Source organism: Geobacter psychrophilus (assembly GCF_056821595.1).
Window position 1 is genome coordinate 3,842,830 of the sequence record NZ_JBXDTU010000004.1, and the last position, 115,343, is coordinate 3,958,172.

Below are 115,343 nucleotides of genomic sequence, written 5' to 3' on the forward strand. Positions count from 1 at the left end.
GCGATTCTGGGCGGCGCCAAGGTCTCTGGCAAGCTGGAAGTCCTGGAGACCCTGGTCAACAAGGTCGATAAGGTGGTGATCGGCGGCGGCATGGCCTTCACCTTCCTCAAGGCCATGGGATATTCGGTCGGCAAGTCGCTGGTTGAGGATGAGTTGATTCCGACCGCCAAAAAGATCATGGAGCGGGCCAAGAAAAAAGGGGTCATGTTTTACCTGCCGGTGGACTGTGTTGTTGCCAATGCCTTCGAAGCAACCGCCACCAACTTTATCACGCCGGTCCAGGAGATTCCGGAAGGGTGGATGGCGCTGGATATCGGACCGGCATCTGCCACGCTGTTCGCCGAGACCCTGCGTGACGCCAAGACCGTTATCTGGAACGGCCCGATGGGTGTCTTCGAAATGGATGCCTTTGCCCGCGGTACCTTTGCCGTGGCCGAAGCGGTGGGCGGTGCCTTTGCCACCACCATCATCGGCGGCGGTGACACGGATTCCGCTGTTCGCAAGGCCGGGGTCGACTCCAAGGTCAGCTATATTTCCACCGGAGGCGGCGCCTTTCTGGAACTGCTGGAAGGAAAGATTCTGCCGGGTGTCAAAGCCCTTGATATCAAGACCAAGAAATAGGGGGAAATCATGCGCACACCGGTTATTGCAGGAAACTGGAAACTGTTCAAAACGATTGCCGAAGCAACCGCCATGGTCAACGAACTCAAGCCGCTTGTGGCAGGAACCGCAGGTGTCGAGATCGTTGTGGCCCCGGTGTTTACGGCCCTCAGCCGGGTGGCCGAGGCGCTGTCCGGATCCCGTGTCAAGTTGTCCGCCCAGGATTGCTACTGGGAGGAGGAGGGCGCCTACACCGGCGAGGTCGCGCCGAAGCTGCTGAAGGATGCCGGCTGCAGCCACGTCATCATCGGCCACTCCGAACGGCGCCAGTATTTCGGGGAGACCGATGAAACCGTCAACAAAAAGGCCAAGGCCGCCATCGCCGCCGGGTTGACTGCGATTGTCTGCGTCGGTGAAACCCTGGCCGAGCGAGAGTCCGACAGGACCTTCACGGTGATCGAGACGCAACTGAAAGGCAGCCTGGCTGGATTTTCTGCCGAGATGCTGGCAGGCGTCATCATTGCCTACGAACCGGTATGGGCGATCGGCACCGGCAAAACCGCCAGCGATGCCCAGGCGCAGGAGGTGCATGCCTTTATCCGCACCCTGGCAGCGAAACTTTTTGGCCAGGCGTGCGCGGATGCCGTCCGTATCCTGTATGGCGGCAGCGTCAAGCCGGATAATGTGAAAGGGCTGATGACCCAGCCGGATATTGATGGTGCCCTGGTCGGCGGTGCCAGTCTCAAGGCCGACTCCTTTGCTGCAATCGCCAATTTCTCAGCCTGATAGGCTGACAGGCGCAGTGTTCATTATAGAAGCACGGCAAAATATCTTTACAATGCACTGGGCCCTGTGGTACATGTTCTTTTCTTATTTTACCAGTCAGGGGATTTTGAATGTCGATAGCTATTACAATACTGCACGTCGCTGTAAGTCTTTTTATGATTGCCGTCGTTCTGTTGCAATCCGGTAAGGGTGCCGAGATGGGCGCGTCTTTCGGGAGCAGCGGCAGCCAGTCGGTTTTCGGTGCAGGTGGCGGAACTACGTTTCTGAGCAAGATGACTACCGGCGCAGCGGTTATTTTCATGCTGACATCCCTGAGCCTGGCCTATATTTCAGGGAATCCGGGTTCGTCATCGCTGATGTCATCGAAAAGCAAACCTGCTGCCGCTCCGGCAGCACCGGCACCGGCCAAGCCGGCAACCATGCCGTCGGCACCTGCTGCACCGGCCCAGCCAAATAAATAATATTTACACTTGATTAAACAGTGCGGGTATGTTAGAAAATCTACCCGTTTGCTGAAAGATCAACAGCTACAAGGTTTCAGATAGATGGTGTGCATGGCAACATGCACTCTGCTTGCGGTGGTGGCGGAATTGGTAGACGCACCAGCTTGAGGGGCTGGCGGGGGCAACTCCGTGATGGTTCGAGTCCATTCCACCGCACCAGTTACAATTAGAGGGTTACAGCAATCGCTGTAACCCTCTAATTGTTTGTGCCATGCAAATGCAACCTTTCGTGCATCTCCATAACGTTGCACTCGTTAATAATCCGGCAACGTCCGGAAATGATAGCCAATAGCCTTTGAACCTTTCTCACCGCAAAGGACGCAGAGTCTCGCAGAGGAAGTCAAAATCTTAGGGGTAAATCAAAAGCTTATAGTTTCTGATTTTCCCCCATTTTTTAGTTTTTCTCCCCTGTTTTTGTTTTTCCTCTGCGTTACCCTGCGTACCCTGCGGTGAAATATGTTTTGGTTTATTATTGTACGGTATTTGTACGTGGTTTCCTTTGACAGGCGGGCAGTGGTGGGGTAGGGTGGGGAATATTTTAGTTTGTTAACGAATTTATCCTGTTTCTCGGGAATATCGGATGTTTGAATCAGAATTATAAAGGCCGCTGAACCGGAAAAATACCGGTTGAACGGCTTTTTTGCTTATGGGGCTATACGAAATTTGATTTGGTAATATTCTTGAACTATGTTCACTAAAATGATATGTTCACAAAAAGTGAACAGTAACGCTGGGTGAGCTATATGCCGACAATAAACAACCAAAAACAAATTCTAAAAGCCGCTCTTGATGCTGTTATGCGCCAAAACGGGCTGGTGTTCGATATTGCACCAGACAAGCAGTTCTTGCTGCTGAAAACACCGGAAGCAACTGTCAAGTTGGAGCTACTTGTTATCGAGGGCGGCGCCATAGCTGTTAATGCTGCGCTTGCCTTATATCGGCGGCTTAAAAACCAGACCCGTTGTGTGTTGATAATTCCGCAGGTAACGGCAGATATGGCGGACAGACTGCGTAATGATGATACCCAGTTTATGGACACAGCCGGTAACTGTTATATAAATCAGCCCCCTTACTATGTTTTCATCAAAGGCAACAAGCTTCAAGGACGGCTAAAAGCGCCTGGTGTTGGTCGTGCCTTTAAGCAAACCGGACTGAGGGTTCTCTATGCACTGCTCTGCAATCCGGGATTGGAGAATGAAACCTACCGTGCCATTGCAGCTAAAACAGATGTCGCATTGGGCATGGTAAACTGGGTCCTGAATGAGCTGAACGAACTTGGTTACCTGGTTGAGACCGGTAAAGGGCGTGCTCGGCATATTCGATTGATAGGAAAAGAAAAGCTTCTGGAACGCTGGATAACCGGCTATGCCGAGCAGTTGCGCCCCAAATTGCTGATGGGTCGTTATCGTGGCGCGGATGGCTGGTGGCAGAAAACTGTACTGAATCCGAAAAAGGCACAGTGGGGTGGTGAGGTTGCAGCAGGAAAACTGACCGACTATCTGAAGCCTCAGACAATAACCGTCTATGTTGATAAGGGCAATCCGGACGATGTGCTTATCCAGAACCGGCTCAAGAAAGACCCTGAAGGTGATGTGGAACTGCTCCACCGTTTCTGGCAACCGGATACAATTGTTCCACATGGGGAGACAGTTCACCCGGTACTGGTTTATGCAGATTTGCTGGCCACCGGAAACCAGCGGAATATTGAAACAGCACGGATACTATATGACGAACATATCGTTCAACTTATCAGAGAAGATTGATCTCGTAATTCTGGATATTCTGAAGGTGATTCATCAGGAGGCTTCAGCACTTGGTATTCTCTTCTTTGTGGTTGGAGCTACGGCTCGCGATATCGTGTTGAATCATTGTCACACCATCAGAACGGATCGGGCCACCCGTGACCTTGATATCGGTGTTGAGGTTGACAGTTGGGATGAATTTCAGCAGCTGTCAAAAGCATTAGTCGCTACAGGAAGATTTGAGGCAACAAGAGAGCCGTACAGGCTGAAGTTTGGTCGATTCCCTGTCGATATTGTACCGTTTGGTAATGTCAGTCCCGAAGGCAGAACAATCAGCTGGCCGCCCGATCAGCAGGTAATTATGAACATCATGGGTTTCAAGGAAGCATTTCAATACGGAATGAATGTCCGGTTGAACAACACTCCGTTACTGGATGTGAAAGTGCCGACCATTCCGGGCATGGCATTGATGAAGGTTATCTCCTGGAATGATCGATATCCGGATCGTTCCAAAGATGCCGAAGACTTGCTGTTTTTTATGGAACATTATGCAGATGCCGGCAACGAAGACCGTATGTTTGATAATGAGGTTGAATTACTCCAAATGGAGGGTTTTGACCTTGTCCTGGCTGGAATCAGATTGTTGGGACGTGATATGGCAGCTATAGCGGATGAAGCGACCGGAATTGTTATATTGGAAATTCTGGAAGCTGAAACAGGGGAACAGCAGAGTTATCGTCTTGTGCAGGATATGGCCGGAAGCGCACGTACACATGACAGGTCTGATGAGATACTGACAAAGATTATGAGGCTGAAACAGGGATTTTTAGAGGCAGGGGTGTAATGAAATTTGCTTATTCCTCAGACCGCTGGAAGAAAACGGCATTATGTCCCTCGATTTCCCGAAAAATACATAACCTGTGAATCTTTCTCACCGCAGGGGACGCGGAGGTTCGCAGAGGAACATCAAAATCTTAAGGGTAAATCGAAAGCATTTCGGCTGCTTCCTAGTTTCTGGTCTCCCCCCTTTTTCAGTTTTAGTTTCCCCCTGAATTTGATTCTCCTCTGCGTTACCCTGCGTCCCCTGCGGTGAAATATGTTTTGGTTTGTTATTGTCCGGTATTTGTACGTGGTTTCCTTTGACAGGCGGGCGGTGGTGGGGTAGGGTGGGGCATAATCCTGTATACAATTACATGTTATGTGGTGGAGATGCAAAAGGATGGGGATATCAGAATACTATAGAGGCCGCTGAACCGGGAATTATGCCGGTTCAGCGGCTTTTTTATTTTCAAGACTGTATACTCGATGGCACCCGTTTTTAAACAAAAGAGAGGCAACTAAATGATTCTTGCTCCACTTATAAACCAGATCGTAGGAACACTCTGGTATCTGCTGCCAATTTTTATTCTGGCCGCCTTATTCAAATCATCCTGGTTCAAAGGGGTGATGGGTGAATTTATCGTCAATGTCGCAGCGAAGCTGATGCTTGATAAGAACGAATATCACCTGATCAAGGACGTCACCTTGCCGACTGAGGATGGCACGACCCAGATCGATCATGTCATCATTTCAAAATATGGCATTTTTGTAGTTGAAACCAAAAACATGAAGGGGTGGATTTTTGGCGGTTCCAACCAGAGCCAATGGACCCAAAAAATATTCAAACATACAAGTAAGTTTCAAAATCCGCTTCATCAAAATTACAAACATGTGAAGACTCTGGAATCACTTCTCGGATTAAGTGATCAGCAGATTCATTCACTGATTGTTTTTGTCGGTGAGAGTACGTTCAAGACGGAAATGCCTGCAAATGTTACTCATGGTATCGGTTATATCAGGTTTATAAAATCGAAGACCACACCGGTTCTGTCTGCTGGTGAGGTGAATAATATCGTCAGCAAGATTGCTTCGGGCAGGTTGGCGCCGTCATTCAAAACCAGCAGAGAGCATGTTGCGCATGTCAAAAACATTGTAAGCGAAAAGCAGAGTGTGCCCGGTTGTCCGAAATGTGGCAGTTCTATGGTTATGCGTGAAGCAAGTAAAGGGGCAAACAAAGGCAACAGGTTTCTGGGCTGTTCACGGTATCCGCAGTGCAGGGGCGTTTTGAGTGTTGCGTAAAGGTTAGAATTGTTACAGTTGAGGAACCTGACGCCGTTATGATTCTTTGGTTACTGCAATAAAATAAATATTTCAAGACTTGACCCTGAAGTTGTGAATGATTTTGAATTTTGAGGCTTAAATTTGATAAATCCCGCCACCCCCGGCATATACGAAGCTCTCATCGATGAATACCTCCGCGATGCCCTCGCTCTGCGGCCGGAGTTACGGACCGTTTTCGGAAAAATCGATCCGGAGGAACAGCCAGCTAAGTATGCTTCCTTTGTGGCCAAGGTTTTGGAACAGGCCCTTCGCGAAGAATCCGATCCGGAGAAGCGCCTCGCCCTCTGCAACCATATTCTTCGGCACGTCGCCAGTGAGCCGGGCCGAGGCCATCTCGACAAGCATCGCTTAATCCATGATCAAAAGCCGATCCTCCTCGAAATAACCCCACCGCATTATGGCAAGTCAGGCATTCCCCGACCGCACACTTCGTTGACAGAAAGTAGTCTCTTTACTGGCTCACCCCAGGAACCACAGCTTGGTCATGAATTGCTGGAAGAGATGCGCTCCGCCGATGGGGTGGACATTCTCGTTTCCTTTATCAAATGGTCTGGCCTGCGCCTACTAATGCCGGCCTTCGAGGACCTGCGTGACCGGCATATACCGGTACGACTGATTACTACCTCCTACATGGGGGCCTCCGATGCCCCGGCGGTGGAGAGGTTGGCTCGCCTGCCGAACGTCGAGGTTCGCGTCTCCTACGACACCGAGAGAACCAGACTCCATGCCAAGGCGTACCACTTCAAGCGTAACAGCGGCTTTTCCACGGCCTACATCGGCTCGGCCAACATGTCCCACGCTGCCATCACCAGCGGTCTGGAATGGAACCTCAAGGTTACCTCGCAGGATATGGGGCACATCCTCGAAAAGTTCTCTGTTGAATTCGAGACCTACTGGAACAGCCGCGAATTTATCCCATTTGATGCGGAGAATCCTACCCTATTCCGCACTGCCATCGAACGTGCCCGCAATCCCAGATCAAACAGCCCGGCAGTCTTTTTCGATCTACGACCTCACCCGTTTCAAGAGCGAATCCTTGAAGCACTTGATCGGGAGCGCACTACCCATGATCGCTGGTGCAACCTGGTGATTGCCGCCACCGGTACTGGGAAAACGGTAGTCGCCGCCTTCGACTTCAAACGTTTCTTCGAACAAAAGCACAAACAGGCCAAGCTTCTCTTCGTGGCCCATCGTCAGGAGATTCTACAGCAAGCTCAAGCTACCTTTGCCAATGTCCTCCGCGACCAGAACTTCGGTGAACTGCTGGTCGGCCAATTTCAGGCCAATCGTCTGGAGCACCTCTTCTGTTCCGTCGGCATGCTGACCAGCCGGCGCCTCTGGGAGCAGGTGGGGAGCGGTTTCTACGATTACATTGTGGTTGACGAAGCCCACCACGGCACCGCTTCCAGTTATCGGCCGCTCTTTGACCACTTTACTCCACAGATACTTCTTGGCCTGACCGCCACCCCGGAGCGGATGGATGGTGACAACGTGGCCGCCGACTTTGGCAACCGCTTTGCCGCCGAGATTCGCCTCCCGGAAGCGTTGGAAGAAAAACTCCTCTGCCCCTTCCACTATTTCGGAGTTGCCGACCCGATCGCTATCAACGGGGAGCAGTTCTGGCGCAACGGCAAGTACGATGCTTCGGCCCTGGAGAACGTCTTTGTGCTGGATAACGTCCGCGCCACGCAGCGCGTCGATGCCATCGTTGCGGCTCTCCACCGCTACGAGCCTGATCTTACCGCCATCAAGGGGATTGGTTTCTGTGTTTCCATCAGCTATTCAGCTTGTTTGACGCTGTTATCGTTGACGAGGCATCAATGGTTATGTTGCCGGCCCTTTTCAATGCTGCAGGATTGGCAAAGGAGAAGGTCGTCATATCCGGGGACTTCAGGCAGCTGGCACCAATTGTCCAGACAGAACAAAAGGTCATACACGATACAATCGGCGGAGACATTTTCCGTGCGTGCAAAATAAGTGGAAAAACGCACAAACGTGTGGCGATGCTTAAAGAGCAATACCGAATGGATGACCAAATATGCCGGCTAATTTCCGGCCGCATGTACAAAGGCGAACTGGTAACTGCTCAAAGCAAAAAGGTAGCAGAGAAGTGCCACCCCGCTCCGTTTGATAGCCCTCTAGTAATAGTCGACACATCTTCGATATGGCCGTTTGTAAACCGAGACCAGTTCAAGTCTCGCTACAATCTCATGAACGCCCTGGCAATCAGAAACCTTTGTCGTTTCTTTGAATCTTGTGACCACCTTGTTGAAAACAATGAAGGCGAAAAGACCAACCGAGTTGGGGTGTGCACGCCCTATGCTGCACAGTCCAAGGTATTGCAAAGGGTTTTGGAAGGTTCCGGATTAAAGGATGTCGTAGAGGCGGGCACCGTTCACCGATATCAGGGTGATGAGAAGAAGGTGATGATTCTTGATATTCCGGATAGCCATGGTGAGCGGTGGGCCGGAATTTTCCTTCAGGCAGACCACCCTGATGACTCTGGAGCCATGCTATTCAACGTTGCTGTAAGTAGAGCCAAGGATAATCTGATTGTCTTTGCTAACCTGGCTTACCTTGACAAAAAACTCCCGAGTCACGCAATGCTCAGAGGAATCCTCGCAGATATGCAGGACCGCGGCCCAGTCGTGGATGTCCTTGACGTGCTGGCGATGTACCCTGTAATGGAAGATTTGCGTAAGTTGGGCCGTCCCTTCAGTCTCTCATTGGATGCTGAAAAGTTTGGGCTGTTCGACCAGAATAGTTTCGACCAGGTTTGTGCTGCTGACATTGAACGGGCGAAGAAAAGTGTTGCCATATATTCCGGTTTTGTTACCGAACAACGGGTTGCTAAATATGAATCCCTGTTTCGTCTGAAAAAGTCGGAAGGTGTCTCTGTCCGGTGTGTTACCCGCCCACCTAAACATAACGGCAGCATACCTCCTGAGCAGGGCAAAGCAGCTCTTGATGGCCTGGAACATTTTGGGTGCGTTGTCGATACTCGAGGCGAGATACACGAGAAAGTTGTTATTATCGATGACGAAATCTTGTGGCATGGCTCCCTGAACGCACTCTCTCATACAAATCGCACTGATGAGTTGATGACCAGGTTGGAGGGCAAAGCTATTTGTCTTCAGATGTCGGCGTTTCTGGCGCTTGACCGCAGTGTTAAACCAGATTCGGCTGAAGGTGTTTCATCCAAGGCTGAAAACCCGCGATGTCCCGAATGTGGTTCAAGGTCATCTTATCGTAATGGCAAGTTCGGTCCATTCTGGGAATGCGAGGAAGGCGACTGGAAAGAAAGTTTTGGTAAGCCCGTTCGGAAAAAAACTGCTGAAGCTGGTCAATCAGATGTTCCGCCACCAACATGCGATAAATGTGGTTTGCCTATGAAGCTTAGAAGTGGAAGGTTCGGTGACTTTTACGGTTGTACGGGCTATCCAGTGTGTGACCATAAGGCAAAAGCAAATTAATACCAGGAGCTAATTAGGGCATATAGGGGTTGTGGCTTAACTCCATACAAATTCGTAATTATTCTGGAAACTATGATCACACTCGCCACCTCTATCAAACACTTCGCCTCCCTCAACCGCGCCCCCGGCGGTACCTGGGCCGACACCACCAAACGCAAGGCACCGCACAAGCCGCTTCTGCTGCTGGCGGTGCTGGACCTGGTGCACCGTGGCGTCATCACAACACCGTTCATCGCCGTGACCGGCGATCTGGTGGAACTGAACGAGCTGTTCAACCTCTACTGGCGGCGGATCATCCCTCTCGGCCAGACCAGCAGCATCGCCTTCCCCTTCTCCCGCCTCGATCGGGAACCATTCTGGGAACTAGTGCCGCAACCGGGCACGACCATCACCCCGGCAATCATCAACAACACCTCCTCCGTTACTTACTTGCGCAAGTATGCTCTGGGGGCGATGCTGGATGAAGGGTTGTTCAGGGTCATGCAGAGCGGCGAGGGGCGGGAGGCACTGCGGGAAGCGCTGCTGCAGTCCTGCTTTTCGGTGGATGCCGCTGCACAGCTCAGGGAGCAGTCGATCATTAACCGCGAAGCGTTCTACTACGGTCAGATGCTGGAAGAGAAAGCTCACATGCCGCTGGTGCAGGAGATCGTGGAGGCGGACAACTACCGCCCCGCGGCTCGGGACCAAGGCTTCCGCCGGATCGTGGTTAAGGCCTATGACCACCGCTGTGCCCTGTGCGGGGTGCGGATCATCACGCCGGAACAGCACACCGTGGTTGATGCCGCCCATATCGTGCCATGGTGCAGAAGCCAGAACGACGACGTCCGCAACGGCATGGCTCTCTGCAAGCTCTGCCACTGGGCCTTTGATGAGGGGATGATGGGGGTGTCCGACTCCTACGCCGTCATTACCTCCCACCAGATCGCCGCCAATCCCAACGTGCCCGGCTTTCTGCTAACACTAAGCGGACGAGGTATTATTCCTCCTCCAGACCGTGACCTCTGGCCCGCCCAGCAGTACTTGGCCGAGCACCGTAAGGAATGGCGATTGTGACTTGATATTCAGAAAACTATGAACGGAAAACACTTCCCCTGAAATTCCATCCTTAAAATTCCATTAAACACGCATTTAATTTGTTTATTTGAAAACCACCCTGTATATCTAATGACATACAAATTGAATGCAGCAATTGAGGTGAGATTAATGGTTAGAATCATGTGTCTTCTGATATTACTCCTGTGGGTTTCATCACCTTCTTACGCTGTTGAAATAAAAAAAGCTCAGTCAAAGATTGTTAACAATTCGATCATTCTCACGTATGACCTTCGTGGCAAACCAGGTGAGAAAATCGCTACAGTAAAACTTGCTTTAGTGATTGAAGGCGAGAGATACGCTCCTGAAAGATTGTCACTCGCAGGAGATTATGGAGCTAACGTCACGATAGGGCTTGGCAAAAAGATCGTTTGGGACTTGATAAAAGATATGCCTGCTGGCTACCAGGGTGAGTTGACGTGGGAAATTGATGCAGAGTCAGAAATCTATGATCCATTCAACATGTTTAACAATAAAAAGAAAGTCAAACAGCCTATTATCTCTGAGAATACAATGTCAGATCCAAATAGCAAACTGACCTGGTTTCTACATCCAGGCAAATTGAGGCAAACAGACAGTGTTGAAGATGCTAATGCATTGATTTCTAAATTTAATAAGTCAAATTCAGCTGGTTATGGTGATTGGCGACTTCCCAATAAGGCTGAGATAGAATCTTTAGTAAAATTACTGAAATCATATGGGTATACCGAAGGCCAATCTATGATTAATTATTTTGGCAAGGTAGGATTTCAAGTTCCAAGTAATTTAAAAATATGGGCAGTTGATAAGAGTAATGCTGAAAGAGATGGCTCTACTGTTTTTGTTTCTGGAAGCGCACAGGCTAGCTCAAACGTTGATTCAAGATCGACCGGCAGCACATCGCATGGAAGAAGTTATACCCCAAGCAGAAGCTATACCAATAACAGATCTTCAACCGCATCAGGAAGTGCGGCTTATGACGGCAGCGTTTCAGTAAGTAAACGTTCAGCTGATTCAGGACTCTATGATGTATATTTAGATTCTTCCACTGGTTATTTTATGAAACAACTGCACAATAAAATGGTTAATATTCTTCCCGTAAGAGGTGATGCGGCGACAGATATCTATGCCGTTACGGTTACAGAAAATGTAAATGTCGTTCCCAAATGATAGGCCCTGGGGGTGGACCAAGCTAATAGGTTGTGTTTGCGCATATAACAGACGTAATAAACGCAACTGGACTTTAGAGTTACAGCACGACCTTCTTCACCCATGCAACGTCCGCATAACCGCCTCCGGTTCACGAGCGATCACCAACAGCCACTCCCCTTATAGATGTCAGCGAAGCAGCAATATGAATAGCCCCCGCCATGAGATATGAAACAGTCAGTCTGCCCCAATATCTGGGGTCACAATGCAGTTTAAACCACCCGGCACTTCTCTGAAATCACAGAGAGCGCAGTTTTCTTTTCCCTCCTGTTTTTTTCTCCACACCTAGGGCGCTGTACGGGCTAGGTCTCCCCCCATACTCACATCAAATACAAGTATCCCTCCCTGCCGGATTGCCACCACGACACATTCTGCCATGACCATCTGATCGCCATTCGACCATGTGAGCATGGAATCAAGATTCACCAGGAGCAGATCATGACCCGCTACGCAATCGGCGACATCCACGGCGGCGCAAAGACCTTCCGGGCGCTGCTACAGAAAATCAACCTGCGCCGCGAGGACCGGGTCTACCTGCTGGGGGATTACGTTGACCGCGGCCCGGACAGCAAAGCGGTACTGGACACCATCCTGAAACAGATGGAATTGGGTTATGACGTGCGTCCGGTGTGCGGGAACCCTGATAATATGAATTTAATAAACAAAATCATTTGTATTTGATACTATGAAGCACAAAGAACGTACCGATGTGCGCTTTACGGTCGAGCCAGTTGCTGGAAAAAGATGGCTGGTGATGAAATAGCCGCTCCGGGGGTGTCGACTATGAATGATGATCTTTATCGGTTCGTAATCATCCTGACGGTACTACTTGTAACCTCCGTCCTCAGCACAGACAGAGTCCGGGCCCAAACGTTATCCCTGAACTACTCCTCTCCGGTCAATCTTTCCAACTCAACGGGTGTTTCCCAAGCAGCTGTCATCGCCCTAGACCCGGGCGGTGATATCTACTCCGCCTGGGAAGAACGGTCTGTAGAGCTCCCCTTGTTTTCACGTTCTGCAGATGGAGGAATGTCCTTCAGCTCCCCTCTTGCGTTGGCGCCCAGTAACGCAGATTTTAGTTATGGCCAACTTCGCTTGGCAAGTTCACATCCTGGTGAGGTCAGTGCCGTCTTCACCGTGTTCGATGTCGTATTCGGCCAGGCCGAGATCGCGTACACCGCTTCCAACGATGGTGGGCTTACGTTCAGCCAGCCAGTCTTCGTTTCTGAGTTGGATGCTGTCAATTCTTACGCTGCACGCATCGCCACGGGTTGGGGGAGCGCTATCTTTTGGAATGACTTTGACTTTGCAACGGGAAAAACTGCCGTCAAGTACACTCAATCTGTTGATGGAGGTGCTACATTTTCAGTGCCGAGAAGGCTGGATCTGTCAGAAGGCCAAGTGGGATGTGCTGAAGTCGCGCTTTGGGGAAATGGGACGGTATATGCTGCCTGGATACAAAACGACACTCAATTTGGTGCCATGGAGGGCTGGGATATCTTTTTTTCCCGGTCATCTGACAAAGGTGCAACATTCTCCACACCGGTCAACATATCCAACGTCCCTCAGAAGTCATGGTGCCCCCGCATGGCTGTGGACGGGAGCGGAACCCTCTACGTTGTGTGGGCCGAAGGCTCGTACCGTACCGACATGAAAATTATGTTCACCCGCTCAATCGATGGCGGAGTATCATTCGATGTACCCGGCATAGTGGTCGGGCCGTCAGCCTCACTCGAGCCAGATATCGGGGTTGCGGCAAACGGAAGCGGAAATCTATGGGTCTCCTGGATGGATGGAGACCCGACTGTTCATCTTGATGGCTACATCACCCATTCAATTGATGCTGGTTCAACTTTTGCTCCTGCGGTCTTACTGCCCGGTGGCGGGATAGAGATCGCGTCAATCGAGCGGAACGTTCTTAATTTCGTTTGGCACGAGATCCCCCAAGGACAGGATTGGCCAGAGGTTTTCTTTACGAGAGCGGATATAACCTATCAATTGTTAGTAACTATACCATCTCCCGGAGCAGGAGTCGGCAGCGGCCAGATAACTGGCGACACGGGCGGCATCAACTGTTCCAGTGGGGGAACAGGTGTCTGTGGTGCAAATTTGCTGCACGATACAACGGTATCTCTCTCTGCGGCAACGGCAACGGGATCCACCTTTACCGGCTGGTCACAGGACTGCTCGGGGTTAGCCCCCTGTCTGATTGCTATGAAAAGTGATAGAAACGTAACAGCAGGCTTCGGTTTGGGACCAAACGGACAGGGACCAAAGGCAATGATTTCAGCAACCGGCTATGATTCATGTAATGACGCCTACAGCGCCTCCGGGGCCAATGCCCTTATACTGACTGTTGCCGGGCCTCAGGGTATAGGAGCATTTACGTTGGACCAGGGTAAGAATATTACACTGGCAGGCGGTTACGATGCGCTGTTTCAGACAACAGGTCTGCCAACGATCTTACAGGGCACGCTAGCGGTACAAAGCGGAAGTCTGAGGTTGGGTAATGTAAAATTATTGCCGACGGCACCATGAATAAATGTAGAGGGTTGCCGGTGGTCGGCACCTGGAGTGTGGTATTTGTCGGATTGTCGAAGCTATACTCACCTAGATCATGGACAGGTTGACGGATGATGGTAGTATATTCTCCAGGATCACAGAACGGCTGTGTCAGGGAGGTCCGTATGGGGCATGGGGTTATAATCAATATGGGCGGCAAATGTGAGTTCTACGACACGTGTGGATTCATACATAGTTATAAAGGGAGTGGAGAGCATCTGAAGGAAGGGTGGATTTCCATGTTCTGTGATGATCGGGAAAGCTCGCAGAACTGTAAAAGAGTGAGCTTCATCGTGGCTACAGGTAAATATCCTGCAAACAATATGACCCCGACAGGAAAGCATCTGGATTAGTCACCAGAAACGGCACATACCAGGGAAAAATCAAGCAAGGGGTACCCGCACGAAAAAGCGGGTACCCCTTTTTGTTTTGTTTCGACGTGGTGCGCGAGATGCTTTACGACAGATGCTGCTGCAGTAGTTTTATAATCTCTTCCGGTGGCAAGGATTTCCCCGCAAAAACAACAATCCCGTTTATTACCAGTGCCGGGGCGGTTGTTACCCCATATTTCACGATGGTCCGCATATCCTTGACCATCACCACCTTGCCATTCAACCGGCACGCCTTCAGGGCTTCCAGCACATTGCCGAACAGGGAATGATAAACTTTTTTGCCTATCGTTTCGATGACTTCAATTCGCATGGTGCCCTCCGTCGGTTACGATTAAATCTGACCTGAATATGTCTCAGGTTGTAACAGCTGCCGTCTTCTCAGAAGACATACTGATCGCCAGAAAGGTTAGGTATCAAATTATAATCATCACCGGTGAACAATGCAAGGGGATGAATCGAATTGATTGCTTCCGTTTGAAAACCTGCAGTTCAACGGCCCTGACTGCTGTTGTGCAATGTGAGCACATGCCGGATACACAAGGGTATGAATCGGTTTGTAGCCCCGTGAATACCTTTGATAAAAACTATGGTTCATGGTACTTACATTTAAAATTTTAATGCAAAGGAAGACAGCCTATCATGACCGGAAAATGTGAACTCCTGGATAAATGCGGTTTTTTTCTGAATTATAAAGGCAACTCGGAAGTAATGAAAAACAACTGGATCACAATGTTCTGCGATGATCTCAAGCAGTCACAGAACTGCAAAAGAAAAGAAATCAGAACCCAGACCGGTAAGCCGCCAGTGGACAATATGTCACCCACGGGAAAACTTCTTTGATCCACACCTGCAGACACTTGAGGACATTATTAGCCTGTCTGCCGTGAGAACAGTATGGACCTGAAAAAAATCTGGCAAATGAGCATCTCGCTTGAAGTGTGCCTGGGGCTGCTGGTGCTGATATGCTGTGCCATGGCGGCCGGTTCGTTCCTGCTTTCAGGGGAGTACGCTGCAGCCATAAATTACCTGCCGCTGCTGGCCTGGCTGCGGGAGGTGCCGCTCACAGCCTCCTGGTGGCTCTGGCTGACCGTGATGCTGCTGGCGCTGCTGGTGCTGAATACGATCCTCTGCTCGTCCGAGACGCTCTGGTCGCGCTGGGGCAGGGCGGGCCTGATGCCGCTCCTGGCCCCCCAGTTGATGCATATCGGTTTTCTGCTGATCGTTCTGGCCCATCTGCAGAGTGCCTACGGCGGCTACATGCAGCAGCTGGAGGTCGTCGAGGGCATGGTGGCCCGGCTGCCCGACGGCAAGCCATTCGGCATCGCCGCTCTGGCGGTCAGCATGTCACCGATGGGGATGCCGACCGGTTTCAGTACAGAGTTGGTGACGGACCTCAACCGCCCGACGGAACGCATTACCATCAGCCCCAATCATCCCTGGTTTTCCGGCGGCTACGGCGTGTATATCAAGCAGGCCGAGGCTTTTCCATACAAGCGGGCCCTGCTGGAGATCCATCGTGAACCGGGTGCACAAGTGGCATTGGCGGGGGCGATCATATTTACGGTTGGCAATCTGCTGGTGCTGCTGCGCTCGCGTGCAAAAGAGCAGTATCTGCCGGAGGGGGCACAATGAGATCGTTTCGCAAGGATTTATGGTTTGAAACAAAACAGCGGCGCGAGTTGATCAATATTACCGGGTCGATCAATGACTGCCTCCGGGAGAGCGGCATCCGGGAAGGCCTGCTATTGTGCAACGCCATGCACATTACCGCCAGTGTCTTTATCAACGATGATGATTCCGGCCTGCATCAGGATTTCGAGACCTGGCTGGAAGGGCTGGCACCGGAAAAACCCTATTCCCGTTACCACCATAACCATGGTGAAGACAACGCCGATGCCCATCTCAAGCGGACCATCATGGGGCGCGAGGTGGTGGTGGCGGTGACTGACGGTAAACTTGATCTTGGCCCCTGGGAGCAGCTCTTCTACGGGGAGTTCGACGGCAGGCGTCGCAAACGCGTTCTGGTGAAAATTATCGGCGAGTAACTGATATACCTGGCCACCGCCGACCCTGGCAACCTGCGGGACCGCTTCAGGCAGCACAGGTATTGACACATCCATCTGCAGACTCCGCGGTTCCCTTGAAAATCCCGTTTGACCCTGCCAACCCTTGTAGTGATGGATTCAACCACGCAGTTCCCGGCATTGATCAGGCCGTAATTAATTGTGGTGCAATCCCGGGCATGTGATGTCTTGTTGAATCAAATGAGATAATAATTGTCTTGTTGGCGGGTTCCACTCTATTATGTTAACTCACTCATGTTACAGGCAAGTATGAAATACCAGGGAGGCTCACATGCCGATTCTGAGACAGATCGCCCAATTGGGACAGCCGGTCCTGAGAGGGGTGGCGGGAAAGGTAGCCGACCCGACACATCCTGCTGTCCAGGCGCTGATTGAAGACATGCTGGTGACAGTGGCGGATGCCAACGGCGTGGGGATCGCCGCGCCGCAGGTGTTCGAACCGCTCTCCCTCTTCATTGTCTCGTCATATCCCAACCCGCGCTATCCCCACGCCCCGGCGATGGAACCGACGGCTGTCATCAACCCGGAGATCATCTGGGTGTCGGATGAGAAGGAATCGGGCTGGGAGGGATGCCTGAGTATCCCGGGCCTGCGTGGACTGGTCCCCCGGCACCGGCGGATCGGCGTGCGTTTCCAGAACCGCAGGGGGGAGCTGCGGGAAGAGCAGTATGATGATTTCCTGGCACGGGTCTTTCAGCACGAGTTTGATCATGTCCAGGGGATGGTGTTTATCGACCGGGTGGAAAGCACGCTGGACCTGGTATCGGAAAAGGAATATTTCAGGAGTCTGCAGAGCTAGTCTGCTGATTATTGATCTGCGTCAAAGACCTATTAGCCACCGATTGTTATGGTAACTGCTGACGAATTCTCTTGGTTAAATACTGTCACAGGGAGCCGTAACATATGAAAAGCAGCAGTGCCGTCTCTATCCCGGTCACATTAACCGTTGTGATGCTTCTCCTGCTCCCGATGCCGGCCGCTGCCATGCCGGCCATCTCCTGCCACTGCTTTTCGGAGCGTTCCTACGATGCCGCCCGACCGTCTGCGGCCGACCCCTATCTGCTGGCTACAACCCAAAACTCCTTCTTTGCCAACGTGTTCAACACCGACAAAAAATCCATCGTGCTGAAAAAACAGCAGGGCACCTCTTCCGATGACCTGTGGATCGCCTATTGGGTTGCTTCCAAAACGGGTGTGCTTCCGGAGAGCCTGCTCCAGGCCAGGCTGAAGCATGAGACCTGGCAGGATACACTGGCAGCACTGCGGATTAGCACGAAAGCCCTGGGGAACCGCTTTACCAAAGTTCTGAATGCAAAGATGTCTTCTGCCATACTGGCTGAAGCGGTGGTGGATGAACTGTTCCTCCGCCACCAGCTGCTGCCTGAGGCGGAGTTGGCGGGACTCCGGAAAGCGGGAGCCACCAACCAGGAAGTGATTATTGCCGCCCTGATCGCTGCCAGGACCAGGCAATCGGCCCGGCAGATCTGTCTTGATGTGAAAAACGGGTCGAAGACGTGGGGAGCACTTCTTCTGTGGGCGGGCATCGATACGCGGAATATGCAGCGGGAGATCGCCGGGACCCTTGCCGTGCAGCCACGGTAGGTTTCCTGTAGACCGTTCCGGGCAGGTTCACGTTATACCTGTCTGCTCGTCAATCCTGATGATGCTGACAACTCATTGACCCCCTGTACCCCTGTTTGTATACCGGATGTCTTCTTCAGTGTGTTGGAGACTTACCCCTGTACCCGTTTTCCGATCACGTCCGCCAGAAGCGGTACGGTTGTAACAATCCCCACCAGTAACAGGGTCCAACCAACCGCTTTCTTCTGTTCACCGCTCAGTCTGTCTCCGAGAAGCAGGGCCGCCCCGGCGCCAAGCGCCGCGCGGGTGCCGGCAATCAGTGCCAGTTCCGGTATGGATATGCGTGTCTCTCTCATGACAACCTCCTAAAATACTAACGATCACAGCTAAAGCATACCTTCATTCCCGCATTATTTCCATCCCAGGCTGTGAAGGGTCACAGCAGGGGTGAGCGGATCGTTTCCGCCACAAAAAATACCATGCTGGCTATCTAAGTTTTGTATGATTGGAAGTGTCAAAGCACCAATCAAAAAACAAGGAGGCCAACATGGCAAGGAACAGTTTATCAGGTTTGCAATGTTTTGTTACCGGTTTTGAACAAGACCTGTTCTATGTCGGTATAGATGTGCACAAGCGCAGCTATCATGCTGCTCTTCGCCGGTCTGACGGTCGCGCTCAATCTATGGTGATTCCCGCCTCACCCCAGTCTGTAGTTGACCTGCTTACCGGTTTGGGCATTCAGATCGGCGCTGTTGCATATGAATCCGGTCCTACTGGTTTTTCCCTCGCCAGAGCACTCAATGATGCCAGTATTCCGGTGATCGTTGCCGCACCGAGCAAGATTCCCCGTTCGGTAACTCCTAGTGCCAAGTGTGATCGACTCGATTGCCTGAAACTGGCTGAATATGCTGCCAAGGGAATGTTGAGGTCGATCGCCATACCAACACCTGAGGAAGAAGCCCGTCGGACACTGTTGCGCCGCCGCCATATGGTAGTCGATACCGTAAGACGCTGCAAGCAGAGGATTAAAGGATTACTTCTCTTCATTGGCATCAACGAACCGAAAGAATTGGAGCATTGGCAGCAGGGCGCAGAGACTGCACTGCGTGCTCTGCCAACCGAACCATCTGCACAGGAAACACTGGAAAGCTACCTGCGCGAGTTGATATTTAACCAGGAAGAACTGCGCAGGGTCGAACACCAGCTGAAATCACTGCCGAAACCGCAAGAAGTGGCCATCAGCATAGCATGCCTACAGTCAGTTCCCGGTGTAGGTCCGACAGTCGCAACCACTTTTGCACTTGAGTTGTTCAGGCCTGATCGGTTTAAGAGACCTGAAGAAGTAACCAGTTATCTCGGACTAGCTCCTGTCGTACGGCATAGCGGGAACAAGACACCCTCCGGACGGTTGGTTCCGGTCGGCCAAACCAGGTTGCGCAGCTTGTTGATTGAAGCCGCATGGATGTGGAGGGCAAGAGATGACTATGCCGACAGTATATACCGGCGTCTGTTAGGCAAAACCGGAATTGCCCAGAAAGCCATCGCAGCTTTAGCGCGACGCCTGGCAATTATCCTCTGGCGTCTTTGTATCGAACATCGCCGTTATCGGCAGGCTACGGCCTGAATCAGTAAAGTCGCGACGGCCCTTTTGCCATACCAGTGGCGGACAAAAAATGGCGAACCTTCTCTTGGTACCGGATCGGTACTTGGCGTGAAATCGGCGCGAATAAGAAAAGGCATCCACATATGTAGATGCCCAGGGAGAAGGTAAGACTAAACCAAAACACGCTCTTTGAAATAAGCTTGACAGATAGCCACATAAGAAAGGGCCGGCAAATAAGCCGGCCCTCAGACGATATGGTGTCATGAGCTGCGCACTGATGCAACAGCAGATACGTTTGCCGGGTACCTACTCCAGCACGTTCATCGGCATCGGCTTCAGGTGCCAGATCTCATCATTGTAATTGCTGATCGTGCGGTCTGTTGAAAACTTGCCGCTGCAGGCGGTGTTGATAATGCTCATGCGGGTCCAGCGCTCGCGATCCTGATAGGCCTGGGCCACGCGCTTCTGGGCATCAACGAAGCTGCGGAAATCCGCGGCAACCATCCAGGGATCATGGGGGGAGCAGATTGCAGCTATGATCGGATCGAAGAGACCGGCCTCAAACAGGTTGAAGTGGCCGCAGCGCAGCAGCGCCATGACCTTCTGCAGTTCATCGTCGCGGCTGATGATACCGAGCGGATCGTAGTTCCCTCGCAACTCCTCTACCTCATCGCTGGTCAGTCCGAACATGAAGAAGTTATCCTCGCCAACCTCCTCGCGGATCTCGATATTGGCGCCATCCAGTGTGCCGATGGTCAGGGCACCATTCATCATGAACTTCATGTTGCCGGTGCCGGAGGCCTCCTTGCCGGCCGTTGAGAGCTGTTCCGACAGGTCGGTGCCGGGGCAGATGATCTCCATGGCCGTCACCCGGTAGTTGGGAAGAAACGCCAGTTTGAGCTTGTCACCGACGGCCGGATCGGCATTGACTACCTGGGCCACGTTATTGATCAGCTTGATGATCAGCTTGGCCATGGCGTAGCCAGGCGCGGCCTTGCCTCCGATCAGCACGCAGCGATTGGTCCAGCCTGCCGTATCGCCGCGCTTGATGCGGTCATAGAGATGGATGACATGCAGGACATTGAGCAGCTGGCGCTTGTACTCATGGATCCGCTTGACCTGGACATCGAAGAGGCCTTCCGGGTCGAACGCAACGCCGCATTTGGACTGCACAAGGGCCGACAGTTGCACTTTGTTGGCCTGCTTGACCTCATGCCAGCGCTGGCGGAATTCGGGGTCATCGGCATACTGGCCGATCCTGCTGATCTGCTGCAGGTCGGTTATCCACCCCTGGCCGATCTTTTCGGATACCAGCGCGCTCAGGCCCGGGTTGCAGTGCGCGATCCAGCGCCGCGGGGTCACCCCGTTGGTCTTGTTGTTGAACTTGGCGGGCCAGAGCTCATGGAAATCACGGAACAGCCCCTGCACCAGCAGCTGAGAGTGCAGTGCCGCGACACCGTTGACGGAAAAACTCCCCACGATGGCCAGATAGGCCATGCGTATCTGGGGAACCGGACCCTCTTCAATGATCGACATGCGCCGCATGCGCCCGATATCGCCGGGCCAGCGGCTGGATACCTCAGCCATGAAGCGGGCATTGATCTCCAGGATAATCTCCAGGATGCGGGGCAGCAGCTGGCCGAAGAGCGGCAAAGGCCATTTTTCCAGTGCTTCCGGCAGCAGGGTGTGATTGGTGTAGGCCATGGTCCGGCAGGTAATGCCCCAGGCCTGGTCCCAGCCCATGCCCTGCTCATCCATCAGGATGCGCATCAGTTCAGGCACGGCGCAGCTCGGGTGGGTGTCGTTCAGCTGGAAACAGTTACCGTCGGCAAATTCGCTGAAATCTCCCTTGCGCACGATTTCCCAGCGATCGACCACATCCTGGAGACTGGCCGAAGCCAGGAAATACTGCTGGCGCAGGCGCAGCACCTTGCCGTTTTCGCTGGCATCGTTGGGGTACAGCACCATGGTGATATTTTCGGCCTCATTCTTGGTTGCCACTGATTCGGCATAGCCACCGGCATTGAATTCACCCAAATCAAAGGCATCGGTAGCGGCCGCTTTCCAGAGCCGCAGGGTGTTGACAATGCCATTACGATAGCCGGGGATCGGAATATCGAAGGGCACCGCCAGCACATCCCGGCTGTCGACCCAGCGCACACGCTGCTGGCCGCTGTCGGTCCGGTAGTGTTCCGTTCGGCCTTCGAAGCGGACGCGCTGGATAAATTCCGGCCGTTCCTGCTCCCAGGGGTTGCCGTCCCGCAGCCAGTGGTCCGGCTCCTCTATCTGGTGGCCATCCACGATTCTCTGGCGGAACATGCCGTATTCATAGCGGATGCCATAGCCCATGACCGGCAGCTGCAGGGTGGCGCAGCTGTCCAGGAAACAGGCCGCCAGGCGCCCGAGTCCCCCGTTGCCCAGACCGGCATCGATCTCGGATTCTGCCAGTTCCTCCAGTTTGATGCCAAGCCCGTGCATGGCCTGTGCAGCGGCGTCGGTGATGCCGAGATTCAGCATGGCATTGCCGAGGGCCCGTCCCATCAGGAACTCCAGTGACAGGTAATAGCCCCGTTTGCTGAGCGATTCAATGTAGGAGTAGCGGGTGCGCCGCCAGCGATCCATCAGACGGTCCCGAACGGTCAAGGCCAGCGCCTTGTAATAATAATTGACGGAATGGCAATACTTGTTCTGGCCGAGGCTGTAGGTGAAATAGCGGCGGTAATCGTGGGTCAGTCCGGCGGCATCCAGCGGCAGTGGCGGCAGCTCCGTCAATCCGGGCGATTTGATGCCGGTGTATTTCCTTCTGTGTACCATTCCCGTCTCCTTCCGTACAGAACGCTTGTCGTAAGATATGATCCTGAAAAAAACATTTACCGCAGAGGACGCAGCCAGATGTAGGCGCTTCTAAGCGAGAAACGCGGAGTAAAATTAGGTGGTTAAGGCTCAAATACGCTTCAGTTTAATGGTGACAGAATTTCTTTCTATAACGTATTGTTTTCTTTGCGAGCCTCTGCGTCCTCTGCGGTGCAACTGCCGTTTATATGATGATTCACTATCGCACTGTGGCCGATGCACTATAGGTCATTCGCAGGGGGGGGCATCCGGCATCGAGCTTTGGAATAGAGTAGCACAGGCCGGCCGATTATCCACAACGCAGGCGTTTTTTCCCGTCCTGAAACAGCACATCGATCTTGTTCGGCTGGATGACGAGCTGTACGTAGCCGAGTCCGAAATTCGGGTGGAACAGCACGTTCTTCTGGCGAAAGACCCGGTTCATGTCGTAGGGAATCGCCTGTGTCAGATCCATGCTCGGCTGCAGCAGCTCCCACTCGGCACGTGCCACGGCCTCAGGGTCGGATTTGGTAGTGCGGGGCGTGGTCGGTTTTTTCAGGCCGCTCTTGCCGGCAGCCAGTTCCCTGGCTGTTTTGGTCGGGTGATAGGCGTGGGTGTTGTGGCAGGTACTGCACTCCACCTTGACGATCTTGTCGCCGACCATGGCGACAATTGAATGATTCAAGACCCCGTTGCAGCGGCTGCACCGCGTTTCAATAGTGCTTCCGGCTGATAATTGTCTGCTCATGCTCTTCTCCCTTGGTGACGCGTTCCAATAAAAAAACCACAGGGTTGGTCCCTGTGGTTCAGGTGCTGATCAGATATAGCATGTTACGTCTGGCGGGGCAATTGCTAAACCATGCGGCAGCTGTTTTTTGAAGCAAGCACCACGCAACAGGCCTCTTCGATTCAGCGCCAGGCCGGCTGCGCCAAGGGCGTCAGCTGCTGTGCCTCCGGTGGTTGCCCGACGGTGGTGGTCGTATACAGTGCCTGCGCTGCTGCATTCAGTTCACAGAAGGAAACGGGCTCATAGCGACGGCCTGCTGCCAGACCGGCTTCTTCCTTCATCAGACAGCGATAGGCATAGCGACCGATCAGCGGGGCCGCCAGGCGCGTTCGCCAGCCAAACTCTGTGTACAGGTCCTCCAGTAGATGTGCGGCCTTTTCCCGGAGCAGCGGATTCTGGTGATAATACCTTTTCATGGCCCAGACGGCGCCGGCATAGGAGGTACGCAGTGGAGCCGACTCCCAGGCAAGTCGCTTTTGGACCCGACGGGAATGGATCGTACGCATCTGCCAGCCGTTCAACAGCACCCGGATCAGGCGCAGCAGGCTGGGGCCGTTGACCGCGAAGTCGCGGCGAAAGGCATCCAGCAGCCAGGCGCCTTCCTCCCCGTTTTCAAAATGGGGATGGCGGTAGTTGAAGCGGTACTGGCCGTGGGTGTCGGCAATGGGGAACTGTGACTCCGGCAGCAGACTGCCTGCCTGCAGGTGTCGTTCATGCAGCGGGGTTCCGGGGATCGGGGTGTAGAGCATAAACTGGTGAAAAACCGTTCCATGGCTGACGGCATACTCAATGGTCGCCCCCATTTCAGCCGGGCGATGATCTTCCAGGCCCAGGATGGATGACCCGAGCACCCGGATGCCGTTTGCCTGCAGCTGCTGCACAAGGCCGAGCGTATCGACTCCCTTGAGCTTGTCGTAGGCGCTCTGCTCTCCTTCCAGGCCCATCCAGACAAAACCGATCCCCAGGCCCAGCAGCTGATCCATGGTGTAGGCATTCAGCACCCTGGCCGAGCTGAAGACGGACAATGCCCAGCTCTTGCCCTGCGTATCCATCAGTTCCAGCAGCCGCAGGGCCCTTTTCTTGTGCAGCAGGAAATTCTCGTCGAGGACAAAGAAGGAGTTCACCCGCAGCTTGCGCTCGATTTCGCACATGACGCTGAAGAGCTCATCGCCGGTCTCGTAGAAATTGATGAACTGCCCTTTGCCGCCGAACAGGGCCGACGTGGAGCAGAAGTTGCACCCCACCGGACAGCCGACCGAGGGAATCAGGATGGCAGCAGTCCGTTCGGGATCATCGACCAGCTCTATTCCCATGATCCGGGAACCGAAGCCGGAGAGGGCTGCTGGATGTCTGATGGCTCCCAGGTCATCCTGGCCCAGGTAGCGCTGAAACCAGCGGATACCCTCGCCGCGGACGATCAGATCGGCATCGATCAACTGCTCAAGGTCCTCCTTGTTGGTGATATGTCCGCCTACAACGATAGTTGCCCCCGGCTGATAGCGCCGGATCAATTCGCACATCTTGGCCACTTTGCCGATATTGACGATGATGCCGCTGATGCCGATGACATCATAGCTTTGTTGGCTGATTTCCGCGCGAAAGCGCTCCAGGGTGGGGAAATCCAGGAGCGTACAGGGGGCCTCGATATTGGCCTGAATCATCATCAGTCCGAAGGAGCGGTGAAACATGCGCAGGGAGAAGGCCCCCTGCAGGCGGGTGACCTGATTCTGGTACAGTTCCATCGGGTTGATTGTGCGGCTGCCGTACTGGTCGTCCTGGCTGTAAGGGCCGAAGACGCTTGACAGCAGTACCCGGGCTTTGCCTGCCAGGGGATGTATGGGGTGTGCTTCAGGCGGGGGGTGACGCATCTGTTTTTCCTCTCTAACTTCCGTAGCGCACAAATACTGATGATCCGGTTTTGGAGGTCGTGCGGCCTTGTTTTGTCCTGTATACGGCAGTTGAAACACAGAGACACAGAGAACACTGAGAAATCAATGAATAAATCCGAACCACAACTCTCAGCTTTTGGGTGAATTCGCAAACGGCAGACAGCTAGTCACAACCATCTGATTTTTTGCTCGAAGTAATCTCTGTGCCTCGGTGTCTCTGTGTTGAACTGTTTTTTTCAGGTTTATTCATTGTATAGAAATACAGCGGAAATAGAGAGGTATAACTTGCTGTTTTACAATACTTTTACAATTGGAGCGGCTGCGGGCCGTGGATGGTTTGGGGAGCGGTAGCGGTTACGCGCTGGAATGAAAGTCGGAGGAAACTGGATATAAAGGGGGCCGGGGGAGGGGGGGATGCTGTCAGGATGCAATGGCTACGAGCGTGTTAAGCCAGTGTCCCGGATACACCTTGACCGCTGACTGCTGTCACCTGTACGGTCACTTCAGTATTGATCATGTCCGGTGTGCCCTTGAAGGTTACGTTGGTGTAGTTTCCGGATAGTCCGTTGCAAATCATGGTCTTGGGGTTGCATCCCTGAACCAGAACAGGAAGCTTTTGGCCGATCTGCTGCTGCAGGAATGCCCTCTTTTTTTCAGCCGCCGCAGCCCGCAACAGTTCCGCTCTGTGCTTGATGACAAATGACGGAACCTGATCAGGCAGGTCGGCGGCCCTGGTGCCGGGGCGGCTGGAATAGGGGAACACATGCAGGTCTGAAAAGGGCAGCTCATTGATCAGCTGCAGTGTTTCTTCAAACTCGGCATCGCTTTCGCCGGGAAATCCGGCGATCACATCGGCTCCGATAAAGGCCTGCGGCAGCGCCGCGCTGATCCTCTGCATGAGGGTGCGGAAATAATCCGTGGTGTAGCGGCGACCCATTCTGCGGAGCACACTGTCGCTGCCGCTTTGCAGGGGCAGGTGCAGGTGCGGGCAGATGATCCGGGAGTGCGCCATCAGGGCCAGCAGCTCCGCGCTGATTTCATTCGGCTCCACCGAGCCGATGCGCAGGCGCGGAACGATCCGCTCACGGTCGATAGCCAGCACCAGGTCGGTCAGCGTCGCGACGGGTGTCAGGTCCAGGCCGTAGGCGCCCAGGTGGATGCCGGTCAGCACGACCTCCCGGTAGCCGTTGGCGGCCAGGTCGCGCACCCCCTGCAGCACATCCTCCAGGGGGACACTCCGGCTTCTGCCGCGGGCATAGGGGACAATACAGTAGCTGCAGAAGGAGTCGCAGCCGTTCTGGGCCTGCAGGAAGGCGCGGGTATGTTCGGCAAAACTCGAAAGCGCAAGCGGTCCGCTGGTGCGCTCGGCAGAAATATCGGAGACCCGGCTCTCCCCGCCTTCAACCAGCTTGATGATGTCCTGCTTTTCCTGATTCCCCAGGACAGAGTCCAGTTCCGGCATCTGCTCCAGATCACCTGCTGCCACCTGGGCGTAGCAGCCGGTGGCCACGACCCGGGCCTGGGGATTGAGGCGCCGGGCGCGGCGGATCAGGCGGCGGCTTTCGGCATCGGTGCGGGCCGTGACAGTGCAGGAGTTGACGATGTAGATGTCGGCCGGCTGCGTGAAGGGAACGATCGCATATCCGGCCTTCGCAAACTTCTCGCTCATGGCGGCCGATTCGAATTGATTGGTTTTACAGCCCAGGGTAGCTATGGCAACGCGTTTCATGCGGTTATGACATCCTTTTGCAGTTTTCTCAGGATCCAGCTGACATATACGACTACGATGGCGGCCGCTGACCAGGTTACGGTAAAGATGCCCCACCAGATGCCCATAATGCCCCAGCCCAGCACGGTTGTCAAAATATGAAAGACCAGGAAGGGACCGGCGATCTGCCGGTACAGTCCGATCCAGAGTGCAAAGGCCGGCTGCTTGATGCCCTGCATGGCAGAGATACAGATGTACAGGATCACGTAAGCGGGAAAGACGAAGGCCTCGATCTGCAGGAACCTGATTCCAACGGTAATGACCGCCGCATCTTTCGTGAAGATGCGCATCAGCTCACCTGTGAACGCCAGGGCGGCGATCGTGCCGGAGATAGCCAGCATGAAGCCGTAGCGCAGTGAAACGGCCAGCACCTGGCGGATGCGGTCGATCCGGCCGGCCCCGTAATTCTGGGCGGTCAGCGCCAGGGTCGAGATGTTGAGCCCCATCACCGGCAACAGGGCGATCTGTTCCACCCGCGTGGCGATGCCGTAGGCCGCGACCGCCTCCTGGCCGAACCTGCCGACAAACCAGGTGATGATGAAGATGCCCAGGGTGACGGTCATCATGTTCATGGCAGCCGGAAACCCCTGGCCGAACAGCGCGCGATAGTAGCGCCACTGCGGTCGCAGCTCGCGCAGTGTAAAGCTGGCCACGGCACCGGTGCGGGAGAGGCTGGTGAACATGAAAAAATTGCCCGCACACTGGATCGCGATGGTGGCCAGCGCCACGCCGGCCAGGCCGAAGGCCGGCACCCCCAGCCCGCCGTACATGAACCAGGGGTCGAGCAGCAGGTTGAGGAAAAAACCGCTGATCAGGAAATTGCGGTAGGTAACCGTATTGCCGTTGGAGTTGAGGATGGCGCTCATCACGAAGTTGAGCAGGAAAAAGGGGGCTCCGATGAAGATCACGTTCATGTAGCTGGTTGCCAGGGCGAGATATTCACCCTGGGCACCCATGAGCATGAAAATGCGCGGTGAAAACAGCAGTCCCAGGATTGTCAGGGCCAGGGCATTCAGCAGGGCGAAGGAGAGCGCCTGGAGGATATACTGGCGGGCTTCACCCCGTTCACCCCTGCCCAGGGCATTTCCGATCAGGGCGGTAGCCCCGGTGGAAACACCGGTGCCGATGGCCAGCAGGATAAAGAACACCGGGAAGGAAAGCGACATGGCAGCCAGGGCGGTGGTGGAAAGCCTGCCGCCGTACCAGATATCCACCACATTGAACATGGTGTTGAAGAAGAAACCGGTGCCGGCCGGGATGGCCAGCCGGCGGATCAAAACCGGTATGGGAGCGCTCGTCAGGTCAGAGATCATCTGTCACTGCACAATCGCATTCAATTCAACCCGGCTTCGCGACTGTGTTTCTTTCTCAGGCTTTTTGAAGACATCGTCACTCTTCTGGAAGATGCGCTCGGCAGGTATGTTGCCTTTCTTGACCAGGTAGGTCACGACCGCCACCACCCGTTCGCGGGCCAGGGTTTGCAGCTCGGCGTCGCCGACCACCGTATTGGCTATGATCAGTTTGCGCATCTCGTCGGCTGGCAGATCCTTGACAAAACCGAAGGCGTTGCGCGGCTTGGGAAATTTCTCTTTCTTGTAGACAGCAGCCAGGTATCTGCCCTGTTCATCCGGCAGGACCTGGATTGCATCGGCTTTCTCCCCTTCCTTGAGGGTGCCCGCTTTGCTCAAAGCCAGGAATTTCTCTGTGCGCAGCTTGGCGTTCAGGAGTTCACGGCGGTATTCCTCCGTATCCTTCTCACGATCCACATACCCCTTCAGTTCCATCTTCAGGGCCGGTCGTTCGAGCAGCGCCTTGGCCAGGGCCGTCAGTTTCTGTTCCTCCTGGGGCGGCAGAACGCTGGTGCCGTGGCTGAACTGAATTGCGCTGAAGTCCTCGCCGCCGCCGAACATGGAGGAGAGCAGCGAGAAGGGCGACGTGACCGCCTTGACCAGCAGATTCTGCAGGACCTGGAAGACCAGCTTCCAGATGCTGAACTTCGGATCATCGGTGCGACCGGTAACCGGTACATCCAGGTGGATTTCACCCTTGCGGTCCTTAAGGAGCGCCAGACCGAGCTTGACCGGCAGGCTGGTGGCCTTGTCGCTCTCTACTTTATCGCCGAAGGTGAACTGGTCGATGAAAATCTTGTTTTCCGATGACAGCTGTTTCTTTTCGATGTGGTATGTGAGATCCAGATACAGTTTGCCTTTTTCGACCGTGTATCCCAGGAAGGTGGCGGTATAGGGGGTGACCGGAGACAGCTCGATATCGCGGAAAGAGATTTTCAGGTCTACGAACAGGTCGTCACGCAGGGGGTTGATCTGACCGGTGATCTGGAGCGGCGAGTGGCTTTCCAGGTTGCCGCGCAGATCTACATCAGCCATCTTTGTTTCCTCTGATGACAGCCCGCTGACCCGGCCTCCCAGGTTGTAAAAGGTGGTGGCGAATTTTTTCGGCAGATGGTTGTCGGTGAATGCGATGGTGCCATCCTGGATGGTGACGGTCTCGATCTTGATTTTTTTTGGTGGTGCCGGCTGCTGCTGTGTGTCAGCTGCCACGGGTGCAGGCGGCGGTACGGCTGCACTGGCGAGCGGCTGTGGTGTTGCTGCCGGAGCGCTCTCCCGTTTCGGTTTCTCCACCAGATGCTGGAGATTAAGCGTCCCGTCCTTGAGAATGATGATGCGCGAGTAGACGCCATTCAGGGCTATCTGTTTCAGAGATAGGCTGAACGGCTCCAGGTTGCCCTGGATGTCGTCCAGCTGCAGGCTCTCCCATTTGAGCAGATCTTCCTCGGCTGCGGTATCGATGGCATGAAAGCTGCGGATTCCCGCATTACCCTTGAAGCTGCCAACCGCTTTGCCATCCTTGAGGGCGATGTCCACATGCATACTGGTATCGGCAGTTCCCCCCAGAATAAAGACATTGATGTTGGCCGGGAAGTAGGCTTCAAAGTCGCGCAGCGGCAGACGGCCGACAGAGACATTCCCCTTGTAGCGGAAGGGCAGGGGGGTGATATCACCACTGGCCTTGAGCGGAGTCGCCTTGTTGAAGGTCGAGGCAAAGCGCAGCGCCGCTGGTGTGAAGCGGGGTCCGTTCAGGTTCGACAGGGTCAGGGAGGTATTGTTCAGAGCGAAGCGCGGCCTGTCCTTGAGGGTCTTGTCGGTAAATGTCGTGTTGAATTTGTCAATCTGGAGTTTTTTCAGGCGATATGAAAAATCTGCCGTACCCGGCTGTTTCCGGGGAGAGGAAGCGGGTTGCTTCGGAGCAGTGACAACAGCAGCTGCTGTCGGTGGGGTGGCGGTTGTCGGCTTGGCCGGGGCTGTCTTGAGCAGCGACAAGGCCGATATCCTGCCGTCCGCTTCGCGGGAAAGCGCCAGATTGCCCTTTGAAAGCCTGATTTCACCGATTTCAGCACTGTTTTCCTTCTGCTTGAATCCGGCATCGTTGATTTCAAGGCGGGCCAGGTCAAAGCCTTCCTTGTCGCCGTAGCGGGTTGAAAAACCGGTGACCAGCAGGTGCCCCTGGTCCACAATCAGGCCGCTGTCCCTGCTGTAGCTGGCCTCGGACGAGAGGTCGAGCGTCCCTTTGAGCGGCGAGGTCAGGAATTGTGCCAGGTAGGGCCAGCCGCGCTGCAGCTTGAGGTCGCTCAATTCGCTGGACAGGGTGGCGGTCAGCGGGGTCAGCGAGAAGGCGCCGTCGATGCTGAGGGTTGCCTCGTTGTCCAGCAGCAGCGAAAGCTCATAGAGGGCTGATTTATCCGGCGCTGTGGTGAAGTTTGTCACCGTCAGGTCGAGCTGTGACACGTCACTGGTAAAACCGCCCTGCGGCTGAAGATCTCTGAAATGGACCATGCCATTGCTGAAGGCAAATTTGGCAACCTGTACCAATGGCTGGAGGGCGTTTTTGTCAGCGCCCGGTTTTGTGTCCGGAGCGGCACTCTCTTTTTTCGTGTCCTTGGCTGCTGGCGGCAGAAGCTGGCGGAACATCCAGTCGCCTTTGGCGTTCCGGCTCACGAACAGTTCAAGCCCTTCCACAGTGATACTTTCGAACAGAAATCGTTTGGCAAAGACCTCCAGGTCCGAGGCCTGTACCTGGAACGAAGGGAGTCTGAGCAGCGGCTGGCCGTCCCTGAGATTGACAGCAATGCTGTTCAAACCGAGCAGCCCTTTGACACCCAGTTCCGGTTTTTTGTCTTTGGAAACCCGGTAGGTCACCTCGGCATTGACGGAAAGTGCACCTGACGTCAGATTGGCCGGAGGCTTGACCGGCGCATAGGCCACCAGCTCGGGAAGGTTGAGCTGTTTGAGGTTGATATTTACGGAGGTTTCCATGGATTTGCTGAGCGGTTTGACCTTGCCGTTAAAGGTGAAGGGAGCTCCGTTGACCACGGCCGAAATATGGGGATCGGTATATTTTTCAATCAAATAGGGGATGTTGCTGATAAAGGGGATGGCGACCTTCAGGTTGCGGACTGTATGTTTTCTCCCCCCGTCCACGGCACGGTCATCGAAATCCAGTGAACCGTTCGCAACGGAGATATTGTTGATGGAGAACTGCAGCCCGCTGTCGGATTTCGGTTTGGCGTTCAAGCGTTCGATGATGTCGCTGAAGCTATAGGTGTTGGCGGAGAGCCGCGCGAATTGCACGGCTGGCGTGTCAACGGCAACTTCATCCAGTATCAGGGCCATTTTGTACAGGGAGGCGATGCCCAGGGATGCACGCAGTTTGGCGATCGCGATAAATGGTCCGCCTTCTTTTGCATCAATGCCGAATCCGCTGACGGTGACCGTCAGGGTGAAGGGGTTGATGGACACCTTTTTTATGTGAGCCTTGCGACCGGTTTCCTTTTCTATCGCTGCCACCGCCTGGCTCCGCACAATCAAGGGCAGGATGGCGACGATAAAAAGGAGCAGTGCAGCTGCGCAAGCAAGGCTTATCAGCAGAATCTTCTTTCTTTTGTGCATGGCGTCCCTCCACGTTGTTACCTGCTAACAACTGTATCACTTATATACTACATGTCACCGGACGTGACATACTTTATTAGCCCATGGGTGTCGTGCCGTGTAAAACAACAGTTTATGGTTTTTGTTGAAAAATTTCAGTAAAGCGGATACAAAAGAATCCATTTTCATGTGATCCACATGAAGCGATATTTGGGGGAGGTAGGTCATGAGCCTTGTAAAACTGTATGACACAACGTTGCGGGATGGGACACAGGCCGAGGATATCTCGTTTCTGGTTGAGGACAAGATCCGGATTGCCCACCGGCTTGACGATCTGGGGGTACATTATATCGAAGGCGGCTGGCCGGGAAGCAATCCCAAGGATGTGGCCTTTTTCAAGGATATCAAAAAAGAAAAACTCTCCCATGCCAAGATTGCTGCGTTCGGGTCAACACGCCGCGCCAAGGTTACGCCCGACAAGGACAACAATATCATCACCCTGATCAAGGCCGAAGCGGATGCCATTACAATCTTCGGCAAGACCTGGGATTTTCATGTGCGTGAAGCCCTGCGGATCTCGCTGGAAGAAAACCTGGAATTGATCTTCGATTCTTTGGAATATCTGAAGAAGAATGTTCAGGAGGTCTTCTACGACGCCGAACATTTCTTCGACGGCTATAAGGCCAACCCTGACTATGCCATCAAGACCCTCAAGGCGGCTGAAGCCGCCAACTGCGACTGCATAATCCTCTGCGACACCAACGGCGGCACCATGCCGTTCGAGGTGGCCGAGATCATCAGGACGGTCAAAAAGAACATAAAGACCCCGCTGGGGATCCACACCCATAACGACGGCGAGTGTGCCGTGGCCAATACCATGATTGCAGTCGAACAGGGCATCGTTCAGGTGCAGGGGACGATCAACGGTTTTGGTGAACGCTGCGGAAATGCCAACCTCTGCTCGATCATCCCGGCCCTCAAGGTCAAGATGAAGAGGGATTGCATCTCCGATGAGCAGATGCGTCATCTGCGGGATGTGTCCCGCTATGTCTACGAACTTGCCAATATCTCCCCCAACAAGCACCAGGCCTATGTGGGCAATTCTGCTTTTGCTCACAAGGGAGGCGTGCATGTCAGCGCCATTCAGCGCCACCCCGAAACGTACGAGCATATGCGGCCGGAGCTGGTGGGCAACTGCACCCGCGTGCTGATCTCCGACCTGTCCGGCCGCTCCAATATCCTGGCCAAGGCAGAGGAGTTCAATATCAATCTGGACAGCAAGGACCCGGTTACCCTGGAGATCCTTGACAATATCAAGGAGATGGAGAACCGCGGTTATCAATTCGAAGGTGCCGAGGCTTCATTTGAACTGCTGATGAAGAGGGCCCTGGGGGCCCATAAGAAATACTTCACTGTGCTCGGATTCCGGGTGATCGATGAAAAACGCGGTGAAGAGCAGAAGCCGATGGCAGAAGCAACCATCATGGTCAAGGTGGGGGGGAAGATTGAGCATACAGCCGCAGTGGGAAGCGGACCGGTCAATGCGCTCGACAATGCCCTGCGCAAGGCGCTGGAGAATTTCTACCCCAAGTTGAAGGAACTCAAGCTTCTTGATTACAAGGTGCGTGTCCTCCCGGCCGGCCTGGGAACGGCTTCGTCTATCCGCGTGCTGATAGAATCCGGTGACAAGCATTCCCGCTGGGGCACGGTGGGGGTCTCTGACAATATTATCGATGCCTCATACCAGGCATTGATCGACAGCATTGACTATAAGCTCCATAAAACTGAGGAGTAACCTAGGTGGCGGATGAAGATGGCAGCGAGCGCCCAGATCGCCGTGCCAGGCATCATTCACCGCACTATTTCCATCGTGCTGTACTCCTGATCTGTGCGGTTGCCATCTCTATTCCTGTTGTGTATAAAAGCCGTCCCGCTAGAGAAACATCTAGCGGGACGGCTTTTTCTCATCTCTCATCATCGTATGGCTTTGTCCGCGTCAGCGGCGATGTCAGGCATGCCGGCATGTATCCGCTTTCCGCCAATATGTTGACGGTGACCGCCATTAAAATGGCTGATCCCGTTTTGTCTAACCTGGATGGGCTTTCGGAGTGTGATGCTGCTGCGCCTCTGGTCAACGGCATGGCCCTGCACGTCTCTGCCCGCCCTGATGGAACAGTGCTGTTTACGAAAAGTTGCATGGCGGTCAATGAACGGATTGTGATGGGCATACCTCTCGATATAAACATCATGAACGAATCCGACTTCGATAAAGTGCCTGGAATCGGTCCGATGCTTGCCAAAAGGATTGTTGCATATCGTCAAAAAAATGGCGGAACGATGGCGACTGCTGATCTCCTGGCAGTCGAAGGAATCGGAAATACAAAATATAATCGCTTGTTGAAATACTTTAACAGGCTGTAATAAAACAGTTATTTGTGGGTTGTTAAAACTAGTTTCATTTTAAGTCATTAATTGGCACGCATGATGTAATGTTAGCCGGTATTAAGTGAAAAACTATCACACTACCGGGAGGGTTACCATGCAATGTCCTCGCTGCAAGGGCCGAATGTTTGCTGAAAAATTCTATGATTTTGTGCGCACCTTTGATGCCTGGAAGTGCACCTGCTGCGGCGAGTTGCTTGATTCTACCATTCTGGCAAATCGGGCACGCAGCAACAACACCCATCTCGGCTGATCGTTAGTTACATCTGTATACATCTGGTTAAAAAGGGAAACCCTGCAACGGGTTTCCCTTTTTGTTTGACAGGAACCGCTCTGAAGGGCTATTGAATTTATCCGCTTGAGTACGGCTTTTCGATACTTGAAAGTATAAAATGAAAATCCTTGGGGCTTATGATGAGAAATGACGGCAGAAAATTCGATGCATTGCGTCAGGTACGCATTACCAGAAGTTTTACAAAACATGCTGAAGGCTCCGTACTGGTTGAATTCGGCGATACAAAGGTGATCTGTACCGCATCGGTCGAGGAATCCGTGCCCCCGTTTCTTCGCGGTAAAGGCACCGGCTGGGTAACTGCGGAGTATTCCATGCTGCCGCGCGCAACCCACACCCGCTCTTCCCGCGAAGCGTCCAAAGGCAAACAGAGCGGACGTACGCTGGAGATTCAACGCCTGATTGGCCGTTCCCTGAGGGCGGTTACGGATCTGGCGGCCCTGGGCGAACGTTCCATTACCATCGATTGTGACGTGATTCAGGCCGATGGCGGAACACGTACCGCTTCCATTACCGGGGCCTACGTTGCCCTGCATGATGCCCTGACCACCCTGAAGGACAGGGGTCTGATCTCGCAGATTCCACTCAAGGAGGCTGTTGCTGCCGTCAGTGTCGGGATCATCGCTGGTGAGGCTGTTTTAGACCTTAACTATCCTGAGGATTCGTCGGCGGAAGTTGATATGAATTTCGTCATGACCGCCAGTGAGCGTTTTGTCGAGGTGCAGGGCACTGCCGAGGCAGAACCCTTTACCGTCAGGCAGATGGACGCCATGCGGGATCTGGCCACCGATGGTATCCGCAGACTTTTTGCCATTCAGTGCGAGGCGTTGTCCCGATGAACGAATTGGTTGTGGCTACCCGCAACCGGGGCAAGCTGACAGAAATACAGGCATTGCTTGATGGAATCGTTGATACGGTTCTCTGTGCTGCCGATATCCCCGGTTTTCCTGAAACGATCGAAGATGGGCTGACGTTTCAGGCGAATGCTCTGAAAAAGGCCCGTGAGGCGATGTTGTTCAGCGGGCTGCCGGCTCTGGCAGATGACTCGGGACTGACGGTGGATGCCCTGGATGGGCGTCCGGGCGTGTATTCGGCCCGCTTTGCCGGTGAAGGAGCTGATGATGCCGCCAACAACCTGCAGCTGCTGGAAGAACTGGCCGGTGTACCCGCCAGTCAGCGTCAGGCTGCTTTTGTCTGTGCACTGGCTTTTGTAACTCCTGCCGGAGTTGAGCGGATTTTCAGCGGCCGGGTAGGGGGAGTTATTCTGGAGTCAGCGCGAGGTGACGGAGGTTTCGGCTATGATCCGCTTTTCCTGGTTGATGGATTTAAACGCACCATGGCTGAACTTACCCTGCAGGAAAAAAACCATATCAGCCACCGTGGCCAGGCGTTACAACAATTCCGGGAATTTTTAGTAAGTTAGAAATTATTTTCTGCGCTTTTTGGCAAGAAATAATTTCGTTAACGCACTTATCCGGCTTGTCCGGGCTGGAACAGGAACGATAAATGAAAAAAGAACACAGTAATCAGAAACCCAAGCGTACCAGTCCTGCTGTGGCCTCATCTGCCCCAACCAACGATGTGGATGTGCGCCAGCGGACAAAATTCTCGCGCAATATGATCGTGGAGACGGCTGTTTTGGGCATAGATGATGACGGTTATGGCACCGCCCGCCTGGAGGGGATGGTGTTCAAGATCGGCGGAGCCCTGCCGGGCGATGTTGTGCTGGCCAGGATCGAGCACGTCTCCTTCGGCACGGTCATTGCCCGGTTGCACAAACTACTACAGCCATCGACAATGCGCAGCAAGCGCCCCCCCTGTCGGGTCAATGCCGAATGTCTCGGCTGTCCGCTGATCGCCATGCGGTATGTGGATCAGAAGGTCTGGAAGCGCGGTATGGTATTGAAGGAGCTGAATACGTACCCGGAACTGGCCGACATTACAGTACACCCGCTCCTGTCTCCCGAGCGGCTGATCCACTACCGTAATTCGGCTAAGCTGATTGTGGCCGGCAAGCATTCCGAGCCGTTTCTGGGGATCTATCGCCGCGCCAGCCATGATGTCTTCGACCTGGAAGAGTGCCCGATCCACCACCCTCTGATCAACCGTGTCATGGATGTGGTTCGGCGCGGAATCACCAAACTCAAGGTACCGATCTACAATCCGCGCAGCAAGATGGGACTGCTGCGCTACCTGGTGGTAAGGGTCTCCGAGTTCGAACAGAAGGCTATGGTGGTGTTGGTGACGGCCGCCAAGGGGTATAACGAGATCCATCACCTGACCAAGTTTATCCGCGAGGCGCTGCCGGAAATCGAGGTTATGGCCAGCAATATCAATAGCTCCGAGGGAAATGTCATCTTTGGCCAGAAAGACAGCTTCCTGACCAAGCAGCAGTACCTGACCGAGCAGATCGGCGATATATATTTGCAAATCTCGCCGCGCTCTTTTTTTCAGGTCAACACCCGAGGTGCCCAGCTGATCTACGAAAAGGTGCGTGAATGGATCGCCCCGGATCGCCGCATGACTGTGCTGGATCTGTACTGCGGCATCGGCGGGATCGGACTGTTCCTGGCCGGGCAGGCCAAAAAGGTGATCGGCATCGAGGTGGTGGAAGAGGCGGTGGCAGATGCCCGCAAGAATGCCCGCCTGAACGGTTTCACTAACTGCCGCTTTGAGGCGGGAGACGCGGCCGAACTGATGGAGGAATTAGCTGAAGAAGAGCGGATCGACGCGGTAGTGCTCAACCCGCCCCGTAAAGGGTGTGATGAAGCTGTGCTCAAAAGCGTGGCCACCCTGTCACCGTCACGAATCGTCTATGTCTCCTGCGCACCCCAGAGCCTGGCGCGCGATTTGGATATCCTGAAAAAACTGGGCTATGTCTGCCGTGAAATTCAGCCGGTTGATATGTTTCCCCAGACGGTTCATGTGGAAAATGTGGCACTCTTGGAAAAAAGCGATAAATCTACTTGACTTAGCTTGTAGATACTGGTATTAAATTTCTTCTCTTTTGATGAAGGCGCGTAGCTCAGGGGGAGAGCGCTACCCTGACACGGTAGAGGTCGACGGTTCGAGACCGTCCGCGCCTACCATTAAAAGCAGTAGTCTCGGGGCATCGATGGGTTCGATGCCTTTTCTGTTTCACCTACGCAGAGGATACCAAATGGCCGACATTAACGTTACGCTTCCTGATGGATCAACCAGGGCCCTGCCCGAGGGCGCAACTGTTGCCGATCTGGCTGCCTCAATCGGCGCCGGTCTTGCCAAAGCAGCCATAGCCGGCAGGATAGATGGTGAGCTGGTTGACACTGCGGCCGGCCTGCATGAGGGCGCCAGCGTCGCGATTATCACCGAAAAAAGCCCGGAAGCGCTGGAGATTATCCGCCACTCGGCTTCGCACCTGATGGCCCAGGCGGTCAAGGAACTGTTTCCAGCGGCCAAGGTGACGATCGGACCGGCTATTGAGAACGGCTTCTATTACGACTTCGATGTTGACCAGCCCTTCACGCCGGAGGATATCGAGCGCATTGAAGCAAAAATGGCCGAGCTGGCCAAGGCTGATACCAGGATCGAGCGCTCTGTGCTCTCCAGCGCCGACGCTATCAAAAAGTTTGAAGCAATGGGTGAGCCGTACAAAAAGGAATTGATCGAAGGGATCGGGGCCGAGACGGTCTCGATTTATACCCAGGGCGGTTTTGCCGATCTCTGTCGTGGCCCGCATGTCCCCTCGACCGGTCGTATCAAATCCTTTAAACTGCTCTCGATCGCTGGTGCCTACTGGCGTGGTGATGAAAAGAACCGCATGCTCCAGCGCATTTACGGTACAGCTTTTATCGATAAAAAAGAGCTTGAAGCGTACCTCAATCGATTGGAGGAGGCCAAACGCCGCGACCATCGCAAGCTGGGCAAAGAACTGGATCTGTTCTCCTTCTCGGATGAGGTCGGTGCAGGCTTTGCCATCTGGCACCCCAAAGGGGCCATGCTGCGCACGATCCTGGAGGATTTTGAGCGTCGCGAACACCTCAAGCGCGGATACGATATCGTGGTGGGGCCGCAGATACTCAAAACTGAATTGTGGCAACGGTCCGGCCACTACGAAAACTATCGCGAGAATATGTATTTTACCGAAGTGGATGAGCAGAGTTTCGGTGTAAAACCGATGAACTGTCTTGCACACATGATGATTTACAAGTCACAGTTGCGCAGTTATCGTGACCTGCCGCTGCGCTATTTCGAGCTGGGAACGGTTCACCGCCACGAGCGTGCCGGAGTTTTGCACGGACTGATGCGTGTACGCTGCTTTACCCAGGATGACGCCCATATTCTCTGTACCCCTGATCAGCTTGATGCAGAGATCAAGGGTGTCCTGAAATTTGTCAGCGAAGTCATGGGTATCATGGGTTTTGATTATGAGATGGAGCTTTCCACCCGTCCGGAAAAGTCTATCGGTGATGATGCCTCCTGGGAGCTTGCTACCAATGCTCTCACATCCGCTCTTAATGATACCGGGCGCCCCTATGAGATAAATGAGGGCGATGGAGCCTTCTACGGCCCCAAGATCGATATCAAGTTGCGTGATTGTCTTGACAGGCGGTGGCAGTGTGCTACTATCCAGTGCGATTTTACCCTGCCAGAGCGCTTTGATCTGCATTATATCGCTTCTGACGGTGAGAAAAAGCGTCCGGTCATGGTCCATAGGGTCATACTCGGCTCGATAGAGCGCTTTATCGGCGTATTGATTGAGCAGTATGCCGGCAGTTTTCCTCTCTGGCTGTCGCCGGTTCAGGCAACTGTGCTTACGGTCACCGATAGCCAGATTCCGTACGGTCAGCAGGTGCTGGCCGATCTCAGAGAAGCAGGCATACGGGTGCAGGGTGATTTCCGCAATGAGAAACTGAGTTTCAAGATTCGCGAGGCTCAGCTGCAGAAGGTCCCTTACATGCTGGTTATCGGCGATAAAGAGGTTGAACAGGGAACGGTGACGCCGCGCTATCGTGACGGCAAAAACCTTGATCCTATGAAAACCGGCGAATTTGCCGCATTTGTAGAACAGGAATCAAAGGAATACAAATAGTAGTATGTGCTATCGAGGTGACGGAGTGTTGAGCCGTCCCATCCAGGGGGTGTAGTCATAGCAAAGCCGACCGTGAATATAAACAATACCATCCGTGCTACAGAGATTCGTGTAATCGGTGCAGATGGGGAGGCCCTTGGGGTCATATCGACTGCTGAAGCTCTGGCTCTGGCAGAACAGCAGCAACTCGATCTTGTAGAAGTGTCGCCAAGTGCGGTTCCGCCAGTCTGCCGCATCATGGATTATGGCAAGTTCAAGTATCAGCAGAGCAAGAAGTTGCAGGAAGCACGCAAGAAACAGGTGCATGTAGAGGTTAAGGAGATTAAACTCCGTCCCAAAACCGATGATCACGACCTGGATTTCAAGGTCAAGCATGTACGCCGCTTCCTGGAAGAGGGCAATAAAGCCAAAGTGACGTTGGTTTTTCGCGGACGGGAGATTACCCACATGGATATCGGTCGCGCGGTTATAGAAAAGTTTGCGGCTGCACTGGCAGATATTGCTGTGATTGAATCCCATCCCCGCGTGGATGGTCGCCAGATGTTTATGATCGTGGCTCCCAAGGTAAAAAAATAACGCATCCGATTTTACTATAAGAATTTAATTACTACACTGAAGGAGAAGAACCATGCCGAAAATCAAAACCAATCGTGGCGCTGCCAAGCGCTTCAAAAAATCCGCCTCCGGCCGTATCAAGCGTGGCGGAGCCTTTACCAGCCATATCCTGACCTGCAAGAGCCGCAAGCGCAAGCGTAACCTGCGTCATGGCGGCATGGTCGCCGATGTTGACCAGAAGAATATTTCCAAGCTCATCCCGTACATGTAACGGGCCTATGCCAAGAACCGTGAGGAAACTGTCTCCCCTTGCGGATCTGGCGAAATAAAAACACGAAGGAGTAGATCATGCCACGCGTTAAAAGAGGTTTTAAAGCGAGACGCAGACGTAACAAGGTACTCAAGCTTGCCAAGGGTTACCGGGGCGCACGCAGCAAATTGTTCCGCAGTGCCACCGAGGCAGTTGACAGGGCTCTTAATTATGCCTTCCGCGATCGTCGCGTCAAGAAACGTGACTTCCGCAGTCTGTGGATCACCCGTATCAATGCAGCATCACGCCTGAATGGACTGTCCTACAGCAAGTTCATTTTCGGCCTCAAAAAAGCCAATGTTGAAATCGACCGCAAGGTTCTGGCCGACATTGCCGTCTCCGATCCTAATGGATTTATGGAGATCGCCAATCTGGCAAAAGCCGGCATCTAACAGCGTACGCTGTAATTCAAACATGAGGGAATGGGACCATATCCCATTCCCTTTTTTGTAAAGGTACATAGCATGCGGGAACAGCTTGAACAAATGAGAAAAGATGCCTTGCGCTGTATAGAACAGGCTGCTGACGAAAATGCCCTGCAGGATGTCCGGGTCAGGTTTCTTGGTCGCAAGGGTGAGTTGACCGGTCTGATGAAAGGCCTTGGTGCGCTTTCTGCGGAAGAGCGTCCGGTCGTGGGGCAGTTGGTCAATACCATCAAGGATGAGATCGAATCCACCCTTGACAGTGCCCTCAAGTCGGCGCGGGACCGGGAAGTACTCCAGCGGCTGCAATCGGAGCGGATCGATGTGTCCCTGCCGGGGCGGCGTTCAGTGTGCGGAACCAAGCATCCCATTACCCTGGTGATTGAAGAGGTTTGCGACATCTTCGCCGGGCTCGGTTTCTCGGTTGCCGAAGGTCCAGAGATTGAGCACGACTGGTACAACTTCGAGGCCCTCAATTTTCCCCCCGAGCATCCGGCTCGCGACATGCAGGATACCTTCTTTGTAGAGAACAACCTGCTGTTGCGAACCCATACCTCGCCGGTCCAGATCCGTACCATGCTCAAACAGAAACCTCCGGTTCGTATTATCGCACCCGGTACGGTCTATCGCTGCGATTCCGATGCTACCCATTCCCCCATGTTTCACCAGATTGAAGGCCTGATGGTGGATAAAGGGGTCACGTTCGGCGATCTAAAGGGCATGCTGACGACCTTTACCAACCAACTGTTTGGTCAGAAAACCGGCGTTCGTCTGCGTCCCAGTTTCTTTCCCTTTACCGAGCCGTCTGCAGAGGTGGATATCGCCTGTGTGATCTGTGGCGGCAAGGGGTGCCGGGTCTGCAAGCAGAGCGGCTGGCTGGAAATTCTGGGTGCCGGCATGGTCGATCCCGAGGTCTATCGCCATGTCAACTATGACGCCGAGGAGATTTCCGGTTTTGCCTTCGGCATGGGGATCGAACGCATCGCCATGTTAAAGTACGGCATTAACGATATGCGGCTACTGTTCGAAAATGATGTACGATTTTTGCGACAATTCTAACTACGATTGATGGTGTCCTGATATGAAAGTAACCTATAACTGGCTCAAAGAATTTGTCGATTTTGATCTTTCTCCTGAAGCGCTGGCTGATCTGCTCACCATGTTGGGCCTTGAAGTCGAGGGTATGGAAAAGCAGGGTTGCGGAATGGATGACGTGGTTGTCGCCATTGTCGAAGAAAAACGCCAGCATCCCAATGCCGATAAGCTCTCACTCTGCCGCGTCAACAATGGCACTGAAATCCTCGATGTCGTCTGCGGTGCCCAGAACTTTCTGCAGGGCGCTACGGTTGCCCTGGCGCAGATCGGAGCGATCCTGCCCGGAGATTTTAAAATCAAGCGCTCCAAAATCCGCGGCGAGGAATCCTGCGGCATGCTCTGTTCCGAGAAGGAGCTGGGTCTGGCAGAGGAAAGTGCCGGCATCATGGTCCTGCAGCCGGGACTGGTCCCGGGGACTCCGGTGTTTGAGGCCTTGGGGCTTAAGGATACCCTGCTGGAGATCGGACTGACTCCGAACCGGGCCGACTGCCTGAGCGTTGCCGGCATTTCCAGGGAGATCGCCGCCAAACTGGGCAAGAGTGTGCGTTATCCTGAAATGGAGATTTCCGAGGGAGTTGATGCTGCTGATGCAACAATTGGCGTAACCGTTGATGATGCAGATCTTTGCCCCCGATATGCCGCTCGTTATATTTCGGGTTGCCGGATTGCCCCCTCTCCCGAGTGGCTGGTCAAGCGGCTGAATGCGGTCGGGATGCGTTCCATCAGTAATGTTGTCGATGTCACCAACCTGGTGATGATGGAGCTTGGTCACCCGCTGCACGCCTTTGATTGTGAGCAGCTGGAGGGGCACAGGATCGTTGTCCGCAGGGCAGGGGAGGGTGAGCTGTTTACCACCCTCGACGGTCAGGAGCGCACGCTGACAGCCGATGATCTGGTTATCTGCGATGCCGTACGGCCGGTGGCACTGGCCGGGGTCATGGGCGGCCTCAATTCTGAAATCTCAGACACAACTGCCAATATTCTGCTGGAAAGCGCCTGGTTCAAGCCTGCTGCTATCCGCCGTACCAGCAAGCGTCTGGGGCTGCATACAGAGTCGTCCCACCGGTTTGAACGGGGGGCGGACATCGGCATGGTAGCACGTGCGCTTGATCGGGCCGCATCATTGATTGCTCAACTATCGGGCGGTGTGGTCGCACGGGGTGTCGTGGATGTGTATCCGGGCAAGACCACACTGTCTGCCATTACCCTACGGCCTGAACGTGCCAGCTCCTTGCTGGGTATCGAGCTTTCAAAGCAGGAAGTAACGGATATTCTGGTGCGCCTCGAATGCACTGTCCGCGAGACTGCTGATGGCACCCTGGAAGTCATTCCGCCCACCTATCGCATTGACCTGGAGCGGGAGATTGACCTGGTGGAAGAGGTTGCGCGGATGAAGGGCTATGATGCGATTCCCACGACCATGCCGATCGCCCGCGTCGTATCAGACCTTCCTACACTGCAGCAACGTATGGAGCGTTCTGTCCGGGATATTCTTGTTGCCCATGGCATGAACGAGATCATCAACTTCAGTTTTATATCACCTGATGCGGCTGACAAGCTGTTGCTTGCTGATGACGACATTCGCAGGACAGCCATCAAGCTTGCCAATCCGTTGGTAGCAGAACAATCGATCATGCGCACCTCTCTATTGCCCGGCGTTCTTGAAGCAATTTCCCGCAACCTCAGTTTTCGTACCATGGATCTCAAACTGTTTGAGATCCGTCGCCGTTACCTGCCGACCGCTGAAGAGATGCCGTCAGAGCCGCTTTGTATTGCCGGTGCACTGACCGGGTGCCGGGTTGAATCCGGTTGGAGCTCTGTCCGTGATCTCGTTGATTTTTACGATGTAAAAGGGATTATTGAAAATCTGCTGGAACTCCTCCATATTCGAGGGGTTAAATGGGTTGCTGATTCTCCGGAAACGTACTATCATCCCGGAAAATCATGCAGCGTCATGGTCGGCCGGGATCGGATCGGATCGTTTGGAGAGATTCACCCCACGGTACAGGTGAATTTTGAAATCGAGAAACCGGTCTACGCTTTTGAGTTGGATTTTGCAAAGCTGGTGAAACTCTCCAGCCAAAAGTACAGCATCACCGCACCATCCCGGTTTCCTGACAGTACCCGCGATGTGGCCCTGCTTGCCCCGGATGAGTTGCCGGCTGACAGGATTCTCGAGTGCATTAATGCCGTCAAGGCCCAGGAGATCGAGCAGGTGGAGATTTTTGATGTGTACCGTGGTGCCGGTATTGAGACGGGGTTCAAGAGTATTGCCATTCGTATTCGATACCGCTCCTACGAACGTACACTTACGGATGATGAAATCGGCGGCATTCATGCCAAGGTAATTGCCTCTCTGGTGAATAAACTAAATGTATCAATAAGATAAAAACCTGTTGCGAAATGAAATTCACTGTGTTATAAAAATTTCCCTTCGTTTTCAATAAGTAAATCGTGCACATAGAGGTTGTTATGACCAAAGCAGACATCGTAGAGCGAATTCACCAGAAGATTGGCTTTTCCAAGAAAGAATCATCTGAAATGGTTGAGTCGGTTTTCAGTATTCTCAAGAATACGCTTGAATCCGGTGAAAAGATTAAAATTGCAGGTTTCGGCAATTTTGTTGTCAAGCAGAAGGCAGACCGTCGTGGGCGTAATCCCCAGACGGGTGATACCATAACCATCGTTGCCCGTCGTATTCTCACATTCAAGCCGAGCCAGGTGCTTAAAAACGCCATCAACACACCCGTGAAAGAGGCCAAATAGCGAACTGACTCATGGGCATAACTATTCCCGACAAATTGTATTACAAGATCGGCGAAGTAGCCCAGATGGCAGGCGTCAAGACTTCAGTATTACGTTTCTGGGAGTCGGAGTTTGCTTTTCTTTCCCCGGAGAAGAGCACAACAGGACAGCGCCTGTATTCAAAAAACGAAGTTGATCTTGTTCTTCAGGTACGTCGTCTTCTGTATGAAGAGAAATTTACGATAGAAGGTGTAAAAAAAAGGATTTCTCAAAAAGGAAAACTTATCAATTCAGAGGATATGCTTCCACATGTTGTCTCTGGTGATCAAACCCTTCTGCTGAAAGAAATCAAGTCCGCATTGCAGATGTTGAGGAATCAACTGTAATACAAAGCACCACGGGGCGTAGCGCAGCCTGGTAGCGCACTAGACTGGGGGTCTAGTGGTCGCAAGTTCAAATCTTGTCGCCCCGACCATATAGATAAAGGGTTTGCAGACATTCTGCAGACCCTTTATTTTTGCCTCTGCCTCTTACGGCCTCTTACATTTTCACAGTGAAGCTTACCACCGCACCGAAACATCCACAAAAGCCCCTGCTCCGAGTTTACCGCCAACCGTACCAGCGCCCCCAATCGCACCCAGATTGACCGAACCTATTCGCAAGATATCCTGCCGAGCGTATATAATGGCGGTATCGCCACCCGTAGAGACGCCAGCCAATGCCCCTACTTCCGTTTTACCGCCAAAACCAAACAGGGGCCGGGCCTCTTCCTTCGTGATAATCTCAGTCTTGCCGGTATCCGTATTCGTAACCGCTCCGATAGTATAACCGCCCTCCGATGGCTTCACCCTGCCGGTACCGACAAGCTCCAACTTCGGATCACTCAGAATAATTTCCGGGATATTCATTTTTTTAACAGCGGTTTCCTTATCGTATGCCTGTAGCGTTACCGGCTGCGTTGTGTGTGTGGGCGCATTTGCCATGCCATCAGCCGGTTTTGCTGCTGTATAGATACCAGTGGCAGGCTTTTTGTAAATAAACAGCTTGTAGGCAAAGGCCAACCCTGACAGCACCAGAATACCTAGGCCGATATACAACAGGGTGCGTTTGCCCTTTTCAGGGATTATTGGCAGATTGATCTGCATTGGCAGTCACCTTGACTTCCTTGTAAGCTGCTATGCCTTTGTCAATTGACACCGCTCCGACAAAAACTCCGACGATAAAATACACCAGGTCAAGCACCGATGCCGGAATAACCGGAAGCGCCCAGTTGCGAATGGTGACAATGCTGATCAGCGTAATAATCATCAGCACAAACAGAAACAGACAGAGACGCTTTGTACTGCCCTGCTGATCGTTTGGATCGCTGAGTGTTGATTTTATCCAGGTGAAAAACGCCATAATATTACCCCCTGTTGAGTGGTGACCACCCGGTTAGTTTTTCCACGATCCAGAGGATCGGGAATACGATCAATAATAGAATCGAAAAGAATATTTTTTTAATTGTGTTCATACCTACCTCCAAATTATTCAGGCCAGTCTTTCTTTTTCAAGTATATCAATCAGATTGTCATAGCGACGGATTGTGTCAGCCTTACCCCGCTTGGTTTCTGAATATTTCCAGGTCAGTTTCATTGCCAGGACATCGGCGGCGGTTATCGGATGTTTAATCTTTCGCAGAAATGATGCCGAGCCATTGCCCAGACTGCCGTACTGGTTGACCGTATCAGCCAGCGCCAGCAATGCGCCGGTGTCTGTTACCGGGATTTTATAAGAATTGCAAAAATTTACTGCAGATTCGACACACTCCCCCAACTGTGCCTCATCATAGCGGGTTATGATATCGGCATGAGCGGCCAGACGCGGGGCAAAAGGCTTCACGTCAATCGTCTGCTTGACAACTCCGTCGATCTCATCATGGGTAAAGCCGCATTCCGACAAACAGGCCAATGCCGTTGAATTATTCTGCGTATCCCATTGTACCCGGCCAAAACTCCAGCCGGATTTACCAGAGCGGATTCCGTCAGGATCAGAGAAGCGATAGATAAAATCCTCATTACTATCGCACTCGTTTTGGAAGATCAGGCCAGCGAACAGCTCAAGCATTGTTTTCATTCTTTTTTCTCCATGCAATATGAACAGGTAAACAACTCAGGATAGAGGCATTTTGCGCCGGTAACAGGGCAATAGCGGGGTTCCATATCAGTGGCCTCCGTTGGCTTTTAGCCATGACACGAGGGCGGACTTCACCATGATGATAATCCCCGATACCATGCCAGTCACCAAACTGGTGATGATAACGATGGAGGCAATTTTCTGTGTCCGGTTGATATTCTTGGCTACTGACTTGATGGTATCCTGCTCATCTTCCTCGAAGGGGCATTTGTGCGGCATGTTAGCAACTTTGGCAATTCGGTAGATCAGGAGAACATCACCTTTGGTCAGGGAGTATTCCCGGCGTTCCTGTCCGAAATGTTCGGCAGAATCAGGCAGTGACTCCATTATGTCTTGCAACTTATCTACTTCTGTTTCCTGGTTATCTGGCATTTCCGTGGCCCCCGTTATTTTTTTTATGACTGATCTCAAATATCAGCGTAATTTTATTATCCTTGCGTTCCCCGGATATAATTGTTCCGGTATAGATAACTCCGCTTGAATCAATCAATTTTGCTTTTTTCATCATTGCGTAACCCTTGGCAAAATCTCAGTAGGTATCCTCACGAAAATATGATAGACGCCCACTGGATATGGAAGCTTGATTTCAGTAAATCCCGTCTTCCCCGATAACGCCGCTGTTTGTGCTGCCGTCAATCGTAGCGACCACTTGACCTGTGCTTCATCATCAACAGTAATGGTGTAGGTTGCCAGTACGACCCCTGCCGGTGATTTTGCTGATCTCAATTCTGCTGTAGGCCAGTAGCCGCCCTCAAACGGGTATGGGTCAGAGCCAAGCCGGTATTGCATAGCGAAACGGAAATCAGTCCCGGCCATCATCTTCAGCTTTTGCATATCTTCCAGAACATTACCGTAAGTCGTTAAGTCCGGTTGATCCAGCTGGATTCCATACGGGCCTATATCTGCCTGTGTGCCGGGTGCTTCAAGTTTGATCTCACTGGCGGCTCCGGTTGGCTGTGTAACGATCTGTGTTGCTTCGCCTTCATTTAGTACCGTAACGGTGATCCATTCGGCGGCGAAAGCGGAAAACGGAAAGCACAGCATTATGAAAAGGATTACGCGTGTCATCTGGTAACGGTTGGTCGTACTGCCGCTTTGCCGGTCAGGATGTAGGATACAAACCCAGTGGTGTCAGTCTGCTTTAAATCCCAAAGACCAGACTTGCCCGATAGAGTGGCCGTTTGAGCCTTTGACAATCTCAGGTCGATTGCCATTTTACCTGTTAATGGATTTCTCTTACGTACTGCGCTGAAATTGGCAAAGATAGTGCCTGCCGGGTATGCTGCTGATCTGAATTGCGCCGAGTATGAAGGGCTGGACATGTTGACAAAAGTCCCTGAGTTATCCCGTATCATCACCATCAGACTGTAATCAGCTCCAGCCAGCATGATAACGTCAAAGAGAGTTGGTAAGTTTGGTTGCTCCGCTGCTCGTGATCCGCAAGCCAGTGACAGAACCAGCGTGATCCCTGTAATCAATCGTTTCATAATTTAACCTCTCCACGGGCCACCAACAGGGCCGGGCCAAGGTCAGGAATATGCACCAATGACCAGAGTTGCTTTTTATCAGTTTTCGCGGCAATCGCTGCCGTCTGTTTGCCTGTCAAACGCAAGAGAACTGCGGTTGCATCCACGGTACTGGCTTCTATATACATGCGAGCTGTCACGCCATCAGACAGCGGTGATCCGTTGCCGACATAAGCCAGGTAGTAATTATTCAAATTAGTAGTTGGTGCGGAATCCTTGTATTTCCACTGCACAATCATGCTCCACGGTTCACCGGGAACGATGGTGATATCGTGTTCAAAGATTACAGCGGCCCGGGCGGGAAGTGATACCAACATTAGGAATATTCCTATCAGAATCAATTTCATTGTTTCTCCTGTTCAACGCCGTAGTGCCATACCAGCCGGGAGGTTACGAATCAGCCCCCTACTACAGGTCGCTCTCCATCGCTTGATGTTTCTGGCATGGCAACTACGGCTTTATGACTACCCCTGCCGGCCGGACAGTAAGTGAGCCACTTCCCTGCTTTATGGTAACGTTGCTGAATTTTACCCGGCCGTTTGTTGTATGGAATATGACGGCGGGGGCAATGAACATGCTGACTGCAACGGATAAGATAATGTAGGTTTTCATATTGCTCCCGTTCTGAAAGTGGATCTGCATAGATTTGTTGAATAGTTGGTCATCACCTTGGCTGAAGATGTATTGGTATAGGTATAAGTGCAGGGGTTCAGGCCCCAGGGAGCATTGTCGCCTGGTGCTATCACAGACATATAACTCCTTGCGTCACTGTACCAACTTTCGAATATGGCGCTACGAATAGTGTAGGTCGTATTTGCCGCTAGCGTCCCGACAGAAGCCGTTCCCCAAAAGAAAGCATCAACCTGATCCTGAGTTGCTGCGGTTTCATTCACATAGCCGAACTGAGGCAAACCAGCATTGTTTTTGCCGCCATAGAAAAGACCTTTAATGCTGACACCTGATACACCTGGTATTGAAATATTTGTTCCAACAACGCCCCTTGATCTCCAAATACCTCCAACGACCAAAGGAGTTGACCGACTTACGTTGGTCATGCCGTTAAACGGATAAACGTACATATGATTAAAAACAGGGACTCCAGATAAAGTTCCACCGTTTTCCCAACTTATACCCGTTATGACACCCCTACGATTACGAGTTAAATTAGTAATTTTGTAACCTTCATTTGGTGAAGTAGATGCGCTTGAATTTATTTGAAACGTCTTTGTATAATTGGGATCCCAGGCCGATTGATAGGCGACAGATTTTAAGCCTGCCCCGGTCAGGTTTTTGGACCCGCTTGCATTCTGGTAAATCAGCATCCGATCATTGTCATTGAATTTTGTGGCATCCGGGAAATTGTAGTATTGCTGTGCCGCCTGTATTGAGACAGCGCACAGAATCAAAGCGGTGATTATCAGAAGTTTTTTCATTGGCTATACCCTTTCGATGATTTCCAGCGGCATGTCTGACCGGTTGAAATAGGGAAATGACAAAGGCGATGCTGCTTTGATACGGGCAATAAAGGAATACATCAGCATATCTGCTGCTGCATGGGTGACCTCTGTTACAAACAGGAGTTCGCCGGCCATGGTCAGGTTCTTGACCATCAACAGACCTGTTCGGGCTTCAGCTGGAGTCTGATCCGGAAAGGTCATGATCTCACGTCGACGTGGTTGCCTTGCCTCGATCCAGTCGACACCGCCCAGGGACTCCTCAATGACATCCCGCAGATCGTACCCTAATTGATACCCGACCAGCATTGACCGAGCGGGTTCATATCTTCCTTCGCCCAGCCAGCAGCGGCCCAGTTCGATGTATCCCGCCGAGTTGCCGGTGTCCGAGATTTCAATCTTCCAGTACCGGGCGGTCTTGTAGCTGGTGAAGACGAAGGTCCAGTTTTTATGATTATCTGCCACGTCATTGGCAGTGAAACCTGCCGGCCATGCTGTGACGGTTCCTGTGTCCGCACCTGACACCATCGTCGTATATCCGGAATCAGAGAAACCCCGCGCCCTGATCGTACCGGCTGCGCTGATATTGTGAGCAGCCAGACTGATCACCCGGATATTCAAAGCGGACCCAAGATCCGCCAGGATGATACTGGAGGCCGCCAGAGCGTTGGTAGATCTGGCAACGTGTGACAATAACGGATCTTGCAGGTTGGACAGCGGAGCTGTGGCCTGCCATGATCCGCCCGAGAGTGCCGCGGCCAATAACCTATCTGGGAAGGATAAAAGCGGCACGTTACCCCCAAAGTTCCAAAGTCATTGATCTGTTTTTGTGGTCGGCTTCGGTCGCTATGATTTTCATAGGTCGGCCCGCTGTGTAGCCATAGCGGGAGTGTTTGACCAGGATGGTTCGGCCCAGGGAAGTAAGTTGAGAAATGTCATCGGGATTATCGTTGGTACGAAGCATTAAAGTGCTTGCGGTTGCTGCCGAGCCTGTATATCCGCCAAAATTGAAAATATGACCGTTATGATAGCAACCCATGCTGTATGAACGGGAAAAGGGTGTTATAGACTTTTTAGTCCACGGCCCTGTCAGGTTGGCCATGTCAATCGAATACATTTCACCAAAAATATGTCCGGTGTCATAACCTCCAACTACATACCACCTATTATTTAGTATGAAGGAAAAGGGGTAACCCCGGCCACTCGGGAAATCAGTAACCGCAGCATCATTCCAGCCAGCAGCCAGATTTTGAGTATCAAGCCTTTGGGATACAAGCGGGAACCATCCGCCTGAACTCCAATTATAACCACACGTCTGATAGATATACCGTGAATCAAAAGCAACGGCGGGACTTACTGTCTGCTCGGCAGGTATAGGCACGGTTGTTGTGTCCCATGCCCCGGTTGGAGCAGCCAGATCAAGGATTCTAACGGCACGGTCAATAGCATATGTAGTCATTGTGCCGCCATTTCCGACCAAATAGACTTTGCTCCCGATCAGGCAGGCTGTGAGACCGGATATGCCGTTCGGCAGGTTAGTGACCCCTGCATTATCCCAGGCGCCCTGAGGATTAGCTAAATTCAGCCTCATAGTATCTGGTTTATGATAATTGCCCCCGTACGTGTAAGCGCCATAGCCGCCAAAAACATAGAGATAATTGTTGTAAACGCACACACCAGGCCCATTGATACCTTTAGTCGGAGTGGTTTGATCGGGGTATAAAATAGGCGTCAGCACCTCCCACGCACCCTGGGGATTGTTTAAATCCAAGCGCCAGACATCGTTGTATCTAGTAGATCCGTATGATCCTCCCACGATGTAAAGATAACCTGTTGGCGCGTCATACCAATATCCGGACTGTTGTCTGTTCCCCGGCATCTCACTGATCGCCTCATCATCCCAATATCCACCCGCAGGATACTGAATGGACTTCATCGGAAGTTTCGCCTTCAGCCGATCCCGGCGAACCTTCCGCAACGCCAGCGCAAGTCCACCCACTGCATCTGCATCTGCAAGAGCATCAAGATTCGTTTTCATGGTGATTTCAGGAGCCAGCGCGTGAACGGTCTTGATTGTTGCATCCTCAGCTTTGGTGCGGATGTACTCCATGGCCAGCAGATTGCGGCGATCTGTGGTCAGCTGCGTTCCATTGTCCGGTTCAAATGTCAGCTGGTTGTTGTTGACACTGCCGGCAAGCCCGGAATTTTGCACAGTCCAGTTTTTGGCAAAGTCCACATTCACCCGCCACACCGGGACGCCTTTGCCACCATCAGCAGTTGCAAGGCGCTCAATGCTGACATCCTCATCGGTCGTCAACGTCATTATTGCTTGAGTAGCGACAGGTGCGGTCAGCTGTTTTGCCCAGAAGTTGCCCAGGTTATCGAATCCCCACCAGGCCCCCACGGATGCACACAGGATATCAAGCAGTTCTGTGGTGGTCTGATCGCCTCCACCGGTATAGATCCCCACTACATAGGGCGCTGCCTTGGCAAGATCAATCAGGGATTGTACAACTATGGCTGTCGGTCCTACTTTCTCAGCTGCCAGACGACCAATGAGTGAAGATGCAATCCGGTCATCAGCCGTAGCACCCTGGACGGCATCCGCAGTAACGGTACCAGCCGGTGAACTGCCCAGCCTAAATAACCCCTCGGACAGACAGGTATCGAACGTGCCGGCTGCAGGGGCGTTTGCCTGAAGCGCAGCGTTATTGGCACGATCAATACCGGCAACCAGCCCCACACCATTGTCATAAACAGCAGTGATTGAATACACGGCGGAGTCATGCAACTGATAAATCAGCTTTGATGAATTGACCGGAATGGGTGTGACGTTGTTGCACTTTCCGAGTAAGCGTGGTTTCGGCTTATCCTTGAGTTCTGCGGTTCCTTCTATGCCATCGGGCAAGGCGTTATTACCTAGATAATGAACTGTCTGACACGGGGTAGACAGCATCGTGGTTTTATCCTTCAAACTGAGAGTGACACGGCTCCACGACACCTCCGGCTGTTCAACGGTACCGGTAATGATCGTCGCAAAGGTTGACAATGCCGTCCCAGGGTTACCCTGTTTGACAACACAGAGTTGACCATCGAAGCCAAGATCAACAAACGAGTCCAGGCCGCCATCCGAGTTGATCAGAACAATTTCGCCATAACCGCCCGAGCTGCTGCCGCTGGTTGTGCCTTCAGCGAACATGTTCTGTCGGAATAAGCCTGGCTGCTCAACACGGGGTGAGTAGAAGGCATTCGGCGGAGTATCGGTCGGCAGCGAAGTATAACCGGTACCGCTGCAAAACCTATGGACTACACCAGTGCTATCTGTGGCCTCTACGAGATAGATTGTCTCAAGGTTCATGCCCTTTGCCTCACAAGTGATGTTTTGTTGGTCAGTTCTTCACCGTTCCGTGCCTGCTGCCTGAGTAGTGCTACGGCCTCACCAAATCCAGCCTGCAATGTACGAATGACTGCTTTCAGCTCAGCGACGGTTTCCCGGTTATCCGCTGAAGCCAAGCCCGAGAGGGTTACCGGGATACTGCGGCCATCGGGAAGGGGTACTGCGGCTTCTGGCCCCGCTTCACCAAAGATTGAGGCCTGGTTGGCAATGCCGCCTTTGGCATAGTAGTTTGTAACTGTTCGTGAAGACGTATTGTAAAGACCCGGATTATCTATTGTCATAATTGCCCGAGTTACATGAGCATTACCAATGGTTGCACCCAACGACGAAATGTTGCCGGCAGTTGCAAAAGAAACCGACGCCAAATATGTAGCTCTTGTCTGAACAGTATTTAAATAGCTCGCGGCTGATCCCAAAACACCTGATGCAGCAATCTGGGCATTCCATGAAGCCTGATAATCGGACATTGCCTTACCAATTCCAGAGGCGCTGGTAAGGTTGGTGCCAATTGCGCCCGCGACGGTATTGGTAGCCCCTGTGGTTGTGCCCAATGCAGCAGTTACTGCTTGTACTGCCGTCAGGGTACTGGCGCTGCCAGTCAACGCCGCTGTAACAGAACTGACCGCACCTACCACACCAGCGTTGCCAAGATTGGTATTGACGGTACCAACTGCGACGTTTGTTCCTCCTACTGCAGAGGTTAATCCTCCTGATCCGGATACGGCCGTTGTGGCTCCCGATATGGCTCCGGTGAGTCCTCCGGTACCGGAAACAGCAGAGGTAGTGCCGTTGATAGCTGAGTTGAGAGTACCGCTTGCAGTATCAAGATTCTGTAACCTCAGATACTGGTCATTCAAAACGCTGGTGGTATCCGAACCGTTTAAGATATTAACCATCGTGGTCAGGGCGAGCAGCTGCTGCTCGGCAATAGTTTTTTGCGCTCTGGCGATTTCTGCAGCCAGGTTCAGGTCGCTTTGCACTCCGTTGAAATCAGAGACATATGCGCCACCCGATGCATTGTAACCTCTCGAAGCGTCAAGAAAGGTCTGGGCCACAGATGCAATCTGTTCGAGAGCCCTGCTATCACCGCTCAACGCAAGATTGGCCGTAGCAACATAATCACTTTTGGCTTTTTGATATTTTTGTTCTGGTGACAGGGTTGAAAGGTTCCCTCCCATCAAGGTTGAAATCATATTTAAAATTGCATTTAAAGCGCTGGATGAGGTTGTAAGTGTGGTCTGGACTTTCGTGGAAAAATCAGAGATGGTTTTGTCCAGCACTGTTTTTGCCTTGTTCAGCAGTGCTGTGGCAGCGTCATATGCTTTTTGAGCGATAGAGACCCACTGATCGGCCATTAGCTTTTCCATTTCCAATTGCTGGACCATGATCAGCTTGGAAGTGTCCAGTCCTTGCTGCTTTGCTGCCAATAGTTCTGTTTCGTGTTTGGTCTGCAACTTGAGTATTGCCGCCTCATCATTCATGCCTGCAATGCTCAAGACCCTTTGCTGAAGGTCAAGGTAGAGATCTTCAGTTGCTTTTTTAAATACCGCTAAAGCCCTGGCTGCTGCCTCTACGGCCGCTTTTTGGGCGGCAATCTTTGCGTTATATTCCTCGATAGTCATGCCAAACCCGGTTACGGTGTTTTCCATCCCCTTGGTGACCCACTGCAATTGACCGGCGGCATTTATTACCTGATTTTGCCCTGTATGCTCCCAGTTCGCCTGGCCACCAACAAAACCCATACCGGATAGCGAACCGGCAGCGGCGCCCAGATCTGTAATGTCCCCGATTCTGGTTGTATGACTACCTCCGGAGAATGTGCCCGATGATTGCCCCACGGAAAAATCAGAGGCAAGGGCCTCTGCCATTGTGGTGGCCGTGGCCAGAGTAGCTTTTTTTATTTCCTGCTGACGATGCAACTCTTCGGTTTGACGTCCCATGCTGTCGGTCAAATCGTTTTGAATCCCCAACATCTTCAACAAGGTACTATTCGTCTCATCATTGATGTCTTTGCGTTCGTAGGCGTGTGTTATTTCAGTCTGTATTGCTGAAAGCCTGCCGGCGTCTGTGGTCTGGCCGGCCAGATTCATGGCTTCAATTTCTTTGTCGTACTGGGCCATTTTCTGTTTATACGCCAATGTAACCTTGAGGTTTTCAAGCTCCCTGGTATCAACGTCACGGCCAAGTATTTTTGCAATCCTGATGCTTTCCTCAAGAACGCTGATTTCCCGTTTCCGGTTGAATATTTCAAGGTCGATCGCGTTCTGTTGTCGCAGCAGATCATTTATCTGCATCTGCTTTACAGCCTGTTCTTCCAGTTGCGCCCGTAACTTTGGATTTGATTCAGTTACGATCTGATCAAGCAGGGCTTTTTCCTGCTGGCTCAACTCAATAACTTTCGTTCTGAGTCCCGCCTCTTCAGAGGCCATACCCTGGGCTTCGAGTCCCGTTTTATATAAGGCCTGCATGGCGGTAGCCTGGCTATTGATCGCATCAAGGGTTTTACGGCGGGCCTCAAGCTCCTTGGAGATATCCAGCTGTTTCTGAGCGGCCAAAGCGGCCTGGGCTTCAGGTGCCTTATTGAGCATGGTCTTATATGCGTCAGTCTCTTTATTCAGCTTGATCTGGAGTGCCGTGGCTTTTTCGTATTCCCCGACTGATTCCATCTGTGCCACAACGATCTTGCCCCATTCGTCACGATGCTTTTTAACAAACAGTTCTTGCTCTTGCGCAGCAGCTGCAGCCCGATTTGCAGCGCCGGCCGCAATCTGACGTTTTTCGAGTTCGGCCTGTTTTTCCTTCTGGGCAAGTTGTGTCGCCTGGTTGTCACGATCCGCGTACATCTTCTTGGCGGCATCCTGGAACTTGGTTGAGTTTTCCCACTGCTTGCTAACCAATTCAGCCCAGGTTTTACCGGTCAACATCAAGTTGTCAAAACTCTCTTTGGCCCCACTGAAGTCTCCTATCAAGGCTTGACCAATGGCTTTTGCGCCGTAATAGAGCTGTGTGAATCCGGCAACCCCTGTGATGACCAGAGTGTTCAAGGCATGGTACGCGATCATCAAGCCGTCAACTATGACAGCGACGGCCATAACCATGTCCTTGCCCCATTCTTTCATCTGGCCTTCACGCTGGAGCTTTTCGGCCTCGGTATTGGCCTCTTTCAGCCCTCCGGTGAATGCCTGAACTCCAACAATCAGCAGATCGTTGAACACGCTGCCGGCAACAACCTTCAGGTTATCCATGTAACGCTGCATGGAGCTGATCTGTTTGCTGGCGGTGCCCATGGCTGCCTCATATACTCCGGCAATGTCTTTGCCCTTCAACATGGTGGCGTTCATGTTCGCCTGCACTTTTTCAGTGGCTGTCAACTCTTGAGCAGTTTTTCCAAGTTTGGCGGCCAGCAGTTGCTGCGAAGCGTTGAAATCAACGTTCAGTCCCAGGGTCTTCATGATCTCGACTTCACCACGTTGGATACCTGTGACCATCTGCTGAAAGGCTTCCGATGAATTCATTTGACCTATAACGGCAGCGTCTTGTGCTATGCGGGCAAGTTCTGATGATTTGGCCAGATCCATGTGAGCAGAGGACATCTGAGTAAGCACTTGGCGGGATTCCGTCATTGAAATACCGGTTTTTTGAAGGCTGGACTGGAACGCCTGCATCTGCTGGCCGGTGTATCCGGCATTATTGCCAACGGTAGTCATGACAATGCCAAGGGTTTCATACCTGGCTGCAGCCATTGCGGCATCTTTGGCATAGTCCATCAGTTTGTAAGTGGCGAAAGCAACAACAGCGCCTTTGATGGCGTTCTCTATTTTGCTCATACCCTGGGCCATGGCTTCAGTTGCCGTCGTGACCTTTTTTGTCTCGGTAGAAACCTGGTCGCCACCCATGGCTTTAAACAGAATCGCTATTTCATTGAGTAGTGCCATGATGGTTACTCCTTAATCCGGACACGTTGCACAGACCTGGTCTAGGGCGTTTCCGTAAACCTTCTGGCAAGCTTCAATCTCACTACCTCCGCAGTATTCACCGCGGGCCTGATGCCGTTTTTCTGTGGTTTTCTTCCCGTTTTTGGCGGCCAACCAGGCAGCATCCATTCTTTTCAACGCCATGATTTCCCAGGGCGTAGGTTCGAAAAATGATGACCAGGACTGTAATTCATTCCAGCTGATACAATTTGGATAGGCGAACCCGCCAGCCGTGCCGGCAATGACCGTATAGTTTCTTCCCAGAGAGAGTTCAGAGAACCAGATACAGAGATGGTCCGACTCATCTCCGATACCCATGCCGGGCTCAATGGGCGGAAACGTTCCACTGATTGCAAATCGCTCCGCCCATCCGGCCAGACTTTGGATCAGGGTTTCAAAAAATTGCTTCTATCACCGATCTCTCTATCTACCTGCTCACGCAACCAGGCAAAACCCGGATCAGAATAAACGCGACGGCTATTGTCCGGAGTACATTCAATGAATTCTCCATCGGTAAGTTCGATCTCGTTACGCTCGCCTTCCTTCCAGCCGGCGGTGCAGGCAACCAGAACCTCAATTGATTCGGCGTCCAGCTCTTCAGCGGTCAGATTCCGTGGACTGCGCGCCTTTTTGGCCGCTTCCATGCGTCGATTTTGTTGTTTGCGGGTAATGTCCCGGAAAGCCTTGCTGTCGGTACCGCGAACAAAGAAGGTTATTCCCAGGGGAAGATTGGTATACGGGTGGAGGATCTCTACGGCGGCCCCTTGTTCAGAAGCTACTGCGGTATTGAGTTTAGCGAGTGACATGAATTCTCCTTTGATTGAATGAATGTTAACCCATAGGGTTAATAAAAAAAGACGGAAAGGGGGCTGGTAAGGCCCCCGCCTCCGAAAGGAGGAAGCGGAGGCCCGCCAATTTGTCTAGGTGAACGTGAGTACCAGTTCATCATCACCAGTATTCATGGCCATTGAAAAATCCACATTTGCTACAATGTTACCGGTACGATCGCCTTCGCCAACTTTCTTGTAGACGCATTTCGGAGCACCAAAAGTGAACTTATTGTAGGCAGTGGCGCCAACTGGACCGATATTAAGAACTGCCAGGGCGCCGGACTTCCATTTTCCATACCAGTCATAACCGGCAACCAGAGTCATCTCCGGGTCAACCTTGCCGACTGGGTTACGGTCAGTGATCAGAGCAGAGACATACCCTGAAGCACCATTGGCTGTTTCACGAAGATCCACCTTGTTACCCATGTCGAGGTTGTACGAGGTGATCACACCGGCAAAGGCATCAATGGTGAAGGCTGCATTAAGCAGGGCGGGTGGAATAGTTCCTTCGAAGGTTGGACTGATCATGGCTCCGTCAATGACGTTATCCCACACGCCAGTGAAATCAAATTCTGCATAGTTGGGCTCTCCGACCTTTCCGGAAAACTTCACGTTGCCTCGGCACCCTTTCAGCTTCTTGATGATCCCATCTTCCCATACCCACAAAGTGAGTGATGGCACACCGGTGGATGCCGGCTTATAGATGGCGCTGGGGGCGGATAAGGTTTCCTGAAATCCGCAACCCTTCAGATACACACCCAATGCCGGGGGAATGGTGGCATAAGAGGCCAGACCATTGCCCTTGAGCTCGGCCTTGAATGAAAACTTTCCGGACTGGCCGCCCATGACCGGCGGCAAATTAGAGAGGGTATTCAGGGCAATGCTGCGTTCGGTCACCTTGATATCAAAATCGCTTTTGACATCCATGGCCAGGATCCCGGCCTCGGTTACGGTCAAGGTTTCGGCAGTACCCTCAACGGCTTCAACTTTTGCGGCGATTACACGCCTACGGGATAACAGGGGCATCGTCTGTCCCTCCTTTTACAGTTTTGGTAGCAGTAGCTTTGGCAGGCGCAGGGGGTTCTTCAGTGACATAGATCGTTTCCGATGCGTCATTGGTGGTTACGGTAAAATTCTGGTTTTCTTCCATGGTCAGCTCCTTTCCTTTACTTTCGTGCCTGTATGTTGAATTGCATGCTGGTAAAATAGACCGGGTGATACATGCCCATATCGTTGTAGCTGCCAATAAAGTTGACGTCGACGGCGGTACCGTTCAGAGAATAATTTGCAGTCAAGGCGTCCTCGATTGCGTTTTCGAGGTCATCCAACAGCCCGGGCGCATCTTCCCGTGATTCACAATTGAGCCCGACAAAAACAATAAAGCCGTGCTCGTACTGCTTTGCCGCTAATACTTCCAGTTTTCGTTCCGGGCGTACGATCAGGGCGATCGGTAAATCCGCTACGTTAATTTCCTGACGGGTCTTGAATCCGGCTTTAACGGTGAGCGCCTTGCCGATCCTGCTTATTACCGAAGAGACAGCGGTGGATGCCTGTATCGTGGCAATCATCTGTACACTTAACGTGGTAAAGCTCACGCCAGACCCCTCTTCGTGATTTCAGTCCTGATTTCATCTTCAATTGTTGCAGCGATCAAGCCGCCCTGGTTGAACTGCTGCAGGGCATCTTCAAGAAAGGGTCTTCTGCCAAACTTGGCACTGCTGCCAGTGCCTTCGTGGATCACCCGGGCGTAACGGGCCGAGTCGTACACAATGCCCTCCATCGGGCCGGCGGTGAAACTGCCCTTGCTCTGACCAGGATTAACGTAGTCAAGCAGGCGCTTCAGGTTACCTGTACGCACCGGCACCGGATACCCTCCGGAATCGGTGAAGCGTTTGAACTGCTGCACTTCCCCGGAGGCCTTGGTGAAACCGTCATACATTTCCAGCTTTGAACCGGTCTTTTTCTGGTATTGCTTACCGCTTTTGCTGGTACGGGTTTCATAGGCAGCCAGGCCGCCTTTGCCGTTGAGCTGGTTCATGGCCTCCCGGTACACACCGATAGTCACCTTACGCATGCCACGCTGTACTGCCTGCGGCATCTCGGTGGCAAACCGGTCAAGGCCGTTGATGACAACCTTGTCCCCGGATATGCTGACATCAAGCGCCAGCATCAGGATGTGCTCCCGTCGAAGTGGGATGATGAGCCATATCCGAAGGCGGCGTCCGATCCCTCCGATACGCTGCCGGATACCAGTCGGGGTATGACACGCTCGGCTTCATCCAGATAATCCTGACGGTTTTTTTTCAGCTGGGAAATAAGAAGGGCGGTATCTGCATCCACGTTGCCGGACAAACGATTGATGCGAAGTTGCAGCAGCTCGGCGCCCACCAGACATTTTTCAACACGTTTGATGTGGACGTTCAAACTTGTGGTAGTAAAAGCAACGGAGCCGATCCGGTCGGTCAGCAGAGCTTCCTGCTCATCGATCACCCCTTGCAGAAAGGCGTCAAAGTCCACCACCGAGTTGAACTGCTCGGCAACGAATTGAAGATCTTTGATGTCCTGGGGGGATGCTTTGGCCATGTTCAACCTCTAGGGAATGGTCGGGCGCTCTGGAAACGGCAGGAAGTTGCCTTCCTGCCGTTGATCACAACGTCAGATCAGATTACGTCAAGGCACACTTGCGGATCTGCTGTACTTCGCCCACTCCGGCGTTGTACTCGCCGCAGTAAGCAACGTCGGTACCGCGCATGAGGATATCGCGGTCGGTCTCGGCCGAGAGGTCGGACCAGATACCGCGCTTCAGCTTGCGGCCCGGCAGTACAACGTAATACTCCGTGGTGGAAAGCTTTGTGCTGTACTTGCGGTTGAGTGTGAATACCAACTGGTTGGCTGTGGTGGTATTCGGCGTGTTGAAGTTCAACGCGAAAGCCTTTTCGATGCGGGCCTTCAGGTTGATGTTGGCACGCAGTTCAAATGGCTCGTTACCGGTGATGACGAAGCCCTTACCAGCCACACCTGCCAGAATAGAGGCGCAGGCGTTGTTGATGGTGGTGATATCGTCAGTGGCAAAGGCCTGGGCTACGGCGCCGGAACTGATCAGGGCATAGTGATCGGTTGCCATCTTGTCATAATACTTGGACTTGGCTTCCACGGCGGCCTGGTTGAGGTTCCAGTACATGGCGTAGTTGATCCAATCATCCAGGATACCGAGGGCTGCAGCTACGATCATCTTGGAGACGGTCGCCTTACCATCCTGAATGCCGTATTTCTTCATCCGCTCGCCGCTTTTTACTTCGGCAAAGGTGATCAGGTTGGATACGTCCAGGATGTCGAAGTTCGTCTGCATGCTCTGACGCATGTCAACGAAGTCGAACAGGTCCTCGAACCCGAAATCGAGCAGCGGATCTACTACTGAGGTGAAGTACACACCGGCGGTAACCGGAGCATTACGGTTCATCAGGTTGGGGGCATCGCTGGGGCCGGTGGCGCCCTTTTGTGCCATAACAGCCAGCATCTTGACAACCAGCTCCTCATCAACTCCCATTTCCTTGGCAATCTCGACTGCCAGCGGGGTCTGAGGCATTTTGTTCTGGAAAAAGGCGGTCAACAGGCCGCACAGTTTCTGACGACGTTCCAGAACATCCATGTTCTGCATTTTCTGGCAGGTTTCTACCGTGAAGAGTTTCATGGTATGAAAAGGGCCGCTTCCGTGAATATTCATCGTGTAAATCCTCCTTGAGGTTTATTTTTTAGATTAAGAAGCTTGATCAAGTAGTATGAAGCCAGTTGCAGCAGCGGAGGCCTTATCCTCGGCGGCAATACCGCACAGCGTATTACTGGTCAGAGTTTTGGTGAACCGCTTGGCGGTATCATCCCAATAGAGCTTGTCGCCAGCAGTCCAGGCCACTCCTGTTTCAGAGGCGTACTCAATCAACCCCTTGTACATGAAGATGTTTGATACGGACAAAGCGGCGCTGTTCATGGCCATCATGACGCGGCCATTGAGCAGATAGACGGTATCGGTTACCGTTGCTGCAGAATGGGTGTATTTGATGGTGCGGATCAGCTCCAGCGGATCACGGACCTTGACGGCTCCGATACCGACAAAGGGCAGGGCGGCAACTACGGGATTGATCACTCCGGCAAAAGCCAGGCCGGCGCAAAGGACAAGCAGGGCAACAAGGATCAGCCCGGGAAGTGTGAAGCTGGAAAACAGTTTCTTCATGATGTTATCCTCCATAAAAGGTTGTGTGAGTGGTTAGCGGCCAACAGTGCCGAACAGTTCGTTATGTTCAGGTGAACTGAAGTTCTTCTTGCCCTTGGTGTCCGGGGCCTTCTGTTCGCCTTCCTTGCCGCGCTGTTCACGGTCGGTCTGATCCTTACCGGTGAAGATGGTATGGGTCGGGAACTTCTCGCGGCATTTGGCCTCATACTTGTCGCGTTGCGACTTGAGACGGGCGATCGGTACGGTCTTGAGGAAATCGCTTTCTTCCTTGGCGGCCTTCTCATCGGTACCGATTTCTTCCAGCAGGGCGGCGAACTTGACCGTATCTGCAATCAAATCGTTGCGATAGGTATCACCTTCAGCAGCCTTACCTTCCAGATCCTTGATCTTTGCATCCTTTTCATCGATCAAGGCTTTCATACCGGCCGCGATCTGGTCTTCCGTGGCTGTATCGGTCAGGGTTTTGATACCCATTCCGACAAGCAGTGCAATAACTGTCTTCATGCTTTGTACCTCCTGTTTATGGGTTTCTTCGTCTTTCAGGGATTTTTGTGCGGTTGCGCCCGGCTGAGCGCCGAGCCAGACCAGTGAACCTTCCAGGGCTTCGCCAGGTGATACGTATTGCCAGTAAAGGGCAGGGCCGTTGGGCTCTTTTCTGATCGCGGTGATATCAGCAGCGGCAAAACCGATTGAACAATGAGAACAAACCCCGCCGTCAATCTGCTGTGTCAGTTCGACATTGCCAGGTGTCTTGACCATGTACGACCAGGCCCACAATACCTTGCAACCGGCGGCACCGTCCGGCATGCGGGGATCCTCACCGGTCAGGGCCTTGAACTGCTCACAGGTCATATCTTCGGTGGAGGCGTCAAAGAACTTGCCACAGGGAAGATCCCGGCGATTGTGCCCGATCAGCATGGACTTACCGGGCATGGTGGTAGCAAACTGGTCAAGCATATCGGAGGGGAAGCATTCGTTGTCCCGATCAACGCAGTTGTGCGCCATCAGGAACTTGCGCACAAAGACTTGATCGGCGGTCAGAGGGGTCAACGCATAGCTGTTGATCTTGGCCAGCATCTCCGGCGTACATTCCGCGCCTGACCCGGTGGCCCCCTTGAGTCCGAATACCTTTTCTCCGATCTTCTTACCCGACATTTTCAAAGCCTATTTCTTTGCCGTCACGGAACCAGATACGCTTCGGGCCGCCATCACGGTGGCTGATTATGGAGGTGGCACCTTCGATATCGTCGAACTCTGAATCAAAAGCCATGGGTTCATCGTCAAAGAGACCAGCAGGGGCGGCATGATCATCTATAGGATCCGCAGTTGGATCCGCAGTTGGATCCGCAGTTGGATCAGCAGCAGGATCGGCAGTTGGATCAGCAGCAGGATCGGCAGTTGGATCAGCAGCAGGATCGGCAGTTGGATCAGCAGCAGGATCGGCAGTTGGATCAGCAGCAGGATCGGCAGTTGGATCAGCAGCAGGATCGGCAGTTGGATCAGCAGCAGGATCGGCAGTTGGATCAGCAGCAGGATCGGCAGTTGGATCAGCAGCAGGATCGGCAGTTGGATCAGCAGCAGGATCGGCAGCAGGATCTTTCTGACCTTCTACACCAGTTCCTTCAAAAGATTTATCGTTCCCCGTAATTACGGTGGTTGCGCCAGCTTTTGCCATATCGAACTCCTTTCTCGTGAGACCTTTTTAAAGCGTTGTTCATTTCTGTAACAGATTCCAAGGTACTAATTTGGCAGAAGAGGACACTTTCTTCATGCTGCCAGTAAAAAAGCAGCAATTGCTTCCTCATCTCTGCGTCGACGTTGTTTCCGTATCTCGGCCATGTCTATTACCTGGGCGGACACCCCGAAGCCGTCGGAGGGTTCAACCAGGGACATCTCGACATCTGATGAAACAGAGACGGTGATATTTACCGAATCGGGTGATTCCGATATCTGCACGCTGGTGGCAATCGATTGAGGTTTTTGCGGAAATCGTGATGGGCCGGAAGAAATTCCGCCTACGAAAAGGGATTGTTCCTCTTCAATGGTTTCAGCGGTTATCTCTACGGTGTCCAACGCTTCGGTTGCGGCCAGCACCACCACAAGGCCGGAATAAACCCCGGCTGAAATAGTCACGGAATCCGGACCTTCCGAAGAAATAAGAGCGGCTGAAACTATTACGGCGGTGGACGCAGCCAGAGTGTCAGGGGCTTCGGTAGTGGCAAGAGTAGCGGAATTGATAACAAGTGAATTTGCGGCGAAGGTATCCGGGGTTTCACTGATTGCCAGAACAGCGGCAATACTGAGCGAGGCAGCAGCGGAAAAGGTATCAGGTGCTTCAGTTGTAACAAGGGCGGAGTTAACCTGTACGATACCAATGGCGGCAACATTATCTTGTGCTTCCGTGGTGGCAAGGATGGCGCTGTTGATGATGTTGCCGGAGATCGTGACGCTATCGGGCGCTTCGGTGGTCGCCAGTGTTGCCGATATCGTTGTTACCCCGGCAACGTCCACCGTAGCGGAAATGGTATCTTGCGCCTCGGTGGTTGCCAGTGCTGCATAGGTAATGACAAGACCGTTTGCCGCCAGAGTATCCGGCGCTTCGGACGTGGCAAGATTGGAGCTGTTGATTACCAGCCCGGAAACGGAAACCGTATCAACTGCCTCGGTTGTAGCAAGAGTGGCAGAATCTATTACCTTACCAGCCACAGCCACAGTATCAGCAGCTTCAGTTGTGGCAAGAGTGGAGCTGTCAATAACCTTGGCAACAGCGGCAACCGCATCAACGGCTTCGGTTGTTGCCAGGGTAGACAGGACTATAACAAGGGAGGTTGCGGCACAGGTATCCGACGCTTCAGTTGTGGCAAGGGTGGCGGTGATGGTTGAGCCGGTTATATCGACAGCGGCGGCAAATATATCAGGTGCTTCGGTAGTGGCAAGGGTACCCGTGACGGTGCCGCTTGCGGCGGCAGCGTCAAAGATTACATTATCGAATATGCTGGGATCAAAGATTGCCACGGCTTACAGCTCCGCGTCAGCAGTCCAATGTACTCCAACAACGTCCCCGACTGTACCAGCCGCATCACCTGTGGCTTGTACTTGCAAACCGTAATCGTGGATACCGGTTTGTACCGCAGATGTTTGTACTGCCGGTGTAGTGCCTGTAATACGATAAGGGACAGCGCCAGCACCAACCGGCGTGAAGAGGGTAATGGTAGGGGTGATCGTTCTCATCCTCACCGGAAACCGGATATTTATGTTTGCAGCTTTAGCAACAGCACCCGCTACAAATATGTTTCCGGTAGCTCCCGGGCCTGCTGCTGCTACAGTCAATGACGCCGCCGGAGTCACTCCCAGATTGAAAGACTTAGAATAATACTTCTGCATCTGCATCAATTCGATGAGGTCGCTGGAAGGGGTCCATGTCCTGATCTCTTCACCAAGATACATTCCAACTTCACCAATACAAATGGCATCATTGACGGCTAACTGATTGTGAGACACGATACAAACAACAATGTTCTTGGCATTAGACGGTACGGTGAAACAACCGCTGTATTGAGTCCATACCGAGTTAAGCTGATTAGTCGTAATTCCAGCTCCACTTATTGCTGCCGTTCCACTATCAACGAGACTGGGGGTTATCTGCGTATGATTGGCGGGCCATGTAGGATCAACAGCATTAGCACCGTAAGCGGAAATAAAACCGGCGTTGGTCACTGTATCAACGGTTCCTGCCGATGTGAGTTGTAGCACAAGCAAGCGCAGAATTGCGTTAGTACCTGCCGACTGTTTGGCAAGGAACTGGACACGGCATGAATTCCCGCGCAAGTGAGCCATGTTACCGTGGGCCACTACTTGAGAAAGCACCAGTTTACTGACGGCAGTGGTCTGGGTAAACTTTCCATAGTACTGAGGGGCATAACCGGCTTCAGGAGCGCCGGACGTGTCGATCTGCGTAAAGGTATTGTTCGACGCTTGTATTGACATCCCCCAACGATCAGGCCCGTAAGTTCTATTTGTGTTGAGTGTGGTTACATGCGTCCCGCGCTGGTACCAGTTGAAATCACCATTAAGCAGGATATTCTTATCTCTCCACCCATCGGGTGTAAGAACAGAGTTAAACCCCTGGTCATCCAGAACCTTTATTTTTTCATCTAGGCCACAATATAAGGCCACCTTGCCAGATGACGGTATACTGGGAGAGGCGACTTCGCTCAATACGAGTCTGCTCATAGTATCTCCATGACGGCATCAGCTTCAATTTCGAGCTGAAAACCGGAAGTTATTTCAAAATCACTTACGGATAAAGCGCAACAACCCGCCTTTACGACCGAATCTTTTGAAATACTGCGCTTGATATCAAGCGAGTCATTCCAAACATTAGCCGAAACATCGTAAGCCGGGTTATTGGATAGGGCGGTTATGAACCTGTGAAAAATATTCATGATATTACCCGTGTGTAATGGTAGCAGCCGTTACCTGTACCGTGTTGCCGCTGGCAATGGTGGTTGTGCCGATGATCACGTCCGTGGCAGAGGTGCCAACGGTCAGGCCGGTCGCTACAGCAGCATTGCCGGAGGTCCACAATTCAGCCTTGGCAGCGGTGCCTCCGGCGGAAGCGACAACCGAAAGAGGCAGGCCGTTAAGGGTTAGCACTCCGGCTGCAGCAGCGGCGGCCGCAGAAGCGGAAAGCGGAATCTTGGCCAGAATACCGGTTGCGGGTGCGGCCAGGGAGGCAGTTCCGATGACCAGAAATCCACTGGCTCCAATAGCTGCGGTAATGGCATCAAGACGGGTGTTTTTCAGGGTGGTACTGTAAGCGACTGGCATGATTAGTTCTCCTCTTGTTCTTGGGGTATGGTTTCGGCGAAGATTATTTCTACGTCATCATCTCTAATAAATTTGACCTTTCCGGGCGGGCGATGTTTAGGCTGTTCGACCTTCACGTTTACTTCCATCGGCGGCAGCGCCACCTTGATTTCGGGATTAAAACTGATGGGCTGCTTTTGTTCAGGTTCGGCAGTTGGTTCTTTTACATATTTCGCCTCACTTGCCGCCGGCCGGATCGTGCAGCTGCAACGGGGATGCACCGGGCGGTGCGGCACTTCGGTGATCTTGTACTCACCTTCCAGCGCCAGACAGGTCGGGCAGGCGTCCGGCGCCGGGAAGAAATCAACCAGCTTTATTCCGGCGGCTTTCAATTCATCTTCCTTGGCCCGTTCCGCAGCCTCGGCCATTTCTGTCCGTGCCAATCTCTCCCAGCTGGAATTCTGATCACCAAAGAGTTTATTCAGCCGCTCGGCAACGTTCAGCGGGTTGCTGCCGGCCAGCATATGGCCCTGCATTTCAAGGATGATCTTGTCCTTGATGGCCGCCGTCACATTGTCTTTCACCAGCTGGAAGCCGGTCTTGCACAATTCGTCGTAGATCCCCTGGTTCTTGATGATGTCCAGTATCGGCCGATCCTTGCCGATGATCTGGGCGGCACGAATCAGTCCCAGGCTGTAGGCCTCGGCATACAACGAGCGAATAGGACTGTCGATGATGTCGAGACCATAGGCGTCAATCATGCCCTGGGTGGCCTGGTTCAACTGCGCAAGTTGTTCCGGAGAAATGGAGAACTTATCCTCCAGCGCGCTTTTGGTCAGTGCCAGGCTGGTCGGGTCCAGCTTGCAGATGGTAAAGACCCTCACGGCCAGTTCCTGCCAGTCGGACTTGAGCCGGTCTTCATATTCCGTTTCCACCTGGTCAAGTTGCGGCCAGGGTTCCGGGCGTGTTTCCTTGATGGAGTGCAGCGATTTGCTGCCGTACTCGACATGCTCATGCCCGCAGCCACACAGGGATTTTTTAGGAGGAATTGTGATGGTTTCCTGTGTTTTAGGTGCATTGCCCATCTGATCAGCCTGGGCATTGAGGAAGCGGGCCTGTGCCTGTGCAACCAGGTCGCGTAGGTTTGGCGTTTCAAAGACGATGCCCCAGTCTCCCGGCTTTTTCTCGGAAGTTGTGATGGTATTCCAGGACCGGCCTCGCATTTTCAGCACGACGGAGAACAGCCGGATCAGTTCGGGCAGCATGGCCAGCTGCCTGATTTTGGCATCCTGCAGCGCGGCCTCGACTTCCAGACCGGCCATGCCCTGCACGGTCTTACTGCCGATACCCAGCATCCAGGCGGGCAATCCGGTCTTGCTGACGATCTGCTCCAGCACATGTTGAGCGGGCATCTCCAGCGATAGTTCCTGACCTTCCGAACCGATGACCTTGATTTCCATTTCGGCATCGGCATTGATGGCGGTTACAAAATCGGCGCTCTTGCCGGAACGCTTGGCCCGGATTGCGGCGTCAAAGTCGGTTTGGATCTTCTGACGCCGGCCTTCCAGGGTATCCCCTCCCAGGTCCTTGCGGTTGGTCTTGTATTTGACGTGGTAGGAAGGATCCCCAAAGCGTTCCCAGACATTGCTCAGACTGTTCTGCATGGTCATGAGCAACTTGGCGCAAAACTCCATGGAGCGCATGAGCGAGACGCCATATGGGTCGGAGTTCTCGTTGTTGATGGAAAAATACATTTTATTGACCGGGTTGAGCTTTGCTTCCCAACCACTGTTAATGTAGAGTGCCTGGTTGTACGTGGCACTGAGGATCCGTTCCACCAATGTGGCGGGGGAGGCGTAGCGGGTAACGTTCGCAGGCAGGTAACTGTTGATATAACGGTACCAGGGCTCGGTTGTACCATCGGCTGTCCGGCGAAAGATGATCTGCTTGGAGTCCGGTACCCGCAGGCCGGCGATATCATCCAGCCCGGGTGTGGCCAAAAACTCCGGCATGGCAAAACCCTGCTCGAATACCTCGTTGCTGAAGTTCTCCAGAAAGGCGTGAATGCCGTGCTGATGATCATTGACCGGGACATTGAGACAGAAATCTTCCAGTTCTTTCACCAGGGCGGCGTTGTCCCCGATGATCTTGACAGTACCGTTCAACGAGATCAGCCGGCGGATGGCCGAATCGATGATCGGGATCCCTTCCCGCAACGCCTCATAGAAATCACCCGAGACCTTGCGCAGGTAATAATCCTGAAACCATGGCGTGAGCGGTCCCTGGGCGGCCGTGGGCGTGAACTGGGTACGGGTGGCAACATCCTCAGCCGCCTTGGCCCTGTTTATTTCAAAACCGAATAACTTCATGGATTCTCCTTATCCGCATGCAAAGAGGTCTTCTACATTCTGGCCAGGCAAGACCACCCGCAATGTCAACACCCGGTCGGCATCGATACAGTGATCGTCAACATCCTTGTAGATGCGGCGGCTTTGGCCGTTGCGGTAGGTGTGGCTTGGGTAATACAGAACGATGTCCGGGTCATAGGGGTACTGCAGTTCAACCCGCTGCATCTTGGTAGTGAGCAGATCGGTGGAGAGCTCCTTGGCCGATAGGCGGACCGGCTTGCCGCTCTTCTTGTCAGTGATCGTGTCGCCATCCTCGTTGACGGCATCGTACGCGGCCCCGAACTGGAACCCTGACAGGCGGTCTTCATAACTTTTGGCGGCGTACTGGTCCTGTCCCTGAAGGATATGCACAACAGCCGAACCGGCGTTGCCGAAGTCCAGCCCCCAGCCCATCTTGTCTTGTCCGGCATCGTAGATATCATCCAGCGCGTCTATGGCATCGGCCTGCTGGTCATAGGTGACACCCTTGAGCTGCACCCGGGCGATCAGGCGGTGTGTCTTGCCGTAGATCAGCTTTATGTAGAGCTCCGTCGGGTCCTGGGAGAATCCAAGGTCGCCACCTCCGAAACAGAGACCGGGCATTCCGTCAAAGAATGCCTTGATTTCGGCCTTGATATCGAACCCGTGCTTGTTGATGCGCTTGTCGCAGATGGTGACCGGTTCCGGCTTGCCCTTGCTGCCTTCCACCACAGGTGAAACCAATTCATAGCCGTAGATGCTGACTTCCCCGTGAGATTCATCCACCAGGATCTTGAGACAGCGATATTCCGGGATATCGTGCAGCAGCCGCTGGAACTGGTACCAGGGAAAGACGCTATTCTCAGGGTCACCCCAGTTGCCCAGCACGTTCTGCTGATAACCGGGGGAATCTTCGCCGCCATATTGATCGATGTAGAAACGCCGGCGTTCTGGAGTCCAGAACGGTGCCGGCATCAGTTCCTTACTCCAGTGGAACTTGTGGAAGGCCAGATTCTTCAGACCGACATCACCGGCGGATTCATCTTCCTTGAGCTTTCCTTCCGCTTTCTGGCACAGACGGTAAAAGACCGTAGAGCGATCACCGTCCGGGGTGCTGTACAGCTTGTGGACACAGCCCGGCTTGGATGCGCGCCAGAATTCCTTGAAGATATCGGGGTTCTTGGCCTTGGCAGCTTCGTCAAACAGGGCAAAAGTGGCAACGTGGACACCGCGCAGGGCTTCCCCATCATGGCCGGTGGGACGGAAATCGACCTTGAAACCGTTGGAAAACTTCATGTGGTGATGAGGTTGCTTGCGGTGGAGCACCAGCGCCCGGCCCAGATCGGGGTTATTGTTCAGCTGTTCGGTGATGGTATCGATGATTTCCATCAGATGGATGGTCATCGGAGCCGTTACCAGGCCGCTGCCGTGCGGGGTATTGAAGGCCATGTAGAGGATGAACCCGATTATCTCCCGTGTTTTGCCTACCTCGGCGCCGCACTCGTGCAGGGTGTTGCCCTTGTACACGATGGATTCTTTCTGATAGTCCCAGAACTGCCAGGGGACATCAGGATTGTCGGGATTGCGCAGGAAAGCCGTTGTCCAGAGGACTGGATCAGAGCAGATGATCGCCAGCTGTAATTCTTCCAGGGAAGTGAAAGGAGAGGGGAGCTCGCCGCGGGCGATCTGGTGCCAACTCCACCCCAAATCCTTGAGTGTGGCGTCAAACACCTCGGTCGGTACCATGATCTGTTTGCCGAGGGCGGCAAGATGATCAAGCGGCAGCATCTCCATTACTCGGTCGCCTTCTTGGCCTGTGCCAGGGCCTGACCTGCGCCCTGAAAGAAGTCGGCAATGGTTTTGCGGGTGGTATCGTCTTCTTTTTTGCGCTCCAGGGCGGCCGGCGTAACCATGAAGTCAGGAAGGGTAACACCAACGGCCTTGAGAAGGTTGGCCAGTGGCAGCAGCGACGGGTTCGGTTTGATCTCGTACCCGATCACCTTGCCTTCTTTGCTGACCTTTTCCGACTTCATGTAGACGCCATATTCGAGAATGGAGGCGTTGAGCTCTTCAATTATCTGGAGAGACCCTCCCAGTTGCAGGGTGACAACCTGTTTCAGGTCGGTCAGGTCGCCATCATTGAGCGCCGTGGACAAGGCATTGATGGTGTGGAGCATGTATTCCTTGTCGAGACACTGAGCGCCGGGCTGGGTGGCTCCGTCATCAACCAGGCTGCAGGGATATTGCGGACAGGTGGACTTGCAGGGTTTCCCCATGGAGAGGATACGCTTGCGGGAGTGCAGGCCATGCTTCCAACCGTTCTGGGAGCTGGCGGCCTTACCCTCGGACGTGCGCGGGCCGGTGGATTTGGCGGAGGCATTCAGGCGTTGCTGAATGGCCGCATCGGTCATGGTATAGGAACGCTTGACACGCAGCCGTTCCATGATCGGATCAGGTGCTTCCGGTGCATTTTTGAGAAGTTCTTCGTATTCCGCCAACAAGCCGGGCTCTCCGGAGTCGATACGTTCCCGGAGATCCGCAAGGCGCTCTTCGTAGGTGAATTGTTCGAACATGAAAAAAGCCCCCCAGGGTGGATTATTTTCCACACCATGGAGGGCTTCTTACCATTTTTTAAGGTACTGCTTTGGCAGGGTAGGACACTATTTCGCTTTGCTGTAATTTTATGTCGATTCGGAACGCTTAGAATATCGTATTTTTATCAAATAATACAGTTGTGTCACTTTGGTAATGTTGTGCTGATTCTGCACCATCATTTTATGCAGTATTTTTACGGCTTAACTCTTTTTATAAAAGATATTATGCCGAAGAAATTACGGAACATTTGAACGCACCATTTTGAATGATTTTTCTTACCTGCCGACACTTCAGTCTGTACTTTATCGACAGCTCCTCATAATTGAATCCGGTGAACTCATTTCGGATCCTCCGGTTTCTCTCTTCACGGTAAAGATACTGCAAATCAGGAAAGGTCAAGCGCTGGCCGCCTGCAATTTCCACTATGATGGTGATGATCTTGGGCGCCATGTTTCCAAATTCGCGTTGCAGTCTTTCGAACAGTTCCTCCACCACTTCCTGATTGCTTGATTTGGTCATTACCCCTCCTCAATTTCATTGAATCTCTTATCCGGTATGGCGGTCTTACGCAGATGGCGCTCACTGATCGCGATGTATGGCATTGTGGTCTTTGGATCCTCATGTCCCAGGGCCAACTGCACCAGAAGTAAATCAACCTTGTGGATTGTCGCCTTGCATCGCGGACAACAGTCATCTCCGCTGTCATAGAGGTCACTGGCGAAGGTTCCCCGCATTTTGTGGGCAAATACCTCAACGTCTGCAATGCCGACAATCCGGGCATACTTGGCAAGGGTATCCTGGGCGCTGTCTACGCTCAAGCGGGTGTAAATCTGGCCCTTCAAGCGGATAAACAAGGCATTGTGCCCCGCATCGATCTGCTGACGGGCTATGATCCACTCTCGCAAGGTCTTTGAGGGGTTACGGCGCAGAGTAATAGTGCGTTCCTTGTTGCGCTTCGTATTGAACTGCAACCGGATGTACCCGCCGGAGTCAGAGACATTGTTCAGATCCAGATTGCAAAGTTCCGAAACTCTGGGCCCGGCCGCATACATCGTTTTGAGTATCGCCAGATCCCGCAGGCCCATTACCGTGTCGAGCTTCGGAGCGGCAAAGAGCAGACGCAACTCCTCGGTGCTGAACTTCTCGGGGAGGCCTTGTTGGATCCTCGGGGTCGGTATGCCTTTGGTCGGATCATCATCCCGGCACTCGGTATACTTCAGCCAGCCGAAAAACGAGCGTAGAGCCGAAAGCTTTGACGCACGGCTGCGGTTGCTGACGTTGCCCATATCGAAGAATAACGCCTTCTGCCACTCTTCTATGTGACCCCTACTCACACCATATACTTCTACAGAATGCCCCACCTTGGACAGCCACAGGAAGAATCCCCGCACAATCTTGGCGTACTGCTCGACTCCACGCACCTGATGGCCCTTCTGAATGAACAGGTGCTCCATCCATTCCGTTATCAGCTTCTCAATTTCGCTCAAAATTCCCCCGCGCCCCCGCTTTTGGAAAGGGTTTTAGACAGTGATATCGATAATAGCCGCCCACAGGGGGGCAGAAATGAGCCGACCTCCCAACTTTTTGACGGGGGGTGGCGTCGGTCGACGAGACGGCCGTCGCCCTGGTACTATCATGGACACTATGACCTTGTGACAATTTACTATCAGAATACATATAACAATCCTTTTGACATTAATATTGAAGCCCTTCAAAAACTATCACATGACCACGCTCTATTGACTCAACCATTCCGCTTTTTCCAGTTTGGAATAAGCTGTTTTTTACATTTGACCCGATGACAGACGGCACAGCCTTGATGTGGTTGTATGCTGTCACTGATCTACCTACTCTTCTAAGACTTTAAAGAAAGACTCCACCAAATACTTTTTTTCCTGACTAACTAACGCCTGCGGCGAGCACAACCCGTCCCGAGAAGTAGAAAACCCAGTCGCCATGCCAGCTGATCAAGGGGTACCCGGAGCGTTTTTTTAACTGCACCACTGCACCACTTGACATCAAACCCGCATCAATGCTACGTTTGCGGCATGGTGCAGTTGTCGAAAACCCGCTAGGACTGCACCACAACTGCACCACAACTGCACCAAGACTGCACCAACAACTGCACCACACTAATTAATAATAAAATCAATACTTTAATATAAAAATGGTGCAGTGGTGCAGTCTCTGAAAAATGCGCCCCGTGTGCGCGAAAAACATGTTGATCTTGACTCAAAACCCGCTTTTCCATCTCAATACCACCTTCTCTGTTAGGACTGCACCACTCCAACTGCACTGCAATCGAGACTGCACCATCTACCTGACCAGCGTGTGGGTAAACTTCAGGAACCTTTTACCGCCGATGATCTTGAAATAGGGTTCCTTGTCCTTGGTCTCTACCAGATCCCAGCCGCTCTTCTTGAGCAAGCCCCTGTCGTTGCGTAGCCTGGCAGTAAAGATGCTGGCAGAGTCAAAGCAATTGCTTCTCTTGCCTGTATTCTTGGCCAGACGATCAAAGGCATCTACGATCTCCCCAGACGTGGCCACGAACTCAACATACGATCTGCTGTACCTATCCCCATTGCAGTTACATTCTGTAGACAATCTGTCACATACAGAGCATAGCGTCTCTGGTACGGTCTTAATCATCTTGATACCGTAATCAGGGTGCTCCATGACAAATACGTCCTGACCTTCATATCCATTTTCAAAAGCGGTTGACTTGAAGTCTGTCCGGCCCTTGAAGAAATGCGTGTACTCTCTCACCATCGAATCAAGCATCTGAAGGATGTTGTTGCTGCCGATCTCTGTTTCCCTGCTGGAATTGTTCTGTTCCTCAATCCATGCTGTGTAGATGTCCTTTTCTCCGGAATCAAACCCCTCCATCAGCTTGGCCTGCTCGCCCTCGTAATACGGGATATACTTCAGCATCTTCTCAAGTATCAGCATCAGCAGGGCCAAATATGCGTTGGTTCTGTCTTTCGCATGCCCTTTGAACTGCTTGTTCAGGATGCTCATGAAAACCTTGCGCTGATCCAGATTCGGCAATATCTCAACCTGGATGAAGCGCAGAATTGATGAAAGAATCAGATCCCGCTTTTTCTTGATCTGCTCAACCACTTCCGATTCGTGGAAATTGTCAGATCCATACACCCGCCGGTCGAACGCCAGAACAAAGGTACGGGAAATCAACTCGGAAAGCGTGAACGGCTCAATCGCTGTAATGCAGATCAGGGCCCGGGGGCTTTCCTCAATGGTGTCGGTATCGGAACCGCCCTTGCGCTTTTCCTTCTGGCCACGTGTAGCAGCCAGTAGCAGGAATTTTTGCAATCCGCGGTTAAGGTCTTTGTGCTCAAGGTTATCGATGACAACCAGGGGATTCTTGGCTGCAGATGAAAAAGCAGCCGCTGCGGAGTTATCGGAAAGGTCCTCTGTCTTGTATGCCAGGGCAGTGATCAGCTTGGCAGCTGTCGACTTGCCGCTGGAAGCGTACCCCTCAAACTTCAAGAGGAATTGGTAAGGGGCAAAATCAGGGCAAAAACCGGAAATCAACCAGGGCAGAATCAGGAACTTTTGTTCCCGCTTCACAGCCAGGTTATCAAACACCAGCTCTTTCAGCAGACTCATGCCTTCTTGAATCTCGGCATCCGGTAGAAAATTGAAAGGAAGGATCTTGTGAGAAGAGGCCAGCAGAACATGATCATCATTCATGCCGTTCTGCACCTCGGCAATGCGATCTTTGGAAAGCTTCAGAATCACGTTGTTTGAGCTGTTGAGGTTGTAAAAGATGGTATCTTTGTCGGTATCGGTGAGAATCCAGCGGCCCATGTCAATGCGCCGGCCATTCAGGTATGCCGTATGTAATAAAGCGTCCCAGACTTGCGTTCCAGGTGCCTGACTGACAATCAACCTGGTCAGTTTCAGCATGATTGAGTTGAAAGCAGTATTCTTGCTGACCTCATAGGTATGGTTTTGATAGATCAGCCAGACAGTATTCATGGAATCGTAATAGAAGCGGCCATGGTGGGCAAAAAACTTGTAGATGATCTCGGCCAGTACAATCGGATCAGCGCCGCGCTGTCCGCCTACCTGCTCGTAATATGTTGTAATCTGTTTGTAAAGATCATTCGAAAAATCAAGTTGTTGCTCTATAGCCTTTTGAGTAAAGCCTAAACTTTCAAGTTTCTCGGTATAAACCTGCTGCTGGGTCAGTTGGTGGCGCCCGATCAGGCGGAAAATGTTTGCATTCTCATCACCGGCCGGAAACTTCAGATGTTCCAGCTTTGCCTCCAGAGTGGGGAGGGTGGAAGCCTGTAAAATCTCCCAGGTGATGTAATCCATGTTGCCGGCATCCAGCTGCAGCTGCCTGACATGCTTTTTCCGATCACCCTCCACCTGTTTCAGGTAACTGTCCGGATCGTCGCCTTCCTTGCCGTAGACGATCACCCGGACATGGGCATCAGGCATGGTTTTGCATATTTTACGGATGTACTTACGTCCGGCATCGTCGTTATCAACCCAGAGAAAAAGGTGCTTGGTCTTGCAGCGATTCTGCAAAACCTTGATCTGATCGTCGCTGATCTGTCCGATCATGGCCATTACATACGAAATCTCGCAATTTTGAACCTGCAGCCGGTCGTGTTCACCCTCAACCAGAATAATTTCTTCATAATTCTCCAGCACATCCTGCCCGTAGAAGCACCATTTCTTATCCCGCTTGTCGTTGGGCAGCTGGAACTTGTATTTTTCCGCTACGGGAATATCCCGGGGATCCTTCATGGTGAAGTGGAGAACCTTCTTGTGTGACCAATGCGGGAAGATCGCCATTCCCTTGGGGAAAAAATCTAGGACCCGGAAACCTTCCCCGATTTCTTTTTCCTTGGCCATTCCACTTTCCACGATCTCTGAATCCGTGAAACCTTTGGAGCGCAGATGGTCCAGCAGCCGCCCGTCAGACCAGCCGCATTTTTCAGCCTGCAGGGTCTCCATGCGGTGGCCCCGTCGATCGATGAAATATTCCTTGCCACCGTTCTCAACCATCCGGGCATGGTAATACTCCGCTGTCTCTATTTTGACCTGATCAGGCTTGGAAAGCGGCTTGCGTTTCTTCACTTCAAGGGTGATGCCTGCCAGCTCGGCCCCTTTTTTGAGCGCCCCGGCCTTGTCCAGACCATAGTACAGCTCCAAAAAGGTAAAAATGTCGCCATGCTTGTCGCAGGAATGGCATTTCCATGTGCCGTCATATTTACCGCCACGTGGAATGGAAAAACAGTCCTTGTGTTGGCAGAGTGGGCATTCGGAGAGGTGACCGGTTTTGTCATGCAGGGTTGCCCCGGTTTCCTGCGGTATTATTAAACGGAGGCTGATAGCCTCCTTAACACGTTCAAAATCACTCATGATTGCCTCTAATCAATCGCCTCAGATTTATGTATTGCCTTGTGCCGCCATTTGTAGAGCCCCCAGACAGAGAGGCAGAGATACAGTAAAAACATAGCCGCCTGGGCATAGATGCCTTTGTAAAAATCCACCGCAGCCCAGGATGTATTGGTTACGATCCAGATGTAGAAACAGCGCCGGTCCTGATGAGTATTCAGAATTACTCCAAAAACGGAAAGGGCGGTCAGTATCCAGGTGAGTGTGGTCATGCAATTCTCTCCCGATCAAACCGCTCCAGCTCCGAAATGTCATCGTCAACGGTTTTCAAATACCGAACCTTTTCAAAAACGCCCTTCACCTGACAAATACCTTGTTCATTGATCAGCATATTCAGCGCCGTACGGAGCTTCTTTTCCCGTGGTCGACATTGGTCATAATTGAAATGAATCTGAGCTTGGTATACCGGACACATGACATCGTTATTCAGGCCGTGAATGCATTCGTTGCATTGATCATCAAGGATTTCTCCGCTTGTGCCATTTGGGAAATATGCCATTATCGTTTCTCCGGGCATTCGTTCCAGCGGCGCGCGATCTCTTTACCGAGATTTATCGCATCGTAAAAAGTGGCCTCTGCATCCATCCGCAAACCAGAGCTGTAAAGTTTGATTTGACAAAATGGAATGTTCATACCCGCAACGAAGCACAATTCCACCTCCAAATACTTACGACTCACGACACACTTGATTTCACCGGAAACGGTGTCAAAAGCACCTTCCACATATTTGAATTTCTGGTTAATTTGCATGTGAATGCTCCCAGTCGTGTCCGCAATGGTAACAGTGGAAATCAATCCAGAATCGCCAGAGGGGTACAACCCCATTTGATGTATTTTTGTCGAATTTATTCAATCGCTCTACGTTTTGATTCCCACATTTTGGGCAAGACATTTCTTTGTAATCACGTCCCATACCCCCCCCTATATATCTAAAATTGCGGTGGCTTTGAAATAGAGTCCTTTTTACCAGAAGCCTACTACCAGGGCGGGAAAGCGCGGTGCTTCCATCGTGGCCCGAAACTGGCTTGCTCATTCTCACTGGATTTCAAGAGGCCACCGCAAACTGTTACCGTTGTTACTCTGCCAGTGAGAAATCAACGTAGAACTTCTGGCCTGTTGTGAACTTGCCGACCAGTTCGGGGTTCGTGATCGTCAGGCTCAGATCACCATTCGGAGTCCAATGGGCAAACGAGTTGTCTTCACTCTCACCATTCGGGCCAAAGGGGTCAGTACCACAAACAGCCGCCATCTTGATTGTTTCAGCGCCTTCGTGTGCCGGTGCTACTGATCTTACTTCCATCTTTGCTCTCATCATTTCCTTGCTCCTTGTCCAGCTAAAATCCCGCCATAACAGCGGGTCAAACTCATCTTCGCTTCGCTCTCGGTTTAATCATGGCAACTGCAACCGTTTGGCAAGTCGCAGTGAAATAGTAGCGGGCCATCACTACCAAACCCGTTATATTCGCCGCCTCTCGCACAGCAGGTACACTTGGCTGTCATGCGTTTTTCAATTGCCTTCCATGTTGGCTCATATTCCGGCCAGTCGTGTTCAACTACAACGCATTGGAGAGGTTGTTTTTGCATGGTGCCCTCTCGATAGAGCCGCACTTTGATTGTGATTTCACGTAATATTTGCCGTTCCAGCTCAGTCAGAGAATTGATAAGGTCTCGCCGCTTCAGAACCAAATATCTATTCTCACGTTCAAATTTAGGCATAACTTCCTCCGTGTGGACAAGCCGTATAATTCGTCAGTCGTTATGCCCATACCCGTTTGAAATTCACCCCGCGAATATAGGTTTTAGCCTTTTTATCGTAGACAATGTTATTGGGGGCTTTCTCGATATACTGCTGAATGTCTCGACTGGCGCATGGTTCAGAAATACCGAAATAATCTATGATGGCGCTACGATTCAATGTCCCGTACTGGTGCAGCAGAAAATCTATAAATCTGAGTCGCAATTCAACTGCGTAATTGGCCACGATACCCTCCTGTTTGGTAGTTATCCCCTGCTTACGAGCGCATTGGCTATCGGTGTCCCGTAACCCCAGTCACCAGGGGCTCCAAATGCTTTGGTAATCGGCTTGCCATCCACGATATGAGCCAGCACACCAAGAAGACATTTCACATCACGAAGTTCATCAGAAACAGCTTCGATCTCGGGAATGTTAGCATCCATGATAATGTCGACTTTTTCTCTCATTCCCCGTACCGCTGCTGCAAGTTTTGCTGCGTCCATGGCCGCTCCTTTATTTGTGCCGGGATGCCGCCCGGCTGTCGGTTGTTTGGCTATCTCTCCAGGTTCCGCTGTTGGTTTCAGAGGATGGGCATCATCCAATTTGAGTAATCGCCGGGAACACTCGCAATCACTCCCCAAAATCCGCTGTACAAACGAGATAGCCTGCTGGATATTCGGATATTTTTATTTAAAATGATTGGTTGTTCTCTTCACTTTTCCTGATTGCCCTGGCATCATTGACCACAATCCAAAACCCAACCAAATCAAGAAAAACCCGAGCAAAATAAATAAAGACATGCGTCACTCCCTCTACTGGTCCCGTTATCTAAAATCTTAGTCCACCTTGATCTACCCGTTCTGCCCTGGTACGGCCTGTCTTGATTGAAGATGCATACGGTTCATCATCCGGCCATGCTGTGCAACGGGTCCTCCATGTCTGAATTGCTGCATCTTCCGATTTGAACCGCTTTGCTTCACTGATGTTTTCAGTCGTTCCCCAGTGAGTACCTGTCTCCATGAAGAACATCGTGCGTGGCGGTATGTGACCACTTGTCCAGGCTAGAACAAACATGGTTGGCTCTTTCTGCCCAATCGTTCTAGCGTCAGGCGTTTGCACTCTGTTTTCAGGTCTCTACGCTGTAAACATCCAGAACAAACATCAGGCCGAGTGCACCATTCGTAATCCTTTGATGAATAAGTAGGCCACTTCATTAAATTTGCTCCGGTGGTTGTCTAATTAGTATTTTTAGGCAATATGGTTAATGTAAAAGTTTGCCGTCGCAGCTCCCGAATCGTGTTCCGATCATGCCGGGCGTCATCACGATATTTCTTGGCAAGGTCTATCAACGAATCAATCACGGATCCCAGCGCCGGCTGGTGCTTGTAGATCAGATCCCGACCTCTCAGATCAGCTTCAAGTTCCTCAATGGTTTTCATCTTCCACCCGATCCCCGCACCAAATAACAACGGTAGTTTCGTCATGAGCATCCAGATCAACCTCTTCGATCTCGGTCAGGCAGTCACCCCGATCAATACAAACCGGAGAATCACCGGGCAGGTTGTGGACCTCTTTCAACTCCTCCAGCTGGCGGATCAACTCATCGATCGTGATCACGAGTAATACCCCCGGTCATAGTTTTTTTCCTGCACCAGCCGCCAAATCTCATCAAGATCAACCCCGTACTTTTCCTGGGCAATCCTCAGACCGGTTTCCGCAGAATGATATTTGTCCATAATCTCTTCTATGGTATGTGGCAGGTCGGGAGTCAGCACAGATACTTCAATCTCTCTCTGCTCACTGGCCATATGCCCTACCTGGGTGGCCAATCCGTTTTCAGAAACAAACTTGGTCCGGGGAAACTGAAACTGGAGGCCCGGCAGCGGTTGCCGGGAATTCCACAGGGAAGATGCTAATTTTATGTCCGGATTATGCGGCCCTTCACAGCCGCACTTCCGGCACATCCAAAAATAAGTATTTGTTTCATCAATAATGACGTGATCCATGTAGAGGGAAGTCCCTCCACAGAAAGGGCAGGGTTTCATGCAGCCTCCTTGAGATGTGTCGCATAACCCTTGAAAATCTCCAGCTGCACACGGCCCCATTCGGTCACCAGCTTCTTGAACTCAGCCAGCATGCCGTTGTGCCAGGTCTCGTTCAGTCGTTTGGTCAGATCGCGGTACTTGGTGCGCAGATCGGGGCGGTGATCGTCAAGCCAAGTCCATACAGAACCATCATCCTGCAGCGTCTCGGGCCATTTATCTTTCACCACGGATTCAATCCGGGTAATCATGGCCTGGTATTCGTTCTTGCATTGCTGAAACATGGCATTGTCCTCGCTTGTCATGGTCAGTAGGGAATGTCTTCATCAGCGGAGTTGTCAGTCGCCTGAATCTCCAACGACTCCAGGTAAGCGCGGATCGGGCCATCTCCCCCACAAACACCATCAGGATCTTTCTGCCGGATCAGGCCCTTGACCCGCACCACATCACCAACGGAAACCGAATCAAGCAGCTTGTCGCCCGAGGCAAAGAACTCATAGGTCTCCTCATCGTTGCCTTCTCTGTTCAATGCAACCAGAAACCGCTGGCCACCATCATTAAGACTGCTCGGCTGATGGGATACCTCACCCACAACGATGAAATATGCCCGCTTGGTCCCGCTCTCCACCGGTTCAAACCCGTACAATGTGAAGTTGGAAAGGAAAGGGCTGTTTGAATCCTTCTGGTACTGGGAATAGATCCCTTGCAGCTTGAACAGACTTGACTTTTGCCTATTCCAGACGCGTTTCAGCTCATCGATGTTGCCGTTCTTCTCGTACATGCGGCAGTAGGCTGTCACATCGCCGCTGAGGGTGCTCGAAACATCCGCAGTGAGAGTGACGTACTTCTTTTTGCTCTCCTTGGTCATTTCATCCTTGATTTCCGTGATCCGGCCAATAACGATACCTTTTGTGAAATGCTTACTCATTGCCTCTCTCCTTTGTCGCTCAAGCTGGAGCAGTGTAGATACTCATCAATTTCTATTTCTGTGGCCATACACTGGTGATCCGTATTGTGCCGGCAGGCCTCATGCAGGCAGTTCTTCACTTTTGCCATTCTTTTTTTCCGCCTCTATTTTTTCGTGAAAATCGTTGTAGCGTTGTCCTGATTTCCTTATGAAACCAATCATTTCACTTAATGTTATGTCGCCAATCGGCTTGCCACTCTGATAAACAGCCGAGGCCAGAAAGATGCCGGCTAAGGCGTTGTAATCAAGCACTGCGCAGATTTCCTGCAAGTGATCCATCAGTTCCTTTTCAAACAAATCAAGCTCTGACATTTTTACCTCCCCTGGCGATCCGGTATACGGAAGCAATGCTGATTCCCACTTCATCGGCTGCAGCCTGTTTGGTCTTGCCGCCGGCCAGCAGCTCCAGCACCGCGGCACTCTGGTTGCGTGCCGTCGGCATCCGGCCTTTGTATGCGCCCTCGGCCTTTGCGATCCGGATGCCTTCCCGCTGCCGCTCCAGCATCATCTCCCGTTCGAACTGGCCTATGGCTGCCAGCATGGAGAGCATCAGTTTTCCGGTGGGTGAGCTGGTATCCAGGTTGATATTCAGCACCTGGAAGGCAACCTTCTTGACCTCAAGGGCCTCAACGATTTGTAATAGGTGTTTGGTACTGCGGGCGATGCGGTCCAGCTTGCAGACGATAACGGTGTCACCTTCGCGGACATACTCCATCATTGCGGCCAGCTGGGGGCGGTCCTCCTTGATGCCGGAGGCCTTCTCCTGAAAAATCTTCTCTACAGCCGCCGTTTCCAGCTGCTGCAGTTGTGCGGTCAGTTCTTGCCCTTCGGTGCTTACTCGTGCGTAACCTATCTTTGACATGACTTCCTCCAGTCATTCCTCTGGTGGGATTTCCGGGGAGGGGAGGGTGAGGAGCCCTCCTTTCGGTGATCAGCCTATCCCCGGATGCTGTTATGGTCTGACGCCTTCCAGACCGTGAAATGTCTTTTCTTCGTACAGATGACAGTCAGGCAGGGGCAGATTTCTGGACCAGCTGGTCAGAAAGTGCATGCAATACTGTGAGTGGGTCAGGATCCCGCACCTATTCTTGCATGACTTGCACAAGGTCTCGGGCATATCATTCCCCTCTTTGCGGCCTTGATTGTAATTCGTAAACAGCCGCCAATAATTGTTCGTACTCATCGATTTGCGCTACCAACCTATCTCTGATATTGATCTGCTCATCCAGCATCGCCTGCTGTGAATCTTGGTCAATCTTGCCGACAACACCCATAATCAGCAGGAAACCGATAGCCCCCAAAATCACTTGCCATCTTTTGTACTGTGTTTTTTTCATGGCGTTTCCTTCCTCCTTTTCCATGTGGGCCATGGCCCCGGCTTTCGTTCCATCGGTCAATAGCCCCGATCGTGTCTTCTGCCATGCAGATCAGCTGCACGTCGTACTCGGACATCATGGCTTTGCGGCTTCCTGTTTTGCGGCCTCACTCAGTCTCCACACCCTGGTCACCAGATGGTCGCACTCACGGGCGATGTCAGGCCACTCGTTTGACTGGACCCGACCATCAGCCAGGGCCAGAGACAATTCCTTCATCAGGTGGCTGAATTCCATCGTCACGGCGGAAACCTCGGCGGCCACCTCCGAAACATCAACACCGATGACGGGTACAGAAAAGGCCACACGCCCCAATGCCCGCTCAATGTAATCGAGCGTTGCAAAGCAGTTGGTGGCCTTCGTCAATGGGATCAAGTGTCGCAATTGAAAATTGAAATCTTCCAGATTTGGATTGCCGGCGTTGGCAAGGTATGAATAGCTGATGCCCAGGATGTCGCAGAGCCGCTTAATTGGTACATCTGACTCATGAATGTTTTCGTGAAGGCTATCTTTGAGAGTGCTCATAAGAAATTCCCTTGAAACTTCTAATTTTTTTACGACGGCAAACGGGTCTAGTGTCCAACTACGCGGCTTCTCGGGTCTCATACTCATAGATCAGACCTTCCGCAAGGGCTGCACGAATCATGTCTTTGATCTTTGGCCCGGCTCCGCTGCAATAGTTCCCGTTGATCAGCATGTGAACGGTTTTGTAATTAAACACTTCACCGTTCGGGTGCTTGTGATCCCGGCACCATCCGGAAAGGAATCCGCGTTCCTTGCGGGTAAATTCGCTCCAGTCATAGCAACCTGGGGAATGGATAGTAGTTTCGTTAGAAGGTTCTTGCATGGCTGTATGCTCCGTGTTAATTTCTGTAGAATTACTATCTACAGAAATAATACAGATATTGAATTTAGTCAACGGGAAAATACAGAAAATGAATAATTTTTCTAACAGGCTGGAAATATTAATAAAAGAGAATAAGACAAAAAAGAAGGATCTTGCTGCTGCAATAGGTATGGCCGCGTCCTCAATTACTGAAATGGTAAAGGGGCGAAATAAATCAACAACTCCAGTGATAAGGGCAATCGCCAGCTATTATCACGTCAATCCAGAATGGCTGGAACATGGTACCGGTGAGATAATGGAGCCCTTAAAAGAGGGTACAACTATGGTAAATATCGATGAAATTGAAGCGCGGGGTTTTGATCTTCGCCCAGAAAATTACATCCAGATTCCACTCTATAATGCCTTGGGCAGTTGTGGGGTAGGGTCCATCAATCACAATGAGCACGTTGAAAGCTGGCTATCATTCACCAAAGAATATGCAAAGATGACATTCGGCTCCTCGGGCAGCGGTTTGTGCTGTATCCGGGCAACTGGTGACAGCATGCAGCCGACCATTTACCCAGGCGATCTGATTGTCTTGGACTCGGCAGAGGCATTTATTGCCAGAGATAGTTCGATATATGTGCTTCAGATGGGAGATACGACGTTGGTAAAGAGGATCCAAAGATTGCCTGGATATAAATTTCTGATATCATCGGATAATCCAACCAGTTGGAGTAAAGAAATGAACATGGATGATATGGATGCCGGTGAATTTAGGGTTGTTGGCCGAGTCGTATTTATTGGAAAGTTGGCTTGAAATAGTAATTATTTTAATATACTTGATTCCAATTGGAGGGACGTATGCAAGAGTTCAGAGAGCGGTTAAATCGTCATGCAGCGCATGTCAAAACAAATGGCGTACATTGTGGCACTGAAGAGACCACCAAACAAGCCTTGGTACTTCCTTTTTTGGATATCCTAGGTTTCAGCCCCTTTGATCCGCAAAAAGTTAAAGCTGAATACGGTGCTGATCTTCCTGGAATCAAGGTTGGTGAACGTGTGGATTACGCTCTTTTCTCCAATGGCCAGCCAGTTATGTTTATTGAGGCGAAGAGTTACAATGAAAAGCTCACCAATCATACTGGCCAGGTTGCCCGTTATTTCAATGCAACCACTGGTATCAAGATGTCAGCAATAACCAATGGTAAAGAATGGCGCTTCTTTACGGATCTGAATAATCCCAATGTTATGGACTCCACTCCATTCTTAACAGTGAACTTTGAATCACTGGGCGATAACGATGCTGAACAACTTGCCAACTTCCGATATGACTACTTTCAGACCGATAAACTTAAAAATTTTGCAGAACAGCGGGTCTATATTGATTTGTTCACCGGTATCATTGGGACCTGTTTACGTGATGTTGATTCTGATTTCGTTAAATTTATTGCATCACGTGCGGCCTTACCGAAACAGCTCACCACTAAATATCTGGAAGCCCTTGGGCCAATTATCAAACAGGCCGTGGCCGATTCCCTGAGCAGTATGGTCGTTAGTGGTCTTTCTGTCACACCGTCAGATCCTAAACTATCTACATCCGTTGAATCTGTTGTTGATAACGCTGAGAGGGATTGGATAGATCCTGAAAATAGTAAGATCGTAACAACTCCGGCAGAGCGTAAGCTGCTTAGCATTACTCACATGATTCTTGATGGACAGGTCCTTGAAGGTGAAATTGTTGGAAAAGATACGGAGAGTTACTACACTGTACTTTACCAGGGCAAATCAAACCGTTGGTTACTGCGATATCTAGGTGACCGTGGAAAACCCGCAGCATATTTTCAAATAGAGCTTACTGATCAGCACAAGGCGCTCATCAAGAGGGCTGGCCTTGAACTGGGCCCGGGTAACAGCGTAATACTTCCAAGGCCAGAAAACCTTATAAAGCTTTCCGGTATCATCTTTGATGCACTGTCTTATTGTCAGGAAGATAATAATTTCAAGGTTAAGAAAAAAGAAGATCAGGTCAATAACGGCACATTATAATTTTTGGGTATACAGAGGAAATAATGAAGCTGATCTATTTGGTTCTCATACTACTGATCACGGCAGGTTGTGGCGATACAGTGAATAATACCACAACAGCAGCTCCAGCAACTGGAACCACCACCACTTTGCCCTTCGCTAACTTTACAGGTCATCCACCTACTTTAGCGGGCGCTGCGGCATTCATTCCTTCAAATACATTCTGTACTTCGAAGATGAACGAAGTATTCTCTACTGAGGGGGCTCCGTTAAGTATCGATGTGACAGACGGCCCAGGGACATCTCGTCGTGAATGGTTATATGAAACTCCCGCATTACGTTCAAAGTATTATTTCACATGGAGTGATACCCAGTTGTCATTTGGTGAACGGTGTTACTTTGATTTCTATCACAACTACACAATCATCCCGTAAATGTCCGTCCGTCCCTACAAAAATAAAAAAGGTGAGATAGTCCCAAAAGCCTTCGAGATTGATTGTTACCCCCAGGGCCGCAAGGGGAAACAAATCAAGAAGGTTGTATTCGATACAACGGAGGCCTTTGCCAAACGGATCGAACTGGCCCTCCGCAGGCAACACTCTAAAACAATGCCTCACGATCCCAAGGTAGTAGATGTCTGGGATGAATGGTTGCGCTGGTACGCTCGTGATCATGCCGAAGGAACTATTACAGATATCGGATATGCAGCACTGAAACTGCTTGATCACTTCGGACAGTGGCATTTATCCCGCCTGTCTTTGCCGCTTTTCGAGAAATACCTTGATGATCGTCATAAAACGCTCTGGAGCCCTCCGAACAGTAAAGTCAAGCCTACCCCTGTAAGCAAGAGCAGGATCAACACAGAGATGAAATACTTCGGCGCGTTTTTGGATTACAGCATCAAAAAAGGGTACATGCTGAAATTGCCGTTCGATCTTCCCAAATTCAAGAAACTTCCCAAGCGAACTGCTAACCTTCCAAGTATTCCTGAAGTTGACAAGCTCCTTACTGAGTGCTCCGACAATGCCCGGCTGGCTGTGTTGCTTTACCATGACGCCGGCATGCGCAGAACTGAAGGGCTCCATGTAACCGTAGAAGATATAAATCTTGATGAATCGAAAATCAGGGTGATAGGGAAGGGCGATAAAGAGCGGTATGTTGCCATCGGTACGGACAGGCTCTACCAGGAACTTGAAACCCGCATTGCAGAGGTCAAGACAGGGTTGCTGATTAAAAACCCCACGTCCGGGGAAGCTTTCAAGGATCTTCGAAAAGGTATCGAGGCGGCCGCCGATCGGGCCGGGGTGAGCAAGAATATTTACAATCATCTCTTCAGGGGGACACATGCGTCTCGGCTTCATGATGCCGGTGTTTCTTTGGTCGATATTCAAGAACAACTCGGACATGAAGTGATTGAGACCACCCGAAAATACATAACGACAACCCTGGGGAAACGCATTGGAAGGGTGAAAAAACTGGATGGATATCTGACCAGAGAAAAGACCCGCCTCTGCAACCAAGAAGCGAAAAAAACTAAATCAAAAGCAAAATAAAGCTGTTACGGTTCTATACACAGTCCTGGGGGTCTAGTGGTCGCAAGTTCAAATCTTGTCGCCCCGACCATATAAAGCAGCCACTCAGGAGAGATCCTGGGTGGCTGTTTCTATTTAAGAAGAGTCTCTTATCAAAGGAACGTGTAAAACCTTGTAGTTATCCATCAATTGAACCGGTCATTACTTCTTCCAGTTTTTTCATCGAAGTGTCGTCCCACTTCGATGAAAAAATATCAATGCAAACAGTTTCATTCATGTCTGGTGTCGGAAAATGATTTAATTGGAATTTGCGGCTATTGACGTTCACCATTTTGACCACAGCAAGCAAAACGTCATTGGTATCACAATACTCGCTATGATGCTGAGCAACGACATCGCGATAGATCTGTGGCAGGTTCAGATGGTCCATGATTAGTGTTCCCATTTCTATGTGCTGCTCTGCAAATACCGTCAATAAAAGATTTCTATCAAGGATTATATTGTTGTTCCTGTCTTGACTAATGCGTTCCAGGGCCTTGAGCAGGTTCAGTTTGCCGATATCGTGCAAAAGACCGGCTAAATAGGCATGATCGGCAATAGTCTGATACCCTGTCTTCAATGCGATTACTCGGCAACCGACAGCGCATGCGTGGGAATGCAGCCAGAGGTCCTGCATGGCGCTATGTACGACGGGATCATTGGAAGCGTGCACTGAAGCATGGGAGGCAGCAATAGCAATATTTGCAATCTGTTGGGTGCCTAATCGTATGGCTGCATTTTCTATGGTTTCACATCTGCCTCGACCCATATAGGACGGCGAATTAGCCATTCTGAGAACATGTGCCGAAAGAGCCTGATCTTCTTTGATAATTCGAATAACATTGAAAAAATTGATATCAGGCTCGGCAACCATCTTCAGCAGTTCCAAAGCGATCGGCTCGAATACCTTCAACTCAATTGGTTGTGAGTATATAGTGTTGTACAGTTCTTGTGAAACCTGCATGGCACATCCTTTCAAAAATTCATGAAAATAATCTGTTACAAAAGATGAAGAATCAGCATGTTCCTACGGCGGAATCCAGTAGGGGAAGCCTGGCGTCACAAGGATCTGCATGCAAATCAGCAGGCGTATTTTGTGAAATATATTCGGTGGTGCCCGAAATTAATTCAAAAAACTGGTCGGCGGGAAGCGGTCGGCTGAAATAATATCCTTGGACCTCTTCGCAGCGGTGTATTCTGAGAAAATTGAGTTGTTCTACCGTCTCAATACCTTCCGCTATAACCGTGAGGCCCAGGCTGTGTGCCATGGCAACAATTGCCCTGATAATAACAGATTTGTTTCCTTTACCGATTTCCATGACAAATGAACGATCAACTTTCAGGATGTCGAGGGGGAATCTCTGCAGGCAGTTGAGCGAAGAGTAGCCTGTACCAAAATCATCTATGGAGAGACTGACCCCCAACTGTTTGAGTGCAATCATCTTCTCGATAGAATCTTCAATATTGTTCATCATTAGACTTTCGGTCACTTCAAGGTCCAGGCAAGACGGTTCGATGCCGGATGTATTCAATATGTCCCGTACCATCTCCACAAGGTCTTTCTGATTGAACTGCCGCGGAGAGAGGTTTACCGCCATCCTAAGGTTAGGTAGACCCTTTGCTGACCAGTTCATAAATTGAAGGCAGGAGGTCTGGAGTGCCCACTTTCCCAAAGGGACGATCAGACCGCTCTCCTCGGCTATGGGTATAAATTCTGCCGGTGAAACTGACCCCAGCTCACTGTTTGTCCATCGCAGAAGAACTTCCATGCCCACAATCCTACCTGAATCAAGATTGATCTGAGGCTGGTAATGGAGGCTCAGCTCATTTCGCTCGATGGCATGATGAAGTCGCGATTCGATCTTCATGCGCTTATGCGCCCTGTGGTTCATCTCTTCAGCATAGAACTGGATGCCGTTCCGGCCACGTTCCTTCACGTTGTACATGGCTGTATCGGCTTTCTTGAAGAGAATCTCTGCCGTATCTCCGTCATCAGGAAATTGGGCTATCCCAATACTGGTGGTAAGATTGACCTCCTGGCCTTGCAGATTGAATGGCTTGGCAATTTCTTCCAGGTAACGGTTTGCAATGGTTATCACATTATTCTTGCTGTTAAGGGTTGTCAGTACTGCAACAAATTCATCTCCGCCAATGCGGGCGATCGTATCACTGGATCTGAGCAGTAACTGCAGCCGCTGGGCTGCGGCTCGCAACAATTGGTCTCCGTACGAGTGCCCCATGGTGTCGTTAATGACCTTGAAATGATCGAAGTCCAGCAGCATGAGGACGATGCGTCCCTTTCTTCTTCGGGCCATGGCGAGCGAGTAACTGAGCCGGTCATTTAACAGGATGCGGTTTGGCAGGCCGGTAAGCGGATCGTGATTGGCTTGATACATAAGCTTATTCTCGAAATTCTTTCGCTCAGTGATGTTGTGAATGATGAGTGAAAGCACGGGCTTGCCTTCGTGATTTATCTTGCTGGCATTGACTTCAGCAAATACAGTGTTTCCGGATCTGTTGACAAGTTTCAGTTCACGAGTTTGTGTGAGAAGCCGGGTAAACTCTTCTCTGAGTTCAGCATGAGTGCCGTCGAAAAAGGTCAGCAGAGAGCAGCCCCTTATTTCCTTGAGCGGCATTCCTGTCAATGATGCAAAAGCTGCATTGGCATTCAGAATAAAATATCCCTCCATCGTTGTTATGACAATCCCTTCAGCCGCTCGTTCCACCAGGGTGTGGTATTGCATTTCCGATTCGCGTTGTTTTTGCAGTGATGACGTCAATCGATCGAATACTGCATAGATACCACCAGCAGACAGGAGACTCATGCATGCAAACAGAATGAAGAATTTGTTGACTGTACTTTGACCTTGCATTGCTATGTTGCTGGGAGAGCTGATCTTGAGCATGAATGCATCTTTGCCGTAAATATCATGAAAATGACTGTAGCCGTAAATGGTTTCATTATCAGTTATGACATATGCATCAGTCGGGTTTTTCAAGTGAGACAGAATCCTGTGAGACTCTTTGTCCTGCTCTGAAATGGGTAATTTCCTTATGGCGAGAGTGCGTTTTGTCCTTTTTGAAATTTCCTGCAATTCGGAAACCGAAAAATAGCGTGCCATAACAAGCGTACCTTTGGCAGGACCCTTGTAGTCACTGGTCAATACTGGACGTGAACTTGACATGAGAATGCCGTCAGCGGTAGTGATAAAGCCTTTAACGGCAGCTTCTTTCACTGGATTGGCCAAAAGCGGAGACCCGGGTGAGAGCTGGGATTTGATATCGGCAGGGATGGGCAATTCACGGTTGTTGCAATAGTCAAATAGTCGACAGTAGATCACGTTGCCGTTTGTATCCAGATATGCAATCAGATTCAGGCGTAGTTTCGGAAAGATTGCATCGGCAAGATTTGTTTTGATGAAAGCGTGATTCCCATTCTGAACAAATCGGTACGCATCATCCCAACCGGAATAGTCGCCGGCGATCGTGTATATCTGGTCCAGTTCATAGTAGATGCTTTCATTGGCGCGTGAGATTTCTGTTTGCATCCTACTGGTTTCAAGTCGAGAAAAACTGTCCTGAAAAAGATAGCGAGAACCGAGAGCAAAAAGCGCCAGTACAGTCGCAAGTGTAATTAATATAACAATAATGGTCTTGGCACGATGCCTCATACGCGACCTTTATATAAAAAAATGTCATGAATAAATGCTTTTTAAAAATAGTATCACAAAAAAAAAAAATATCAGTTAAGGGAGTTTTTTTGATCAATATGAAAATTGTGCGGGTATGCCATGGTGCTAGAATCAGCACTAACGCTTTCTGTATCAACAGATTACATAAACGCTGTTGCGAAGGGAATTTGAGATGATTTAGGATGATAAAAGCCGGATCGCTGACGTATCAAACTGGTTGATAGGTTGACGATCCGGCTGTCTCAGAGAGGATCCATACTAATTCGTTGCACTAGCGCCAGGATTAAAAGATGCGACCCAATCCGAAGCATTATCACGCAATAGTCTGAAATGTGGCAAAAATCAGTTATTTTCCTGCTGCCTTGACCATTAATTCACTGACCAGCCTGGTGAAGCGCAGGGGGTCCTTGATGGGGGTACCTTCGGTCAGGAGGGCCTGGTCGTAGAGCAGGTCCGCATAGTCCGACAGGGCCGGAGCACTTTTGTCCTGCTGATGGATGCCGGCCATGGCCTTCAAGATGGGGTGATCCGGGTTCAGTTCCAGCACCCGCTTGGATTCGGGCACGGCCTGGTTCATGGCCTTCATGATGCGCTCCATGTTGGCGTTCATGCCGTACTCTTCGGCCACCAGACAGCAGGCACTGTCGGTCAGGCGGTTGGAGAAGCGCACTTCCTTGACCTTGTCCTTGAGGCGGTCTGACATGAATGAGATCAGGTCCGAAAATTCCTTCTGGGCCTCTTCGCGTTTCTTGTCTTTTTCCTTTTTTTCTTCTTCGCTATCCAGGCTGATATCGCCCCGGTCAACCGCCTTGAGCGGTTTCGCGTCGTATTCGGTCAGTGCTTGAACCACCCATTCGTCAACCGGATCGGTCAGGAAGAGTACCTCGTACCCTTTGGCGCGGAATGCTTCAAGGTGGGGCGACTGCTCCAGGGTTTCACGACTGGTACCGGTGATATAGTAGATCTCCTTCTGCCCTTCCGGCATCCGGCCGCAATAATCCTTTAGCGAAACGAAAGCGCCTGCTTCTGTTGTTGTACTCTCAAAGAGAACCAGATCCTGGAGTTTTTCCTTATTGGCATAATCAAAATGGATGCCCTCCTTGATGACCTGGCCAAACTCTTTCCAGAACGCGACGTATTCATCAAAGGTCTTTTCCTTGACCTCCGCCAGAGTAGACAGGACCTTGCTGACAAGACCCTTCTGGATGCGCTTGATCTGCACGTCTTCCTGGAGGATTTCGCGGGAAACATTCAGCGGAAGATCGCTGGAGTCCACCACACCTTTGACAAAGCGCAGATAATCGGGGATCAGCTCTTCGCACTTGTCGGTGATAAAGACCCGCTTGACATACAGCTGCAGGCCTTTCTTGCGGTCAACCATGAACATGTCGAAGGGTTTTTTGGCCGGCAGATAGAGCAGGGCCTTGAATTCGCTGGTGCCCTCAGCCGAGAAGTGGATCGTGCGGAAGGGGGCTTCAAAATCATGGGACACATGCTTGTAGAATTCGTTGTATTCCTCTTCGGTGACCTCACTCTTGGGGCGGGCCCAGATGGCTTTCATCGAGTTGAGAATCTGCTCTTCAGTTGTTTCGAGCTCTCCAACCCCCTCGATCTGCTTGCCGTCCACATCCTTGGGCACTTCACTGCGGATGATGTCCATGGCAACCGGGTACTGGATATAGTCGGAGTATTTCTTGACGATGGAACGGATCTTCCATTCGTCCAGATATTCCTTGAACTCCTCTTTCAGGTGCAGGACGATCTCTGTGCCGCGCTGCTCGCGGCTGCATTCTTCAACCGTGTAGGTGCCGTCGCCGGCTGATTCCCAACGGCAGCCGGCTTCATTCGATCCACCCTTGCGGGTTTCCAGGGTAACCCGGTCGGCCACCATAAAGGAGGCATAGAAACCGACTCCGAATTGACCGATCAGTTCGGGATTGTTAGCATCAGCCTTGTCTTTCAGGGACTGCATAAAGGCTTTGGTGCCGGAGCGGGCGATGGTGCCGATGTTCTCCTCGACCTCGGCCTGGCTCATGCCGATGCCGTTGTCAAGAATGGTCAGGGTGCCGGCCTTCTTATCGGGAATGACTTTTATTTTCCAGTCGCTGTTGCCTTCCAGAAGGGATTCGTCGGAATGGGCTTCAAAACGGACCTTGTCAATGGCATCGGAAGCATTGGAGATCAGCTCCCGCAGGAAGATGTCACGGTTGGAGTACAGTGAGTGGATAACCAGGTCAAGGAGCTGCTGGACCTCGGTCTGGAACTGTTTCGTGGTTTTGGACATGCGGATAAAGCCTCCTTTAGTAAGTTAGAAATCATTTGCTGTGTTCTTCAACAGAAAAGGATTTCGTGTAACGCACTTATCCTGCGAAGCAGGGTTAGTAAGTTTGAAGTGATTTTCTGACAGAAAATAACTTCGTTAATGCACGTATCCTGTGTTTCAGGGCCAGAATAAGGGAATATGGAAGAACATAATAAGCGATCAGTGATTTTTCAAGGGGGAAGGGGCACGAAATTTCGTACCCCTGCTGGTAATCCTATTTTGCGAGTTTTTGGCGGATCGCCTCGACGACATGATAGGCGTCGTTGATGGCGGTATAGATCAGGTTTGGATGTTTTTCCTCTGCAATCGATCCTTCGTTGATCTTCATATAGGAAGGAGAAATGGCGCCACCAATGACGTACACATTTTTGCGGGTGGATTCAAACTCCGATGTCAGCAGCACCAGACGTTCTCCTTCCTTGGCGATCTTGCAGACCCCGGCCGTACAGGCGATGGACTGGATGCCGAGTTTGTCGAAGATCGGGACCGGGCCCTGAGAGCCGATGCAGGCGATGACATTCTGCATCGGAAAGCTCATGCCATGGTACACGTCTACGCCGTCGGCCTGCTGAAACACATTGACGCGGATAACCAGGCGGTCGACACCCTCCTCATCCACCTCGCCGATGCGGGGCATCGACCCGGGCAGGAGTCGGATGTTGCCACCCAGCAGGATCTCTTCGCCCAGTCGCTGGGCGGTCTCCTTGTTGACATCGAAGGTCTCGGCCATGTGGGCCCAGTAAACCGGCTGATGATCGTTGACTTCACGTTTGGCCTTGAGGATGTTGATGATCACATCGGCCGCAGTATTTCCGCCGCCGATCACCAGCGTCTTGATGCCGATATATTTCGAGGCGTCGTCGACATTCTTGGCCACCATCTTGGCATCACCATAGACGGACAGCTCGCGGGGGATATTGCTGCCAAAGGAGAGCACAACCTTTTTGCCCTTGAAATTGCCCTTGGAGGTAATGACCGTCACGCCGTCGCGTTCATCCTTGATGTCTTCAAAGGCCACCTCCGTCTGGACATTCAGATTTTCATGCTGGACAAAATGCTGGACGTATTGCAGGTAGCTTTCGACGGTCACCGGCTTGTCGGGGGGGCGCAATTCGTCGACCATGAACGGTTCGGGGGCATCTTTGGGCTTGGAGGCATATACCAGTTTACCTTCCGGATAGGTGTTGGCGATCCCCTGGAAAATGGCCTTGCCTGATTCCAGGACCAGGTAGGTCAGGCCATGCTTGTGACAGAGATAGGCGGTAGACAGGCCGGCCGGTCCGCCACCTATAATCAGTACATCGTAGAAAGTGTTCATTCGGTACCTCTCCGCATAACGTTATGAAATGATTGTTAATATATCATGGCGTCGGATAAAGATAAAGGGATTAGAGCCAGCTCCGGTACATGCTTTATACTGCTTTTGAATATATAGTTGTGTTGTTTCTTGCAGGTTGCGGTACAATAAATCATCACACGTTAAGGAGGGTAACATGGAAGATAGAGATAAAAAAGTTGCTGCCGCTGGATTACTGATTCTGGCTGGCGGTATTGTCGGGGCCGGATTGGCACTGCTCTTTGCCCCGCAATCAGGCCAGAGGACGCGTAAAGACCTGTTGAGGTATGCAAAAAAAACGAAACTTCGTGCCGGTGAAGCGGCAGATGACCTGTCTGCCAATATCTGCGATCTGGTAGATACCATTGGCGATAAGACCGATGATCTGCTGGAAAAAGGGAAGGGTGCTGCCGGTACCGCCCGCAAGGACCTGATTCGTCTGATAGAGGAAGGCGCATCCCGTCTGGAGCAGTTTCGTACCAAGCTGAGCAGAATGTAGTTACTCAGGTGTTACCGGTTTGGGAGCAGCCGCTGGCAAAGGTGTTGATGTGCCGGCCGGCTGCTCTTTTTCGTTCAACTCACCCGGTTTTGGTTCATCCGTTATTTTCGGCGACTTAGGGATGTCCGGGACAGGTACTGATGATTCGCCGTTTATTTTTATCCCCTTACCGGTCGGTTCCTTCTGTTTTGGTTCTTTCTGCTGAATATCTTTTGGCTTGTGGTCTTTCAGCTTTCCATCAGTCACTGTGGCTGAGCGGACAAGAGAAATATCCCCGTAATAGCCGACAGCAGATTCACCGGTATTGTCCGTATCTGTCATCAGAGCAACGGCTCCGATCTTGGGCGGCTCTTCTCCAAATAGCATCTTGTAATCTTCATACAAATTCCGCTGGTGAACAGTCCATCGTCCGACCTGCTCTTCTCCCGAGTCTGCAGCAACGGTAAAGATGTTTTTTGTAAACGGGCTGACAGTATGCTCTCCTTTGGGCAGCTTATTGGCCCAGACGTAGCAGATGGCACGATCTTTTAAAAAAATCCCGCGTGGGAAAAACACACAGATCCTGACGGGAAAATCATCGCCTTCCTTTGTCTTCTCGTCTCCCTTCTTGATGGTGTGGTCAATCTTCCAGGACCATTTCAGGGTTGAATAAACCTTTGGTTCAAGGTTCAGCTTATATATCTGCCCGGACGCTGATTTTTTGCTGTAGGCGACCAGTACCGTCCTGTCGTTGTCTTTCTTCAGATTGTAGCTGGTTTTGGATTTCATCAGGCCGATGGTCTGCTCTTTCCAGCCGGTCATGTCGCCGGTGCTGAATGTACCCAGATGAAGCACACTTTCGGAAGCGTCAACTCGACTGGTAAGAAACATGCAAAGCATAACAAGCAGGGATAATTTCATGTGAATATTCAACCTCAGGAAATAGTTGCGGTCATGTCGTCCTGTGCGGGAATCAACTGACTGAAGTAATTGATGGATGCAAACCGCTGTGATGTCTGCGGGGCGACTGTAGAACTGTAGCGGCCGACATAGATCAGGTATCTGATCTTGAAAAGTGAGGCCGTAGCAAGGTTTTTTTCACTGTCTTCCCCCAGCATGGTCCTGTCCGGATCATAGGGAATAAAGCTCTGGAGCGACTTCCAAAAACGTTGGTCTTCTTTGGGCAGGCCCACCTGGTGGGCCGAAATAATGCCGTCAAAATAAGGCCCTATCGTTGTTTTCTTCATCTTCAGGTCCAGGGTTTTCGAGTGGGCGTTGGTGACCAGCCACACACTCTTGCGGTGATGTTTCAAGAACAACAGGAATTCGACAACATAGGGATGAACAGCGATCAGGTGCTCAACCTCCTTCTTTAGCAGCGGGATATCAAGTTTCAGGCGATCAGACCAGTAGTCCAGATCGGTCCAGTTGAGTGTGTTCTCCTGGGATCTGAACATGGCATACAGGTGCGCGCGGGCAAAATCCAGGTCAACATGGTTGTGAGCGGCCCAGCGCTTTGGAACATGTTCCAGCCAGAAATGGTCGTCAAAGTGCCGGTCGAGCAGGGTGCCGTCCATGTCCAGCAATACGGTGTCTATATCGTTCCAGTGTATTTTCATAGTGTTGATTAGAGTGCAGTAGCAGTTGACTTGTCAATATGAAAAAACGCAAGCCGGTATTGGGATGGCCGCGTTTGTTGACTTGATGCGGGGTTTCAGCGTATAGTTGCCGATCGTATGAATCAGAAATTTCTTTACATGGAAACCTACGGCTGCCAGATGAATGTGAATGATTCCGAACGGATCGTCTCCATGATGGCAGAAAACGGGTATATACACACCTCGAAGATTTCAGAGGCAGATATGCTTCTGCTGAACACCTGCACTGTGCGGGGGGGGGCCGAGGAGAAGGTCTATAACCGTCTTGAGAATCTGCGTGTCCTGAAAAAACACAAAAACGGGCTCATTATCGGCATCGGCGGCTGTGTCGCCCAGCATGAAGGTGATGCACTGCTGGATAAATTTCCCTGGGTGGACCTGGTATTCGGAACGCATAATCTTCACCTGCTGCCTGAGATGGTTGTGGCCGCAGAAAACGGTCAGCGCAGAAGCGAAACCTCCTTCATCGATAATGATCAGCGACTGGACCTGTTTCCTCCGGGGCATGACAGCCATCGTTTCAGCAGGTTTGTCACGATCATGCAGGGCTGCGATAACTATTGTTCCTACTGCATTGTGCCGTTCGTACGCGGGCGGGAGATCAGCCGCCGCTCCTCTGAGGTCCTTCATGAGATCCGGCACCTGGCGGACAGCGGTGTGAAAGAGGTCGTTCTTCTGGGGCAGAATGTGAATTCCTATGGTCTGAACACACCGGATCAGCCATCTTTTGCCCAGCTTATCCGGATGATTGCAGACATTGACGGCATCAAACGTATCCGCTTCACGACGTCCCATCCCAAGGATATGTCTGATGAACTGATCGAATGTTTTGCCGAAATACCGAAGCTGTGCGGTCAGATTCAGCTGCCGGCACAGGCAGGCAGCAATGCGGTGCTGGCACGTATGAACCGTGGTTATACCCGTGAAGCCTACCTTGACAGGATCAAGGCCCTCAAGTCGGCCCGTCCCGGCATCATTGTAACCGGAGATATGATCGTCGGATTCCCCGGTGAGACTGATGAGGATTTCGAACAGACACTGGGATTGATACAAGAGGTGCGTTATGCCGACCTGTATTCGTTTGTATATTCGCCGCGGCCGGGGACAAAGGCCGCTGAATTGAAGGATGACATCAGCAAAGAGCAGAAGCTCGAACGTCTGGAACGGCTGTTGACGCTGCAGAGGCGTCTCACTCTTGAGATCAACAGATCCTTTGTCGGCACACTGCAATCCGTGCTGGTGGAAGGGATGGGAAAACGTCCCGGACAGGTTTCCGGCCGGGCCGATAGCGGCAAAACCGTTAATTTTATCGGCGATCCCGGTCTTGTCGGCACTTTTGCAGATGTCAGGATCAGTGCGGCGTATCAGAATTCACTGGTAGGCGAGCTGCAGTACTAAATATTTTTGAGAGGTTTCATGTCCACCGCACCTGTACCACAATCCAGTAACTTTCTTCGCACCATCATCGATGATGACCTGGCAAACGGCCGGCACCAGGCAATCGTTACCCGGTTCCCTCCGGAGCCGAATGGCTATCTGCATATCGGCCATGCCAAGTCCATTTGTCTCAATTTCGGGTTGGCGCAGCAGTTTGGCGGATGTTGCCACCTCCGTTTCGATGATACCAATCCTGCCAAGGAAGAGCTCGAATACATCGAATCGATCAAGGAAAGTGTTCGCTGGCTCGGTTTTGACTGGGGTACGCATCTGTATTATGCCTCTGATTATTTTGAACAGCTCTATCAGTGGGCTGAATACCTGATCCAGCAGGGCAAGGCCTATGTCGAGGATCTCACGGCTGATGAAATCCGCAGCTATCGCGGTACCCTGACCGAACCGGGCAAGGAGAGCCCCTACCGGAACCGTTCCGTTGAAGAGAATCTCGACCTGTTCCGTTGTATGAAACGGGGTGATTTCCCCGACGGCACCAAGGTCCTGCGGGCCAGGATTGACATGGCCTCGGCCAATATGAACCTGCGGGACCCGGTCATGTATCGCATCATCCACGCCCCCCATCCCCATGTCGGCGATGCCTGGCGCATCTATCCGATGTATGACTTTGCCCATGGCCAGTCGGATGCGATTGAAGGGATCACCCACTCGATCTGCACCCTGGAGTTTGAGGACCATAAACCGCTGTATGAATGGTTTCTGGCCAATCTTCCGGTGCCGAGCCAGCCGCGGCAATACGAATTTTCTCGACTGAACCTGACCTACACGGTCATGAGCAAACGCAAACTGCATGAACTTGTGCACCAGAAGATTGTTGACGGCTGGGATGACCCGCGTCTGCCGACCCTGATGGGTATCCGTCGTCGCGGATATACGCCCGGGGCGGTGCGGACCTTCTGTGAGCGGATCGGCGTCGGCCGCAGCGATTCATGGATCGATATGTCTATCCTGGAGGAGTGTGTCCGCGAAGACCTGAATGAGATCGCACCGCGGGTTCTGGCTGTTCTGAGGCCGCTCAAGGTGGTCATAAACAATTATCCCGCGGATCAGTTCGATGAATTCGATGCTGCCAATCACCCCCAGAAACCTGAGATGGGCTGCCGTACGATACGCTTTTCCCGTGAAATCTTCATCGAGCAGGATGATTTTGCAGAAGCACCGCCCAAGGGATTTTTCCGCATGACCCCCGGCAGTGAGGTGCGTCTGCGTTACGCCTATATCGTGCGCTGCACCGGAGTTGTCAAGGATGATGACGGGAACATTGTCGAGGTGCATTGCGAGTATGACCCGGCTTCACGGGGCGGATCGGCGGCTGATGGCCGCAAGATCAAGGGCACAATCCACTGGGTTTCGTCACGCGATTCAATCGATGCCGAGGTACGGCTCTTTGACCGCTTGTTTACCGATCCGAATCCAGACCGGGGAGGGGTTGATTACAAGCAGTTCCTTAACCCCGATTCAGTCGAAACCCTGACTGCATGCAAGCTGGAGGCGAGCCTGGCTGCAGCAGATAGTGAGACCGCAGTCCAGTTTGAGCGTCTTGGATATTTCCGCCCCGATCCGAAGGATTCGGCTCCCGGCAGGCTCGTCTTCAATCGGATCGTCACGCTCAAGGATGCCTGGTCCAAAAAGTAATACATGAAAGTTATGAGACCAACTATATGATTAAAAAAGAGTTTAAGTCAGGATTTGTTTCTATTATCGGACGGCCCAATGTGGGCAAGTCGACGCTGCTCAATGCCATTATCGGCGAGAAGATCGTCATTACTTCGGACAAGCCGCAGACCACGCGCAACCGTATTCAGGGTATCCACAATATCCCCGACGGCCAGATTATCTTTATCGATACCCCCGGGATTCATTCCGCTCACTCACGTTTGAACAAAGGCATGGTGGATGTCGCCATGGCGGCCATCAGCGGAGTCGATCTGCTGCTGCTGGTGGTAGAGGCGACCACAACGGTTGACGCCGGGATCATCGATGTGCTCAAAGGCGTCTCGACACCGGTTATTCTGGTGCTGAACAAAGTCGATCTGCTTCCGGACAAGCGCATCCTGTTTGAAAGGATCTCCGCCTGGGCCGCCCTGCATCCCTTCCGGGAGGTGATGCCGATCTCGGCTGGTGGCGGTGACGGGGTAGATCTGCTTGTTGATACCATCAGCAGATATCTTCCCGAAGGTCCGCAACTGTTTCCGGACGATATCCTGACGGATATGCCGGAGAAATTTATCGTCGCGGAGATGATCCGTGAAAAGATCTTCCGCTTGACCCGCGACGAAGTACCCTATTCCACGGCAGTGGAGATCGAGTCCTTTACCGAGCGTGAAAATGGTGTCATTGCAATACAGGCGGCAATCGTTATGGAGCGGACAACCCAGAAAGGGATTGTCATCGGTAAAAAGGGTGAGATGTTGAAGCGTATCGGTTCCCAGTCGCGGTTCGATATCGAGCGTCTGCTCGGGACGCGTGTGTTTCTGGAGCTGTTTGTCAAGGTAGAAGAAAACTGGAGTGAGCGTCCTTCAAAGCTCAGAGAGTATGGATACGAATGAAACCACTTGTAGCTATTGTCGGACGTCCCAATGTAGGTAAATCAACGCTGTTCAATCGCCTGATCGGTCATCGCAAGGCTATGGTTGACGATACACCCGGCGTTACGCGTGATCGGAATTACGCAAATATCAACCGTTACGACAAACCCTTTATCCTGATCGATACCGGCGGTTTTGAGCCGGTTACCGCCGACCGCATGCTGCAGCAGATGCGTGAACAGTCGAGTCTGGCCATGGAAGAGGCGGACGTCATCCTGTTCATGATGGATGCCCGCAGCGGTCTGACCCCGGCAGATATCGAGGTGGCACAGATGCTGCGGCGGGTCAAGAAACCGGTGTTTTTTGTCATCAACAAGGTCGACGGCGAAAAGCTGGAAAATGATTCAGCGGAGTTTTACTCCCTGGGAGTCGATAAACTCTATACCATCTCGGCAGAGCATAACCGCGGCGTTGTAGATCTTATTGAAAACCTCATGGATGTATTCCCGGATGCCGATCCCCATGATGCAGATGATGAACTGACCAGAATCGCAGTCGTAGGCCGGCCCAATGTGGGCAAGTCTTCTCTGGTCAATCGTTTGCTGGGATTTGAGCGGGTGGTTGCCAACCCGACCCCCGGGACAACCCGTGATTCGGTTGACACGCTCTTCATGTGCAATAAAAAGCCCTATCTGCTGATCGATACCGCCGGGATCCGCCGCAAGGGCAAGACTACCGAAAAACTCGAAAAATACAGCGTGGTGGATTCTCTGCGCAGCATCGAACGGGCTGATGTGGTTCTGATGGTGATTGACGCGGAAGAGGGCGTGACCGAGCAGGATGAGCGCATTGCCGGATACATCCACGAGGCTGGCCGCGGCTGTATTTTTGTTGTTAATAAATGGGATGTTCTGCCCAAGGATAATGCCACCTTTGGTGCCTACACAGAAAAGATCCGCTACGGCTTCAAGTACCTGGCCTATGCCCCGATTGTCTTTGTATCGGCACTGTCCGGCCAGCGCATCGGCAAGATCATGACTGCCGTTGATGAGGTCATGGAACAGTTTATCCGCCGGGTGTCGACCGCTGATCTCAACCGCGTCTTTTCCGAGGCCATTGAGGCCCACCACGCACCGCTTTCCCATGGTCGCCGGGTCAAATTCTATTTTTCAACCCAGGTTGCCATCCGTCCGCCCTCTTTTGTCATATTCACCAATCAGCCGGATAATATCCATTTTTCCTATGAACGCTATATTATTAACCGGTTCCGCGAGGCATTCGGTTTTAACGGTGTACCACTGCGGCTTATGTTCAGGGGACGGGATAAAAAATCAGCCATGGGTGACCCCCGTTCAAGCCATTAACGTTGAAAGGTAAAGGCTTTACTTTGATGCGGTCTATGGTTTACTATCTGTGCGTTTACTCGCCTTTCACGTATCTTCGCATCATGGAGTATGTGCTTTAATTACATTATGTTATGCAGGTTGCAGTCTAAAATTATAAATTTGATTTCATTCACGGATACTATTGCATGAGTCTTGTCGGAAACCTTGAAGATCTCGGGCTGGCTGAAATCCTGCAGATCGTCAGCCTTAGCAGGAAGACCGGAATTCTCTCTCTGTCCAGCAGAGACCGGGAAGGTTCGGTCATATTCCGTCAGGGTCAGGTTGTCAGGGCCACCTCGTCATCCTTTCAGCAGAGTCTGGGAGAGGTGCTGATCCAGAAGGGCGTCATCGACCTCGCCATCCTTAGAAAAGCACTTGCGCTTCAGCAGGAAGAGGGCTTCCAGGAACGGCTGGGGGTTATCCTCATTAAAAACTTCGGGATTTCGTATGAGATTGTCGAAGAGGTGGTTCGGGAACAGATAGAAAACGTTGTCTTTACGCTATTTGCATGGACCGAGGGGTCTTTCGAATTCGCAACCGCGGAGCATATCGAAACGGTAGATGGAACCAGGTTGGATCCCCTGCAATTCATGCTCGACCAAGGCCTCAATCCCCAATTCCTGGCTATGGAAGGTACCCGGCTGCTTGACGAGCATAATCATGCGGCTGAATCGGGGACCACTGCCCAGGGAAATGATGGCGGGGGTGCGGTTGATTTTGATTTTAATCTCGTGGCTGAACCAGCCAGACGAGCATCTGTATCCCGTATGCCGGCCCCCAAGATGCCGCTGATCATCGTTGACGATGATGGGCCGACATTGCAGGCCATTGCTGAGGGCATGCGGCAGCAGGGTTATGATGTACACGCCTTGACTCGCAGCGAAGATACGCTGATCAAGGTCGATGCCCTGTGTCGCGGCGGTGAGCATCCTACGGTTCTGGTTGATCTGATCATGCCTAAAATGGATGGTTCCGGCGTTTTGGGCGGCGTTGAATTGCTGGAGCTTCTCAAGGTGAATTTCAAGGATATCCCGATCATCGTTATGACTGATTACCGTCATGCCGATGCCGAAACCAGGGTACGGGATATGGGCTACGCCTTTATGATGAAGCCCCGGCGGGTTGAAATCAATGATGCTGCGATCCTTGAAAGTTTTCTAGGGCTTTTGCTGGATGAAGTGCGCCGCTCCGAAGCCGGCGAAGAGGTGCCGGAGTGGCAGGAGCGTTTCAACCTTGGTGATGAAATGCGCATCGAGATGGGAGACGACGATGACCTTCCGATTTCAGGTGAACAGGAAACCAATAACGGCTTGTCGCTCCTGAGAGGTATGCTGGAGGAACTCAATAATCCGGAACTTCAGGGAGGAGTTCTGCTGCTGGTCCTGCGATTTGCATCCGAGTTTCTGAACCGGGCCATTGTATTCACCGTTCACGATAAGGTGGTTTCCGGGGCTGGACAGTTTGGAATCGCGGGCGGCTCGATCAGCGGAGACGAAAAGGTGCGTACCATACACTTCCCGCTGGAAGCGGATTCGATGTTTCATGATCCGGCCAGGACATTCCGGGCAGTTAATTTTACGCCCCGTCCTACACCGCTTGATCTGCATATTTTTGAGCAGCTTGGCGGCGGCATACCGGAAGAGGCCTATATCGGCCCCCTTGTAAGCCACTCACGCGTGATCGGTTTTCTGTATGGAGACAATCTTCCCGAAAAACGGGCGATCGGGGATACGGAGACGCTTTCAATTTTTCTTTCTCAGGCAGGGATTGCCATGCAACAATGCATTCTTGAAAGACAGCTTCACGAAAGGGACTACACGTGAGTTCAAAAAAGACCATTCTGATCGCTGACGATTCCCCGACCATGCGTGCCATGCTGGTTTCGACCATCGAGTCACTGGGGGACTATCGAATCGTTGAAGCTTCCAGTGGATTTGAAGCCCTGCGCCTGCTTCCGCGTGAAAAGGTGGATCTGATTCTTACCGACATCAACATGCCTGACATCAACGGACTGGAGCTGATCAGCTACCTTCGCAACAATTCTAATTATCTCACGATTCCGGTTATAATCATCTCTACGGAGGGGAGTCAGAAAGATATCGACAAAGGCAAACTCCTCGGTGCCAATGAATACCTGATCAAGCCGATTGATCATGCCAAGCTTCAAGCATTACTCGTTTCGTATCTGAGTATCAGTCCCTGACGATCTAGCGTGGATAACCAATGAGCGAACACAACGCATCATCACATAAAGCGGTCAAGGAATTTCTGGCGGAGGCTGAGGAGATTATTGACCAACTCGGTACAGAGCTGGCTGATCTTGCAGATATGGCTGACAGTGGTGATCTGAGTCCCGATCTGCTGAATTCCATTTTCAGGGCGGCCCATTCCCTGAAGGGTTTGGCTGGTATGTTCGGTTTTGCCGATATTTCCGAGCTGTCCCATAATATGGAAAACCTGCTGGACAGCTTGCGACTCGGCAAGATTCAACTCGATCAGGGTCTGATGTCGGTGATATTCGGATCACATGAGTTGTTGACCTCACTGGTGCGATCGGTCGAAGAGGGCGGATCAGCGGCACAGACCGATGAGATTGCTGCCTGCGTGGCACGGATTAATGCCTGTCTGGCGCCGCCGCCCGAAAAACATCCGTCGATATCACCCCTGCAACGACTGGGACTGCCTGACAGGGTGCTGGGTGCCCTGACGGAGTATGAAGAACATCGTCTGATGGATAATCTGACGAAAGGCAAATCAATCTTCAATGTGCACACCTCATTTGAGCTGACCACATTCGACCACGAACTGGCTGAAGTTTCGGATGTCCTGAAAAAATGCGGTGAGGTGATCAGCACACTGCCCAGCATGTCCGACAACATGGATACGCATATCGACTTTGATATACTTTTTGGTTCCTCCCGTGGGCTGGATGAATTAGCAGCTTTGTTCGAACGGGATGCCATCGCCGTAACATTTTTGGGGAGTGCCGCCGCAACTGTCGAAAGCCGCCCGGAGATCCCGTCTTCCGCCGGCAGTGTCCTCCCGGACGTTCGAACAGGAGATGCTTCGCTCGACGTGCCAACGTCGACAGTCGAGGCACCGGCACCGGCAGCATTGTCGGTAACGGGCGATGATGCTGCTCTTTCAGCCAAGAGTATGAGCCGAACGGTTCGTGTCGATATCGGCAAACTTGATGAACTGATGAATATTGTCGGTGAGCTTGTGCTGGCTCAGTCAACCATCTCCGGTGTGGCAATCCGCATGCGTAATGAAGGGTTCTCGCGCATGGCAATCGATCTGGGCAAGGCTGCCAAAGGTCTTGAGCGGAAGCTGACCGACCTGCAGAAGGGGGTTATGGAAATCCGCATGATTCCGGTTGGCCAGCTGTACGAAAAGATGTCACGTATCGTCCGGAAGATTTCTCGCGAACAGGGCAAAAAGGTTGAACTCAAGTTTTTCGGTGCCGATACGGAGCTCGACAAACTCATCGTTGAGGATATCTCCGACCCGATGATGCACATCATCCGCAATGCCATTGATCATGGTATCGAAGCACCTGAAAAACGCGTTTCACTCGGTAAGGATGAAAAGGGCACGATCCGCATCTCATCGTATCAAAAAGGCAATCATGTCGTTATAGAGGTTGAGGATGACGGTAATGGCATTGACCTGGATAAAGTCAGGGCAAAGGCTCTGCAGAAAGGTTTGATTTCAGATGTTGCTTCGATTGGCGACCGCGAGGCAATCGACCTGATTTTCCTGCCCGGGTTTTCTACCACCGACAAGGTCAGCGAGGTCTCGGGCCGCGGGGTCGGCATGGATGTGGTCAGAAACAATATTGCTGCCGTTTCCGGCATGGTCGATATTGAAACCCGAAAAGGTGAAGGATCGCGCTTCATAATTACCCTTCCGATTACACTGGCGATTATCAAGGCCTTGATCATCAGTTGTGCCGGCAGGACCTACGCACTCCCGATTACCTCGGTCATGGAATCCCTGCTCCAAACCGATGCGGATATCAAGACCATCGAGCGTAAGGAAGTCATTCAGCTGCGGGAAAATACACTGCCATTGCTCAGGCTCGAGAGTTTCTTTGCCACTCCCCGAACGACCGAACGCCCCCGTGAATTCTACGTTGTCGTGGTCGGCGTTGCGGAAAAGCGTCTAGGAGTGGTCGTGGATGATCTATTGGGGCAGCAGGATATTGTTATCAAATCGCTGGGAGAGTCATTCAAGCGTTTCCGGGGCATTTCCGGGGCGGCCGATCTTGGTGACCAGCGTACGATCCTGGTGCTGGATGTCGGCGGTATGATCAATGAAACCATGCGGACCGGAAGCTGACGGGTATGTATAAAAAATACTTTGGTCTCAGGGAAAAACCATTCAGCAAGACCCCGGACCCCCGTTTTCTCTTTATGAGCCGGGGGCATGTGGAAGCGCTTGCCCGGCTGGAGTTTGTCATCGAAGAGCGCGAGATCGCCGTATTGACCGGTGAAATCGGCTGCGGCAAGACAACCGTTTCACGGGCGCTCATGGACAGGCTTGGGGACAGGTATCGCTTCTGTTACATTGTCAATCCCCGTTTGAACCCGATTGAATTTTTACGCACAACGGCACGGCTGCTTGATGTTGAAACTCCGGCGACATCAAAGGATGGATTGCTGGATCAGATCAATGCGGCGGTCTATCAGAGCTGCCAGCAGGGGATCTGTCCGGTCCTGGTGATCGACGAAGGGCAGGTTGTCGACGATGGCGAGGTGTTTGACGAAATTCGGCTGTTGACCAATTTCCAGCTGGATGATCAAAACCTTCTGGCGATTCTTATTCTTGGTCAGCCTGAATTACGCGCCATGTTGTCCTCTCCCCGGTTTGAGCCGCTGCGTCAGAGGATAGCGCTGCAGTACCACCTGCAGCCGCTTTCGCTGGAAGAAACGATGGAGTATCTGGACTTCAGGCTGGAAACGGCCGGAGGTGCAACAGGTCTCTTTACCCCTGATGCCGTCCTGCGGATCTTTGAACTTACCGGCGGGGTGCCCCGGAAGATAAACTCTATGGCTACAAATGCCCTGCTGGTCGCCTATGGATGCGACAGCGCGTTGATCGATTCTACGATTATCAACGAGATCAAAGACGAATTGATGATGTAGGTGGAGACACATGGATCTCGCGAAAATTAGACAAAAAGCCCGGCAGGAGCAGGAACATCGTATACTGGAAGAGCATTCGCCCTTAGCGACGGAACGAGCTGAATCGTACCCACTCCTCGAAAACGATTCACAGATTTCGCGTTCTGACGAGCCGGTTACGATACCGGACAGTGCTGCACAGATATCCAGTTCTACGCCCCCTTCGGTTCATCAGCCCGATGGTGCTGGTCATGCCGCGTCACCGGTCTTTCGCTCTCATCTGCGCAATCCGCTTGATGTAATCCTGGCCGGCAGGGAGGCAGCAGGTTGTGACGAAAATCTGCCGCTGGTGTCGGGAGAACAATCCGTTCCCATTGTAAATGACTACCAGGAATATCTTTGTTTCAGGGTTGCCGACGAGATCTATGGCATAAATATCATGGACATCAAGGAGATCATCAAGCCACGGGAGGTCACAGAAGTTCCCCGCGCGCCTTCCTTTGTCTCCGGGATTATCTCGTTGCGAGGTGTAATTATACCGATTATCGATATGCTTGACCGACTCGGTCTCCAGCGTGAGTCTGTCACCGGTCGTGAACGGGTGATCGTCGTCAGGCACGGTGAGGCCTTCAGCGGTCTGCTGGTTGATGAAATAATACAGGTTGTTACTATTGCAAACGATTGCCTGGAAGCGGCTCCGGCGGTTCTGGAAGGGATTGACCGAGACTTTGTCAACGGAATCGGTCGGGCTGATGGCCGGATGATTATTCTGCTCAATCTTGAGAATGTTGCCGACATACATCTGTATTGAACGGAGCTGGAATGCAAAAGAAACGGATTCTGATCATTGAAGATGAAGAAAGCCTCCTTAAGCTCGAAACCATCCTGTTGACGGTCAAAGGCTACGAGGTGACCGGGGCGCTTACCGGTAACGAAGCCCTGAAAACACTCTCTGACGGCACATTCGATCTGATACTTCTTGACATCATGTTGCCCGATATCGACGGCTTTGAAATCTGCTGCCGGATAAAGAAGGATCCTCGCACCGCCACTATTCCGGTAGTTATATTGACAGCCAAAAAAAGCCATGATGACCGGGAGCGGGGCAGGGTCTGCGGAGCAAGTGCGTATCTGACTAAACCGTTCAAGTCTGCCATGATCATCGAGGTAATCGATAAATTACTTCGCGGCAGTTCTGCGATGGAAGCGTAGCCTATGGAAAATGATACCCAGGATATTCAGCTGGCATGTTTTAATTTGGGTGACAACCTTTTTGCTGTTGATATCATGAGAATAAAGGAAATCATTCTGCCTCAAAAATTATCCAGCCTTCCCAGAGCATCAAGCATCCTTGAAGGTGTCATCAATCTGCGCGGAGCTGTCATCCCGGTCATGGACATGCGCAAGCGTTTTGGTATGCCGGGTGTGTCTGAAGGCAAAACAGGAAAACTTCTGATCGTGTCCCTTGCCCGACAGATCCTCGCCCTGGCGGTCGATAATGTGATGGAAGTCATTACGGTGCCGGCCAAAGACATCAAACCGCCGCTGGATACCGCAGAAGGCATAGGGATGGAACATCTGCTCGGGGTCTGTCTGTCCGACAATCGTGTCTTTATGATACTTGATATCGATTCCCTGCTCGGCCCGTCCGAGTATCGGGAGTTTGCCCCTGTACAATAATATGCAGGTCATTGATTCAGCCGATTCTATTTAGCACAGTAATAATCGTTTTTTTTGAAATGATTGTATGGACGTACGTATCCCGGTTTTACCGGACTGGCAGAAAATGATTCCGTTAGCAAACGTATCCTGTGTATCAGGATGTAGGGAGTGGTCAGGTGAAAAGTTTAGCGGATATTCAATCTGCCCTTCAATCACAGGATGAAGAGGTGCGCCGCAGGGCGATTCAAGACCTGAGAGGAATGCCGCTGCAGCATACCAGCACATTGCTCTTCAGCTCTATGGGAGACGAAAGCTGGCGCGTCCGCAAGGAGGCGGTAGAGGTCTTTGTCTCATCCGGCCCTGATGAAAGCGCGATTAAAGAACTGCTGGAGCTGCTGCGCAGCGAGGATAACGCCGGATTGCGAAATTCAGCCGCTGAGGCGGTGTCACGTCTGGGAGAACGCTCAACCGCACCGTTGATCAGGCTGGTACACGATGTAGACCCGGATGTGCGAAAATTTGTGATTGATGTGATGGGCAGCATCTGCGCTTCAGCTTTTATCCCCTCTCTGTTGTCCGCCCTTCAGGATGCCGATGTGAACGTGGCTGCTGCAGCAGCAGAGCACCTGGGCAATCTTGGTGATGCCCGGGTCGTACAGGATCTCATCCGCGCCATAGTCATCAATGATTCGGATCTGTTCCGCTTCAGTGCACTGGCAGCCATCGGCAAATTGGCAGTTCCGGCTCCGGTACCGGAAGAAGTCAGGCAACTTGCACATCGGGAGTTACTTCGTAAAGCGGTCTACGAATGTCTGGGCAGTATTGCCGATGAATCGGCTGTGTCCCTGCTGCTGGAAGGGATGTCGGTCCGACAGAAAAGCAGCCGGAATGCTGCGGTGCTGGCCCTCTTTCGGGTCTACCTGCGCTCAGGACCGGAGGCGCGACAGGGCATTGAAACTGCATTGCAGATGTATAAAGGGGGAGATCTTGTCCCGACCCTGCTAAGTTCATTTGACCCCCGTGACACCCCGTTAGCAGAGGCTCTTGTCGTTATTCTCGATATAATCGGGGACAAGCGGAGTGTTGATCTGTTTCTTCAGGCCTTTGCCAACGAGCGACTCTCACGGGTAGCGATCAGGGCACTAAAACATCTCGGGCCGGATGGTATTGATACTCTGATCTCACGCTATAGCAGCGTTGATGAAGATTCACGTTCAGCTATCTGTGCCCTGATCGGTGAATGTGCCTACCGCAATGGCAGTGACATCATTCATGAAGCATTGAGCGACCCGGCAGCACCCGTTCGTAAAGCGGCTGTATCTGCTGCAGGCAAGCTTGGATTGACGGATTGTATTCCACGGATAGTTCGATTGCTCGATGATACGGACCTGGATGTTAGAAACACGGTGGTATCCTGTCTCCAGGCCCTGGCACTCATCGATCGCAGTGGTATTTATGCTGTTGCCTGCCAGATTGGTGATTCCGATCAACCCGAACAACGACGCAATGCGGCTATACTGTTTGCCGCCCTAGGCGATGGCGACCGTCTTTCACTGCTTGTAAAAGACGAAGATGCTCTAGTACGTGAGGCTGCGGTTTCCTCGATCGGTAAGCTCCGCATCAGGGCTGCTTCGGGAACGCTGCTGATTGCCCTGGTTGATGAAAACCCCGATGTTCGCATTGCAGCTGCTGAGGCGTTGGGGGAGATTGGGGACGAGACGGTTGTAACCGCACTGAATCATGCCTTGAATGATGAAGATGCCTGGGTGCAGTGCGCTGTATTAAAAAGTATTGCCCGCATTTCCCCGGATGCAATCTATACAGCGATTCAAAAGGTTTTCCCTGCTGCCGACGGTTTACTGATGATCACCTGTCTGGAGTTGCTTGAACAGCTGGGGGGGGATCAGGCACTGAATCTGGTTGAGCAAACCCTCGATAATGCGGATGGAGAAGTGGTTACCTTGGCCATTTCCATTATAGCCCGCCTGTCGCTTGATCGTATTACCTCACACGCGGAGCGCCTTTTGGCCCACCACAACTGGAATGTACGTGTATCCTGCGCCAAGGCGGTAGCCCTGCTTCCCGCACCGCAGGCCGGCGGATTATTGGCTCATGCCCTTGAACATGAGGAAAACGATCTCGTCCGGACACAGATGCAGAACCTTCTTAAGGGCCTGGCATGACCTTTTCTTTAGATGCGGAACAGATTATGTCCGACGAGGAATTCCACCTCTTGAGGGACTGCGTGTACAGTCACTGCGGCATATTTTTCGACAGTGACTCCAAGTATCTTCTGGAAAAACGCCTTGCAAAACGTTTGACCACCCTTAATCTGCCCTCATTTCGCGATTATTATCATTACCTGAAATACAATCGAAAGAAAGATCAGGAACTGATGGATATCATGGATATCCTCACGACCAATGAAACCTATTTTTTCAGGGAATCCTTCCAGCTCAAGGCCTTTACCGATGAAATCATCCCCGAACTGATCAAGGCCCGGTTGTCCTCAGGAAATCACGCTCTGCGCATCTGGAGTGCCGGGTGTTCTACCGGTGAAGAGGCCTATACCATTGCGATGCTGCTGCATGGGATTAAGGAGCTGCGTGGCTGGAAGATTGAAATCGTCGGTACTGACATCAGCCAGCGGGTTCTCCAGCATGCCCGGCGGGCGGTGTATGGCAAGTCGTCGTTTCGTGCCACCGATGAAGAGTACGTCAGACGATTCTTTGTTGAGCAGGAAGACGGGCTCAAGGTGTGCGATGAAATCAGGAACCTTGTCACCATTAGCCACCTGAATCTTTTTGATACAAATCGCATGGTAATGCTTGGCAAAATGGACCTGATATTCTGCCGGAATGTCATCATCTATTTTGACCTTGCCGCAAAAAAACGGGTGGTTGAATCCTATTTCAATTCCCTGTGCGAAGGTGGATTTCTATTGCTGGGACACTCGGAATCACTGATGAATATTACGACGTTGTTCACCCTGCGGCACTTTAAGAATGACATGATTTACCAGAAGCCTGAACGCACTAACGGAGTACACCCATGAATAAGATCAGGGTGGTGGTGGTGGATGATTCGGCCTTCAGTCGCCGCACAATTACAAAAATGCTGGAAGGTATCAAAGGCATCGAAGTGGTGGGATTTGCCACGAACGGTGAAGAGGGTATCCAGAAAGTAATCGCACTGAAACCCGATCTTATAACTCTTGATCTGGAAATGCCGAAAATGGATGGCTTTACCCTGCTGCGCATCCTGATGTCCCGTTTTTCGGTACCGGTAATCGTGATCAGTGCCTTGAGTGGCGCCGACAAGGTGTTCAAGGCACTGGAATTGGGGGCGCTGGATTTTGTTGCCAAGCCATCCAGTAGCGCCACTACTGATCTGCTGTTGATACGGGACGATCTTCAGCAAAAAGTTCTGCAGATAATGAACCACAAGCCGCGGGAAATCCGCCGCTTAGGCCAGCAGCCGTCTCAGGAAATCAGCATAGCGGCGGCACCCCTGCGCATAGATAATCATCATGCAGCTGCAATCGATATCGTTGCCATCGGTTCTTCGACGGGCGGTCCACCGGCACTGCAAAGTATCTTTTCATCGTTTGAGCATACGTTTCCGTTTGCAATTGTTGTATCCCAACATATGCCGGCCGGCTTTACCCGGGCGTTTTCCGATCGCCTGAACCGCTCTTCCTCGTTTGACGTGAAGGAGGCCGAGGATGGCGACCTGGTAAGTCCCGGCCGGATCCTGATCGCCCCGGGAGGCATGAACATGACCTTCGAGGTGTGCGGCGGCCAGGTACTGGCCCGTCTTGCTGCTCCAACCGCGGCTGATCGCTACGTACCGTCAGTGGATGTCATGCTTGAATCCTGTGCCGCAATTTACCGCAAACGCATGATTGCAGTGATTCTTACCGGCATGGGCAATGATGGCTCCAAGGGCTTGCGTGCCGTGCATGAACAGGGCGGCTACATAATTGCCGAATCCGACGAAACCTCGGTAGTATACGGCATGCCCCGCGAGGCGGTTGCGACCGGTTTTGTGGACAGGATTGTTCCGCTGCACCGGGTGTCCCGTGAAATTCTGATCCGGGGCGAATTCCTCTGATACGGCGGTACGTACAGTTGTTACTTGAAAAATGCTGGATATAAACCTACGTGAAGAAGAAAGGAACAGGCTGTGGAACAAAAGTATACCCCCGGTGAAATAGAGACGAAATGGCAGAAAACCTGGGAGGATTCAAAGACCTTCCAGGCTGTCGAAGACGCCGCTCAACAGAAATATTACCTGCTGGAAATGTTTCCCTATCCATCCGGCAAAATACATATGGGACACGTACGAAACTATTCCATCGGCGATGTGGTCGGCAGATTCAAGCGCATGCGCGGATTGAATGTTCTGCACCCCATGGGGTGGGATGCCTTTGGCATGCCGGCCGAAAATGCGGCCATCCAGAACAAGACCCACCCCGCCAAGTGGACCTACGAAAACATGGCCTACATGCGCGGCCAGCTCAAGCAGTTGGGGCTTTCCTACGATTGGGACCGTGAAATTGCCACCTGTGATGTCAGCTATTACCGTTGGGAACAGAAAATATTCCTGGAGATGTTCAAGCGCGGACTGGCCTATAAAAAGACATCGTTTGTCAACTGGTGCCCCAAGTGCGAAACCGTGCTGGCCAACGAGCAGGTGGAGGATGGCGGCTGCTGGCGCTGTGATTCAGAGGTGCTGCAGAAAGAGCTGGACCAGTGGTTTTTCCGCATTACCGATTATGCCGAGGAGCTGCTGGAGTGGACTCACAAGATGCCCGGCTGGCCGGAGCGGGTGCTGGTCATGCAGCGCAACTGGATCGGCAAGAGTTTCGGCTGCGAGATCAACTTCCCGCTGGAGTCAGGCGCAGGGGTGGTCAAGGTCTTTACGACCCGCCAGGATACGCTCTTCGGGGCCACATTCATGTCGCTGGCGCCCGAGCATCCCCTGGTAGCGGAACTGACGACCGCTGATTGCAAGGCCGCGGTTGAGGCCTTTGTGGATAAATACCGCAAGTCCGACAGCAGCAAGAGCACTGCAGAGGATCTGGAGAAGGAAGGTGTCTTTACCGGCTCCTACTGCATCAATCCCCTGACCGGCATCCGCATGCCGGTCTATCTGGCCAATTTTGTTCTCATGGATTACGGAACCGGTGCGGTCATGGCTGTCCCGACCCATGACCAGAGGGACTTTGAATTTGCCAGGAAATACTCCCTGCCGCTTCAGGTCGTCATCACGCCTGAAAACGCGGTGCTGGATGCTGCCACCATGACCGAGGCCTATACCGAGGCGGGTATCCTGGTTAACTCGGGCCAGTTTGACGGCATGAAGAGCGACGATGCAAAGGAGGCTATTGCCGATTATCTGCAAGGAGAGGGCATCGGCACCAAGACAGTCAATTATCGGCTGCGCGATTGGGGC

Annotated in this window: 115 protein-coding genes, 3 tRNA genes and 1 pseudogene (2 of these 119 only partly in view); 55 read left to right on the plus strand and 64 right to left on the minus strand. The window is 52.0% G+C overall.

The genetic code is table 11. The features are described 5' to 3' along the window. From ACOCF6_RS20400 to ACOCF6_RS20460, 13 genes and pseudogenes are all read left to right on the plus strand, one after another. A protein-coding gene (locus ACOCF6_RS20400; protein WP_482462162.1) for a phosphoglycerate kinase crosses the window boundary here: on the plus strand, nt 1-621 show its 3' portion. 579 nt of this gene lie to the left of the window's left edge; 621 of the gene's 1,200 nt are visible here — the last part of the coding sequence; its start codon lies beyond the left edge, outside the window; the stop codon is at nt 619-621. Nucleotides 622-630: 9 nt separating this feature from the next. Next, on the plus strand, nt 631-1,386 hold the full coding sequence (tpiA, locus tag ACOCF6_RS20405) for a triose-phosphate isomerase (RefSeq protein ID WP_482462163.1): 756 nt from the start codon (nt 631-633) through the stop codon (nt 1,384-1,386). 110 nt (nt 1,387-1,496) lie between these two features. Further along, nucleotides 1,497-1,847 carry a preprotein translocase subunit SecG gene (secG, locus tag ACOCF6_RS20410; RefSeq protein ID WP_482462164.1) on the plus strand — a complete coding sequence of 117 codons (351 nt, stop codon included), beginning with the start codon at nt 1,497-1,499 and terminating at the stop codon, nt 1,845-1,847. Nucleotides 1,848-1,961: 114 nt separating this feature from the next. Next, a tRNA-Leu gene (locus ACOCF6_RS20415) sits at nt 1,962-2,048 on the plus strand. A 584-nt stretch (nt 2,049-2,632) separates the two neighbouring features. Next, nucleotides 2,633-3,652, plus strand: a complete 1,020-nt coding sequence (locus ACOCF6_RS20420; protein WP_482462165.1) for a type IV toxin-antitoxin system AbiEi family antitoxin — start codon at nt 2,633-2,635, stop codon at nt 3,650-3,652. After that, the gene (locus tag ACOCF6_RS20425) at nt 3,615-4,475 is read left to right on the plus strand and encodes a nucleotidyl transferase AbiEii/AbiGii toxin family protein (protein WP_482462166.1); all 861 of its coding nucleotides are present in this window, start codon (nt 3,615-3,617) and stop codon (nt 4,473-4,475) included. The genes ACOCF6_RS20420 and ACOCF6_RS20425 overlap by 38 nt, the downstream gene beginning before the upstream one ends. 497 nt (nt 4,476-4,972) lie before the next feature. Then, the gene (locus ACOCF6_RS20430) at nt 4,973-5,749 is read left to right on the plus strand and encodes a nuclease-related domain-containing protein (RefSeq protein WP_482462167.1); all 777 of its coding nucleotides are present in this window, start codon (nt 4,973-4,975) and stop codon (nt 5,747-5,749) included. A gap of 126 nt (nt 5,750-5,875) precedes the next feature. Continuing rightward, nucleotides 5,876-7,576, plus strand: a pseudogene (locus tag ACOCF6_RS20435) (DEAD/DEAH box helicase); the annotation flags it as partial. A gap of 41 nt (nt 7,577-7,617) precedes the next feature. Beyond that, nucleotides 7,618-9,264: an AAA domain-containing protein gene (locus ACOCF6_RS20440; RefSeq protein ID WP_482463411.1), complete on the plus strand. Its 1,647-nt coding sequence runs from the start codon at nt 7,618-7,620 to the stop codon at nt 9,262-9,264. A gap of 72 nt (nt 9,265-9,336) precedes the next feature. Continuing rightward, nucleotides 9,337-10,317 (plus strand): HNH endonuclease, encoded by a 981-nt coding sequence (locus ACOCF6_RS20445; RefSeq protein ID WP_482462168.1) that lies wholly within the window; start codon nt 9,337-9,339, stop codon nt 10,315-10,317. A 150-nt stretch (nt 10,318-10,467) separates the two neighbouring features. Continuing rightward, the gene (locus ACOCF6_RS20450) at nt 10,468-11,505 is read left to right on the plus strand and encodes an Lcl domain-containing protein (RefSeq protein ID WP_482462169.1); all 1,038 of its coding nucleotides are present in this window, start codon (nt 10,468-10,470) and stop codon (nt 11,503-11,505) included. A gap of 477 nt (nt 11,506-11,982) precedes the next feature. Further along, the gene (locus ACOCF6_RS20455; RefSeq protein WP_482462170.1) at nt 11,983-12,225 is read left to right on the plus strand and encodes a metallophosphoesterase; all 243 of its coding nucleotides are present in this window, start codon (nt 11,983-11,985) and stop codon (nt 12,223-12,225) included. 102 nt (nt 12,226-12,327) lie between these two features. Then, nucleotides 12,328-14,082, plus strand: coding sequence for an InlB B-repeat-containing protein (locus ACOCF6_RS20460; protein WP_482462171.1), 1,755 nt, complete (start codon nt 12,328-12,330; stop codon nt 14,080-14,082). 480 nt (nt 14,083-14,562) lie between these two features. Here ACOCF6_RS20460 and ACOCF6_RS20465 read toward each other — a convergent pair whose 3' ends face one another. Then, a complete protein-coding gene (locus ACOCF6_RS20465) occupies nt 14,563-14,808 on the minus strand; it encodes a thioredoxin family protein (protein ID WP_482462172.1) in 246 nt (81 codons plus the stop codon). Between the two features lie 584 nt (nt 14,809-15,392). Between ACOCF6_RS20465 and ACOCF6_RS20470 the strand changes: the two genes are divergently transcribed. The 4 genes from ACOCF6_RS20470 to ACOCF6_RS20485 all read left to right on the plus strand — a co-directional run bounded on the left by ACOCF6_RS20470 (nt 15,393) and on the right by ACOCF6_RS20485 (nt 18,184). Then, nucleotides 15,393-16,130, plus strand: coding sequence for a cytochrome c biogenesis protein ResB (locus tag ACOCF6_RS20470; RefSeq protein ID WP_482462173.1), 738 nt, complete (start codon nt 15,393-15,395; stop codon nt 16,128-16,130). Beyond that, a complete protein-coding gene (locus ACOCF6_RS20475; RefSeq protein ID WP_482462174.1) occupies nt 16,127-16,543 on the plus strand; it encodes a secondary thiamine-phosphate synthase enzyme YjbQ in 417 nt (138 codons plus the stop codon). The genes ACOCF6_RS20470 and ACOCF6_RS20475 overlap by 4 nt, the downstream gene beginning before the upstream one ends. A 310-nt stretch (nt 16,544-16,853) precedes the next feature. After that, complete coding sequence (gene def / locus ACOCF6_RS20480; protein ID WP_482462175.1) at nt 16,854-17,381, plus strand: peptide deformylase; 528 nt, start codon at nt 16,854-16,856, stop codon at nt 17,379-17,381. A gap of 104 nt (nt 17,382-17,485) precedes the next feature. Then, nucleotides 17,486-18,184, plus strand: coding sequence for a hypothetical protein (locus ACOCF6_RS20485; RefSeq protein WP_482462176.1), 699 nt, complete (start codon nt 17,486-17,488; stop codon nt 18,182-18,184). A 131-nt stretch (nt 18,185-18,315) separates the two neighbouring features. On the opposite strand, the gene ACOCF6_RS20490 is transcribed toward ACOCF6_RS20485, so the two are convergent. Beyond that, on the minus strand, nt 18,316-18,519 hold the full coding sequence (locus tag ACOCF6_RS20490) for a hypothetical protein (protein WP_482462177.1): 204 nt from the start codon (nt 18,517-18,519) through the stop codon (nt 18,316-18,318). 191 nt (nt 18,520-18,710) lie between these two features. On the opposite strand from ACOCF6_RS20490, the gene ACOCF6_RS20495 reads away from it, so the two are divergent. After that, the gene (locus tag ACOCF6_RS20495) at nt 18,711-19,787 is read left to right on the plus strand and encodes an IS110 family RNA-guided transposase (protein WP_482460223.1); all 1,077 of its coding nucleotides are present in this window, start codon (nt 18,711-18,713) and stop codon (nt 19,785-19,787) included. Nucleotides 19,788-20,072: 285 nt separating this feature from the next. On the opposite strand, the gene ACOCF6_RS20500 is transcribed toward ACOCF6_RS20495, so the two are convergent. The 6 genes from ACOCF6_RS20500 to ACOCF6_RS20525 form a co-directional block, all read right to left on the minus strand. Beyond that, entirely contained in the window at nt 20,073-22,580 is a 2,508-nt protein-coding gene (locus tag ACOCF6_RS20500; RefSeq protein ID WP_482462178.1) for a glycogen/starch/alpha-glucan phosphorylase, read from the minus strand. A 328-nt stretch (nt 22,581-22,908) separates the two neighbouring features. Beyond that, nucleotides 22,909-23,346 carry a hypothetical protein gene (locus ACOCF6_RS20505; RefSeq protein WP_482462179.1) on the minus strand — a complete coding sequence of 146 codons (438 nt, stop codon included), beginning with the start codon at nt 23,344-23,346 and terminating at the stop codon, nt 22,909-22,911. A gap of 161 nt (nt 23,347-23,507) precedes the next feature. After that, nucleotides 23,508-25,253 carry a B12-binding domain-containing radical SAM protein gene (locus tag ACOCF6_RS20510; RefSeq protein WP_482462180.1) on the minus strand — a complete coding sequence of 582 codons (1,746 nt, stop codon included), beginning with the start codon at nt 25,251-25,253 and terminating at the stop codon, nt 23,508-23,510. A 466-nt stretch (nt 25,254-25,719) separates the two neighbouring features. Further along, nucleotides 25,720-27,003, minus strand: coding sequence for a tRNA (N(6)-L-threonylcarbamoyladenosine(37)-C(2))-methylthiotransferase MtaB (gene mtaB / locus ACOCF6_RS20515; RefSeq protein WP_482462181.1), 1,284 nt, complete (start codon nt 27,001-27,003; stop codon nt 25,720-25,722). Beyond that, the gene (locus ACOCF6_RS20520; protein ID WP_482462182.1) at nt 27,000-28,355 is read right to left on the minus strand and encodes an MATE family efflux transporter; all 1,356 of its coding nucleotides are present in this window, start codon (nt 28,353-28,355) and stop codon (nt 27,000-27,002) included. The genes mtaB and ACOCF6_RS20520 overlap by 4 nt, the downstream gene beginning before the upstream one ends. Before the next feature lie 3 nt (nt 28,356-28,358). Beyond that, on the minus strand, nt 28,359-32,006 hold the full coding sequence (locus ACOCF6_RS20525) for a DUF748 domain-containing protein (RefSeq protein ID WP_482462183.1): 3,648 nt from the start codon (nt 32,004-32,006) through the stop codon (nt 28,359-28,361). A gap of 205 nt (nt 32,007-32,211) precedes the next feature. Between ACOCF6_RS20525 and cimA the strand changes: the two genes are divergently transcribed. The 16 genes from cimA (at nt 32,212) to ACOCF6_RS20605 (ending at nt 45,392) form a co-directional block, all read left to right on the plus strand. Next, on the plus strand, nt 32,212-33,780 hold the full coding sequence (gene cimA / locus ACOCF6_RS20530; RefSeq protein ID WP_482462184.1) for a citramalate synthase: 1,569 nt from the start codon (nt 32,212-32,214) through the stop codon (nt 33,778-33,780). A gap of 5 nt (nt 33,781-33,785) precedes the next feature. Continuing rightward, nucleotides 33,786-34,406, plus strand: coding sequence for a ComEA family DNA-binding protein (locus ACOCF6_RS20535; RefSeq protein ID WP_482462185.1), 621 nt, complete (start codon nt 33,786-33,788; stop codon nt 34,404-34,406). Nucleotides 34,407-34,524: 118 nt separating this feature from the next. Next, nucleotides 34,525-34,680: a hypothetical protein gene (locus ACOCF6_RS20540; RefSeq protein ID WP_482462186.1), complete on the plus strand. Its 156-nt coding sequence runs from the start codon at nt 34,525-34,527 to the stop codon at nt 34,678-34,680. Between the two features lie 161 nt (nt 34,681-34,841). After that, nucleotides 34,842-35,558, plus strand: a complete 717-nt coding sequence (gene rph / locus ACOCF6_RS20545) for a ribonuclease PH (RefSeq protein WP_482463414.1) — start codon at nt 34,842-34,844, stop codon at nt 35,556-35,558. Then, nucleotides 35,555-36,142: an XTP/dITP diphosphatase gene (locus ACOCF6_RS20550; RefSeq protein ID WP_482462187.1), complete on the plus strand. Its 588-nt coding sequence runs from the start codon at nt 35,555-35,557 to the stop codon at nt 36,140-36,142. The genes rph and ACOCF6_RS20550 overlap by 4 nt, the downstream gene beginning before the upstream one ends. Before the next feature lie 83 nt (nt 36,143-36,225). Then, nucleotides 36,226-37,689 carry a 23S rRNA (uracil(1939)-C(5))-methyltransferase RlmD gene (gene rlmD, locus ACOCF6_RS20555; protein WP_482462188.1) on the plus strand — a complete coding sequence of 488 codons (1,464 nt, stop codon included), beginning with the start codon at nt 36,226-36,228 and terminating at the stop codon, nt 37,687-37,689. A 44-nt stretch (nt 37,690-37,733) separates the two neighbouring features. After that, nucleotides 37,734-37,808: transfer RNA gene (locus ACOCF6_RS20560), tRNA-Val, on the plus strand. Between the two features lie 71 nt (nt 37,809-37,879). Then, nucleotides 37,880-39,790 carry a threonine--tRNA ligase gene (gene thrS / locus ACOCF6_RS20565; protein WP_482462189.1) on the plus strand — a complete coding sequence of 637 codons (1,911 nt, stop codon included), beginning with the start codon at nt 37,880-37,882 and terminating at the stop codon, nt 39,788-39,790. A 57-nt stretch (nt 39,791-39,847) separates the two neighbouring features. Next, complete coding sequence (infC, locus tag ACOCF6_RS20570) at nt 39,848-40,366, plus strand: translation initiation factor IF-3 (protein WP_482463416.1); 519 nt, start codon at nt 39,848-39,850, stop codon at nt 40,364-40,366. Nucleotides 40,367-40,418: 52 nt separating this feature from the next. Beyond that, a complete protein-coding gene (gene rpmI, locus ACOCF6_RS20575) occupies nt 40,419-40,616 on the plus strand; it encodes a 50S ribosomal protein L35 (RefSeq protein WP_482462190.1) in 198 nt (65 codons plus the stop codon). Between the two features lie 77 nt (nt 40,617-40,693). Further along, a complete protein-coding gene (gene rplT, locus ACOCF6_RS20580; protein WP_482462191.1) occupies nt 40,694-41,047 on the plus strand; it encodes a 50S ribosomal protein L20 in 354 nt (117 codons plus the stop codon). A 72-nt stretch (nt 41,048-41,119) separates the two neighbouring features. After that, entirely contained in the window at nt 41,120-42,136 is a 1,017-nt protein-coding gene (gene pheS, locus ACOCF6_RS20585; RefSeq protein ID WP_482462192.1) for a phenylalanine--tRNA ligase subunit alpha, read from the plus strand. Between the two features lie 22 nt (nt 42,137-42,158). Continuing rightward, complete coding sequence (gene pheT, locus ACOCF6_RS20590; protein ID WP_482462193.1) at nt 42,159-44,561, plus strand: phenylalanine--tRNA ligase subunit beta; 2,403 nt, start codon at nt 42,159-42,161, stop codon at nt 44,559-44,561. 83 nt (nt 44,562-44,644) lie between these two features. Next, complete coding sequence (locus ACOCF6_RS20595) at nt 44,645-44,938, plus strand: integration host factor subunit alpha (protein WP_482462194.1); 294 nt, start codon at nt 44,645-44,647, stop codon at nt 44,936-44,938. 11 nt (nt 44,939-44,949) lie between these two features. Beyond that, nucleotides 44,950-45,303 carry a MerR family transcriptional regulator gene (locus ACOCF6_RS20600; protein WP_482462195.1) on the plus strand — a complete coding sequence of 118 codons (354 nt, stop codon included), beginning with the start codon at nt 44,950-44,952 and terminating at the stop codon, nt 45,301-45,303. Nucleotides 45,304-45,315: 12 nt separating this feature from the next. Next, a tRNA-Pro gene (locus ACOCF6_RS20605) sits at nt 45,316-45,392 on the plus strand. Nucleotides 45,393-45,477: 85 nt separating this feature from the next. Here ACOCF6_RS20605 and ACOCF6_RS20610 read toward each other — a convergent pair. The 11 genes from ACOCF6_RS20610 to ACOCF6_RS20660 form a co-directional block, all read right to left on the minus strand. Further along, nucleotides 45,478-46,062 carry a hypothetical protein gene (locus ACOCF6_RS20610; RefSeq protein ID WP_482462196.1) on the minus strand — a complete coding sequence of 195 codons (585 nt, stop codon included), beginning with the start codon at nt 46,060-46,062 and terminating at the stop codon, nt 45,478-45,480. After that, on the minus strand, nt 46,034-46,318 hold the full coding sequence (locus ACOCF6_RS20615; protein WP_482462197.1) for a hypothetical protein: 285 nt from the start codon (nt 46,316-46,318) through the stop codon (nt 46,034-46,036). Before ACOCF6_RS20615 ends, ACOCF6_RS20610 begins: the two co-directional genes overlap by 29 nt. A gap of 129 nt (nt 46,319-46,447) precedes the next feature. After that, the gene (locus ACOCF6_RS20620; RefSeq protein ID WP_482462198.1) at nt 46,448-47,032 is read right to left on the minus strand and encodes a hypothetical protein; all 585 of its coding nucleotides are present in this window, start codon (nt 47,030-47,032) and stop codon (nt 46,448-46,450) included. Nucleotides 47,033-47,119: 87 nt separating this feature from the next. Further along, entirely contained in the window at nt 47,120-47,464 is a 345-nt protein-coding gene (locus ACOCF6_RS20625; RefSeq protein ID WP_482462199.1) for a hypothetical protein, read from the minus strand. Nucleotides 47,465-47,596: 132 nt separating this feature from the next. Further along, the gene (locus ACOCF6_RS20630) at nt 47,597-48,160 is read right to left on the minus strand and encodes a hypothetical protein (RefSeq protein ID WP_482462200.1); all 564 of its coding nucleotides are present in this window, start codon (nt 48,158-48,160) and stop codon (nt 47,597-47,599) included. After that, nucleotides 48,157-48,579, minus strand: coding sequence for a hypothetical protein (locus ACOCF6_RS20635; protein ID WP_482462201.1), 423 nt, complete (start codon nt 48,577-48,579; stop codon nt 48,157-48,159). The genes ACOCF6_RS20630 and ACOCF6_RS20635 overlap by 4 nt, the downstream gene beginning before the upstream one ends. Further along, a complete protein-coding gene (locus ACOCF6_RS20640) occupies nt 48,576-48,965 on the minus strand; it encodes a hypothetical protein (RefSeq protein WP_482462202.1) in 390 nt (129 codons plus the stop codon). Before ACOCF6_RS20640 ends, ACOCF6_RS20635 begins: the two co-directional genes overlap by 4 nt. A gap of 261 nt (nt 48,966-49,226) precedes the next feature. Further along, complete coding sequence (locus tag ACOCF6_RS20645; protein WP_482462203.1) at nt 49,227-50,051, minus strand: hypothetical protein; 825 nt, start codon at nt 50,049-50,051, stop codon at nt 49,227-49,229. A gap of 3 nt (nt 50,052-50,054) precedes the next feature. Further along, a complete protein-coding gene (locus ACOCF6_RS20650; RefSeq protein ID WP_482462204.1) occupies nt 50,055-50,864 on the minus strand; it encodes a hypothetical protein in 810 nt (269 codons plus the stop codon). 1 nt (nt 50,865) lies between these two features. After that, nucleotides 50,866-53,430, minus strand: a complete 2,565-nt coding sequence (locus ACOCF6_RS20655; protein ID WP_482462205.1) for a Kelch repeat-containing protein — start codon at nt 53,428-53,430, stop codon at nt 50,866-50,868. Then, nucleotides 53,427-57,047, minus strand: a complete 3,621-nt coding sequence (locus tag ACOCF6_RS20660) for a hypothetical protein (RefSeq protein WP_482462206.1) — start codon at nt 57,045-57,047, stop codon at nt 53,427-53,429. The genes ACOCF6_RS20655 and ACOCF6_RS20660 overlap by 4 nt, the downstream gene beginning before the upstream one ends. 60 nt (nt 57,048-57,107) lie before the next feature. Between ACOCF6_RS20660 and ACOCF6_RS20665 the strand changes: the two genes are divergently transcribed. Then, nucleotides 57,108-57,398, plus strand: coding sequence for a hypothetical protein (locus ACOCF6_RS20665; protein WP_482462207.1), 291 nt, complete (start codon nt 57,108-57,110; stop codon nt 57,396-57,398). Between the two features lie 18 nt (nt 57,399-57,416). Here ACOCF6_RS20665 and ACOCF6_RS20670 read toward each other — a convergent pair whose 3' ends face one another. The 39 genes from ACOCF6_RS20670 to ACOCF6_RS20860 all read right to left on the minus strand — a co-directional run bounded on the left by ACOCF6_RS20670 (nt 57,417) and on the right by ACOCF6_RS20860 (nt 84,668). Beyond that, on the minus strand, nt 57,417-57,761 hold the full coding sequence (locus tag ACOCF6_RS20670; RefSeq protein ID WP_482462208.1) for a hypothetical protein: 345 nt from the start codon (nt 57,759-57,761) through the stop codon (nt 57,417-57,419). Between the two features lie 68 nt (nt 57,762-57,829). Continuing rightward, a complete protein-coding gene (locus ACOCF6_RS20675) occupies nt 57,830-58,249 on the minus strand; it encodes a hypothetical protein (RefSeq protein ID WP_482462209.1) in 420 nt (139 codons plus the stop codon). Nucleotides 58,250-58,363: 114 nt separating this feature from the next. Continuing rightward, nucleotides 58,364-59,299, minus strand: coding sequence for a phage tail tube protein (locus ACOCF6_RS20680; RefSeq protein WP_482462210.1), 936 nt, complete (start codon nt 59,297-59,299; stop codon nt 58,364-58,366). After that, nucleotides 59,280-59,423, minus strand: a complete 144-nt coding sequence (locus tag ACOCF6_RS20685; RefSeq protein ID WP_482462211.1) for a hypothetical protein — start codon at nt 59,421-59,423, stop codon at nt 59,280-59,282. The genes ACOCF6_RS20680 and ACOCF6_RS20685 overlap by 20 nt, the downstream gene beginning before the upstream one ends. 16 nt (nt 59,424-59,439) lie before the next feature. Beyond that, on the minus strand, nt 59,440-59,868 hold the full coding sequence (locus ACOCF6_RS20690) for a hypothetical protein (RefSeq protein ID WP_482462212.1): 429 nt from the start codon (nt 59,866-59,868) through the stop codon (nt 59,440-59,442). Continuing rightward, nucleotides 59,865-60,443 carry a hypothetical protein gene (locus tag ACOCF6_RS20695; RefSeq protein WP_482462213.1) on the minus strand — a complete coding sequence of 193 codons (579 nt, stop codon included), beginning with the start codon at nt 60,441-60,443 and terminating at the stop codon, nt 59,865-59,867. Before ACOCF6_RS20695 ends, ACOCF6_RS20690 begins: the two co-directional genes overlap by 4 nt. Continuing rightward, nucleotides 60,443-60,856 (minus strand): hypothetical protein, encoded by a 414-nt coding sequence (locus ACOCF6_RS20700; RefSeq protein WP_482462214.1) that lies wholly within the window; start codon nt 60,854-60,856, stop codon nt 60,443-60,445. Before ACOCF6_RS20700 ends, ACOCF6_RS20695 begins: the two co-directional genes overlap by 1 nt. An 82-nt stretch (nt 60,857-60,938) precedes the next feature. Continuing rightward, nucleotides 60,939-61,997 (minus strand): hypothetical protein, encoded by a 1,059-nt coding sequence (locus ACOCF6_RS20705; protein ID WP_482462215.1) that lies wholly within the window; start codon nt 61,995-61,997, stop codon nt 60,939-60,941. A 33-nt stretch (nt 61,998-62,030) separates the two neighbouring features. Continuing rightward, entirely contained in the window at nt 62,031-62,501 is a 471-nt protein-coding gene (locus ACOCF6_RS20710) for a DUF2190 family protein (protein ID WP_482462216.1), read from the minus strand. A gap of 33 nt (nt 62,502-62,534) precedes the next feature. Continuing rightward, complete coding sequence (locus ACOCF6_RS20715; protein ID WP_482462217.1) at nt 62,535-63,656, minus strand: hypothetical protein; 1,122 nt, start codon at nt 63,654-63,656, stop codon at nt 62,535-62,537. After that, entirely contained in the window at nt 63,646-64,176 is a 531-nt protein-coding gene (locus tag ACOCF6_RS20720) for a hypothetical protein (RefSeq protein ID WP_482462218.1), read from the minus strand. The genes ACOCF6_RS20715 and ACOCF6_RS20720 overlap by 11 nt, the downstream gene beginning before the upstream one ends. 92 nt (nt 64,177-64,268) lie before the next feature. Next, nucleotides 64,269-65,516: a hypothetical protein gene (locus tag ACOCF6_RS20725; RefSeq protein WP_482462219.1), complete on the minus strand. Its 1,248-nt coding sequence runs from the start codon at nt 65,514-65,516 to the stop codon at nt 64,269-64,271. A gap of 3 nt (nt 65,517-65,519) precedes the next feature. Further along, nucleotides 65,520-66,734 carry a hypothetical protein gene (locus ACOCF6_RS20730; RefSeq protein ID WP_482462220.1) on the minus strand — a complete coding sequence of 405 codons (1,215 nt, stop codon included), beginning with the start codon at nt 66,732-66,734 and terminating at the stop codon, nt 65,520-65,522. After that, entirely contained in the window at nt 66,731-66,946 is a 216-nt protein-coding gene (locus ACOCF6_RS20735) for a hypothetical protein (protein ID WP_482462221.1), read from the minus strand. Before ACOCF6_RS20735 ends, ACOCF6_RS20730 begins: the two co-directional genes overlap by 4 nt. Nucleotides 66,947-66,950: 4 nt before the next feature. After that, on the minus strand, nt 66,951-67,331 hold the full coding sequence (locus tag ACOCF6_RS20740) for a hypothetical protein (RefSeq protein WP_482462222.1): 381 nt from the start codon (nt 67,329-67,331) through the stop codon (nt 66,951-66,953). Between the two features lie 2 nt (nt 67,332-67,333). Continuing rightward, nucleotides 67,334-69,679 (minus strand): hypothetical protein, encoded by a 2,346-nt coding sequence (locus tag ACOCF6_RS20745; RefSeq protein ID WP_482462223.1) that lies wholly within the window; start codon nt 69,677-69,679, stop codon nt 67,334-67,336. 9 nt (nt 69,680-69,688) lie between these two features. Continuing rightward, nucleotides 69,689-71,470 carry a hypothetical protein gene (locus ACOCF6_RS20750; protein WP_482462224.1) on the minus strand — a complete coding sequence of 594 codons (1,782 nt, stop codon included), beginning with the start codon at nt 71,468-71,470 and terminating at the stop codon, nt 69,689-69,691. Beyond that, nucleotides 71,470-72,249 (minus strand): hypothetical protein, encoded by a 780-nt coding sequence (locus tag ACOCF6_RS20755; RefSeq protein ID WP_482462225.1) that lies wholly within the window; start codon nt 72,247-72,249, stop codon nt 71,470-71,472. Before ACOCF6_RS20755 ends, ACOCF6_RS20750 begins: the two co-directional genes overlap by 1 nt. A gap of 244 nt (nt 72,250-72,493) precedes the next feature. After that, complete coding sequence (locus tag ACOCF6_RS20760) at nt 72,494-72,790, minus strand: Mor transcription activator family protein (protein ID WP_482462226.1); 297 nt, start codon at nt 72,788-72,790, stop codon at nt 72,494-72,496. Beyond that, the gene (locus ACOCF6_RS20765) at nt 72,790-73,758 is read right to left on the minus strand and encodes a tyrosine-type recombinase/integrase (protein ID WP_482462227.1); all 969 of its coding nucleotides are present in this window, start codon (nt 73,756-73,758) and stop codon (nt 72,790-72,792) included. The genes ACOCF6_RS20760 and ACOCF6_RS20765 overlap by 1 nt, the downstream gene beginning before the upstream one ends. A 584-nt stretch (nt 73,759-74,342) precedes the next feature. Further along, nucleotides 74,343-74,522, minus strand: a complete 180-nt coding sequence (locus tag ACOCF6_RS20770) for a hypothetical protein (RefSeq protein ID WP_482462228.1) — start codon at nt 74,520-74,522, stop codon at nt 74,343-74,345. 65 nt (nt 74,523-74,587) lie between these two features. Then, nucleotides 74,588-77,668, minus strand: coding sequence for a toprim domain-containing protein (locus ACOCF6_RS20775; protein WP_482462229.1), 3,081 nt, complete (start codon nt 77,666-77,668; stop codon nt 74,588-74,590). Between the two features lie 8 nt (nt 77,669-77,676). Next, on the minus strand, nt 77,677-77,916 hold the full coding sequence (locus ACOCF6_RS20780) for a nicotinamide mononucleotide transporter (RefSeq protein WP_482462230.1): 240 nt from the start codon (nt 77,914-77,916) through the stop codon (nt 77,677-77,679). Further along, a complete protein-coding gene (locus ACOCF6_RS20785; RefSeq protein ID WP_482462231.1) occupies nt 77,913-78,203 on the minus strand; it encodes a hypothetical protein in 291 nt (96 codons plus the stop codon). Before ACOCF6_RS20785 ends, ACOCF6_RS20780 begins: the two co-directional genes overlap by 4 nt. Next, nucleotides 78,203-78,454: a hypothetical protein gene (locus ACOCF6_RS20790; RefSeq protein WP_482462232.1), complete on the minus strand. Its 252-nt coding sequence runs from the start codon at nt 78,452-78,454 to the stop codon at nt 78,203-78,205. Before ACOCF6_RS20790 ends, ACOCF6_RS20785 begins: the two co-directional genes overlap by 1 nt. Nucleotides 78,455-78,779: 325 nt before the next feature. After that, nucleotides 78,780-79,004: a hypothetical protein gene (locus ACOCF6_RS20795; RefSeq protein ID WP_482462233.1), complete on the minus strand. Its 225-nt coding sequence runs from the start codon at nt 79,002-79,004 to the stop codon at nt 78,780-78,782. Nucleotides 79,005-79,090: 86 nt separating this feature from the next. Further along, complete coding sequence (locus ACOCF6_RS20800; protein WP_482462234.1) at nt 79,091-79,420, minus strand: hypothetical protein; 330 nt, start codon at nt 79,418-79,420, stop codon at nt 79,091-79,093. A gap of 40 nt (nt 79,421-79,460) precedes the next feature. After that, nucleotides 79,461-79,685 (minus strand): BrxR family helix-turn-helix transcriptional regulator, encoded by a 225-nt coding sequence (locus ACOCF6_RS20805; RefSeq protein ID WP_482462235.1) that lies wholly within the window; start codon nt 79,683-79,685, stop codon nt 79,461-79,463. A gap of 20 nt (nt 79,686-79,705) precedes the next feature. Beyond that, nucleotides 79,706-79,942, minus strand: a complete 237-nt coding sequence (locus tag ACOCF6_RS20810) for a hypothetical protein (protein ID WP_482462236.1) — start codon at nt 79,940-79,942, stop codon at nt 79,706-79,708. A 732-nt stretch (nt 79,943-80,674) separates the two neighbouring features. Next, nucleotides 80,675-80,878, minus strand: coding sequence for a hypothetical protein (locus ACOCF6_RS20815; RefSeq protein ID WP_482462237.1), 204 nt, complete (start codon nt 80,876-80,878; stop codon nt 80,675-80,677). After that, nucleotides 80,865-81,056, minus strand: coding sequence for a hypothetical protein (locus tag ACOCF6_RS20820; protein ID WP_482462238.1), 192 nt, complete (start codon nt 81,054-81,056; stop codon nt 80,865-80,867). The genes ACOCF6_RS20815 and ACOCF6_RS20820 overlap by 14 nt, the downstream gene beginning before the upstream one ends. Continuing rightward, on the minus strand, nt 81,053-81,484 hold the full coding sequence (locus ACOCF6_RS20825) for a Lar family restriction alleviation protein (RefSeq protein ID WP_482462239.1): 432 nt from the start codon (nt 81,482-81,484) through the stop codon (nt 81,053-81,055). The genes ACOCF6_RS20820 and ACOCF6_RS20825 overlap by 4 nt, the downstream gene beginning before the upstream one ends. Further along, nucleotides 81,481-81,765 (minus strand): hypothetical protein, encoded by a 285-nt coding sequence (locus ACOCF6_RS20830; protein WP_482462240.1) that lies wholly within the window; start codon nt 81,763-81,765, stop codon nt 81,481-81,483. Before ACOCF6_RS20830 ends, ACOCF6_RS20825 begins: the two co-directional genes overlap by 4 nt. Before the next feature lie 23 nt (nt 81,766-81,788). After that, nucleotides 81,789-82,409 carry a hypothetical protein gene (locus ACOCF6_RS20835; RefSeq protein WP_482462241.1) on the minus strand — a complete coding sequence of 207 codons (621 nt, stop codon included), beginning with the start codon at nt 82,407-82,409 and terminating at the stop codon, nt 81,789-81,791. 99 nt (nt 82,410-82,508) lie between these two features. Next, on the minus strand, nt 82,509-82,760 hold the full coding sequence (locus ACOCF6_RS20840; RefSeq protein ID WP_482462242.1) for a hypothetical protein: 252 nt from the start codon (nt 82,758-82,760) through the stop codon (nt 82,509-82,511). Next, nucleotides 82,747-83,310: a recombinase family protein gene (locus tag ACOCF6_RS20845; protein WP_482462243.1), complete on the minus strand. Its 564-nt coding sequence runs from the start codon at nt 83,308-83,310 to the stop codon at nt 82,747-82,749. Before ACOCF6_RS20845 ends, ACOCF6_RS20840 begins: the two co-directional genes overlap by 14 nt. A 256-nt stretch (nt 83,311-83,566) precedes the next feature. Continuing rightward, nucleotides 83,567-83,785: a hypothetical protein gene (locus tag ACOCF6_RS20850; protein WP_482462244.1), complete on the minus strand. Its 219-nt coding sequence runs from the start codon at nt 83,783-83,785 to the stop codon at nt 83,567-83,569. A gap of 114 nt (nt 83,786-83,899) precedes the next feature. Beyond that, entirely contained in the window at nt 83,900-84,346 is a 447-nt protein-coding gene (locus ACOCF6_RS20855; protein WP_482462245.1) for a phage regulatory CII family protein, read from the minus strand. A 58-nt stretch (nt 84,347-84,404) separates the two neighbouring features. Next, nucleotides 84,405-84,668 carry a hypothetical protein gene (locus ACOCF6_RS20860; protein WP_482462246.1) on the minus strand — a complete coding sequence of 88 codons (264 nt, stop codon included), beginning with the start codon at nt 84,666-84,668 and terminating at the stop codon, nt 84,405-84,407. On the opposite strand from ACOCF6_RS20860, the gene ACOCF6_RS20865 reads away from it, so the two are divergent. From ACOCF6_RS20865 to ACOCF6_RS20880, 4 genes are all read left to right on the plus strand, one after another. After that, the gene (locus ACOCF6_RS20865; protein ID WP_482462247.1) at nt 84,667-85,467 is read left to right on the plus strand and encodes a LexA family transcriptional regulator; all 801 of its coding nucleotides are present in this window, start codon (nt 84,667-84,669) and stop codon (nt 85,465-85,467) included. The genes ACOCF6_RS20860 and ACOCF6_RS20865 overlap by 2 nt on opposite strands. Nucleotides 85,468-85,511: 44 nt before the next feature. Next, nucleotides 85,512-86,696 (plus strand): type I restriction endonuclease, encoded by a 1,185-nt coding sequence (locus ACOCF6_RS20870; protein WP_482462248.1) that lies wholly within the window; start codon nt 85,512-85,514, stop codon nt 86,694-86,696. 23 nt (nt 86,697-86,719) lie between these two features. Beyond that, the gene (locus tag ACOCF6_RS20875) at nt 86,720-87,109 is read left to right on the plus strand and encodes a hypothetical protein (protein ID WP_482462249.1); all 390 of its coding nucleotides are present in this window, start codon (nt 86,720-86,722) and stop codon (nt 87,107-87,109) included. Between the two features lie 174 nt (nt 87,110-87,283). Continuing rightward, nucleotides 87,284-88,228 carry a tyrosine-type recombinase/integrase gene (locus ACOCF6_RS20880; RefSeq protein ID WP_482462250.1) on the plus strand — a complete coding sequence of 315 codons (945 nt, stop codon included), beginning with the start codon at nt 87,284-87,286 and terminating at the stop codon, nt 88,226-88,228. 157 nt (nt 88,229-88,385) lie between these two features. On the opposite strand, the gene ACOCF6_RS20885 is transcribed toward ACOCF6_RS20880, so the two are convergent. The 4 genes from ACOCF6_RS20885 to ACOCF6_RS20900 form a co-directional block, all read right to left on the minus strand. Next, nucleotides 88,386-89,210 (minus strand): HDOD domain-containing protein, encoded by an 825-nt coding sequence (locus ACOCF6_RS20885; protein WP_482462251.1) that lies wholly within the window; start codon nt 89,208-89,210, stop codon nt 88,386-88,388. Between the two features lie 52 nt (nt 89,211-89,262). Next, nucleotides 89,263-91,917, minus strand: a complete 2,655-nt coding sequence (locus ACOCF6_RS20890; RefSeq protein WP_482462252.1) for a bifunctional diguanylate cyclase/phosphodiesterase — start codon at nt 91,915-91,917, stop codon at nt 89,263-89,265. 367 nt (nt 91,918-92,284) lie between these two features. Beyond that, nucleotides 92,285-94,222 (minus strand): molecular chaperone HtpG, encoded by a 1,938-nt coding sequence (gene htpG / locus ACOCF6_RS20895; protein WP_482462253.1) that lies wholly within the window; start codon nt 94,220-94,222, stop codon nt 92,285-92,287. Between the two features lie 253 nt (nt 94,223-94,475). Further along, nucleotides 94,476-95,579 carry an NAD(P)-binding domain-containing protein gene (locus ACOCF6_RS20900; RefSeq protein ID WP_482462254.1) on the minus strand — a complete coding sequence of 368 codons (1,104 nt, stop codon included), beginning with the start codon at nt 95,577-95,579 and terminating at the stop codon, nt 94,476-94,478. Between the two features lie 175 nt (nt 95,580-95,754). On the opposite strand from ACOCF6_RS20900, the gene ACOCF6_RS20905 reads away from it, so the two are divergent. Further along, entirely contained in the window at nt 95,755-96,096 is a 342-nt protein-coding gene (locus ACOCF6_RS20905; RefSeq protein WP_482462255.1) for a YtxH domain-containing protein, read from the plus strand. Here the strand turns inward: ACOCF6_RS20905 and ACOCF6_RS20910 are convergent, their stop codons facing one another. After that, a complete protein-coding gene (locus ACOCF6_RS20910) occupies nt 96,097-96,996 on the minus strand; it encodes a DUF3047 domain-containing protein (protein ID WP_482462256.1) in 900 nt (299 codons plus the stop codon). Between the two features lie 14 nt (nt 96,997-97,010). Further along, nucleotides 97,011-97,694, minus strand: a complete 684-nt coding sequence (gene yrfG, locus ACOCF6_RS20915; RefSeq protein WP_482462257.1) for a GMP/IMP nucleotidase — start codon at nt 97,692-97,694, stop codon at nt 97,011-97,013. A 117-nt stretch (nt 97,695-97,811) separates the two neighbouring features. Here yrfG and miaB point away from each other — a divergent pair, with 117 nt between their 5' ends. The 15 genes from miaB to leuS all read left to right on the plus strand — a co-directional run. Continuing rightward, entirely contained in the window at nt 97,812-99,131 is a 1,320-nt protein-coding gene (gene miaB / locus ACOCF6_RS20920) for a tRNA (N6-isopentenyl adenosine(37)-C2)-methylthiotransferase MiaB (protein WP_482462258.1), read from the plus strand. Between the two features lie 18 nt (nt 99,132-99,149). Then, complete coding sequence (locus ACOCF6_RS20925) at nt 99,150-100,820, plus strand: glutamine--tRNA ligase/YqeY domain fusion protein (protein WP_482462259.1); 1,671 nt, start codon at nt 99,150-99,152, stop codon at nt 100,818-100,820. A gap of 26 nt (nt 100,821-100,846) precedes the next feature. After that, complete coding sequence (gene era / locus ACOCF6_RS20930) at nt 100,847-101,734, plus strand: GTPase Era (protein WP_482462260.1); 888 nt, start codon at nt 100,847-100,849, stop codon at nt 101,732-101,734. After that, nucleotides 101,731-103,077, plus strand: a complete 1,347-nt coding sequence (gene der, locus ACOCF6_RS20935) for a ribosome biogenesis GTPase Der (RefSeq protein WP_482462261.1) — start codon at nt 101,731-101,733, stop codon at nt 103,075-103,077. The genes era and der overlap by 4 nt, the downstream gene beginning before the upstream one ends. Before the next feature lie 167 nt (nt 103,078-103,244). Beyond that, on the plus strand, nt 103,245-104,921 hold the full coding sequence (locus ACOCF6_RS20940; RefSeq protein ID WP_482462262.1) for a response regulator: 1,677 nt from the start codon (nt 103,245-103,247) through the stop codon (nt 104,919-104,921). Continuing rightward, nucleotides 104,918-105,301, plus strand: a complete 384-nt coding sequence (locus tag ACOCF6_RS20945) for a response regulator (RefSeq protein WP_482462263.1) — start codon at nt 104,918-104,920, stop codon at nt 105,299-105,301. The genes ACOCF6_RS20940 and ACOCF6_RS20945 overlap by 4 nt, the downstream gene beginning before the upstream one ends. A 20-nt stretch (nt 105,302-105,321) precedes the next feature. After that, nucleotides 105,322-107,439 carry a chemotaxis protein CheA gene (locus tag ACOCF6_RS20950; RefSeq protein ID WP_482462264.1) on the plus strand — a complete coding sequence of 706 codons (2,118 nt, stop codon included), beginning with the start codon at nt 105,322-105,324 and terminating at the stop codon, nt 107,437-107,439. A gap of 5 nt (nt 107,440-107,444) precedes the next feature. After that, nucleotides 107,445-108,245, plus strand: a complete 801-nt coding sequence (locus tag ACOCF6_RS20955; protein WP_482462265.1) for an ExeA family protein — start codon at nt 107,445-107,447, stop codon at nt 108,243-108,245. A gap of 10 nt (nt 108,246-108,255) precedes the next feature. After that, complete coding sequence (locus ACOCF6_RS20960) at nt 108,256-109,035, plus strand: chemotaxis protein CheW (RefSeq protein WP_482462266.1); 780 nt, start codon at nt 108,256-108,258, stop codon at nt 109,033-109,035. Between the two features lie 11 nt (nt 109,036-109,046). Next, a complete protein-coding gene (locus ACOCF6_RS20965; protein WP_482462267.1) occupies nt 109,047-109,436 on the plus strand; it encodes a response regulator transcription factor in 390 nt (129 codons plus the stop codon). A 3-nt stretch (nt 109,437-109,439) separates the two neighbouring features. After that, a complete protein-coding gene (locus ACOCF6_RS20970) occupies nt 109,440-109,904 on the plus strand; it encodes a chemotaxis protein CheW (protein WP_482462268.1) in 465 nt (154 codons plus the stop codon). 158 nt (nt 109,905-110,062) lie between these two features. Then, nucleotides 110,063-112,069, plus strand: a complete 2,007-nt coding sequence (locus tag ACOCF6_RS20975) for a HEAT repeat domain-containing protein (RefSeq protein WP_482462269.1) — start codon at nt 110,063-110,065, stop codon at nt 112,067-112,069. Further along, nucleotides 112,066-112,941 carry a CheR family methyltransferase gene (locus ACOCF6_RS20980; protein WP_482462270.1) on the plus strand — a complete coding sequence of 292 codons (876 nt, stop codon included), beginning with the start codon at nt 112,066-112,068 and terminating at the stop codon, nt 112,939-112,941. Before ACOCF6_RS20975 ends, ACOCF6_RS20980 begins: the two co-directional genes overlap by 4 nt. Further along, on the plus strand, nt 112,938-113,999 hold the full coding sequence (locus tag ACOCF6_RS20985; protein WP_482462271.1) for a protein-glutamate methylesterase/protein-glutamine glutaminase: 1,062 nt from the start codon (nt 112,938-112,940) through the stop codon (nt 113,997-113,999). Before ACOCF6_RS20980 ends, ACOCF6_RS20985 begins: the two co-directional genes overlap by 4 nt. Before the next feature lie 72 nt (nt 114,000-114,071). Continuing rightward, a protein-coding gene (gene leuS / locus ACOCF6_RS20990) for a leucine--tRNA ligase (RefSeq protein ID WP_482462272.1) crosses the window boundary here: on the plus strand, nt 114,072-115,343 show its 5' portion. Its footprint extends 1,200 nt past the window's final position; 1,272 of the gene's 2,472 nt are visible here — the first part of the coding sequence; it begins with the start codon at nt 114,072-114,074; the stop codon falls past the right edge of the window.

Coding starts and splice junctions, on each gene's coding strand:
- ACOCF6_RS20810 (WP_482462236.1), bottom strand. CDS start 79,942: ATGGACGCAGCAAAACTTGCAGCAGCGGTACGGGGAATGAGAGAAAAA.
- ACOCF6_RS20905 (WP_482462255.1), top strand. CDS start 95,755: ATGGAAGATAGAGATAAAAAAGTTGCTGCCGCTGGATTACTGATTCTG.
- ACOCF6_RS20815 (WP_482462237.1), bottom strand. CDS start 80,878: ATGAAAACCATTGAGGAACTTGAAGCTGATCTGAGAGGTCGGGATCTG.
- ACOCF6_RS20635 (WP_482462201.1), bottom strand. CDS start 48,579: ATGAAACGATTGATTACAGGGATCACGCTGGTTCTGTCACTGGCTTGC.
- ACOCF6_RS20695 (WP_482462213.1), bottom strand. CDS start 60,443: ATGCTGGCGCTTGATGTCAGCATATCCGGGGACAAGGTTGTCATCAAC.
- pheT (WP_482462193.1), top strand. CDS start 42,159: ATGAAAGTAACCTATAACTGGCTCAAAGAATTTGTCGATTTTGATCTT.
- ACOCF6_RS20700 (WP_482462214.1), bottom strand. CDS start 60,856: ATGGCCAAAGCATCCCCCCAGGACATCAAAGATCTTCAATTCGTTGCC.
- ACOCF6_RS20785 (WP_482462231.1), bottom strand. CDS start 78,203: ATGGCATATTTCCCAAATGGCACAAGCGGAGAAATCCTTGATGATCAA.
- ACOCF6_RS20845 (WP_482462243.1), bottom strand. CDS start 83,310: ATGTCAAAGATAGGTTACGCACGAGTAAGCACCGAAGGGCAAGAACTG.
- ACOCF6_RS20800 (WP_482462234.1), bottom strand. CDS start 79,420: ATGCCTAAATTTGAACGTGAGAATAGATATTTGGTTCTGAAGCGGCGA.
- ACOCF6_RS20910 (WP_482462256.1), bottom strand. CDS start 96,996: ATGAAATTATCCCTGCTTGTTATGCTTTGCATGTTTCTTACCAGTCGA.
- ACOCF6_RS20685 (WP_482462211.1), bottom strand. CDS start 59,423: ATGGAAGAAAACCAGAATTTTACCGTAACCACCAATGACGCATCGGAA.
- ACOCF6_RS20525 (WP_482462183.1), bottom strand. CDS start 32,006: ATGCACAAAAGAAAGAAGATTCTGCTGATAAGCCTTGCTTGCGCAGCT.
- ACOCF6_RS20775 (WP_482462229.1), bottom strand. CDS start 77,668: ATGAGTGATTTTGAACGTGTTAAGGAGGCTATCAGCCTCCGTTTAATA.
- ACOCF6_RS20825 (WP_482462239.1), bottom strand. CDS start 81,484: ATGAAACCCTGCCCTTTCTGTGGAGGGACTTCCCTCTACATGGATCAC.
- ACOCF6_RS20445 (WP_482462168.1), top strand. CDS start 9,337: ATGATCACACTCGCCACCTCTATCAAACACTTCGCCTCCCTCAACCGC.
- era (WP_482462260.1), top strand. CDS start 100,847: ATGATTAAAAAAGAGTTTAAGTCAGGATTTGTTTCTATTATCGGACGG.
- ACOCF6_RS20645 (WP_482462203.1), bottom strand. CDS start 50,051: ATGAAAAAACTTCTGATAATCACCGCTTTGATTCTGTGCGCTGTCTCA.
- ACOCF6_RS20735 (WP_482462221.1), bottom strand. CDS start 66,946: ATGAATATTTTTCACAGGTTCATAACCGCCCTATCCAATAACCCGGCT.
- ACOCF6_RS20780 (WP_482462230.1), bottom strand. CDS start 77,916: ATGACCACACTCACCTGGATACTGACCGCCCTTTCCGTTTTTGGAGTA.
- ACOCF6_RS20755 (WP_482462225.1), bottom strand. CDS start 72,249: ATGTTCGAACAATTCACCTACGAAGAGCGCCTTGCGGATCTCCGGGAA.
- ACOCF6_RS20550 (WP_482462187.1), top strand. CDS start 35,555: ATGAACGAATTGGTTGTGGCTACCCGCAACCGGGGCAAGCTGACAGAA.
- ACOCF6_RS20465 (WP_482462172.1), bottom strand. CDS start 14,808: ATGCGAATTGAAGTCATCGAAACGATAGGCAAAAAAGTTTATCATTCC.
- ACOCF6_RS20510 (WP_482462180.1), bottom strand. CDS start 25,253: ATGCGTCACCCCCCGCCTGAAGCACACCCCATACATCCCCTGGCAGGC.
- ACOCF6_RS20855 (WP_482462245.1), bottom strand. CDS start 84,346: ATGAGCACTCTCAAAGATAGCCTTCACGAAAACATTCATGAGTCAGAT.
- ACOCF6_RS20830 (WP_482462240.1), bottom strand. CDS start 81,765: ATGTTTCAGCAATGCAAGAACGAATACCAGGCCATGATTACCCGGATT.
- ACOCF6_RS20440 (WP_482463411.1), top strand. CDS start 7,618: ATGTTGCCGGCCCTTTTCAATGCTGCAGGATTGGCAAAGGAGAAGGTC.
- ACOCF6_RS20720 (WP_482462218.1), bottom strand. CDS start 64,176: ATGGCAAAAGCTGGCGCAACCACCGTAATTACGGGGAACGATAAATCT.
- ACOCF6_RS20840 (WP_482462242.1), bottom strand. CDS start 82,760: ATGTCAGAGCTTGATTTGTTTGAAAAGGAACTGATGGATCACTTGCAG.
- ACOCF6_RS20860 (WP_482462246.1), bottom strand. CDS start 84,668: ATGCAAGAACCTTCTAACGAAACTACTATCCATTCCCCAGGTTGCTAT.
- ACOCF6_RS20505 (WP_482462179.1), bottom strand. CDS start 23,346: ATGAGCAGACAATTATCAGCCGGAAGCACTATTGAAACGCGGTGCAGC.
- ACOCF6_RS20675 (WP_482462209.1), bottom strand. CDS start 58,249: ATGTCACTCGCTAAACTCAATACCGCAGTAGCTTCTGAACAAGGGGCC.
- ACOCF6_RS20485 (WP_482462176.1), top strand. CDS start 17,486: ATGAAAAGCAGCAGTGCCGTCTCTATCCCGGTCACATTAACCGTTGTG.
- ACOCF6_RS20455 (WP_482462170.1), top strand. CDS start 11,983: ATGACCCGCTACGCAATCGGCGACATCCACGGCGGCGCAAAGACCTTC.
- ACOCF6_RS20495 (WP_482460223.1), top strand. CDS start 18,711: ATGGCAAGGAACAGTTTATCAGGTTTGCAATGTTTTGTTACCGGTTTT.
- ACOCF6_RS20425 (WP_482462166.1), top strand. CDS start 3,615: ATGACGAACATATCGTTCAACTTATCAGAGAAGATTGATCTCGTAATT.
- rplT (WP_482462191.1), top strand. CDS start 40,694: ATGCCACGCGTTAAAAGAGGTTTTAAAGCGAGACGCAGACGTAACAAG.
- ACOCF6_RS20965 (WP_482462267.1), top strand. CDS start 109,047: ATGCAAAAGAAACGGATTCTGATCATTGAAGATGAAGAAAGCCTCCTT.
- der (WP_482462261.1), top strand. CDS start 101,731: ATGAAACCACTTGTAGCTATTGTCGGACGTCCCAATGTAGGTAAATCA.
- ACOCF6_RS20540 (WP_482462186.1), top strand. CDS start 34,525: ATGCAATGTCCTCGCTGCAAGGGCCGAATGTTTGCTGAAAAATTCTAT.
- ACOCF6_RS20745 (WP_482462223.1), bottom strand. CDS start 69,679: ATGAAGTTATTCGGTTTTGAAATAAACAGGGCCAAGGCGGCTGAGGAT.
- ACOCF6_RS20705 (WP_482462215.1), bottom strand. CDS start 61,997: ATGAATATTCACGGAAGCGGCCCTTTTCATACCATGAAACTCTTCACG.
- ACOCF6_RS20430 (WP_482462167.1), top strand. CDS start 4,973: ATGATTCTTGCTCCACTTATAAACCAGATCGTAGGAACACTCTGGTAT.
- ACOCF6_RS20660 (WP_482462206.1), bottom strand. CDS start 57,047: ATGGATCTGGCCAAATCATCAGAACTTGCCCGCATAGCACAAGACGCT.
- ACOCF6_RS20960 (WP_482462266.1), top strand. CDS start 108,256: ATGGATCTCGCGAAAATTAGACAAAAAGCCCGGCAGGAGCAGGAACAT.
- ACOCF6_RS20490 (WP_482462177.1), bottom strand. CDS start 18,519: ATGAGAGAGACACGCATATCCATACCGGAACTGGCACTGATTGCCGGC.
- ACOCF6_RS20950 (WP_482462264.1), top strand. CDS start 105,322: ATGAGCGAACACAACGCATCATCACATAAAGCGGTCAAGGAATTTCTG.
- ACOCF6_RS20955 (WP_482462265.1), top strand. CDS start 107,445: ATGTATAAAAAATACTTTGGTCTCAGGGAAAAACCATTCAGCAAGACC.
- ACOCF6_RS20655 (WP_482462205.1), bottom strand. CDS start 53,430: ATGAACCTTGAGACAATCTATCTCGTAGAGGCCACAGATAGCACTGGT.
- ACOCF6_RS20790 (WP_482462232.1), bottom strand. CDS start 78,454: ATGCAAATTAACCAGAAATTCAAATATGTGGAAGGTGCTTTTGACACC.
- ACOCF6_RS20595 (WP_482462194.1), top strand. CDS start 44,645: ATGACCAAAGCAGACATCGTAGAGCGAATTCACCAGAAGATTGGCTTT.
- ACOCF6_RS20970 (WP_482462268.1), top strand. CDS start 109,440: ATGGAAAATGATACCCAGGATATTCAGCTGGCATGTTTTAATTTGGGT.
- ACOCF6_RS20925 (WP_482462259.1), top strand. CDS start 99,150: ATGTCCACCGCACCTGTACCACAATCCAGTAACTTTCTTCGCACCATC.
- ACOCF6_RS20670 (WP_482462208.1), bottom strand. CDS start 57,761: ATGGGTATCGGAGATGAGTCGGACCATCTCTGTATCTGGTTCTCTGAA.
- ACOCF6_RS20620 (WP_482462198.1), bottom strand. CDS start 47,032: ATGAAAACAATGCTTGAGCTGTTCGCTGGCCTGATCTTCCAAAACGAG.
- ACOCF6_RS20640 (WP_482462202.1), bottom strand. CDS start 48,965: ATGAAATTGATTCTGATAGGAATATTCCTAATGTTGGTATCACTTCCC.
- ACOCF6_RS20885 (WP_482462251.1), bottom strand. CDS start 89,210: ATGCAGGTTTCACAAGAACTGTACAACACTATATACTCACAACCAATT.
- ACOCF6_RS20630 (WP_482462200.1), bottom strand. CDS start 48,160: ATGACACGCGTAATCCTTTTCATAATGCTGTGCTTTCCGTTTTCCGCT.
- ACOCF6_RS20865 (WP_482462247.1), top strand. CDS start 84,667: ATGGCTGTATGCTCCGTGTTAATTTCTGTAGAATTACTATCTACAGAA.
- ACOCF6_RS20470 (WP_482462173.1), top strand. CDS start 15,393: ATGGACCTGAAAAAAATCTGGCAAATGAGCATCTCGCTTGAAGTGTGC.
- ACOCF6_RS20870 (WP_482462248.1), top strand. CDS start 85,512: ATGCAAGAGTTCAGAGAGCGGTTAAATCGTCATGCAGCGCATGTCAAA.
- ACOCF6_RS20680 (WP_482462210.1), bottom strand. CDS start 59,299: ATGCCCCTGTTATCCCGTAGGCGTGTAATCGCCGCAAAAGTTGAAGCC.
- yrfG (WP_482462257.1), bottom strand. CDS start 97,694: ATGAAAATACACTGGAACGATATAGACACCGTATTGCTGGACATGGAC.
- ACOCF6_RS20730 (WP_482462220.1), bottom strand. CDS start 66,734: ATGAGCAGACTCGTATTGAGCGAAGTCGCCTCTCCCAGTATACCGTCA.
- ACOCF6_RS20750 (WP_482462224.1), bottom strand. CDS start 71,470: ATGGAGATGCTGCCGCTTGATCATCTTGCCGCCCTCGGCAAACAGATC.
- ACOCF6_RS20795 (WP_482462233.1), bottom strand. CDS start 79,004: ATGGAAGTAAGATCAGTAGCACCGGCACACGAAGGCGCTGAAACAATC.
- ACOCF6_RS20940 (WP_482462262.1), top strand. CDS start 103,245: ATGAGTCTTGTCGGAAACCTTGAAGATCTCGGGCTGGCTGAAATCCTG.
- ACOCF6_RS20610 (WP_482462196.1), bottom strand. CDS start 46,062: ATGCAGATCAATCTGCCAATAATCCCTGAAAAGGGCAAACGCACCCTG.
- ACOCF6_RS20520 (WP_482462182.1), bottom strand. CDS start 28,355: ATGATCTCTGACCTGACGAGCGCTCCCATACCGGTTTTGATCCGCCGG.
- pheS (WP_482462192.1), top strand. CDS start 41,120: ATGCGGGAACAGCTTGAACAAATGAGAAAAGATGCCTTGCGCTGTATA.
- ACOCF6_RS20625 (WP_482462199.1), bottom strand. CDS start 47,464: ATGCCAGATAACCAGGAAACAGAAGTAGATAAGTTGCAAGACATAATG.
- tpiA (WP_482462163.1), top strand. CDS start 631: ATGCGCACACCGGTTATTGCAGGAAACTGGAAACTGTTCAAAACGATT.
- miaB (WP_482462258.1), top strand. CDS start 97,812: ATGAATCAGAAATTTCTTTACATGGAAACCTACGGCTGCCAGATGAAT.
- ACOCF6_RS20850 (WP_482462244.1), bottom strand. CDS start 83,785: ATGAAAAAAACACAGTACAAAAGATGGCAAGTGATTTTGGGGGCTATC.
- ACOCF6_RS20420 (WP_482462165.1), top strand. CDS start 2,633: ATGCCGACAATAAACAACCAAAAACAAATTCTAAAAGCCGCTCTTGAT.
- ACOCF6_RS20460 (WP_482462171.1), top strand. CDS start 12,328: ATGAATGATGATCTTTATCGGTTCGTAATCATCCTGACGGTACTACTT.
- secG (WP_482462164.1), top strand. CDS start 1,497: ATGTCGATAGCTATTACAATACTGCACGTCGCTGTAAGTCTTTTTATG.
- ACOCF6_RS20760 (WP_482462226.1), bottom strand. CDS start 72,790: ATGACCAAATCAAGCAATCAGGAAGTGGTGGAGGAACTGTTCGAAAGA.
- ACOCF6_RS20835 (WP_482462241.1), bottom strand. CDS start 82,409: ATGAGTAAGCATTTCACAAAAGGTATCGTTATTGGCCGGATCACGGAA.
- ACOCF6_RS20985 (WP_482462271.1), top strand. CDS start 112,938: ATGAATAAGATCAGGGTGGTGGTGGTGGATGATTCGGCCTTCAGTCGC.
- rpmI (WP_482462190.1), top strand. CDS start 40,419: ATGCCGAAAATCAAAACCAATCGTGGCGCTGCCAAGCGCTTCAAAAAA.
- htpG (WP_482462253.1), bottom strand. CDS start 94,222: ATGTCCAAAACCACGAAACAGTTCCAGACCGAGGTCCAGCAGCTCCTT.
- cimA (WP_482462184.1), top strand. CDS start 32,212: ATGAGCCTTGTAAAACTGTATGACACAACGTTGCGGGATGGGACACAG.
- ACOCF6_RS20450 (WP_482462169.1), top strand. CDS start 10,468: ATGGTTAGAATCATGTGTCTTCTGATATTACTCCTGTGGGTTTCATCA.
- ACOCF6_RS20880 (WP_482462250.1), top strand. CDS start 87,284: ATGCCTCACGATCCCAAGGTAGTAGATGTCTGGGATGAATGGTTGCGC.
- thrS (WP_482462189.1), top strand. CDS start 37,880: ATGGCCGACATTAACGTTACGCTTCCTGATGGATCAACCAGGGCCCTG.
- ACOCF6_RS20875 (WP_482462249.1), top strand. CDS start 86,720: ATGAAGCTGATCTATTTGGTTCTCATACTACTGATCACGGCAGGTTGT.
- rph (WP_482463414.1), top strand. CDS start 34,842: ATGAGAAATGACGGCAGAAAATTCGATGCATTGCGTCAGGTACGCATT.
- ACOCF6_RS20890 (WP_482462252.1), bottom strand. CDS start 91,917: ATGAGGCATCGTGCCAAGACCATTATTGTTATATTAATTACACTTGCG.
- ACOCF6_RS20900 (WP_482462254.1), bottom strand. CDS start 95,579: ATGAACACTTTCTACGATGTACTGATTATAGGTGGCGGACCGGCCGGC.
- ACOCF6_RS20715 (WP_482462217.1), bottom strand. CDS start 63,656: ATGTCGGGTAAGAAGATCGGAGAAAAGGTATTCGGACTCAAGGGGGCC.
- rlmD (WP_482462188.1), top strand. CDS start 36,226: ATGAAAAAAGAACACAGTAATCAGAAACCCAAGCGTACCAGTCCTGCT.
- ACOCF6_RS20500 (WP_482462178.1), bottom strand. CDS start 22,580: ATGGTACACAGAAGGAAATACACCGGCATCAAATCGCCCGGATTGACG.
- def (WP_482462175.1), top strand. CDS start 16,854: ATGCCGATTCTGAGACAGATCGCCCAATTGGGACAGCCGGTCCTGAGA.
- ACOCF6_RS20475 (WP_482462174.1), top strand. CDS start 16,127: ATGAGATCGTTTCGCAAGGATTTATGGTTTGAAACAAAACAGCGGCGC.
- ACOCF6_RS20980 (WP_482462270.1), top strand. CDS start 112,066: ATGACCTTTTCTTTAGATGCGGAACAGATTATGTCCGACGAGGAATTC.
- mtaB (WP_482462181.1), bottom strand. CDS start 27,003: ATGAAACGCGTTGCCATAGCTACCCTGGGCTGTAAAACCAATCAATTC.
- ACOCF6_RS20600 (WP_482462195.1), top strand. CDS start 44,950: ATGGGCATAACTATTCCCGACAAATTGTATTACAAGATCGGCGAAGTA.
- ACOCF6_RS20615 (WP_482462197.1), bottom strand. CDS start 46,318: ATGGCGTTTTTCACCTGGATAAAATCAACACTCAGCGATCCAAACGAT.
- ACOCF6_RS20770 (WP_482462228.1), bottom strand. CDS start 74,522: ATGGAAAAGCGGGTTTTGAGTCAAGATCAACATGTTTTTCGCGCACAC.
- ACOCF6_RS20710 (WP_482462216.1), bottom strand. CDS start 62,501: ATGAAGAAACTGTTTTCCAGCTTCACACTTCCCGGGCTGATCCTTGTT.
- ACOCF6_RS20740 (WP_482462222.1), bottom strand. CDS start 67,331: ATGCCAGTCGCTTACAGTACCACCCTGAAAAACACCCGTCTTGATGCC.